The sequence below is a fragment of the Streptomyces rhizoryzae genome, from assembly GCF_023155275.1.
Lineage (GTDB): Bacteria > Actinomycetota > Actinomycetes > Streptomycetales > Streptomycetaceae > Streptomyces > Streptomyces rhizoryzae.
On the sequence record NZ_JALMUV010000002.1, the window covers coordinates 226,264 to 337,347 of the forward strand.

General features: G+C 74.0%; 104 protein-coding genes, 1 pseudogene and 1 riboswitch (1 of these 106 only partly in view). Of the genes and pseudogenes, 37 read left to right on the forward strand and 68 right to left on the reverse strand.

Annotation, left to right across the window (positions count from 1 at the left end):
- On the forward strand, window positions 1–85 hold the 3' portion of the coding sequence (locus MUU72_RS35165) for a hypothetical protein (RefSeq protein WP_282503544.1). Its footprint begins 62 nt before the window's first position; the window shows 85 of its 147 coding nt (coding positions 63–147); its start codon lies off the left edge, out of view; the stop codon is at window positions 83–85.
- 51 nt (window positions 86–136) lie between these two features.
- Complete coding sequence (locus MUU72_RS02845; protein ID WP_248011470.1) at window positions 137–769, forward strand: TIGR03085 family metal-binding protein; 633 nt, start codon at window positions 137–139, stop codon at window positions 767–769.
- A 50-nt stretch (window positions 770–819) separates the two neighbouring features.
- Here the strand turns inward: MUU72_RS02845 and MUU72_RS02850 are convergent, their stop codons facing one another.
- Window positions 820–1,719 carry a LysR family transcriptional regulator gene (locus MUU72_RS02850; protein WP_248011471.1) on the reverse strand — a complete coding sequence of 300 codons (900 nt, stop codon included), beginning with the start codon at window positions 1,717–1,719 and terminating at the stop codon, window positions 820–822.
- Window positions 1,720–1,813: 94 nt separating this feature from the next.
- Here MUU72_RS02850 and MUU72_RS02855 point away from each other — a divergent pair, with 94 nt between their 5' ends.
- Genes MUU72_RS02855 through MUU72_RS02865 form a run of 3 tightly spaced genes read left to right on the forward strand, consistent with a single transcriptional unit; the run spans window position 1,814 to window position 5,234 of the window.
- Complete coding sequence (locus tag MUU72_RS02855) at window positions 1,814–2,518, forward strand: succinate dehydrogenase (protein ID WP_248011472.1); 705 nt, start codon at window positions 1,814–1,816, stop codon at window positions 2,516–2,518.
- A 26-nt stretch (window positions 2,519–2,544) separates the two neighbouring features.
- Window positions 2,545–4,494: a fumarate reductase/succinate dehydrogenase flavoprotein subunit gene (locus MUU72_RS02860; RefSeq protein ID WP_248011576.1), complete on the forward strand. Its 1,950-nt coding sequence runs from the start codon at window positions 2,545–2,547 to the stop codon at window positions 4,492–4,494.
- The gene (locus MUU72_RS02865) at window positions 4,491–5,234 is read left to right on the forward strand and encodes a succinate dehydrogenase/fumarate reductase iron-sulfur subunit (RefSeq protein WP_248011473.1); all 744 of its coding nucleotides are present in this window, start codon (window positions 4,491–4,493) and stop codon (window positions 5,232–5,234) included. The genes MUU72_RS02860 and MUU72_RS02865 overlap by 4 nt, the downstream gene beginning before the upstream one ends.
- Window positions 5,235–5,335: 101 nt before the next feature.
- On the opposite strand, the gene hisF is transcribed toward MUU72_RS02865, so the two are convergent.
- Genes hisF through hisD form a run of 8 tightly spaced genes read right to left on the reverse strand, consistent with a single transcriptional unit; the run spans window position 5,336 to window position 11,177 of the window.
- On the reverse strand, window positions 5,336–6,091 hold the full coding sequence (gene hisF / locus MUU72_RS02870) for an imidazole glycerol phosphate synthase subunit HisF (protein ID WP_248011474.1): 756 nt from the start codon (window positions 6,089–6,091) through the stop codon (window positions 5,336–5,338).
- 7 nt (window positions 6,092–6,098) lie between these two features.
- Complete coding sequence (locus MUU72_RS02875) at window positions 6,099–6,509, reverse strand: Rid family hydrolase (protein WP_248011475.1); 411 nt, start codon at window positions 6,507–6,509, stop codon at window positions 6,099–6,101.
- 44 nt (window positions 6,510–6,553) lie between these two features.
- Entirely contained in the window at window positions 6,554–7,276 is a 723-nt protein-coding gene (priA, locus tag MUU72_RS02880; protein WP_248011476.1) for a bifunctional 1-(5-phosphoribosyl)-5-((5-phosphoribosylamino)methylideneamino)imidazole-4-carboxamide isomerase/phosphoribosylanthranilate isomerase PriA, read from the reverse strand.
- 5 nt (window positions 7,277–7,281) lie between these two features.
- Window positions 7,282–7,947: an imidazole glycerol phosphate synthase subunit HisH gene (gene hisH / locus MUU72_RS02885; protein ID WP_248011477.1), complete on the reverse strand. Its 666-nt coding sequence runs from the start codon at window positions 7,945–7,947 to the stop codon at window positions 7,282–7,284.
- Window positions 7,944–8,108, reverse strand: coding sequence for a CG2302 family histidine operon protein (locus tag MUU72_RS02890; RefSeq protein ID WP_199836342.1), 165 nt, complete (start codon window positions 8,106–8,108; stop codon window positions 7,944–7,946). The genes hisH and MUU72_RS02890 overlap by 4 nt, the downstream gene beginning before the upstream one ends.
- Window positions 8,108–8,713: an imidazoleglycerol-phosphate dehydratase HisB gene (gene hisB, locus MUU72_RS02895; RefSeq protein WP_018536733.1), complete on the reverse strand. Its 606-nt coding sequence runs from the start codon at window positions 8,711–8,713 to the stop codon at window positions 8,108–8,110. Before hisB ends, MUU72_RS02890 begins: the two co-directional genes overlap by 1 nt.
- The gene (locus MUU72_RS02900; RefSeq protein ID WP_248011478.1) at window positions 8,710–9,843 is read right to left on the reverse strand and encodes a histidinol-phosphate transaminase; all 1,134 of its coding nucleotides are present in this window, start codon (window positions 9,841–9,843) and stop codon (window positions 8,710–8,712) included. Before MUU72_RS02900 ends, hisB begins: the two co-directional genes overlap by 4 nt.
- A gap of 8 nt (window positions 9,844–9,851) precedes the next feature.
- Window positions 9,852–11,177, reverse strand: a complete 1,326-nt coding sequence (gene hisD / locus MUU72_RS02905; protein WP_248011479.1) for a histidinol dehydrogenase — start codon at window positions 11,175–11,177, stop codon at window positions 9,852–9,854.
- A gap of 449 nt (window positions 11,178–11,626) precedes the next feature.
- Between hisD and MUU72_RS02910 the strand changes: the two genes are divergently transcribed.
- The 3 genes from MUU72_RS02910 to ybaK are packed head-to-tail and all read left to right on the forward strand — an operon-like array spanning window position 11,627 to window position 14,591.
- Complete coding sequence (locus MUU72_RS02910) at window positions 11,627–13,228, forward strand: oxidoreductase (RefSeq protein ID WP_248011480.1); 1,602 nt, start codon at window positions 11,627–11,629, stop codon at window positions 13,226–13,228.
- A 59-nt stretch (window positions 13,229–13,287) separates the two neighbouring features.
- A complete protein-coding gene (locus tag MUU72_RS02915; protein ID WP_248011481.1) occupies window positions 13,288–14,028 on the forward strand; it encodes an LON peptidase substrate-binding domain-containing protein in 741 nt (246 codons plus the stop codon).
- A gap of 47 nt (window positions 14,029–14,075) precedes the next feature.
- Entirely contained in the window at window positions 14,076–14,591 is a 516-nt protein-coding gene (ybaK, locus tag MUU72_RS02920; RefSeq protein ID WP_248011482.1) for a Cys-tRNA(Pro) deacylase, read from the forward strand.
- Between the two features lie 45 nt (window positions 14,592–14,636).
- Here the strand turns inward: ybaK and MUU72_RS02925 are convergent, their stop codons facing one another.
- Window positions 14,637–15,779 carry an FAD-dependent oxidoreductase gene (locus MUU72_RS02925; protein ID WP_248011483.1) on the reverse strand — a complete coding sequence of 381 codons (1,143 nt, stop codon included), beginning with the start codon at window positions 15,777–15,779 and terminating at the stop codon, window positions 14,637–14,639.
- Window positions 15,780–15,979: 200 nt separating this feature from the next.
- On the opposite strand from MUU72_RS02925, the gene MUU72_RS02930 reads away from it, so the two are divergent.
- Window positions 15,980–16,564 carry a TetR/AcrR family transcriptional regulator gene (locus MUU72_RS02930; protein ID WP_248011484.1) on the forward strand — a complete coding sequence of 195 codons (585 nt, stop codon included), beginning with the start codon at window positions 15,980–15,982 and terminating at the stop codon, window positions 16,562–16,564.
- Here MUU72_RS02930 and MUU72_RS02935 read toward each other — a convergent pair.
- The gene (locus MUU72_RS02935; protein WP_248011485.1) at window positions 16,530–17,330 is read right to left on the reverse strand and encodes an alpha/beta fold hydrolase; all 801 of its coding nucleotides are present in this window, start codon (window positions 17,328–17,330) and stop codon (window positions 16,530–16,532) included. The genes MUU72_RS02930 and MUU72_RS02935 overlap by 35 nt on opposite strands.
- Window positions 17,331–17,465: 135 nt before the next feature.
- Window positions 17,466–18,317, reverse strand: coding sequence for a LysR family transcriptional regulator (locus MUU72_RS02940; RefSeq protein ID WP_248011486.1), 852 nt, complete (start codon window positions 18,315–18,317; stop codon window positions 17,466–17,468).
- Window positions 18,318–18,397: 80 nt separating this feature from the next.
- Here MUU72_RS02940 and MUU72_RS02945 point away from each other — a divergent pair, with 80 nt between their 5' ends.
- Window positions 18,398–18,922: a cupin domain-containing protein gene (locus MUU72_RS02945; RefSeq protein ID WP_248011487.1), complete on the forward strand. Its 525-nt coding sequence runs from the start codon at window positions 18,398–18,400 to the stop codon at window positions 18,920–18,922.
- Window positions 18,923–19,122: 200 nt separating this feature from the next.
- Here the strand turns inward: MUU72_RS02945 and MUU72_RS02955 are convergent, their stop codons facing one another.
- The 4 genes from MUU72_RS02955 to MUU72_RS02970 all read right to left on the reverse strand — a co-directional run bounded on the left by MUU72_RS02955 (window position 19,123) and on the right by MUU72_RS02970 (window position 23,112).
- Window positions 19,123–19,773, reverse strand: a complete 651-nt coding sequence (locus tag MUU72_RS02955) for an ABC transporter permease (RefSeq protein ID WP_248011488.1) — start codon at window positions 19,771–19,773, stop codon at window positions 19,123–19,125.
- 68 nt (window positions 19,774–19,841) lie between these two features.
- A complete protein-coding gene (locus tag MUU72_RS02960) occupies window positions 19,842–20,651 on the reverse strand; it encodes an ABC transporter permease (RefSeq protein ID WP_248011577.1) in 810 nt (269 codons plus the stop codon).
- Window positions 20,652–20,712: 61 nt separating this feature from the next.
- On the reverse strand, window positions 20,713–21,702 hold the full coding sequence (locus MUU72_RS02965) for an ABC transporter ATP-binding protein (RefSeq protein WP_248011578.1): 990 nt from the start codon (window positions 21,700–21,702) through the stop codon (window positions 20,713–20,715).
- 126 nt (window positions 21,703–21,828) lie between these two features.
- The gene (locus tag MUU72_RS02970; protein ID WP_248011489.1) at window positions 21,829–23,112 is read right to left on the reverse strand and encodes an NYN domain-containing protein; all 1,284 of its coding nucleotides are present in this window, start codon (window positions 23,110–23,112) and stop codon (window positions 21,829–21,831) included.
- A 267-nt stretch (window positions 23,113–23,379) separates the two neighbouring features.
- Here MUU72_RS02970 and MUU72_RS02975 point away from each other — a divergent pair, with 267 nt between their 5' ends.
- Window positions 23,380–23,544 (forward strand): hypothetical protein, encoded by a 165-nt coding sequence (locus MUU72_RS02975; RefSeq protein ID WP_248011490.1) that lies wholly within the window; start codon window positions 23,380–23,382, stop codon window positions 23,542–23,544.
- Window positions 23,545–23,679: 135 nt separating this feature from the next.
- Here the strand turns inward: MUU72_RS02975 and dnaE are convergent, their stop codons facing one another.
- Complete coding sequence (gene dnaE / locus MUU72_RS02980) at window positions 23,680–27,231, reverse strand: DNA polymerase III subunit alpha (protein WP_248011491.1); 3,552 nt, start codon at window positions 27,229–27,231, stop codon at window positions 23,680–23,682.
- Window positions 27,232–27,457: 226 nt separating this feature from the next.
- Between dnaE and MUU72_RS02985 the strand changes: the two genes are divergently transcribed.
- The 3 genes from MUU72_RS02985 (at window position 27,458) to MUU72_RS02995 (ending at window position 30,132) form a co-directional block, all read left to right on the forward strand.
- Window positions 27,458–28,114, forward strand: a complete 657-nt coding sequence (locus tag MUU72_RS02985) for a hypothetical protein (RefSeq protein WP_248011492.1) — start codon at window positions 27,458–27,460, stop codon at window positions 28,112–28,114.
- Between the two features lie 102 nt (window positions 28,115–28,216).
- Complete coding sequence (locus tag MUU72_RS02990) at window positions 28,217–29,062, forward strand: thioredoxin domain-containing protein (protein ID WP_248011493.1); 846 nt, start codon at window positions 28,217–28,219, stop codon at window positions 29,060–29,062.
- 149 nt (window positions 29,063–29,211) lie between these two features.
- Window positions 29,212–30,132: a thioredoxin domain-containing protein gene (locus tag MUU72_RS02995; RefSeq protein WP_248011494.1), complete on the forward strand. Its 921-nt coding sequence runs from the start codon at window positions 29,212–29,214 to the stop codon at window positions 30,130–30,132.
- Between the two features lie 46 nt (window positions 30,133–30,178).
- On the opposite strand, the gene MUU72_RS03000 is transcribed toward MUU72_RS02995, so the two are convergent.
- On the reverse strand, window positions 30,179–30,802 hold the full coding sequence (locus MUU72_RS03000; RefSeq protein ID WP_248011495.1) for a dienelactone hydrolase family protein: 624 nt from the start codon (window positions 30,800–30,802) through the stop codon (window positions 30,179–30,181).
- A 95-nt stretch (window positions 30,803–30,897) separates the two neighbouring features.
- Between MUU72_RS03000 and MUU72_RS03005 the strand changes: the two genes are divergently transcribed.
- On the forward strand, window positions 30,898–31,968 hold the full coding sequence (locus MUU72_RS03005) for a mechanosensitive ion channel family protein (RefSeq protein ID WP_248011579.1): 1,071 nt from the start codon (window positions 30,898–30,900) through the stop codon (window positions 31,966–31,968).
- 12 nt (window positions 31,969–31,980) lie between these two features.
- Here MUU72_RS03005 and MUU72_RS03010 read toward each other — a convergent pair whose 3' ends face one another.
- The 4 genes from MUU72_RS03010 to MUU72_RS03025 form a co-directional block, all read right to left on the reverse strand.
- A complete protein-coding gene (locus MUU72_RS03010; protein ID WP_248011496.1) occupies window positions 31,981–33,573 on the reverse strand; it encodes a Na+/H+ antiporter in 1,593 nt (530 codons plus the stop codon).
- 122 nt (window positions 33,574–33,695) lie between these two features.
- On the reverse strand, window positions 33,696–34,637 hold the full coding sequence (locus MUU72_RS03015; protein WP_248011497.1) for an RluA family pseudouridine synthase: 942 nt from the start codon (window positions 34,635–34,637) through the stop codon (window positions 33,696–33,698).
- A 69-nt stretch (window positions 34,638–34,706) separates the two neighbouring features.
- Window positions 34,707–35,309, reverse strand: a complete 603-nt coding sequence (gene lspA / locus MUU72_RS03020) for a signal peptidase II (protein ID WP_248011498.1) — start codon at window positions 35,307–35,309, stop codon at window positions 34,707–34,709.
- Window positions 35,310–35,432: 123 nt separating this feature from the next.
- On the reverse strand, window positions 35,433–36,155 hold the full coding sequence (locus tag MUU72_RS03025) for a TraR/DksA family transcriptional regulator (protein ID WP_248011499.1): 723 nt from the start codon (window positions 36,153–36,155) through the stop codon (window positions 35,433–35,435).
- A 533-nt stretch (window positions 36,156–36,688) separates the two neighbouring features.
- Here MUU72_RS03025 and ileS point away from each other — a divergent pair.
- Complete coding sequence (ileS, locus tag MUU72_RS03030; RefSeq protein WP_248011500.1) at window positions 36,689–39,832, forward strand: isoleucine--tRNA ligase; 3,144 nt, start codon at window positions 36,689–36,691, stop codon at window positions 39,830–39,832.
- A gap of 199 nt (window positions 39,833–40,031) precedes the next feature.
- On the opposite strand, the gene MUU72_RS03035 is transcribed toward ileS, so the two are convergent.
- The 16 genes from MUU72_RS03035 to rsmH form a co-directional block, all read right to left on the reverse strand.
- Window positions 40,032–41,132 carry a DivIVA domain-containing protein gene (locus MUU72_RS03035; RefSeq protein WP_248011501.1) on the reverse strand — a complete coding sequence of 367 codons (1,101 nt, stop codon included), beginning with the start codon at window positions 41,130–41,132 and terminating at the stop codon, window positions 40,032–40,034.
- A 49-nt stretch (window positions 41,133–41,181) separates the two neighbouring features.
- Window positions 41,182–41,475: a YggT family protein gene (locus MUU72_RS03040; protein WP_066981456.1), complete on the reverse strand. Its 294-nt coding sequence runs from the start codon at window positions 41,473–41,475 to the stop codon at window positions 41,182–41,184.
- A gap of 67 nt (window positions 41,476–41,542) precedes the next feature.
- Window positions 41,543–42,163, reverse strand: coding sequence for a cell division protein SepF (locus MUU72_RS03045; RefSeq protein ID WP_248011502.1), 621 nt, complete (start codon window positions 42,161–42,163; stop codon window positions 41,543–41,545).
- Between the two features lie 124 nt (window positions 42,164–42,287).
- Window positions 42,288–43,022: a YggS family pyridoxal phosphate-dependent enzyme gene (locus MUU72_RS03050; protein WP_248011503.1), complete on the reverse strand. Its 735-nt coding sequence runs from the start codon at window positions 43,020–43,022 to the stop codon at window positions 42,288–42,290.
- Window positions 43,019–43,771 (reverse strand): peptidoglycan editing factor PgeF, encoded by a 753-nt coding sequence (gene pgeF / locus MUU72_RS03055; protein WP_248011504.1) that lies wholly within the window; start codon window positions 43,769–43,771, stop codon window positions 43,019–43,021. The genes MUU72_RS03050 and pgeF overlap by 4 nt, the downstream gene beginning before the upstream one ends.
- Before the next feature lie 14 nt (window positions 43,772–43,785).
- Window positions 43,786–45,024: a cell division protein FtsZ gene (gene ftsZ / locus MUU72_RS03060; RefSeq protein WP_248011505.1), complete on the reverse strand. Its 1,239-nt coding sequence runs from the start codon at window positions 45,022–45,024 to the stop codon at window positions 43,786–43,788.
- 282 nt (window positions 45,025–45,306) lie between these two features.
- Window positions 45,307–46,119 (reverse strand): cell division protein FtsQ/DivIB, encoded by an 813-nt coding sequence (locus MUU72_RS03065; RefSeq protein WP_248011506.1) that lies wholly within the window; start codon window positions 46,117–46,119, stop codon window positions 45,307–45,309.
- A gap of 22 nt (window positions 46,120–46,141) precedes the next feature.
- Complete coding sequence (murG, locus tag MUU72_RS03070; RefSeq protein ID WP_248011507.1) at window positions 46,142–47,233, reverse strand: undecaprenyldiphospho-muramoylpentapeptide beta-N-acetylglucosaminyltransferase; 1,092 nt, start codon at window positions 47,231–47,233, stop codon at window positions 46,142–46,144.
- A gap of 6 nt (window positions 47,234–47,239) precedes the next feature.
- Window positions 47,240–48,589 (reverse strand): putative lipid II flippase FtsW, encoded by a 1,350-nt coding sequence (gene ftsW, locus MUU72_RS03075; RefSeq protein WP_248011508.1) that lies wholly within the window; start codon window positions 48,587–48,589, stop codon window positions 47,240–47,242.
- Window positions 48,590–48,648: 59 nt separating this feature from the next.
- Window positions 48,649–50,100: a UDP-N-acetylmuramoyl-L-alanine--D-glutamate ligase gene (gene murD / locus MUU72_RS03080; RefSeq protein WP_248011509.1), complete on the reverse strand. Its 1,452-nt coding sequence runs from the start codon at window positions 50,098–50,100 to the stop codon at window positions 48,649–48,651.
- Window positions 50,097–51,161: a phospho-N-acetylmuramoyl-pentapeptide-transferase gene (gene mraY, locus MUU72_RS03085; protein ID WP_248011510.1), complete on the reverse strand. Its 1,065-nt coding sequence runs from the start codon at window positions 51,159–51,161 to the stop codon at window positions 50,097–50,099. The genes murD and mraY overlap by 4 nt, the downstream gene beginning before the upstream one ends.
- A 5-nt stretch (window positions 51,162–51,166) precedes the next feature.
- Window positions 51,167–52,600, reverse strand: coding sequence for a UDP-N-acetylmuramoyl-tripeptide--D-alanyl-D-alanine ligase (locus tag MUU72_RS03090; protein WP_248011511.1), 1,434 nt, complete (start codon window positions 52,598–52,600; stop codon window positions 51,167–51,169).
- A 62-nt stretch (window positions 52,601–52,662) separates the two neighbouring features.
- Window positions 52,663–54,399: a UDP-N-acetylmuramoyl-L-alanyl-D-glutamate--2,6-diaminopimelate ligase gene (locus MUU72_RS03095; protein ID WP_248011512.1), complete on the reverse strand. Its 1,737-nt coding sequence runs from the start codon at window positions 54,397–54,399 to the stop codon at window positions 52,663–52,665.
- Between the two features lie 18 nt (window positions 54,400–54,417).
- Entirely contained in the window at window positions 54,418–56,391 is a 1,974-nt protein-coding gene (locus tag MUU72_RS03100; protein WP_248011513.1) for a peptidoglycan D,D-transpeptidase FtsI family protein, read from the reverse strand.
- Between the two features lie 100 nt (window positions 56,392–56,491).
- On the reverse strand, window positions 56,492–57,157 hold the full coding sequence (gene ftsL / locus MUU72_RS03105; RefSeq protein ID WP_248011514.1) for a cell division protein FtsL: 666 nt from the start codon (window positions 57,155–57,157) through the stop codon (window positions 56,492–56,494).
- Window positions 57,154–58,113 (reverse strand): 16S rRNA (cytosine(1402)-N(4))-methyltransferase RsmH, encoded by a 960-nt coding sequence (gene rsmH / locus MUU72_RS03110; protein WP_248011515.1) that lies wholly within the window; start codon window positions 58,111–58,113, stop codon window positions 57,154–57,156. Before rsmH ends, ftsL begins: the two co-directional genes overlap by 4 nt.
- Window positions 58,114–58,601: 488 nt before the next feature.
- On the opposite strand from rsmH, the gene MUU72_RS03115 reads away from it, so the two are divergent.
- From MUU72_RS03115 to MUU72_RS03130, 4 genes are all read left to right on the forward strand, one after another.
- Window positions 58,602–59,162, forward strand: a complete 561-nt coding sequence (locus MUU72_RS03115; protein ID WP_248011516.1) for a beta-class carbonic anhydrase — start codon at window positions 58,602–58,604, stop codon at window positions 59,160–59,162.
- Window positions 59,163–59,392: 230 nt separating this feature from the next.
- Window positions 59,393–60,418 carry an AAA family ATPase gene (locus MUU72_RS03120; RefSeq protein ID WP_248011517.1) on the forward strand — a complete coding sequence of 342 codons (1,026 nt, stop codon included), beginning with the start codon at window positions 59,393–59,395 and terminating at the stop codon, window positions 60,416–60,418.
- Window positions 60,418–61,794, forward strand: a complete 1,377-nt coding sequence (locus MUU72_RS03125) for a DUF58 domain-containing protein (RefSeq protein ID WP_248011518.1) — start codon at window positions 60,418–60,420, stop codon at window positions 61,792–61,794. Before MUU72_RS03120 ends, MUU72_RS03125 begins: the two co-directional genes overlap by 1 nt.
- Entirely contained in the window at window positions 61,791–64,214 is a 2,424-nt protein-coding gene (locus MUU72_RS03130) for a transglutaminase TgpA family protein (RefSeq protein WP_248011519.1), read from the forward strand. Before MUU72_RS03125 ends, MUU72_RS03130 begins: the two co-directional genes overlap by 4 nt.
- A gap of 762 nt (window positions 64,215–64,976) precedes the next feature.
- Here the strand turns inward: MUU72_RS03130 and MUU72_RS03135 are convergent.
- The 3 genes from MUU72_RS03135 to MUU72_RS03145 form a co-directional block, all read right to left on the reverse strand.
- A complete protein-coding gene (locus tag MUU72_RS03135) occupies window positions 64,977–65,372 on the reverse strand; it encodes an SCO2097 family morphological protein (protein ID WP_248011520.1) in 396 nt (131 codons plus the stop codon).
- A 341-nt stretch (window positions 65,373–65,713) separates the two neighbouring features.
- Window positions 65,714–66,469, reverse strand: a complete 756-nt coding sequence (locus tag MUU72_RS03140; RefSeq protein WP_248011521.1) for a methyltransferase — start codon at window positions 66,467–66,469, stop codon at window positions 65,714–65,716.
- Window positions 66,470–66,574: 105 nt separating this feature from the next.
- On the reverse strand, window positions 66,575–67,078 hold the full coding sequence (locus tag MUU72_RS03145) for an SAV_6107 family HEPN domain-containing protein (RefSeq protein WP_248011522.1): 504 nt from the start codon (window positions 67,076–67,078) through the stop codon (window positions 66,575–66,577).
- 239 nt (window positions 67,079–67,317) lie between these two features.
- Between MUU72_RS03145 and MUU72_RS03150 the strand changes: the two genes are divergently transcribed.
- The 3 genes from MUU72_RS03150 to MUU72_RS03160 all read left to right on the forward strand — a co-directional run bounded on the left by MUU72_RS03150 (window position 67,318) and on the right by MUU72_RS03160 (window position 70,577).
- Window positions 67,318–67,932 carry a TetR/AcrR family transcriptional regulator gene (locus tag MUU72_RS03150; protein ID WP_248011523.1) on the forward strand — a complete coding sequence of 205 codons (615 nt, stop codon included), beginning with the start codon at window positions 67,318–67,320 and terminating at the stop codon, window positions 67,930–67,932.
- Between the two features lie 434 nt (window positions 67,933–68,366).
- Window positions 68,367–68,987 (forward strand): DUF4126 domain-containing protein, encoded by a 621-nt coding sequence (locus MUU72_RS03155; protein ID WP_248011524.1) that lies wholly within the window; start codon window positions 68,367–68,369, stop codon window positions 68,985–68,987.
- 69 nt (window positions 68,988–69,056) lie between these two features.
- Complete coding sequence (locus MUU72_RS03160) at window positions 69,057–70,577, forward strand: phytoene desaturase family protein (protein ID WP_248011525.1); 1,521 nt, start codon at window positions 69,057–69,059, stop codon at window positions 70,575–70,577.
- 31 nt (window positions 70,578–70,608) lie between these two features.
- Here MUU72_RS03160 and MUU72_RS03165 read toward each other — a convergent pair whose 3' ends face one another.
- The 5 genes from MUU72_RS03165 to MUU72_RS03185 all read right to left on the reverse strand — a co-directional run bounded on the left by MUU72_RS03165 (window position 70,609) and on the right by MUU72_RS03185 (window position 75,415).
- A complete protein-coding gene (locus MUU72_RS03165) occupies window positions 70,609–71,706 on the reverse strand; it encodes a hypothetical protein (RefSeq protein WP_248011526.1) in 1,098 nt (365 codons plus the stop codon).
- Window positions 71,707–71,742: 36 nt separating this feature from the next.
- Window positions 71,743–72,660, reverse strand: a complete 918-nt coding sequence (metF, locus tag MUU72_RS03170) for a methylenetetrahydrofolate reductase [NAD(P)H] (RefSeq protein WP_248011527.1) — start codon at window positions 72,658–72,660, stop codon at window positions 71,743–71,745.
- A gap of 133 nt (window positions 72,661–72,793) precedes the next feature.
- The gene (gene thiE / locus MUU72_RS03175) at window positions 72,794–73,441 is read right to left on the reverse strand and encodes a thiamine phosphate synthase (protein ID WP_248011528.1); all 648 of its coding nucleotides are present in this window, start codon (window positions 73,439–73,441) and stop codon (window positions 72,794–72,796) included.
- 106 nt (window positions 73,442–73,547) lie between these two features.
- A complete protein-coding gene (locus tag MUU72_RS03180) occupies window positions 73,548–73,913 on the reverse strand; it encodes an Rv2175c family DNA-binding protein (protein ID WP_248011529.1) in 366 nt (121 codons plus the stop codon).
- A 230-nt stretch (window positions 73,914–74,143) separates the two neighbouring features.
- Window positions 74,144–75,415, reverse strand: a complete 1,272-nt coding sequence (locus MUU72_RS03185; RefSeq protein WP_248011530.1) for an NAD(P)/FAD-dependent oxidoreductase — start codon at window positions 75,413–75,415, stop codon at window positions 74,144–74,146.
- A gap of 154 nt (window positions 75,416–75,569) precedes the next feature.
- Window positions 75,570–75,682: riboswitch (TPP riboswitch) on the forward strand.
- Between MUU72_RS03185 and thiO the strand changes: the two genes are divergently transcribed.
- The 3 genes from thiO (at window position 75,680) to MUU72_RS03200 (ending at window position 78,040) form a co-directional block, all read left to right on the forward strand.
- Window positions 75,680–76,912 carry a glycine oxidase ThiO gene (gene thiO, locus MUU72_RS03190; RefSeq protein WP_248011531.1) on the forward strand — a complete coding sequence of 411 codons (1,233 nt, stop codon included), beginning with the start codon at window positions 75,680–75,682 and terminating at the stop codon, window positions 76,910–76,912. Its footprint overlaps the riboswitch before it by 3 nt.
- A gap of 65 nt (window positions 76,913–76,977) precedes the next feature.
- Window positions 76,978–77,178, forward strand: coding sequence for a sulfur carrier protein ThiS (gene thiS, locus MUU72_RS03195; RefSeq protein ID WP_308403769.1), 201 nt, complete (start codon window positions 76,978–76,980; stop codon window positions 77,176–77,178).
- A 4-nt stretch (window positions 77,179–77,182) separates the two neighbouring features.
- On the forward strand, window positions 77,183–78,040 hold the full coding sequence (locus tag MUU72_RS03200) for a thiazole synthase (protein ID WP_282503550.1): 858 nt from the start codon (window positions 77,183–77,185) through the stop codon (window positions 78,038–78,040).
- A 30-nt stretch (window positions 78,041–78,070) separates the two neighbouring features.
- Here MUU72_RS03200 and MUU72_RS03205 read toward each other — a convergent pair.
- Together MUU72_RS03205 and MUU72_RS03210 are read right to left on the reverse strand one after the other, a co-directional pair.
- Window positions 78,071–78,421 (reverse strand): annotated as a pseudogene (locus MUU72_RS03205) (GNAT family N-acetyltransferase); the annotation flags it as partial.
- A 171-nt stretch (window positions 78,422–78,592) separates the two neighbouring features.
- On the reverse strand, window positions 78,593–78,982 hold the full coding sequence (locus MUU72_RS03210; RefSeq protein ID WP_372502958.1) for a MerR family transcriptional regulator: 390 nt from the start codon (window positions 78,980–78,982) through the stop codon (window positions 78,593–78,595).
- A gap of 189 nt (window positions 78,983–79,171) precedes the next feature.
- Here MUU72_RS03210 and pknB point away from each other — a divergent pair, with 189 nt between their 5' ends.
- Both pknB and MUU72_RS03220 read left to right on the forward strand, forming a co-directional pair.
- A complete protein-coding gene (pknB, locus tag MUU72_RS03215; RefSeq protein ID WP_248011533.1) occupies window positions 79,172–81,160 on the forward strand; it encodes a Stk1 family PASTA domain-containing Ser/Thr kinase in 1,989 nt (662 codons plus the stop codon).
- A gap of 52 nt (window positions 81,161–81,212) precedes the next feature.
- The gene (locus MUU72_RS03220) at window positions 81,213–82,112 is read left to right on the forward strand and encodes a deoxyribonuclease IV (protein WP_248011534.1); all 900 of its coding nucleotides are present in this window, start codon (window positions 81,213–81,215) and stop codon (window positions 82,110–82,112) included.
- Between the two features lie 26 nt (window positions 82,113–82,138).
- On the opposite strand, the gene MUU72_RS03225 is transcribed toward MUU72_RS03220, so the two are convergent.
- Window positions 82,139–82,759 carry a sulfite oxidase-like oxidoreductase gene (locus MUU72_RS03225; protein ID WP_248011535.1) on the reverse strand — a complete coding sequence of 207 codons (621 nt, stop codon included), beginning with the start codon at window positions 82,757–82,759 and terminating at the stop codon, window positions 82,139–82,141.
- A gap of 156 nt (window positions 82,760–82,915) precedes the next feature.
- On the opposite strand from MUU72_RS03225, the gene bfr reads away from it, so the two are divergent.
- Window positions 82,916–83,392, forward strand: a complete 477-nt coding sequence (gene bfr / locus MUU72_RS03230) for a bacterioferritin (RefSeq protein ID WP_248011536.1) — start codon at window positions 82,916–82,918, stop codon at window positions 83,390–83,392.
- A 39-nt stretch (window positions 83,393–83,431) separates the two neighbouring features.
- On the opposite strand, the gene MUU72_RS03235 is transcribed toward bfr, so the two are convergent.
- Both MUU72_RS03235 and MUU72_RS03240 read right to left on the reverse strand, forming a co-directional pair.
- The gene (locus tag MUU72_RS03235) at window positions 83,432–83,740 is read right to left on the reverse strand and encodes a (2Fe-2S)-binding protein (protein ID WP_248011537.1); all 309 of its coding nucleotides are present in this window, start codon (window positions 83,738–83,740) and stop codon (window positions 83,432–83,434) included.
- A gap of 178 nt (window positions 83,741–83,918) precedes the next feature.
- Window positions 83,919–85,268 (reverse strand): class II 3-deoxy-7-phosphoheptulonate synthase, encoded by a 1,350-nt coding sequence (locus MUU72_RS03240; protein ID WP_248011538.1) that lies wholly within the window; start codon window positions 85,266–85,268, stop codon window positions 83,919–83,921.
- Between the two features lie 93 nt (window positions 85,269–85,361).
- Here MUU72_RS03240 and MUU72_RS36045 point away from each other — a divergent pair, with 93 nt between their 5' ends.
- Together MUU72_RS36045 and MUU72_RS03245 are read left to right on the forward strand one after the other, a co-directional pair.
- Window positions 85,362–85,424 carry a trp operon leader peptide gene (locus MUU72_RS36045; RefSeq protein ID WP_505016662.1) on the forward strand — a complete coding sequence of 21 codons (63 nt, stop codon included), beginning with the start codon at window positions 85,362–85,364 and terminating at the stop codon, window positions 85,422–85,424.
- A 93-nt stretch (window positions 85,425–85,517) separates the two neighbouring features.
- Window positions 85,518–87,482: an anthranilate synthase family protein gene (locus tag MUU72_RS03245; RefSeq protein ID WP_248011539.1), complete on the forward strand. Its 1,965-nt coding sequence runs from the start codon at window positions 85,518–85,520 to the stop codon at window positions 87,480–87,482.
- Here the strand turns inward: MUU72_RS03245 and MUU72_RS03250 are convergent.
- The 5 genes from MUU72_RS03250 to MUU72_RS03270 form a co-directional block, all read right to left on the reverse strand.
- Complete coding sequence (locus MUU72_RS03250) at window positions 87,448–88,464, reverse strand: 2-hydroxyacid dehydrogenase (protein ID WP_248011540.1); 1,017 nt, start codon at window positions 88,462–88,464, stop codon at window positions 87,448–87,450. The two genes, MUU72_RS03245 and MUU72_RS03250, sit on opposite strands and share 35 nt — an antisense overlap.
- A 110-nt stretch (window positions 88,465–88,574) precedes the next feature.
- Entirely contained in the window at window positions 88,575–89,603 is a 1,029-nt protein-coding gene (locus MUU72_RS03255) for a 6-phosphofructokinase (protein ID WP_248011541.1), read from the reverse strand.
- A 189-nt stretch (window positions 89,604–89,792) separates the two neighbouring features.
- The gene (locus tag MUU72_RS03260; RefSeq protein ID WP_248011542.1) at window positions 89,793–90,473 is read right to left on the reverse strand and encodes a response regulator; all 681 of its coding nucleotides are present in this window, start codon (window positions 90,471–90,473) and stop codon (window positions 89,793–89,795) included.
- Entirely contained in the window at window positions 90,470–91,759 is a 1,290-nt protein-coding gene (gene macS, locus MUU72_RS03265; RefSeq protein ID WP_372502962.1) for a MacS family sensor histidine kinase, read from the reverse strand. Before macS ends, MUU72_RS03260 begins: the two co-directional genes overlap by 4 nt.
- Window positions 91,760–91,871: 112 nt before the next feature.
- The gene (locus MUU72_RS03270) at window positions 91,872–92,579 is read right to left on the reverse strand and encodes a lysophospholipid acyltransferase family protein (RefSeq protein WP_248011583.1); all 708 of its coding nucleotides are present in this window, start codon (window positions 92,577–92,579) and stop codon (window positions 91,872–91,874) included.
- A 202-nt stretch (window positions 92,580–92,781) separates the two neighbouring features.
- Here MUU72_RS03270 and MUU72_RS03275 point away from each other — a divergent pair, with 202 nt between their 5' ends.
- On the forward strand, window positions 92,782–93,579 hold the full coding sequence (locus MUU72_RS03275) for an alpha/beta hydrolase (RefSeq protein ID WP_248011543.1): 798 nt from the start codon (window positions 92,782–92,784) through the stop codon (window positions 93,577–93,579).
- The gene (locus MUU72_RS03280; RefSeq protein ID WP_248011544.1) at window positions 93,566–94,135 is read left to right on the forward strand and encodes a hypothetical protein; all 570 of its coding nucleotides are present in this window, start codon (window positions 93,566–93,568) and stop codon (window positions 94,133–94,135) included. The genes MUU72_RS03275 and MUU72_RS03280 overlap by 14 nt, the downstream gene beginning before the upstream one ends.
- A gap of 32 nt (window positions 94,136–94,167) precedes the next feature.
- On the opposite strand, the gene MUU72_RS03285 is transcribed toward MUU72_RS03280, so the two are convergent.
- From MUU72_RS03285 to MUU72_RS03310, 6 genes are all read right to left on the reverse strand, one after another.
- Window positions 94,168–94,926, reverse strand: coding sequence for an endonuclease/exonuclease/phosphatase family protein (locus tag MUU72_RS03285; protein WP_248011584.1), 759 nt, complete (start codon window positions 94,924–94,926; stop codon window positions 94,168–94,170).
- Window positions 94,927–95,011: 85 nt separating this feature from the next.
- A complete protein-coding gene (locus tag MUU72_RS03290) occupies window positions 95,012–95,953 on the reverse strand; it encodes an ROK family glucokinase (protein WP_248011545.1) in 942 nt (313 codons plus the stop codon).
- 60 nt (window positions 95,954–96,013) lie between these two features.
- On the reverse strand, window positions 96,014–96,487 hold the full coding sequence (locus tag MUU72_RS03295) for a DUF5304 domain-containing protein (RefSeq protein ID WP_248011546.1): 474 nt from the start codon (window positions 96,485–96,487) through the stop codon (window positions 96,014–96,016).
- Window positions 96,488–96,623: 136 nt separating this feature from the next.
- On the reverse strand, window positions 96,624–97,838 hold the full coding sequence (locus MUU72_RS03300) for an ArsA family ATPase (protein WP_248011547.1): 1,215 nt from the start codon (window positions 97,836–97,838) through the stop codon (window positions 96,624–96,626).
- Window positions 97,839–97,840: 2 nt separating this feature from the next.
- Window positions 97,841–98,323 (reverse strand): SRPBCC family protein, encoded by a 483-nt coding sequence (locus MUU72_RS03305; RefSeq protein WP_248011548.1) that lies wholly within the window; start codon window positions 98,321–98,323, stop codon window positions 97,841–97,843.
- A gap of 176 nt (window positions 98,324–98,499) precedes the next feature.
- Window positions 98,500–99,276, reverse strand: coding sequence for a metallophosphoesterase family protein (locus tag MUU72_RS03310; protein WP_248011549.1), 777 nt, complete (start codon window positions 99,274–99,276; stop codon window positions 98,500–98,502).
- A 271-nt stretch (window positions 99,277–99,547) separates the two neighbouring features.
- Here MUU72_RS03310 and MUU72_RS03315 point away from each other — a divergent pair, with 271 nt between their 5' ends.
- On the forward strand, window positions 99,548–101,344 hold the full coding sequence (locus MUU72_RS03315) for an AMP-dependent synthetase/ligase (RefSeq protein WP_248011550.1): 1,797 nt from the start codon (window positions 99,548–99,550) through the stop codon (window positions 101,342–101,344).
- Window positions 101,345–101,413: 69 nt separating this feature from the next.
- Here the strand turns inward: MUU72_RS03315 and MUU72_RS03320 are convergent, their stop codons facing one another.
- On the reverse strand, window positions 101,414–102,556 hold the full coding sequence (locus MUU72_RS03320) for a glycosyltransferase family 4 protein (RefSeq protein WP_248011551.1): 1,143 nt from the start codon (window positions 102,554–102,556) through the stop codon (window positions 101,414–101,416).
- A 165-nt stretch (window positions 102,557–102,721) separates the two neighbouring features.
- On the opposite strand from MUU72_RS03320, the gene MUU72_RS03325 reads away from it, so the two are divergent.
- Window positions 102,722–104,041, forward strand: coding sequence for a glycosyltransferase 87 family protein (locus tag MUU72_RS03325; RefSeq protein ID WP_372502964.1), 1,320 nt, complete (start codon window positions 102,722–102,724; stop codon window positions 104,039–104,041).
- Here the strand turns inward: MUU72_RS03325 and MUU72_RS03330 are convergent.
- The 5 genes from MUU72_RS03330 to MUU72_RS03350 form a co-directional block, all read right to left on the reverse strand.
- Window positions 103,998–105,395, reverse strand: a complete 1,398-nt coding sequence (locus MUU72_RS03330) for a hypothetical protein (protein ID WP_248011552.1) — start codon at window positions 105,393–105,395, stop codon at window positions 103,998–104,000. The genes MUU72_RS03325 and MUU72_RS03330 overlap by 44 nt on opposite strands.
- Window positions 105,396–105,447: 52 nt before the next feature.
- Complete coding sequence (locus tag MUU72_RS03335; protein ID WP_248011553.1) at window positions 105,448–106,488, reverse strand: C40 family peptidase; 1,041 nt, start codon at window positions 106,486–106,488, stop codon at window positions 105,448–105,450.
- Between the two features lie 235 nt (window positions 106,489–106,723).
- A complete protein-coding gene (locus MUU72_RS03340) occupies window positions 106,724–107,749 on the reverse strand; it encodes a C40 family peptidase (RefSeq protein ID WP_248011554.1) in 1,026 nt (341 codons plus the stop codon).
- Between the two features lie 304 nt (window positions 107,750–108,053).
- Window positions 108,054–109,427 (reverse strand): NYN domain-containing protein, encoded by a 1,374-nt coding sequence (locus MUU72_RS03345; protein WP_248011555.1) that lies wholly within the window; start codon window positions 109,425–109,427, stop codon window positions 108,054–108,056.
- Window positions 109,428–109,445: 18 nt separating this feature from the next.
- A complete protein-coding gene (locus tag MUU72_RS03350; RefSeq protein WP_248011556.1) occupies window positions 109,446–109,685 on the reverse strand; it encodes a hypothetical protein in 240 nt (79 codons plus the stop codon).
- 192 nt (window positions 109,686–109,877) lie between these two features.
- Between MUU72_RS03350 and MUU72_RS03355 the strand changes: the two genes are divergently transcribed.
- Both MUU72_RS03355 and MUU72_RS03360 read left to right on the forward strand, forming a co-directional pair.
- A complete protein-coding gene (locus MUU72_RS03355) occupies window positions 109,878–110,609 on the forward strand; it encodes a rhomboid family intramembrane serine protease (protein ID WP_248011557.1) in 732 nt (243 codons plus the stop codon).
- Complete coding sequence (locus MUU72_RS03360) at window positions 110,606–110,887, forward strand: Lrp/AsnC family transcriptional regulator (protein WP_248011558.1); 282 nt, start codon at window positions 110,606–110,608, stop codon at window positions 110,885–110,887. Before MUU72_RS03355 ends, MUU72_RS03360 begins: the two co-directional genes overlap by 4 nt.
- Window positions 110,888–111,084: the final 197 nt, after the last annotated feature.

Below are 111,084 nucleotides of genomic sequence, written 5' to 3' on the forward strand. Positions count from 1 at the left end.
GGTGGCGGTGCGGGTGCTGGCGGCGGTGTTCGCCGCGGCGCTGGTGGCGGCCGTGGTGGTGGCGGTGGTGGTGCTGCGCACGTGAGCACGGGCGCGCGCCGTGGCAGGGCGGGCGGCCCGGCCGTAGGCTGGCGGTATGTCGACCCATGCGAAGCGTGAACGGCTCCTTCTGGCCGACCTGTTGGAGAGCGCCGGGCCCGAGGCGCCGACGCTGTGCGAGGACTGGACGACCCGGGATCTGGCGGCGCACCTGGTGGTGCGCGAGCGGCGCGCCGACGCGGCCGCCGGGATCGTGGCGAAGCCGCTGGCGGGGCGCCTGGAGAAGGTGCAGGCGGAGTTCGCCGCCAAGCCCTACGAGGAGCTGCTCCGGCTGATCAGGACCGGCCCGCCGAAGCTGTCGCCGTTCGCGCTGAAGCAGATCGACGAGGCGTCGAACACCGTGGAGTTCTACGTGCACGCCGAGGACGTGCGGCGGGCCCAGCCGGACTGGACCCCGCGCGCGCTGGACCCGGTCTTCGCCGACGCGCTGTGGGTGCGGCTGGAGCGGGCCGCCCGGGTGCTGGGCCGGAAGGCGCCGGTGGGCGTGGTGCTGCGGCGGCCGGACGGGCAGACGGTGGTGGCGCACCGGGGCGCTCCGGTGGTGACGGTGACCGGTGAGCCGGGCGAGCTGACGCTGTTCGCCTTCGGCCGGCAGGACGCGGCGAAGGTGGAGCTGGACGGGGACAAGGACGCGGTGGCCAGGCTGCTGGAGGCGACGCTCGGCGTGTGACCGCCGGCGCCCGGGGCCGGGCCGCCGCTCCCCCACCCCGGCGCCCCCGCTCAGGCCGGGCCGCCGGCCAGGTGGTCGCGCAGGATGCGTGCCAGTTCGCGGGCGGCGCGCGGCGGGGAGACGTCGCCGCGGTGCGCGACCGAGACCACCCGGTGCATGCCGGGGGTGGCGAACGGGGTGATGCGCAGGCCGGAGCGTTCGGCGACCATGCTGGGGACGACGGCGACGCCGAGGCCGGCCCGGACGAAGCCGAGGACGGCGTCCATCTCGCCGCCCTCGACGGTGAAGGTCGGTTCGAAGCCGGCCGCGCGGCAGGCGGCGGTGGTGAATTCCCGCAGGTCGTAGCCGCGGCGGAACATGGCCAGGGGCCGACCGCGGAGGTCCTCGACGCGGATCCGGGTGCGCCGGCCGGTGACCGGGGCGGGGCGGCCGGGGGCGGAGACCACCACCAGTTCCTCGCGCAGCAGCTCGGTGGTGGCCAGCGCGGGGGCCTGGCCCGGCAGCGGCGTGATGATCAGCGCCAGGTCCAGTGCGCCGTCGGCCAGCGCGCGGACGAGGTCCTGCGAGCCGTCCTCGGTGACGATCAGGTCGACACCGGGGTAGGCGGTGTGGAAGGTGCTCAGGACGTCGGGGACGAGGCTGGCGCAGAGGCTGGGCGGGGCGCCCAGGCGGAGCCGGCCGCGGCGCAGCTGGGCGACCTCCTGGACCTCGCGGCGGGCGGTCTCGGTGTCGGCGAGGATCCGGCGGGCCAGCGGCAGCAGGGTCTGACCGGCGTCGGTGAGGGAGATGTGGCCGCGGGCGCGGTGGAACAGCTCGGCGCCCAACTCCCGCTCCAGCGCCCGGATCTGCTGGGAGAGCGAGGGCTGGGCGACGTGTTCGCGCTCGGCGGCGCGGGTGAAGTGGCGGGTGTCGGCCACGGCCGTGAAGTAGCGGAGCTGTTGCAGCTGCATAAGGGGAATATAAAGCAGCGATAGGGTCAGCCTATCGAGATCAGCTGGACCATGTCTTGGACTGATGCCGAACGGCTCCCTACGGTCGGGACCCATGGCACTGGCACCACGGACGGACCGACGGCCGTCCATGACGAGGACGCTCTGGCACTCCACCGTCGGCAAGAAGGCGGTGATGGCCGTCAGCGGCCTGATCATGCTCGCCTACCTTGTCGTCCACATGTTCGGCAACCTGAAGATCTTCTTCGGGCCGGACACCTTCGACGCGTACGCGCACTGGCTGCGCACCATCGGCGAACCGTTCATGCACTACGAGTGGACCCTGTGGGTGGTCCGCGTGGTGCTGGTGGCCGCCGTCGTCGCGCACGCCACCGCCGCGTACCAGCTCAGCCGCCGCGACCTCAGGGCCCGCCCCGACCGGTACGTGCACCGCAGGCCGCGGGCGAGCTATGCCACCCGCACCATGCGGTGGGGCGGTGTCATCCTCGGTCTGTTCCTCGTCTGGCACCTGCTGGACCTGACCACCGGCACCGTGCACGCCGGCTTCCGGCCCGGCCACCCCTACGAGAACGTCGTGGCCACCTTCTCCACCTGGTACGGCAACGCCGTCTACCTCCTCGCGATGCTCGCCCTGGGCCTGCACGTCCGGCACGGCTTCTGGAGCGCCGCGCAGACCCTCGGCGCGGGCAGCCGGACCCGCGACCGCCTCCTGGTGACCCTGGCGAACCTGCTCGCGCTGGTGCTGACGCTGGGCTTCATCGCCGTCCCCGTCGGCGTCATGACCGGATTGGTGAGCTGACCATGACCACTTCCGCCCCCTCGGGTATCCCCGCCTACACCGACTACGCGACCGGTGAGCCGGTCGCCGACACCAGGGCCCCGGCCGGGCCGATCGCCGAGCGCTGGGACACCCGCCGCTTCGAGGCCAAGCTGGTCAACCCGGCCAACCGCCGCAAGCACACGGTCATCGTCGTCGGCACCGGCCTGGCCGGCGGCTCGGCCGGCGCCACCCTCGCCGAACAGGGCTACCACGTCGTCCAGTTCTGCTACCAGGACTCCCCGCGCCGGGCGCACTCCATCGCCGCACAGGGCGGTATCAACGCCGCGAAGAACTACCGCAACGACGGCGACTCGGTCCACCGCCTCTTCTACGACACCGTCAAGGGCGGCGACTTCCGGGCGCGCGAGTCCAACGTCCACCGGCTGGCGCAGATCTCGGTGGAGATCATCGACCAGTGCGTGGCGCAGGGCGTCCCCTTCGCCCGCGAGTACGGCGGCCTGCTCGACACCCGCTCGTTCGGCGGCGTCCAGGTCTCCCGCACCTTCTACGCCCGCGGCCAGACGGGCCAGCAGCTGCTGCTCGGCGCCTACCAGGCGCTGTCCCGGCAGATCGCGGCCGGCAACGTCGAACTGCACCCGCGCACCGAGATGCTCGACCTGATCGTCATCGGCGGCCGGGCCCGCGGCATCGTCGCCCGCGACCTGGTCACCGGGGAGATCTCCAGCCACTTCGCGGACGCGGTGGTGCTCGCCTCGGGCGGCTACGGCAACGTCTTCTACCTCTCGACGAACGCCATGAACTCCAACGCGACCGCGATCTGGCGGGCCCACCGCCGCGGCGCCTACTTCGCCAACCCCTGCTTCACCCAGATCCACCCCACCTGCATCCCGCGCACCGGCGACCACCAGTCCAAGCTGACGCTGATGAGCGAGTCGCTGCGCAACGACGGCCGGATCTGGGTGCCGAAGGCCACCGGCGACACCCGCCCGCCGAACGAGATCCCCGAGGACGAGCGCGACTACTACCTGGAGCGGATCTACCCGTCCTTCGGCAACCTCGTCCCCCGCGACATCGCCTCCCGCGCCGCCAAGAACGTCTGCGACGAGGGCCGCGGCGTCGGCCCCGGCGGCCAGGGCGTCTACCTCGACTTCGCCGACGCCATCGCCCGCATGGGCCGCAAGGCCGTCGAGGCCAAGTACGGCAACCTCTTCGACATGTACCAGCGGATCACCGACGAGGACCCGTACCGGGTGCCGATGCGGATCTACCCCGCGGTGCACTACACGATGGGCGGCCTGTGGGTCGACTACGACCTCCAGACCACCGTCCCCGGCCTGTTCGCCATCGGCGAGGCCAACTTCTCCGACCACGGCGCCAACCGCCTGGGCGCCAGCGCCCTGATGCAGGGCCTGGCCGACGGCTACTTCGTCCTGCCCTCGACCATCAACGACTACCTGGCCCGCAACCCGCACCAGGAGCCGGTCGACGACGGCCACCCGGCCGTCCAGGAGGTGCTGGCCGAGACCGAGGACCGGATCAACCTGCTGCTCGCCGTCGACGGCGACCGCACCCCCGACTCCTTCCACCGCGAGATCGGTGAACTCATGTGGGAGTACTGCGGGATGGCCCGCACCGACGCCGGTCTGCGCAAGGCCCTGGCCCGCATCCCCGAGATCCGCCAGGAGTTCTGGCGGCGCATCAAGGTCCCGGGCACCGGCGCCGAGTTCAACCAGTCGCTGGAGAAGGCCAACCGCATCGTCGACTACCTGGAGCTCGCCGAGCTGATGTGCCTCGACGCGCTGCACCGCCGCGAGTCCTGCGGCGGCCACTTCCGCGAGGAGTCGCAGACCCCCGACGGCGAGGCGGCCCGCCGGGACGAGGAGTTCTGCTACGCCGCCGCCTGGGAGTTCACCGGCGCCGGCGCGGCCCCCACCCTGCACAAGGAAGACCTGGTCTTCGAGTACGTCCACCCCACCCAGCGGAGCTACGCATGAGGCTCACCCTGCGCGTCTGGCGCCAGAAGAACGCCGGCGCCGACGGCGCCATGTCCACGTACGAGGTGGACGGCATCTCCCCCGACATGTCCTTCCTGGAGATGCTCGACACCCTCAACGAGGAGCTGATCCTCAAGGGCGAGGACCCGGTCGCCTTCGACCACGACTGCCGCGAGGGCATCTGCGGCGCCTGCTCGCTGGTCATCAACGGCGACGCGCACGGCCCCGAGCGGACCACCACCTGCCAGCTGCACATGCGGTCCTTCGAGGACGGCGACACCATCGACGTCGAACCGTGGCGCGCAGCGGCCTTCCCGGTCGTCAAGGACCTGGTCGTGGACCGCTCCGCCTTCGACCGGATCATCCAGGCCGGCGGCTACATCACCGCACCGACCGGCTCCGCGCCCGAGGCGCACGCCACACCGGTGCCGAAGCCGGACGCCGACGCCGCCTTCGAGCACGCCGAGTGCATCGGCTGCGGCGCCTGCGTCGCGGCCTGTCCCAACGGCGCGGCGATGCTGTTCACCTCCGCGAAGGTCAACCACCTGGGCGTGCTCCCGCAGGGCGCCCCGGAGCGCGAGTCGCGGGTGCTGGACATGGTGGCGCAGATGGACGCCGAGGGGTTCGGCGGCTGCACCCTCGCCGGTGAGTGCGCCACCGCCTGCCCCAAGGGCATCCCGCTGTTCAGCATCACCCGGATGAACCGCGAGTTCGTCCGCGCGGCGCGCAAGGCGCGGTGACCCGGCGGCCCCGGACCCGGATGGCGAGGGCCCCCTCCGCATGCCGCGGAGGGGGCCCGTCCGTTCGCCCGCGCAACCGGCAGCGGCCCCGGCGGAACCGGTCACCGCACCGGGTGGCCGGCCTCCCGCAGGGCGTCCTTGACCTGGCCGATGCGCAGGTCGCCGAAGTGGAAGACGGAGGCGGCCAGCACCGCGTCGGCGCCGGCGGCCACCGCGGGGGCGAAGTCGCCGAGCCTGCCGGCGCCACCGGAGGCGATCACCGGGACGCTGACGTGCCGGCGGACCGCCTCGATCATCGCCACGTCGTAGCCGTCCTTGGTGCCGTCGGCGTCCATGGAGTTCAGCAGGATCTCCCCGGCGCCCAGCTCCGCGGCGCGGTGCGCCCACTCCACGGCGTCGATCCCGGCGGAGCGGCGGCCGCCGTGCGTGGTGACCTCGAACGAGCCGTCCGCCGTGCGCCGGGCGTCCACCGACAGGACCAGCACCTGGCTGCCGAAGCGCTCCGCGATCTCCTTGATCAGCTCCGGGCGGGCGATCGCCGCGGTGTTCACGCCGACCTTGTCCGCCCCGGCCCGCAGCAGCTTGTCGACGTCCTCGGCGGTACGCACCCCGCCGCCGACGGTCAGCGGGATGAAGACCTGCTCGGCGGTGCGGCGGACCACGTCGTAGGTGGTCTCGCGGTTGCCGGAGGACGCGGTGATGTCGAGGAAGGTCAGCTCGTCGGCACCCTCCTCGCCGTAGACCTTCGCCATCTCGACCGGGTCCCCGGCGTCGCGGAGGTTCTGGAAGTTGACGCCCTTGACGACGCGGCCGTTGTCGACGTCCAGGCAGGGGATGACGCGGACCGCCAGGGTCATGTCGTTCTCAGCCTTCTCGCTCGGTGTTCCGGGACGGGTCCCGGAACGCTTCTAGTTCTACTTCCACCAGCACCCGGGAATCGACGAAGCCGGAGACCACGACCAGGGTCGTGGCGGGCGGCGCGGCCTCGAACAGCTCCCGGTGGGCCCGGGCGGCGGCGTCCGCGTCCCGCAGGTGGGTGAGGTACATGCGGGTGCGGACCACCTCGGCGGTGCCCAGCCCGAAGGGCTTCAGCGCGGCCAGCGCGTTGCCGAAGGCGACCTTGGTCTGGACGTAGGGATCCCCCTCGCCCTGGAGGACGCCGCCGACCAGCGGCATGGTGCCCGCGACCAGGACCCGGTCGCCGGCCGCCACCGCGCGCGCGAAGCCAATGGTCTCTTCCCAGGGACTGTCGGTCCGTACGCGCTCGATGCTCATCACGCCGCCTCCCTTGGCCTTGGCCGGTTGCGGCACCCGCGGCCTTACGAGACCGCCGCCAGTGCCTCTTCGAGGGTGAACGCCTTCGCGTAGAGCGCCTTGCCGACGATGGAGCCCTCGACACCCTGCGGCACCAGCGCGGCGATCGCCCGCAGGTCGTCCAGGGAGGAGACGCCGCCGGAGGCGACGACCGGGCGGTCGGTGGCCGCGCAGACGTTCTTCAGCAGCTCCAGGTTGGGGCCCTGGAGGGTGCCGTCCTTGTTGATGTCGGTGACCACGTAGCGGGCGCAGCCCTCGGAGTCCAGGCGGGCCAGCGTCTCGTAGAGGTCGCCGCCGTCCCGGGTCCAGCCGCGGCCGCGCAGGGTGGTGCCGCGGACGTCCAGGCCCACCGCGATCCGGTCGCCGTGCTCGGCGATGATCTTGGCGACCCACTCCGGGTTCTCCAGCGCCGCGGTGCCGATGTTGACCCGGGTGCAGCCGGTGGCGAGCGCCGCGGCCAGCGAGGCGTCGTCGCGGATGCCGCCGGACAGCTCCACCTTGATGTCCATGGAGCGGGCGACCTCGGCGATCTGCGCGCGGTTGTCGCCGGTGCCGAACGCGGCGTCCAGGTCGACCAGGTGCAGCCACTCGGCGCCGGCCGCCTGCCAGGCGAGCGCGGCCTGAAGCGGGTCGCCGTAGGAGGTCTCCGAGCCGGACTCGCCGTGCACCAGGCGGACGGCCTGGCCGTCGCGCACGTCGACGGCGGGCAGCAGTTCAAGCTTCTTCACAGCGTTCACAGCGTTTCGATCCAGTTGGTCAGGAGCTGGGCACCGGCGTCGCCGGACTTCTCGGGGTGGAACTGGGTGGCCCACAGCGGGCCGTTCTCGACCGCGGCCACGAACGGCTCGCCGTGGGTGGCCCAGGTGACCTTGGGCGCGGTCATGGCGGCGTTGCCGGTCTCCAGCTCCCAGTCGTGGACCGCGTAGGAGTGCACGAAGTAGTAGCGGGCGTCGGCGGGCAGTCCGGCGAAGAGCCGGGTGCCCTCGGCGGCGCGGACGGTGTTCCAGCCCATGTGCGGGACCACCTCGGCCTTGAGCGGGCCGACCGTGCCGGGCCACTCGTCGAGGCCGTCGGTCTCCACCCCGTGCTCGATGCCGCGGCCGAAGAGGATCTGCATGCCGACGCAGATGCCCATCACCGGGCGGCCGCCGGACAGCCGGCGGCCGATGATCCAGTCGCCGCGGGCCTCCTTCAGCCCGCGCATGCACGCCGCGAACGCGCCGACGCCGGGCACCAGCAGCCCGTCGGCGTTCATCGCGGTGTCGTAGTCGCGGGTGATCTCCACCTCGGCGCCGACGTGCGCCAGCGCGCGCTCGGCGGACCGGACGTTGCCGAAGCCGTAGTCGAAGACCACGACCTTCTTGGCGGCCTTCCCCGCGGCGGGCTGCGCGGCGCTCAATTCCACACCTCCAGTCGCATCACACCGGCCACCAGGCACATCGCCGAGGCGATGGCGAGCAGGGTGATCACGGACTTGGGGATCTTCTGCTTCCAGAACGAGTAGACCCCGCCCAGCAGGAAGAGGCCCACGAGGATGAAGACGGTGGACAGACCGTTCATCACAGGGCGCCCTTCGTGGACGGGAGGATGCCCGCGGCCCGCGGGTCGCGCTCGCTGGCGTAGCGCAGGGCCCGGGCCAGCGCCTTGAACTGGCACTCCACGATGTGGTGGGCGTTGCGCCCGTACGGGACGTGGACGTGCAGCGCGATCTGGGCCTGGGCGACGAACGACTCCAGGATGTGCCGGGTCATCGTGGTGTCGTAGGTGCCGATCATCGGCGCCATGTTCTCCGGCTCGGTGTGCACCAGGTACGGGCGGCCCGAGAGGTCCACGGTCACCTGGGCCAGCGACTCGTCCAGCGGGACGGTGCAGTTGCCGAAGCGGTAGATGCCGACCTTGTCGCCGAGCGCCTGCTTGAAGGCGGCGCCCAGCGCGAGGGCGGTGTCCTCGATGGTGTGGTGGGTGTCGATGTGCAGATCGCCGTCGGTCTTGACCTTGAGGTCGAAGAGGCCGTGCCGGCCGAGCTGGTCGAGCATGTGGTCGTAGAAGCCGACGCCGGTCGAGACGTCGACCTGGCCGGTGCCGTCGAGATCGATCTCGACCAGCACGGTGGTCTCCTTGGTGGTGCGCTCCACGCGCCCCACGCGGGCGGTCGCCCCGCTCATCGCTTGTTCTCCTTCAGGCTGCGTTCTTTGCACACCGCGCGCACCGCGTCGAGGAACGCGTCGTTCTCGGCCGGGGTGCCGGCGGTGACCCGCAGCCAGCCCGGTACGCCGTTGTCGCGGACCAGTACGCCGTGGTCGAGGATGGCCTGCCAGGCGGCGTGCGCGTCGTCGAACAGGCCGAACTGGACGAAGTTGGCGTCCGAGTCGACGACCTGGCAGCCGGCCGCACGCAGTTCGGTGACCAGGCGGTCCCGCTCGCCCTTGAGCTGCTCGACGTACCCGAGCAGGGTATCGGTGTGCTCCAGGGCGGCCAGCGCGGTGGCCTGGGTGACGGCCGAGAGGTGGTACGGCAGCCGGACCAGCTGGACGGCGTCCACCACCGCCGGGTCGGCGGCGAGGTAGCCCAGCCGCAGGCCCGCGGCGCCGAACGCCTTGGACATCGTGCGGGAGAGGACCATGTTCGGCCGGCCCTCGATCAGCGGCAGCAGCGACGGGCGGTGGCTGAACTCCACGTACGCCTCGTCGACCACCACGAGCGCGCCCCCGGTGCCGGCCCGGGCGGCCTGCGCCGCCTCGTACAGCGCGAGGACGGTGTCGGCCCCGACGGCGCTGCCGGTGGGGTTGTTCGGGGAGCAGACGAAGAGCACGTCGGGCCGGTGTTCGGCGATGGCCCGCTCGGCCGCCGCGACGTCGATGGTGAAGTCCTCGCCGCGCGGCCCGGAGATCCAGCCGGTGCCGGTGCCGCGCGCGATCAGCGCGTGCATGGAGTACGACGGCTCGAAGCCCAGGGCGGTGCGGCCCGGGCCGCCGAAGGTCTGGAGCAGCTGCTGGATGACCTCGTTGGAGCCGTTGGCGGCCCAGACCTGGCCGGCGGTCACCGGGTGCCCCGCGGTGCGGGTGAGGTAGGCGGCCAGCTCGGTGCGCAGCTCGACCGCGTCCCGGTCCGGGTAGCGGTTGAGGTGGCGGGCGGCCTCGGTGACCCGCTCGGCGATCCGCCGCACCAGCGGTTCGGGGAGCGGGTAGGGGTTCTCGTTGGTGTTGAGGCGCACCGGGACGTCCAACTGCGGTGCGCCGTAGGGGGACTTGCCGCGCAGCTCGTCCCGGAGGGGGAGGTCGTCGATCCTGGTCACGTGCCTGCTCACTTGCTCTCGGGAACCGTCCAACCGAACCGCGCCTTCAGCGCCGCGCCGTGGGCCGGGAGGTCCTCGGCCTCGGCGAGGGTCACCACGTGGTGGGCGACCTCGGCCAGCGCGTCCCGCGAGTAGTCCACGACGTGGATGCCGCGCAGGAAGGACTGGACGGACAGGCCGGAGGAGTGGCAGGCGCAGCCGCCGGTGGGCAGGACGTGGTTGGAGCCGGCGCAGTAGTCGCCGAGGGAGACCGGGGCGTAGGGGCCGACGAAGATCGCGCCGGCGTTGCGGACCCGGGCGGCGACCGCGGCGGCGTCGGCGGTCTGGACCTCCAGGTGCTCGGCACCATAGGCGTCCACCACCGCCAGGCCCTCGTCGAGGCCGTCGACCAGGACGATCGCGGACTGCCGGCCGGACAGCGCCGGCCCGATCCGGTCCGCGACGTGCTTGGTGGCCTCGATCTGCGGGGCCAGCTCCTTCTCCGTGCGGTCGGCCAGCTCCTCGGAGTCGGTGACCAGGACGGCGGCGGCCATCGGGTCGTGCTCGGCCTGGCTGATCAGGTCGGCGGCGACGTGGACCGGGTCGGCGGTGCGGTCGGCGAGGACCGCGATCTCGGTGGGGCCGGCCTCGGAGTCGATCCCGATCCGGCCCTTGAGCAGACGCTTGGCGGCGGCGACGTAGATGTTGCCGGGGCCGGTGACCAGATTGACCGGGGCGCACTCGTCGGTGCCGTAGGCGAACATCGCGACGGCCTGGGCACCGCCGGCGGCGTAGACCTCGTCGACGCCGAGCAGGGCGCAGGCGGCGAGGATGGTGGGGTGCGGCAGGCCGCCGAAGTCGCTCTGCGGCGGGGAGGCGACGGCCAGCGAGCCGACGCCGGCCTCCTGGGCGGGGACCACGTTCATGACCACGGAGGACGGGTAGACCGAGCGGCCGCCGGGGACGTAGAGGCCGACCCGCTCGACCGGGACCCAGCGCTCGGTGACCGTGCCGCCGGGGACGACCGTGGTGGTGGTGTCGGTGCGGCGCTGCGCGCGGTGGACGATCCGGGCGCGCCGGACGGACTCCTCCAGGGCGGCGCGGACGGCCGGGTCCAGCGCCCGCAGGGCGTCGGTGAGGGCCTGGGCCGGGACCCGGACCCGCTCGATCTCCACGCCGTCGAACCGCCGCGCGTACTCGATCAGCGCCGCGGTGCCGCGATGGCGTACGTCCTCGCAGATGGGCCGCACCTTCTCCAGGGCGGCTTCCACGTCGAACTCGGCACGGGGCAGCAGGTCGCGCAGGGCGGCGCCCTCGGGGAGGGCGGCGCCACGCAGGTCGATTCGGGAGATCACGCCCCCAGTGTCTCAGACCCGCCGCCGGGCCCGGGCGCCCGTATCACTGGGTGATACGCAGTGACACGCGGTGCGGACGGCCGCCGGACGGGCCCGCGAAGTTGACCGGAGTTGGCCCTGACCACGCGTGTTCAACCGGTCACCGGGCGGGCAAGGGGTCGGTGCGGGCGTTCGGGGACGTCCGCACCGCGGACGGAATCCGGCCCGCCGGGATGCGTCCGAACAGGTAGCGCGACCGGACGGCGGGCCGCCCGGGAGCGCGGGGACCGGCCACCGGGGCCGCCGGCCGCCCGCTGGCCCGCACCACCGCGGGCGGGCCGGCCCGGCCCCCGCCCGGCCGGTCCGGCGGCACCCGCGGCACCCACCGGGCACGCGCCCCGCACACCGCACTCGACCAGCACAGACACCAGACACGGGGTGCCGCCGGCACCTTGAGCAAGGGGGAGCCAGTGACCGGAGCCAGGGACGGCGACGCACCCGCCGACCTGCGACTGACGTCCGCGGAATGGAGCATGTGGCAGGCGTTCCGCAACGGCAGCACCTGCCACCTGCACACCGGCGAGCCGTCCCGGGACGACCCGCACGGGCAGCACCTGTGGGGCCCCGAGCGCCGGATCAGGGCCCGGGTGGTGGCGCTGCTGCTGCTCGACGGGCCACCGGCGCAGCCCGGCCGGGTGTCCGCGCTGAAGCTCACCGGTGCGTACATCACGGACACTCTCGACCTTGCGGGCGGCACGATCAAGCCATTCGTGGAGCTGCGGGACTGCCGCTTCGAGGCGGAGGTGCTGCTGCCGGAGAGCCGCTTCACCACGCTGCGGCTGGTGAACTGCGCGCTGCCGCGGCTGGAGGCGGCCCGGCTCCAGACCGAGGGCGATCTGCACCTGCCGCGCTGCGTGGTGCACTCCGGGATCCGGCTGACCGACGCGCACATCGGCACCGATCTGATGCTCAACCAGGTCGTCGCGCACAAGGACCGCCAGGGCCGCTCGATCATGGCGGACGGGCTGACCGTGGCGCAGGACCTCCAGGCCGAGATGCTGGAGTCGTACGGCGAGCTGTCGCTGCGCGGCGCCACCGTCGGCGTGTCGCTGAGCCTGCGCGGCAGCCACCTGAGCAATCCGTTCGGCCGCCGGGCGCTGAACGCCCCCCAGCTGACCGTCGAGCGCACCCTCTACCTGACCGCCGCGGGCCTGGCCAACTCGCCGTTCTCCAGCGGCGCGACGCCCCCGTACGGGATCACCCACACCCCCTCGCGCGGCACCCGGATGCAGCGCTTCGAGTGCGAGGGCGGGGTGCGGCTGGACGACGGGCGGTTCGGGGACGCGGTGGACCTGGAGCACGCCCGGTTCATCATGGAGTCCGACCAGGAGCTGTCGCTGCGCCGCATCCAGACCCCGGAGCTGCGGTTCCTGGGCGAGCGCCCGCAGCGCGGCCGGGTCATCCTCTCCGGCGCCCGGGTCGTCAACCTCGTCGACAAGTCGGCGAGCTGGCCGGGCCTGGGCGGGCTGATGATGGCCGGCTTCGCCTACGAGACGCTGATCCCGCGCGGCCACTTCCCGCTCTCGCTGCGGCTCCAGTGGGTGGCCGCGGCGACCCCGGAGTACGCGCCCGAGCCGTACGAGATGCTGGCCGCCTCGCTGCGCGCGATGGGCGAGGACGCGGACGCCCGGGAGGTGCTGCTGGCCAAGCAGCGGCGGCGGCGCGAGACGCTGCCGCTGGCGGCGAAGGCGTGGGGCTTCCTCCAGGACTGGACGGTGGCCTACGGCTACCGCCCGGGGCGGGCCGCGGTGTGGATGGCGGTCCTGTGGGCGATCGGTACCGCGTACTTCTCCTCGTACCCGCCGCCGCCCCTCAAGCCCGACGAGGCGCCGCCGTGGAATCCGTACCTCTACACCCTCGACCTGCTGCTGCCGGTGATCGACCTCTACCAGGGCGGCGCGTGGAAACCCGGCGGGGCCGCGCAGTGGGTCGCGGCCGTGATGATCGTGCTGGGATGGGTGCTGGCGACCACGGTCGCGGCCGGCGCGTCCCGGCTGCTGCGGCGGCAATAGGCGGGCCGGGCGGGTAGCGGTGGTGGTGCGCGCCGGCGCAGGCTCTAGGCTTACGGACTGTGTCCTCCGTGCGTCTGCCGCTGTTCCCCCTCAACTCGGTGCTCTTCCCGGGCCTGGTGCTGCCGCTGCACGTCTTCGAGGCGCGCTACCGGGCCATGATGCGCGACCTGCTGGACCGTCCCGAGGACGAGCGCCGCTTCGCGGTGGTCGCCATCCGGGACGGCCGGGAGGTCGCGCCCACCGCGCCCGGGCTGCCGGACGCCACCGCGCCCGCCGCGTCCGGTCCGGCCGCGGGCTTCGGCGACGATCCGCTGCGCGCCTTCCACACGGTGGGCTGCGTCGCGGACGCGGCGACCATCCGGGAGAAGCCGGCCGACGGCGGCTACGAGGTCCTGGCGACCGGCACCACCCGCTTCCGGCTGCTCTCGGTGGACGCCTCCGGGCCGTACCTGACCGGTGAGCTGGCGGAGCTGGCCGAGGACCACGGGGACGGCGCGGGCGCGCTGGCCTCCGGGGTGGTGCGGGCCTTCCGCACCTACCAGAAGCGACTGGCCTGGGCCAATGAGCGGACCCTGACCGGCGGCCAGGAACTGCCCGCCGACCCCTCGGTGCTGTCGTATCTGGTCGCCGCGGCGGCGGTGCTGGACGTACCGGCCAAGCAGCGGCTGCTGGAGGCGCCGGACACCGCCGCCCGGCTGCGGCAGGAGCTGAAACTGCTTCGCCAGGAGTCGGCGGTGATCGGTAAGCTCCCGTCGCTGCCGGCGGTGGAGCTGACCCGGCAGCCGACCAGCCCCAACTGACCCGCCCGGGCGGTCGTCCCCGGATGTGCGAGCGAGGCGAAGGCGCGGTGGCGAAGAAGGCGAAGCAGGGGAAGAACGGCGGCCGGCAGTCCGGCGGCACGCCCGCGACGGTGGCGCTGACCGCGGCCGGCGTCCCCTTCACGGTGCACGCGTACGCGCACGACCCGGCGGCCCCGTCGTACGGCGAGGAGGCCGCCGAGGCGCTCGGCCTCTCCCCCGACCAGGTCTTCAAGACGCTGCTGGCGGACGTGGACGGCACCCTCACGGTGGCCGTCGTCCCGGTCTCCGGCTCGCTGGACCTCAAGGCGCTGGCCACCGCGGTGGGCGGGAAGCGGGCCGCGATGGCCGACCCGGCGGCGGCCGAGCGCAGCACCGGCTACGTGCTCGGCGGGATCTCCCCGCTGGGCCAGCGCAAGCGGCTGCGGACGGTGGTGGACGCCTCGGCCGAGGGCCGCCCCACGGTGTGCGTGTCGGCCGGCCGGCGCGGCCTGGAGGTCGAACTGTCACCCGCCGACCTGGCCGCCCTGACCGGCGCCCGCTTCGCCCCGATCGCCCGGGGGTAGGGCCCGGCGCCACCGGTCCTGCCTGCCGGTTGTCCGGGACGCGCTTCAGTGCCGGGGGCCGTCATCACCGAAGTCCGGGAAGGCGCCGGCCACCAGGTGCTCGGCGCCGCCTTCGAGGGCGCGGGCGGTCTCGGCCGAGCGGGGGAGCATGGTCTTCTCGTAGGCGCGGACGGCGTCGGCGACGGTCGCCGCGTTCGCCAGGGCCCCGGCGAGGTCGCTCGCGTCGAGCATGGCGAGGTTGACGCCGACGCCCAGGGGCGGCATGAGGTGGGCGGCGTCGCCGAGCAGAGTCACCGTGGGATCGTGCTCCCAGGTGTGGGGGACGGGCAGGGCGAAGATCGGGCGGTCCACGTAGGGGCCGTCGTTGTCGGTGATCATCCGCTTCATGCGGGGCGACCAGCGGGCGTAGCGCTCCAGCAGCCGGGCGCGGAGCGCCTCGGTGTCGGTGGGCCGCAGGCCGCTCGCGGCGATCCAGTCGGCCGGGACGCGCTGGATCAGGTACACCCGGATGTGGTCGTCGCTGTTGCGCTGGGCGAAGATGCCGCGCCGGCCGTCGGCGGCGTGCGCGCTGCCCTGGCCGACCAGGTCGGCGATCTCGGGGTGGCGGGCTTCGACGTCGGAGAACCACGCCTCCAGAAAGCTCACCCCGGTGTACGCGGGGACGGCCGGCGAGACGGCCGGACGCACCCGGGAGAACGCGCCGTCGGCCCCGATGACCAGGTCGGTCTCCACGGTGGTGCCGTCGGTGAAGTGCAGCAGGCGCGGCCCGTGGGCGCGGCCGCCGACGCGGTCGAGGCCGTGGCCCCAGCGCACCGTGCCGGGGTGGAGGGAGCCGAGCAGCAGGTCGCGCAGCTGACCGCGGTCGATCTCCGGCTTGAACAGCTCGCCGGGCCCGGGGATCTGGTGGGAGGTCAGCGTTCCCGCCGGGTCCAGCCGGCGCATCTCCTGCCCCTCGGGGCGGGCCAGCCGGAAGAACGCGTCGAGCAGACCGGCTTCCCGCAGCGCGATCTGGCCGTTGTCGGCGTGCAGGTCCAGGGTGCCGCCCTGGTTGCGGGCGGCGGGGCCGGTGTCGCGGTCGTGGACGGTGACCGCGAGGCCGTGCCGCTGGAGGATGCGAGCGCAGGTCAGCCCGCCGGGTCCGGCTCCGATGATGCTGATCCGGGCGTGCGCGGGGTTCGGAGAAACCATGGGGTGGTCCTTGGCTCAGGGGTGGGTGGGACGTCGCGGCGTCACGGGCGGAGGTGTCGGCGCGGGCGCCGGGAACCGGGCGCGGGACGTGCCGGTGCGGACGGCGGCCGAGTCCGCCCCGCAGCCTCAAAAGTAGAGTAAGTAGAAAAGTAGAATGTGACAACTCTTCTTCGGATGGCACTTTCGGATAGGCTCGCGGCATGACCGAGCCCGTTGTCAGCCGCCGCGAGCGCAAGAAGGCCGCCACCCGGCAGGCGATCGCCGACGCCGCACTCCGCCTCTTCCTGGAACGCGGCTACGACCGCGTCAGCATCAAGGACATCGCCGAAGCCGCGGATGTCTCGACCGCCACGGTCTTCAAGCACTTCACCGGCAAAGAAGCCCTGGTGTTCGACCAGGAAGAGAGCACGGACGCGCACCTGGCCGCGGCCGTGCGCCAACGGCCCGCGGGTCAGAGCGTCCTCGACGCCCTGCGCGAGCACGTCCTCGCCACCTGGCTGCCGCTCGCCGCCGACCCCCGGGCAGCGGAGTTCACCCGCCTGGTCAACACCACCCCGGCCCTGCGCGCCTACGCCGAACGCATGTGGACCCGCCACACCGACACCCTCAGCGCGGCCATCGCCGACGAGTACGGCGTGGACCACGACAACCTCGCCTGCACCGCCCTGGCCCGCTTCGTCCTGGAGGTCCCCACCCTGGCCCAACGGCAGAAGGACCGCAGGGCGGCCGTCGAGGAAGTCTTCGCCCTCCTCACCAACGGCTGGCAGCCCCCCGGGCAGCCGTGAGGAAGTCCAGGACCAGGGGCCCGGCGTGGCTGCGGGCTTCCTCGAAGTAGGCGTGCCGGGCACCGGGGATCAGGTGGAGCCGGGCGCCCGGGATGCGGTCGGCGAGCAGGGGTGCGTTGGCGGTGGGGTTGAGCAGGTCGTCGGTTCCGTGGACGACCAGGGTGGGTGCGCTGATGCCGGGCAGGAGGTCCCAGGCGTCGTGCCGGTTGCCGGCCGCGAGGTGGTGGCGCCGGGAGTGGGCGGGCATGCCGGGGTCGCCGAGGGTGTGGTGCGGGCCGGGGTGGTCGGCGAGCCAGCGCGGTGTGTACATGAGCTCCAGCAGGGCTTGCCGCGCGGCTCCGGGGTGCGGCTGGGCCAGGGCCCGGCGGACGTCGTCGCCGCGTTCGACGCCGTGCGGGCCGCCGGGTGAGGTGCAGCCCAGGACCAGGGCGCGGACGCGGTGCGGGTGGCGGGCGGCGAGTTGCTGGGCCACCCGGCCGCCCATGGACGTGCCGTAGACGTCGGCCCGGTCGATGCCGAGGTCGTCGAGGACGGCGATGACGTCCTGGGCGAACAGCGCGGTGCCGTGGGGGGTGTCGGGCTTGTCGCTGTCGCCGGTGCCGCGGTAGTCGAGGGTGAGGGTGCTGCGGGCCGGGTGGAAGTCGGCCCGGACCGCATCCCACCAGTGGTGGTTGTTGGCCTGTCCCGCCAGCAGGACGAGGGGGGCACCGTCGCCCCGGAGCTGGTAGGCGATGCGGACCCCGTCGGGAGTCGTCGTGTACGTCATGGGCCGGCTTCCTCCACTCCGGTGGGGCGGACACAGTACGCCCCGGTGCCGTGCACCAGCATCGGCGCCCACCGGCGCCGGGGCCGCACGGACGCCCGGCAGGTCCCGGAGGGGCACCTGCCGCTCGGCGGCCGCTCAGTGACGGTACGCGGCTGTGGCGAGCGCGGTGAAGGAGCGGACCAGCGGGTTGGTGTCCCCCGCGTTCCACGCCACCACCACGCGGCTCGGCGCCATGTCGGCCAGCGGCACCGCCACCAGCTCCGCGGGCAGGTCGTGTCCGAGCGGGGCCAGGCCGACCGTGCCGTTCCACAGCACCGCCTGCACGCATTCCTGGACGACGCGCACCACGGGGCCCTCGCGCGGCGCACCGCCGTTCCAGTACGCCTGCCAGACCGGGTCGGTGCCCCGCGGGAACTGAAACCAGCGGCGGTCCCCCAGGTCGGCCAGGCGCAGCCGGTCGTGGCGGGCCAGCGGATCGTCGGCGCGCAGCACCACGCCCACCGGATCGGTCCGCAGCTCACGTACCGTCAGCGCACGGTCGTCGAACGGCGCCCGGGTCAGGGCCACGTCGACCAGTCCGGCGCGCAGCCCGCAGGTCGGGTCGGTCAGGTCGGCGTCGCGGATGCGGATGTCGATGCCGGGGTGGCGCCGCCGGTAGGCGGCGGCCAGCCGGTGCGCTGCCGGGTCGGTGCTGCCGCCCAGGATGCCGACGGTGAGGGTCGCGGCACCGGCCGCCGCGCTCACGCGGACCCGGACGCGCTCGGCGTGGTCGAGCAGGGCCCGCGCCTCGTCGAGCAGCACGGCGCCCACCGGGGTGAGCGTGACGCCGGCGGGCGCGCGGACGAACAGCGGGGCACCGAGCTCGGTCTCCAGCTGCTTGATCGCCCGGCTCAGCGGCGGCTGGCTCATGTGCAGCCGGACCGCGGCCCGACCGAAGTGCAGTTCCTCGGCGACCGCCACGAAGTAGCGCAGGGTACGCAGCTCCACGCTGCAACGATACCCAGCGGGTATCAGCTCCGCGGAAGAGGTCTTGGACACCGGCGGGGCACCGGCGGTGCACTCGGAGCATGACCGACGAAGCCACGACCGACGAAACCACGACCGACGAAACCAGGACCAGCGCACCCTCCGCCGCCCCCGCCGTCTCGGTGACCGGCCCCGGCGACGGCGAGACGATCATCCTGGGCTCCACGCGCATGCGCGTCCTCGAAGACGGCAGCCACACCGGGCACCGCCTCGCCGTCACCGAGTCCGTCCTCGCCCCGCACACCCCCGGACCGCCGCAGCACCGCCACGGCCGGCACGACGAGGGCTTCTACATCCTCTCCGGCACGGTGCGGTTCACCGTCGGGGACACCGAGTACGACGCCACCCCGGGCACGCTGGTGATGGTCCCGCCCGGCGTCCCCCACGCCTTCGCCAACGTGACCGACGAGCCCGCCGCCATGCTCAGCACGTTCACGCCGGACCTGTACGTGCAGTACTTCCGGGACCTCCAGCGCATCATGGCCGGCGGCCGGCCGCTGACGGCGCAGGCCGGCATCGAGGCGATGAGCCGCTACGCGACCGAGCCCGCGACCGGCCTCGGCTGACGCGCTGACCGGCGGCGCACCCCGGCCGGCCACGGCCGCGGCCCTCGGATTCGTGCTCCTGCGCCCCGGGGCCTGCGCCGCCCGCCTGACCGGCGAAGACCGCCGGATCGCACGCGACGCCGGGCTCCTGGCCGCTGCGGCCGTGACCCTCCGGCCGGCCCCCGCCCGGTGGTGGGGAGGGCACCGGTCCGGCCGGGCCGTCAGCCGGCCGGCGGCTGCTGGTGGTGACCGGACCAGTCCGGCACCACCGGGGCGTCCTCCGGGTCGCGCGGCCCGAACAGCCCGGTCAGCACGATCTGGGTGAGCATCGCGGCGACCGGCCAGGCCAGCAGCGCGCCCTTGGCCTGGAGCCGCAGCGGGCCGTCGAAGACCACCCCGGGCCCCACCTGCTTGGCGTGCGCGACCACGTCGGGGGTGGGGCCCAGCCACATGCCGGTCAGCCAGCCGAGCACGGCGGCCAGCAGCCCGCCGGCGGCCAGCCCGACCACCAGCGGGATCCCGCCGCGCCGCCGCAGCAGGAAGACCACCGCCGCGCTGACCACGCCGAACGCGAGCCCGAGCAGGACGAAGGTGCCGTCGGCGCCGATCGCCTCCTCGCCCTCGGTGTTCTTGAGGTAGACGTTGCGGGTGTCCGCGATCAGCGGCACGCGCGGCGCCAGCCAGGCCCACAACACACCCAACAGCACCCCGCTGACCGCCACCAGCAGCGCGATCAGCACGGCCTCGCGCAGCTCGCGGGAGCGTTCCGGGCCGGGCCCCGCGGTGGCCCCGGCCTCGGGGGCGGCGGGGTCCTGGTGCCGGTGGGGCTCTTCGGGTGGTTGGTTCTCGGGGGGCGTCTGCGGTGCGGTCACCCCGTCATCGTGCCAGGCCGGGACCCAAGGCCCGGCAGCAGGACGCCCAGGCGGGTGTCCGGCGCCGCTCACCGGACCGCCGCCCGGCGGTACGCCCAGGTCGCCACGGCCAGCGACAGCACCCCGACACCCGCGCAGATCCCCAGGTCCCCGGCGACCGCCGGCCAGTCGGGGTGCGGGGCGAAGGTGCGCGCCAGCGCCTCCACACCGTAGGTCGAGGGCAGCAGATCGCGGGCCCAGCCGATCAGCTCCGGCATCCGGCCGGCCGGCAGCACGCCCAGCAGCAGCGCCGCCGACATGCCCAACTGGCCGCCCAGGGTGGCGAGTTCCTGGCGCGGGGCGAGCAGTCCGAGGGCCGCGCCGAGCCCGGACAGCGCCGCCCCGGCCAGCGGGACGACGGCGGCCAGCACCCACAGGTGCGCCATCGGCAGCTGGAAGAGCAGGCAGCCGAAGACCGCGGTGACCACCGTGCCGGGCACCGTGAACGAGGCGTAGGCGGCGGCCGCGCCGAGCACCACGGCCGCCGGCGGCACCGGCAGCGTCGCGTAGTGGTCCAGGCCGCCGCCGGCCCGCAGCTGGCCGAAGTACTGGGCGAGGAGGTTCAGCGCGACGAACGCCACCACCAGCACCGCGGAGCCGGAGACCACCGACCAGGCCGGATCGCCGCCGCTGACCACCCCGCGCAGCAGGACCATGATCCCCACCGACTGGAAGGTGGCGACGAACAGCAGCGGTATCCGGGCGACCCGGGCCCGGGAGAGCTGGGCGCGGTAGACGGCGCCGAGCGCGGGCAGCAGCCGGGCCCGGGGCGCGAGCGGGGCGGGCCCGCCGTCGTCCGACCGTCCGGCGGTCCCCTCCGCGGTCCGCGCGGTCACCACACTCACACCGTCACCCAGCTTTCCTCGTCACACCGTCGGTCCGGTCGGTACGCGTCCCGGCTCACGCCTTCACCAGCCCCTCCGCGCGCCCGCCCAGGGTGACGTAGACGTCCTCCAGGCTCGGCGTGGCCAGCGTGAAGTCGTCCAGGGCCGCGAAGGCGGGACCGGCGGTGACCGCGGTGACCGCCGAGCGGGCCTGGTCGGCGGGGAGCCGCAGGGTCCAGCGGCGGCCGGCGGTGCGGGCGCCGGCCGCGAGGGCGGCGACCTCCGGCACGTCGAGCGGGGGCCGGTCCCGCCAGACCAGTTCCAGCCGGACCTCCTCCCCCACCAGTTCCTTGAGCCGGCCGGGGGTGTCGCAGGCGATCACCCGCCCCTGGTCGATCACCGCGACCCGGTCCAGGACGCTCTCGGCCTCCAGGACGTTGTGGGTGACCAGGACGACGGTGGCGCCGCGCTCGGCGCGGCGGCGGTCCACCGCGGCCCACACCGCGCGCCGGGCGACCGGGTCCATCCCGGTGGTCGGCTCGTCCAGCACCAGCAGCGGGCGCTCGCCGATCAGCGCGGTGGCGAAGCAGGCCAGCCGCCGCTGGCCGCCGGAGAGCTTCTTCAGGGCCCGCCCGGCGAGCGGCACCAGGCCCAGCTCGCCGAGGACCGCGTCGCGCTCGGCGCGGGCCGTGCGGGCGTCCAGGCCGCGCAGCCGGCCGGTGGTCTCCACGGCCAGGGACACCGTCAGCTCGTCCAGCGCGGTCGACTCCTGCCCGAGGTAGGCCAGCAGCCGGGCGGCCCGCTCGGGGTGCCGCACCAGGTCGTGGCCGAGGACGGTGATACTGCCCGCGTCCGGCCGGAGCAGCCCGGTCAGCTGGCGGACCAGGGTGGACTTGCCGGCGCCGTTGGGCCCGAGCAGTCCGAAGATCTCGCCGCGCCGCACGTCCAGGCTGATGCCGTCGCTGGCGCGTACCGCGGGCGCCCGGTCGGCCCCGCGCCGCCCGCGCAGCGCGGGATAGGTCTTGACCAGGTCCCGGACGACGCACACCGGCGCGCCGTGCTCCACCTGTTTTGCGCCCGTCTTCACGAGCTACGAGGGTACGCGGCCCGGCGGGCCGGGCGGTCCCGGGGGCCTCGCGGGGCGGGCGCGCACAGCCGGCGCACAGCGTTCCGGCGGGCTTCCCGGGCGCGGTCAGCCGTCGGCCGGGGCGTGCTCGGCGGCGGTGCGCAGGTCCACCTCGCGCCAGAATCCGGCCCGGATGGCGTACCGGTCGTGCTCGTCGATCTGGTCGTCCTTGTGGGCGAGCAGGCCGAAGCGGGCGGCGTAGCGGAGCAGTTCCCCGTCGATGCGGTGCGGGATGCGGGGGTACTCGGTGGAGAGCTGCTGGAGGTGGGCGGGGTCGCAGAGCCGGTCGGTCCAGCGGCGGGCGAAGACCTGGCCGACCTCGAAGGGGTCGCCGCTGACCGCGGTGATGTCCTCCTCGCGGTCGGCCCAGCGCTGCTCGGCGCTGGTGAGCTGGGCGAGGGTGGGCAGCCCGGCGGTCGCCTCCGGCTCGCCGAGCGGCCCGCCGCGCTCGATCCAGCCCTTGTCGGAGGACCAGCGGAGGGTGGCGGCGGGGGTGACGGCGGACGGGCTGCCGTTGCGGTCGGCGTTCCGCTCGGCGGGCGGGCGGCCGAGGACGGCCAGGTCCTTGGGGGTGGGGACGCCCCCGCGAGAGGGGCCGGAGCCGTTCTCGCCGGAGGAGGCCGCCCGGTCGCCGGCCGGGGCGGTGCGGGTGGCGCCGTCGGCGGCGGAGCGGGTCTCGGTGTCCGGTCCGGAACCGGCCGCGGCGGCCGCGGCGGCGACCGCGGTCTCCGGGAGCGGGGCGGAGAGGATCGCGGCGATCTCCGGGCGGGGGGCGGGCGGCGGGGCGCAGGCGCCGCCGAGCTCCTTGGCGCGGACCGCGCGGGTGATCCAGGTCCGGTCCAGCACCCGCCGCTCGTCGGCCTCGGCGACCAGGTCCTCGGACTGGTTGTAGTCGCCGTCGGCGGCCTGGACGGCCCAGAGGTGGACCGCGACGCCGTGCTCCTTGGCGGACATCAGGCCCGGCAGCAGATCGCCGTCGCCGGTGACCAGGACGATGTCGGAGCAGGCGCGGTTGCGGGCGAGTTCGGTGAGTTCGGCGTGCATGGCGGCGTCCACGCCCTTCTGCGCCCAGCGGCCGTCGCTGCGGGTCAGGGCGCCGAGCCGGACGGTGACCCGGGGCATCACGCGCAGCCGGCGGTGCTCGGGCTGCGGGACGCGGTCGGGGGCGCCGTCGAACCAGTAGATCCGCAGCAGCGGCCGTTCGGTGTCGGCCTCGGCGCGCTGCCGGAGGCCCTGGATGAGGGCGGCGTGGTCGACGGTGATCCGGGACCGGGCGGGCTCTCCGGCGAGCAGGCTCGCGGCGGCACCGAGCAGATACCCGGCGTCCACCAGGACGACGCAGCGGTCCACGTTCCACCCTCTTCCCTGAGGTGCTGAAGTGCGGTCCCCCCGGCTCGGCCCGTGGCACGAGTTCTCTTCGGCTTCCTTCGAGTCTGCCCGACCGGGCGGGGGTTATCTGCACGAACTCGATCTTCGGCGTGGCGGATTCGGCGCCGGCCGGCCGCGCGGCGGGCAACTGCCGCTATCACCCAGGGTAATTGCCCGAAATGCAGGGAAGTGTCCGGCGTGTAAGGCTGATTCCGGCCGACCCAGGATCCCCGCCGAGGAGGCACGATCATGGCCAAGAACAAGAAGGACCGGAAGCAGCCGAAGGCCAGCCAGGCCGAGCGCGGCCAGCAGCACACCGAGAAGTCGGCGATGGAAGCCCTCTCGCACTCCTCGTCGTCGGGCGGTGCGGGGGACGGCTCGCGCAAGCACCAGCGCCGCTTCGGCCACAACTGACGCCCCGGTGCGGCCGCTTCACCGGCCGCCCGGCCGGCCGCGCCGCCGAGGGCACCAGGGGCGCGCCCGCACCGTGCGGGCGCGCCCCTGTCGCGTACCGGGGCCGGGACGGCGCGGCCGCCCCGGCATCAGGGCTCAGCCGGCCAGGCAGGACGGGCCGAGCAGCACCTTCAGATCGCCGAACAACGACGGGTCGGCGGTGACCCGGTGGCGGTCCAGGCGGAGCAGCGTGGTCTTCCGGGTGCCCTGGAGCTTGATCCGGACCTCGGTGGAACCGCGGTGGCTGCTGAGCACCTCACCGAGCTTCTCGACCATCGGCGGGGTGACCTTCACCGCCGGGATGGTGATCGTCACCGGGGCGTCCGCGCCGGCCTCGGAGAGGTCGGGGACCATCATCTCCATGGCGACCAGCCGCGGCACGTCCTCCCGCTTGTCGAGCCGGCCCTTGACGAACACCACGGCGTCCTCGACGAGTTGGGTGGACACCAGCTGGTACGTCGCCGGGAAGAACATGCAGTCGATCGAGCCGGCCAGGTCCTCGACGGTGGCGATCGCCCAGGCGTTGCCCTGCTTGGTCATCTTGCGCTGGAGGCCGGAGATGATGCCGCCGATGGTGACGATCGAACCGTCGGAGTAGTCGCCGCCGGTGAGCTGGGAGATGGCGGCGTCCGCCTTGTCGGCGAGCACGTGCTCCAGGCCGAAGAGCGGGTGGTCGGAGACGTAGAGACCGAGCATCTCGCGCTCCTGGGCGAGCAGATAGGTCTTGTCCCACTCCTCCTCGGAGAACTGCACGTCCAGCCCGAAGCCGGGGCCGTCGTCGGCGGAGTCGTCGCCCATCCCGCCGAACAGGTCGAACTGCCCCTCGGCCTCCTTGCGCTTGACCTGGACGACGTTGTCGATCATCGACTCGTAGTGCGCCGTCAGCCCCTTGCGGGTGTGGCCCAGCTCGTCGAAGGCGCCGGCCTTGATCAGCGATTCGGTGGTGCGCTTGTTGCAGACCACCGCGTCGACCTTGTCGAGGTAGTCGGGGAACGAGGCGTACTTCCCCTTGGCCTTGCGGCAGCGGATGATCGAGTCGACGACGTTCTGGCCGACGTTCCGCACGGCGGTGAGGCCGAAGAGGATGACGTCGTCGCCCTGGGCGGCGAAGTTGGCCTCGGACTCGTTGACGTTCGGCGGGAGGACCTTGATGCCCATCCGGCGGCACTCGTTGAGGTAGACCGCGGACTTGTCCTTGTCGTCACGCACGGACGTCAGCAGCGCGGACATGTACTCGGCCGGGTAGTTGGCCTTGAGATAGGCGGTCCAGTAGGTGACCAGACCGTACGCGGAGGAGTGCGCCTTGTTGAAGGCGTAGCCGGCGAACGGGACCAGGACGTCCCACAGGGCCTGGATGGCCTCGTCGGAGTAACCGTTCTTCTTGGCGCCGGCCTGGAAGATGGTGAAGTTCTTGGCCAGCTCCTCGGGCTTCTTCTTGCCCATCACGCGGCGCAGGATGTCGGCCTCGCCGAGCGAGTAGCCGGCGATGATCTGGGCGGCCTTCTGCACCTGCTCCTGGTAGACGATCAGGCCGTAGGTCAGGCCCAGGGTCTCCTTGAGCGGCTCCTCCAGCTCCGGGTGGATCGGGGTGATCTCCTGGCGGCCGTTCTTCCGCTCGGCGTAGTTGATGTGCGAGTTCATGCCCATCGGGCCCGGGCGGTACAGGGCCGAGACGGCGGAAATGTCCTCGAAGTTGTCGGGCTGCATCTGGCGCAGCAGCGAGCGCATCGGCCCGCCGTCGAACTGGAAGACGCCGAGGGTGTCGCCGCGGCAGAGGAGTTCGAAGGTCTTGGGGTCGTCGAGCGGGACGGAGAGCAGCTCCAGGTCGATGCCCTTGTTGGCCTTCACCATCTTCAGGGCGTCGTCCATGATGGTGAGGTTGCGCAGGCCCAGGAAGTCCATCTTCAGCAGGCCGAGCGACTCGCACTGCGGGTAGTCCCACTGCGTGATGGTGACGCCGTCGGTGTGCCGCACCCAGACCGGGGCGTGGTCGATGATCGGCTCACTGGACATGATCACGCCGGCCGCGTGCACGCCCATCTGCCGGACCAGGCCCTCGACGCCCTTGGCGGTGTCGATGACCTTCTTCACGTCCGGTTCGTTCTCGTACATCCCCCGGACCTCGCCCGCCTCGTTGTAGCGGGGGTGCTCGGGGTTGGTGATGCCGTCCAGGTCGATGCCCTTGCCGAGGACGTCGGCGGGCATCGCCTTGGTGATCCGGTCGCCCATGGCGTACGGGTAGCCCAGGACGCGGGCGGAGTCCTTGATGGCGTTCTTCGCCTTGATCTTGCCGTACGTGCCGATCATGGCGACCTTGTCGGCGCCGTACTTCTCGGTGACGTACCGGATCACCTCGACGCGCCGGCGCTCGTCGAAGTCGATGTCGACATCGGGCATGGAGACGCGCTCGGGGTTGAGGAACCGCTCGAAGATCAGGCCGTGCTCGATCGGGTCGAGGTCGGTGATGCCCATGGCGTAGGCGACGATCGAGCCGGCCGCGGAGCCGCGGCCGGGGCCGACCGCGATGCCGTTGTTCTTCGCCCACATGATGAAGTCGGCGACGACGAGGAAGTAGCCCGGGAACCCCATCTGGATGATGACGTCCATCTCGTACTCGGCCTGCTTGGCGCGGTCCTCGGGGACGCCGCCCGGATACCGGCGCTCCATCCCGCGCCGGACCTCCTCCTGGAACCAGGTGACCTCGGTGAAGCCCCCCGGGATGTCGAACTTCGGCATCAGGTCGCGCTTCTCGAACATGCCGGTGGTGTCGACCTGCTCGGCGACCAGGAGGGTGTTGCGGCAGCCCTCCTGCCAGGCGTCCGAGGAGTCGATGGCGTACATCTCGTCCGTGGACTTGAGGTAGTAGCCGGTGCCGTCGAACTTGAAGCGGTCCGGGTCGGAGAGGTTCTTGCCGGTCTGGATGCACAGCAGCGCGTCGTGCGCGGTGGCCTCGTGCGCGTAGGTGTAGTGCGAGTCGTTGGTGACCAGCGGGGGGATGCCGAGCTTCTTGCCGATCTCCAGCAGGCCGTCGCGGACCCGGCGCTCGATCTCGATGCCGTGGTCCATCAGCTCCAGGAAATACCGGTCCTTGCCGAAGATGTCCTGGTACTCGGCCGCCGCCTTCAGCGCCTCGTCGAACTGGCCCAGGCGCAGCCGGGTCTGTAGCTCACCGGAGGGGCAGCCGGTGGAGGCGATCAGGCCCTCGGACCACTGGGAGAGGGTCTCCTTGTCCATCCGCGGCCACTTCTGGAGCCAGCCCTCCTTGTACGCGTCGGAGGAGAGGCGGAAGAGGTTGTGCAGACCGGTGCTGTTCGCCGCCCAGATCGTCTTGTGGGTGTAACCGCCGGAACCGGAGACGTCGTCGCGCTTCTGGTGCGGCTGGCCCCACTGGATCTTGCGCTTGTTGCGCCGCGACTCGGGGGCAACGTACGCCTCGATGCCGATGATCGGGGTGACGCCGGCCTTCTTCGCGGAGTGGAAGAAGTCGTAGGCGCCGTGGAGGTTCCCGTGGTCGGACATGGCGATGTGCGTCATGCCCATGTCGTTGCACGCCTTGAACATGTCGGACAGCCGCGCCGCACCGTCCAGCAGCGAGTACTGGGTGTGCACGTGCAGGTGCGTGAAGGGGGGCCTGGACGAGGTGGCCACGGCGCTGTACCTCCGGGAAGCGGCAGTTGTCGGCGGGCGGAAAGGAGCGGGAAGAGGGGGTCGGAAGGGGTCGCGGGCGAAGGATCGGGACGGTGTCGAAGTCTACGACCCGGCACTGACAGCGGGTGCCCGCCGAGGCCCCGCCCGGCCCTTCCCGGCCACCGCCCGCGGGCCCCCGCGGCGGCCCCGGTGCCGCTCGCGCCTTCCGCATGGCAGACTCGCAGCGATGGACATCTCGGCGGCACACCTGCGGGCACTGCGCGCGGCGCTCTTCGCGGCGCTGTGCGTGACGCTGTCGTCGGCCTCCCACGTCCTGCTCTCCCGGATGCCGCTGCCGCCGGCCACCGTCGGCGCGACCGGCGCCGCGGTGTTCGCCCTGGCCTACGCACTGGCCGGCCGCGAGCGCGGCTACTGGCGGATCGCCGGACTGCTGCTCCCCCTGGAGCTGGCCGCGGACGCGGTCTTCAGCCTCGGCCAGCACACCTGCTACGGCACCGAGGGGACGCACACCGTACCGCTGCGCTCACTGGGCGCGGTGCTGTTCTGCGGCGGCGGCCCGGTCGGCGGGCCGCTGGCCCGGCTGGCCCAGGAGGGCGGCACCCCGGCCCCGGCCTGGCTGCTGCTGCTCGCCGGGCACCTGGCCGTCGGCCTGCTGGCGGCCGCCTGGCTGCGCCGCGGCGAGGCCGCCCTGGCGCGGCTGCTCGTCGCGGTGGCCGGTTCCGCCTTCCGGCCGCTGCTGATCGCGGCCGCGGTCCTGGGCCGCACCCCCGCGCCGCGCCGCGCGGTGCCCGCCCCCGTACGGACCGGGCCGCCCGCCCGGTCCGCTCCCCTGCTCGTGCACTCCGTGGTCCGCCGCGGGCCGCCCTGCGCGCTCGCCGCCTGACGGCCCCCGAGGGCCCCGGCGGCCGCGTACCGCCCGCCCGGCGCGTACGCCTCCCGCAGCACGCACCCCACGGACCACGAGAATCGACGGAGCAGAACAGTCATGAGCAACCGCAACAGCCAGGCCAACAAGCAGGCAGCCCGCGAGCGGCTGCGCGCCGAGCGCGAGCGGCAGGCCAAGAAGGAGCGCACCCGCCGGCAGCTGCTGGTCGCCGGCGGGGTCGTCGTGGTGCTGGCGGTGGCCGGCGGCATCGGCCTGGCCGTCGCCAACTCCGGCGGTGACGGCGGCACCGGCTCGGGCCCGGACGTCTGGGCGAAGGCCGCCAAGGCCAAGCCGGTCCCGCCCGCCCACACCAGCGGCACCAACGGCACCACCGTCGTCATCGGCAAGTCCGACGCCAAGAACACCCTGGAGCTCTTCGAGGACCCGCGCTGCCCCGGCTGCGCCGCCTTCGAGGAGAACGTCGGCGCCACGGTGGAGAAGAACATCAGCGACGGCACGTACAAGGCGCAGTACCACATCGGCACCTTCCTGGACGGCAACCTCCAGGGCACCGGCTCGAAGAACGCGCTGAGCGCGCTGGGCGCCGCGCTGAACGTCTCCCCGGACGCCTTCCTGAAGTACAAGTACGCGCTGTACTCCAAGGAGTTCCACCCGGACGAGACCGGCCCGGACAAGTTCGCCGACGACAGCTACCTGCTCAAGGTGGCCGACACCGTCCCGGCGCTGAAGGGCAACGCCGCCTTCCAGAAGGCCGTCAAGGACGGCACGTACGACGCCTGGGCGATGGCGATGTCGAACGAGTTCGACTCGCACAAGGACGTCCGCAGCACCCCGACGCTGCGGCTCAACGGCACGGTGCTGGGCACCGACAGCCCGCAGGGCAAGGTCGCGCCCTCCACCGTCGCCGACTTCAACGCGATGGTGGACAAGGTCCTCAAGAAGTGATCTCCGGCTGACCCCCGGAACCGGCATCGGCCGGCGTGCCTCCCGCACGCCGGCCGATGCCAAATCTTGACCCGGTTTCCCGTCGTGCTCATGGCAGACTCCCGGCGCACCCGTCCCATCCGCGCAGGACCGAAGGAATCGGACCCCCCATGACCAACCGGAACACCCAGGCGAACAAGCAGGCCGCCCGCGAGCGGATCCGCGCCGAGCGTGAGCGGGAGAAGAAGAAGGAGCGGCTGCGCCGCCAGCTCGTCGTGGCGGTCTCGGTGGTCGGCGCGCTGGCGGTCGCCGGCGGTATCGGCTTCGCCGTGATGAAGGCGAACGAGCCGACCGGCTGGGAGGCCGCCAAGGAGGCGAAGCTGGTCACCCCGGCGCACACCCAGGGCAAGAACGGCACCGAGATCCTGATCGGCGACAAGAGCGCCAAGGAGACCCTGGAGGTCTTCGAGGACGTCCGCTGCCCGGCCTGCGCGGGGTTCGAGCAGAGCGCCGGCGAGGAGCTGGTCAAGGACATCCACGAGGGGCGGTTCAAGGTCCGCTTCACCCTGTACAGCTTCATCGACACCCTTCAGGGCGGCGAGGGCTCGAAGAACGCGCTGAGCGCGCTGGGCGCCGCGCTGAACGTCTCCCCGGACGCCTTCCTGAAGTACAAGTCGGCGCTGTACTCGGCCAAGTACCACCCCGACGAGCGCGAGGACCTCTACGCCAAGGACTCCGAGCTGCTGAAGGCGGCCGCCGACGTGCCGGAGCTGAAGGCGAACGCCGCCTTCGAGAAGGCGGTCAGGAGCGGCACCTACGACCGCTGGGCGATGGAGATGACCGCCCTCTTCGGGCGCAAGGGCGTCCGCGGTACGCCCACCTTCATGCACGGCAACAAGAAGCTGACGATGGACAAGATCCCGCAGCAGCAGATGACCCAGGCCCAGTACAACGAGCTGGCCCGGGCCAACTTCCGCAAGATGATCGACAAGGAGTTCGGCCCGGCCGCCGGCAAGGACGGCGGCGGCAAGGACACCGGCAAGGACGGCGGCCAGGGCATCGCCAAGGGCGAGAAGGACCCCACCGGCTGACCGCGCGCCCGCCCCGGCCGTCCCGCCGGCGCGGGACGGCCGCCGGTCAGCCGCGCTCCGGCAGGTCCGCCAGGAACCCCAGCGCCACCTTCCACGCCCGCTCCGCCGCCTCCGCGTCGTGGTCCGGCAGCTCCGGGTCGGTGAAGAGGTGGCCGGCGCCGGCGTACCGGAACACCTCGACGTCCGCCCCGGCCCGGCGCATCCGCAGGTACCAGGCGTTCAGCCAGTCGTGCGGCTCGTACGGGTCGGGGTCGGCGACGTGCAGCTGCACCGGCAGGTCCTCGGCCGAGGCGTCCTCGGGGAGGTCGGAGGTGCCGTGCAGCAGGAGCAGGCCGCGGGCCTTGTCGTCGGCCAGCGCGAGGTTCTGCGCGACCGCGCCGCCGAAGGAGAAGCCGGCGTAGACCAGCCCGCGGTCGGAGTACGGGGCGGCGGCCGCGACGGCGCGGCGCAGCAGCTCGTCCTTGCCGATCTCGTCCTTGATCACGATGCCGTCGGGGACCGAGTCGGCGGTCCGGCCGCCGAACAGATCGGGGACGATCACCTCGTGCCCCGCGGCCCGCAGCCGGTCCGCGCCGGCGTGCACCGCGGGGCGCAGTCCGCACACCGAGTGGAACAGCACGATGGTGGGGTACCCGCTGGATGCGGGCTCGGTGGAGGCGGGCACAGACATCACACTTCCCTGGGTTGGATCGCTTCGCCCCCATCGTGCCAGTTACGGTCGGCGATACCGGCCGAGCACACCCACCGAGGAGGAGTCCTGTGTCCCTGGAGGCCGTGCTGCGCCCCGTCATCGTCATCGGCGGGTCGACCGCCCTCACCGTGCTGCTGGTCTGGCTGATCGACCGCGCCCTACAGCGGATGGACCACCGGCACCCGGAGACCCCGCTGTGGGGCCTGCTGCGGCGCTGCCGGATACCGCTCCAGGCACTGCTGGCCGCGGCCCTGCTGCTCGGCTCGTACGACCAGACCCGCATCCCGGTGGTGGTCCACCACGAGGCGGGCATCGGCCAGGCGCTGACGCTGGTGCTGATAGCCGCCACCGCCTGGCTGCTGGTGCGGGCCTCGGCGGCCATAGTGGAGTCGTCGTACGCCCGGTACGCGGCCGGGGCGCGGGACGCGGCGCGGGTGCGCCGGGTGCGGACCCAGGTGACGCTGATCCAGCGGGTGGTCACCGCCGCGGTGATCGTCGTCGCGGCCGCCTCGATGCTGCTCACGTTCCCGCAGATGCGGGCGGTGGGGACCTCGGTGCTGGCGTCGGCCGGACTGGTCGGCATCGTCGCCGGTATCGCCGCCCAGTCCACGCTCGGCAACCTCTTCGCCGGACTCCAGATCGCGTTCGGCGACATGGTGCGCATCGGGGACACCGTGGTCGTGGACGGCCAGTGGGGCACGGTCGAGGAGATCACCCTGACTTTTCTGAGCGTGCGGACCTGGGACGAGCGCCGCATCACCATGCCGGTGTCGTACTTCACCAGCAAGCCGTTCGAGAACTGGTCGCGCGGCGGCGCCCAGATGACCGGCACGGTCTTCTTCCACCTCGACCACTCCGCCCCGGTGGAGAAGATGCGCCAGCACCTGCACGAGCTGCTCCAGGAGAGCCCGGAGTGGGACGGCCGGGCCTGGAGCCTGGTGGTCACCGACACCACCCCGTCCACCATCGTGGTGCGCGCCCTGGTCACCGCCCGGGACGCGGACGCCCTGTGGACGGTACGCTGCCAGGTCCGCGAGCGGATGCTCGACTGGCTGCGCGCCGAGCACGCCTACGCGCTCCCGCGCATCGCCACCGCCCCGGCGCCGTCCGCCGGGGACGGCCCGGACGGCGGCCGGGAGCGCTGAGCCGGCCGCCTACTAGGGCGCGGCCCGCAGGCTCCGCATGTCGAGGTTGCGCAGCACCCGGTCGACGACCTCCGGGTCGGCGCCCGGCTCGCTGCGGGCCGAGAGCACCTCGTGGCGGGCCGCCGAGAGCATCTCGCCCTGGATCCGCTGGACCTTCTGCATCCGGGAGATCCGCTTCTCGAACAGCTCGCGCCGCTCGTCGTCGACGATGTCCGGCGCGATCCGGGCCCCGATGTCGTAGGCGCGGCGGGCCAGTTGGTCGGCGACCTCGTCGGCCACCTCCTCGACCTCCAGGATCTCCTTCAGCCGCCGTTTGGACGCCTTGATGACCCGGACGGCCAGCTCCCGCTCCAGCGCGTCCGCGGCGTCGGAGTCGGCCCGCACCCGCAGCCTGCGCACCAGCCAGGGCAGCGTCAGCCCCTGGACGACGAGGGTGGAGAGCACCACCGCGAAGGCGATGAAGAGGATCTCGTCGCGGGCCGGGAAGGGCCCGCCGTCCACCCCGAAGGGGATGGCCAGGGCCAGCGCCACCGAGGCCACCCCGCGCATCCCGGACCACCACATGATGACCGTCTCGCGCCAGCTCATCGGGATGTCCTCGTCGTAGTCCCGGCGCCGGTGCATCCGCTTGGCGAGCCAGGCGGCGGGCAGCAGCCACAGCAGGCGCACCGCGACCACCACCGCGACCACGGCGGCACCGGCGCCGAGCATCGCGCCCCAGCGGCCGGACGCGGCCCCGAAGATGTTGTGCAGCTCCAGGCCGATCAGCCCGAAGGCGACACCGGTGACGAGGGTGTCGACGACCTCCCAGAAGGTGTAGCCGGCCAGCCGGCCCAGCACGTCGTCCGGGTCGACCGCGTACTCGGCCAGGAACAGCGCGGTGGTCAGCACCGCCAGCACGCCCGAGCCCTGGAACTCCTCGGCCAGCACGTACGCCACGAACGGCACCAGCAGCGTCAGCCCGATCTGGAGCGTGGGGTCGCCGAGCAGCCCCATCAGCTTGTTCGTCACCCAGCCCAGCACCAGGCCGACCGCTATGGCGACGACCGCGGAGAGCACCAACGAGCCGAGCGCACCGGGCACCGAGAAGCTGCCGCTGATCACCGCGGCCAGCGCGACGTGGTACAGCACGATCGCGGTGACGTCGTTGAACAGCCCCTCGCCCTCCAGGATGGAGACCATCCGGCGGGGCAGCCCCAGCTTGCCGGCGACCGCGGTGGCGGCGACCGGGTCGGGCGGGGCCACCAGCGCGCCGAGGACCACCGCGGCGGCCACCGGCATCCCCGGCACCACGGCGTGCGCGACCGCGGCGACCGCCGCCGTGGTGGCGAACACCAGCGCCACCGCGAGCAGGAAGATCGGCCGCAGATTGGCGGTGAACTGCCGCCAGGAGGTGCGCTGCACGGCCGCGTAGAGCAGCGGCGGCAGCACGATCGGCAGGATGTACTCGGGCGGGATCTGGACGTTGGGCACGAACGGCAGCAGCGCCAGTACCGCGCCGGCCAGCGTCATCAGCACCGGCGAGGGCAGGCCCAGCCGGTCGCCGAGCGGCACCATCACCACCGCTCCGAGGAGCAGAACGAACAGCAGGGCCAACTGATCCACGGTGGCTACGCTCCGGGACGGTCGTTCTCGATCACTTTCCGTCCCAAGCCTGCCATGCAGTGGTCAGATGACCGTTTCGCCGCTCAGCCGCCGCCCCCGCGGGGCCGGCGAACCGGTCCGGATCAGTAGCTCTCCTCCCGGACGGTGTCCAGCGCGTGCTGGAGGTCGTCCGGATACGCGCTTTCGAACTCCACCCAGCTGCCGTCCGAGGGGTGCTCGAAGCCCAGCCGCACCGCGTGCAGCCACTGCCGTGCCACCCCCAGCCGCTTGGCGAGCGTGGGGTCCGCGCCGTACGTCAGGTCGCCGACGCACGGGTGCCGGTGCGCGGACATGTGCACCCGGATCTGGTGCGTCCGCCCGGTCTCCAGCTTGATGTCCAGCAGGCTCGCGGCCCGGAACGCCTCGATGAGGTCGTAGTGCGTGACCGACGGCTTGCCGTCGGCGGTGACCGCCCACTTGTAGTCGTGGTTCGGGTGCCGCCCGATGGGGGCGTCGATGGTGCCGCTCAGCGGGTCCGGGTGGCCCTGCACCAGCGCGTGGTACCGCTTGTCCGGCACCCGCTCCTTGAACTGCCGCTTCAGCGAGGTGTACGCCCGCTCCGACTTGGCGACGACCATCAGGCCGGAGGTGCCGACGTCCAGCCGGTGCACGATGCCCTGCCGCTCGGCGGCGCCGGACGTGGAGATCCGGTAGCCGGCCGCGGCCAGCCCGCCGATCACGGTGGTGCCGCTCCAGCCGGGGCTGGGGTGCGCGGCCACCCCGACGGGCTTGCTGATCACCACGACGTCCGCGTCGTCGTGCACGATCTCCATGCCCTCGACGGGCTCGGCGACGATCTCCACCGGCGCCGCGGCCGCCGGCATCTCGACCTCCAGCCAGGCACCCCCGCGCACCCGCTCGGACTTCATCACCTCGGAGCCGTCGACCCGGACCTTGCCGGCCGAGGCGAGCTCGGCCGCCTTCGTCCGGGAAAAGCCGAACATACGGGCCAGCGCGGCGTCCACGCGCTCGCCTTCCAGGCCGTCCGGTACGGGCAGGGTGCGGATCTCGGGAAGCGTGCTCACCCCACGAGTATGGCAGTCCCGCACCACTGCCCGGCCCGGGCCCGGACCGGCGGGCCCGGCACCGGTCCGTCAGTCCCGGTGGACCGTCCCGTCCGGGTCCAGCCCCCGGAAGGACAGCAGCACGATCAGCACGCCGCCGCAGACGATCGCGGAGTCGGCGAGGTTGAAGACCGCGAAGTGCGCCGGGGCGATGAAGTCCACCACCCCGCCCTGGAAGACGCCCGGCGCGCGGAAGATCCGGTCGGTGAGGTTGCCGAACGCGCCGCCCAGCAGCAGGCCCAGCGCGATCGCCCAGGGCAGGCTGTAGAGCTTGCGGGCGATCCGGAAGATCACCACGATCACCACCGCGGCGATGATCGTCAGGAACACCGTCAGGGCCTGCCCGAAGCCGAAGGCCGCCCCGCGGTTGCGGATCACGCTGAACTGAAGCAGCGTCCCGATGACCTCCACCGGCGCGTGGTGCTCCAGCTTGGCGACCACCGCGAGCTTGCTGCCCAGGTCGAGCAGGTAGACCACCGCGGCCACCAGCAGCAGGGCGGCGATCCGCCGCTTGCCGCGGGCGGTGGGCCGCTCGCCCTCCGCCGGCCGTCCCCCCTCGGATCCCGCCGCGGGATCCGCCCCGGAACCCGGCTCGGATTCCGGCGTACCGGTGATGCGCTCCGCCTCTGCCACGTGTGTGTCCCTCAGCCCGTCGAGTCCGCCGCCGGGCCGTGCCCGGCTGCCCCCGAGACTACGGCACACCCCCGTGCGGGCGGGCCGGCCGGTGCCGCCCCGCCACGCCCGCCGCGGCACCGGTCAGCGCCGCTCCTGCTTCTGCTTGCACTCCACACACAGCGTCGCCCGCGGGAACGCCTGCATCCGGGCCTTGCCGATCGGCTTGCCGCAGTTCTCGCACACGCCGTACGTGCCGGCGTCCAGCCGGCCGAGGGCGCGCTCGGTCTGGTGCAGCATCTCGCGGGCGTTGGAGGCCAGCGCCAGCTCGTGCTCGCGGGTGATGTTCTTGGTGCCGGTGTCCGCCTCGTCGTCGCCCGCGCCGTCGCCGGAGTCCCGCATCAGCCCGGCGATGGCGTCCTCGGCGGCGGTGATCTCCGCCCGCAGCCGGACCACCTCGCCCTTCAGGGCGCCCCGCGCCTCGTCCACCTCCGCGGACGTCCACGGGTCCTCCCCCGGCCGGACCGCCAGCTCCCCGGGGTCCGCGAGGGCACGGGCCGGGGGCGCCGCGGAGTCCGCGCCCGGCGCGGAGGCCGGTGCGGCCGCCGTCTTCTTCGCCACCATCGTCCCGGCTCCCGTCTCCCCGGCCGCTTCCTGCCCGGCCGCTCGCTTCCCTGACCCTGCCGTCTTCTTCGCCGCCGCCTTCTTCACGGCCGCTTTCCCGGCGACCGCCTTCTTCGCCGGCGCCTTCTTCGCCGCCTTCTTCGGGGCGGCCGCCTCCTCGTGGCCGGACTGCTTCACGACGTCCTCGTCAGCGGGCCCGGCGGACGTCGTGGTCTTCTCCGCGGCGGTCTTCTTCGCCACCATGGCCGCGACCCCTTCACATATGTGATCTTGTGCGCGAATCGTGCGGGAACGATAAATCGCCGCACGGCACGCGGCAACGGGACGCACCGCCCGGCCACCCCGCCGCCGGGGCCGTACGCCCGGTCTGCCTCGGTTGTGCCCCGCTTCCTGCGTCGTAATCCGACCGGAATGCCCTGCTCTGCACGGATCGGCATTCGGGTCACCCGCCACCGGGCCCCGGCCGCCCGGAATCCGGTCGGCCGCGCCGCGCGCGGGCCTTTACACTGGGCGGAGCGAAAGGCGTCGATGGGACGAGTAGCGTCATACGCAGCCAGCAGCGACCCGGGGACGGTGCGAGCCCGGGGGTGTGCCTGACGTGAAGATCAGCCCGGAGCCGCCGGAAGAAAGCCCCGGACCGCGGGCGAGTAGAACCGGCAGCGCGATCCCAATGAGGGGGCGGTGCGGACAGCGCCGCCAAGGAGGGTGGTACCGCGGGAGCCGACGCTCTCGTCCCTCCGGTCGGAGAACGCACCAGGTGTCCGCCGGAGGAACCGATGAGTCCCACGCCCCAGTACCGCCCGGTACCAGCCCAGGTCGACCTGCCCGCCCTTGAGCACGCGGTGCTCGACTTCTGGCAGGAGCGCAAGGTCTTCGCCCGCACCCTCCAGCAGTCCGAGGGCCGCCCCGAGTGGGTCTTCTACGAGGGCCCCCCGACGGCCAACGGCATGCCCGGCGCGCACCACATCGAGGCCCGCGTCTTCAAGGACGTCTTCCCCCGGTTCCGCACCATGCGCGGCTACCACGTCGACCGCAAGGCCGGCTGGGACTGCCACGGCCTCCCGGTCGAGCTGGCCGTCGAGAAGGAGCTGGGCTTCAACGGCAAGAAGGACATCGAGGCGTACGGCATCGCCGAGTTCAACGCCAAGTGCCGCGAGTCGGTGACCCGGCACACCGACGCCTTCGCCGAGCTGACCACGCGGATGGGGTACTGGACCGACCTGGACGCCCCGTACCGCACCATGGACCCCGACTACATCGAGTCGGTGTGGTGGTCGCTGAAGGAGATCTTCACCAAGGGCCTGCTGGTCCAGGACCACCGCGTCGCCCCCTGGTGCCCGCGCTGCGGCACCGGCCTGTCCGACCACGAGCTGGCGCAGGGCTACGAGACCGTCGTGGACCCCTCGGTCTTCGTCCGCCTGCCGCTGACCTCCGGCCCCCTGGCCGGCAGGGCCGCCCTCCTGGTCTGGACGACCACCCCCTGGACCCTGGTCTCCAACACCGCCGTCGCCGCCCACCCCGACGTCACCTACGTCGTCGCCACCGACGGCACCGAGCGGCTGGTCGTCGCCGAGCCGCTGCTGGAGAAGGCGCTGGGCGAGGGCTGGACGGCCACCGGCGAGACGTTCACCGGCCGCGAGATGGAGCGCTGGTCCTACGACCGCCCCTTCTCCTTCGTCGAGCTGGACGGCGCCCACTTCGTCGTCAACGCCGAGTACGTCACCACCGACGACGGCACCGGCCTGGTGCACCAGGCCCCCGCCTTCGGTGAGGACGACCTCAAGACCTGCCGCGGCTACGGGCTGCCCGTGGTCAACCCGGTCCGCCCGGACGGCACCTTCGAGGAGCAGCTCCCGCTCGTCGGCGGCCAGTTCTTCAAGAAGGCCGACGAGGCCCTGGTTGCCGACCTCGACGCGCGCGGCCTGCTCTTCCGCCACCTCGCCTACGAGCACAGCTACCCGCACTGCTGGCGCTGCCACACCGCGCTCCTCTACTACGCCCAGCCGTCCTGGTACATCCGCACCACCGCGGTCAAGGACGCCCTGCTGCGGGAGAACGAGCGCACCAACTGGTTCCCCGAGTCGGTCAAGCACGGCCGGTTCGGCGACTGGCTGAACAACAACATCGACTGGGCGCTCTCCCGCAACCGCTACTGGGGCACCCCGCTGCCCATCTGGCGCTGCGAGGAGGGCCACCTGACCTGCGTCGGCTCGCTCGCCGAGCTGACCGAGCTGACCGGCACCGACCAGTCCGGCCTGGACCCGCACCGCCCGTACATCGACGAGATCACCTTCGGCTGCACCCACGAGGGCTGCGCGCTCACCGCCACCCGCGTCCCCGAGGTCATCGACGCCTGGTACGACTCCGGCTCGATGCCGTTCGCGCAGTGGGGCTACCCGTACCGCAACAAGGAGCTGTTCGAGAAGCGCTACCCCGCGCAGTTCATCTCCGAGGCGATCGACCAGACCCGCGGCTGGTTCTACACCCTCATGGCCGTCGGCACCCTGGTCTTCGACAAGTCCAGTTACGAGAACGTGGTCTGCCTGGGCCACATCCTCGCCGAGGACGGCCGGAAGATGTCCAAGCACCTGGGCAACATCCTCCAGCCGATCCCGCTGATGGACCAGCACGGCGCCGACGCGGTCCGCTGGTTCATGGCGGCCGGCGGCTCCCCCTGGTCGGCCCGCCGGGTCGGCCACAACACCATCCAGGAAGTCGTCCGCAAGACCCTGCTGACGTACTGGAACACCGTCGCCTTCCAGGCGCTCTACGCCCGCACCGCCGGCTGGGCCCCGTCCGCGGCCGACCCGGCCCCGGCCGCCCGCCCGCTGCTGGACCGCTGGCTGCTCGGCGAGCTGAACACCCTGGTCGACGGTGTCACCGAGGCCCTGGAGAGCTACGACACCCAGCGCGCCGGCAAGCTGCTGTCCGCGTTCGTCGACGACCTCTCCAACTGGTACGTCCGCCGCTCCCGCCGCCGCTTCTGGCAGGGCGACGCGGCCGCGCTGCGCACCCTGCACGACGTGATCGAGACGGTCACCCGGCTGATGGCCCCGCTCGTCCCGTTCATCACCGAGCGGGTCTGGCAGGACCTGGTCGTCCCGGTCACCCCGGACGCCCCGGACTCGGTGCACCTGGCCACCTGGCCGGAGACCGACCGGGAGCTGATCGACCCGGCGCTCTCCGCGCAGATGCAGCTGGTGCGCCGGCTGGTCGAGCTGGGCCGCGCCACCCGCGCCGAGTCCGGTGTGAAGACCCGCCAGCCGCTGTCCCGCGCGCTGGTCGGCGCGCACGGCTTCGCGGACCTCTCCGAGGACCTGCGCGCCCAGATCGCCGAGGAGCTCAACGTCAGCTCGCTGGCGTCGCTGTCCGAGGTGGGCGGCTCCCTGGTGGACACCACCGCCAAGGCCAACTTCCGCGCCCTGGGCAAGCGGTTCGGCAAGGGCGTCCAGGCGGTCGCCAAGGCCATCGCCGCCGCGGACGCCGCCGCCCTCTCGCTCGCGCTGCGCGAGGGCACGGCGAGCGTCGAGGTGGACGGCGAGACCGTCGCCCTCACCCCGGAAGAGGTCATCATCACCGAAACCCCGCGCGAGGGCTGGTCGGTGGCCTCCGACGCGGGCGCCACGGTCGCGCTGGACCTGGAGATCACCCCCGAGCTGCGCCGCGCCGGCCTGGCCCGGGACGCGATCCGGCTGATCCAGGAGGCCCGCAAGAACAGCGGCCTGGACGTCGCCGACCGGATCGCCCTGCGCTGGACGGCCACCGACGACGAGGTGCGCACGGCGCTGGCCGACCACGCCGCGCTGATCGCCGAGGAGGTGCTGGCCACCGACTTCGCCACCGGCGAGCCGGACGGGTCCTTCGGCCCGGCCTTCACCGACGAGGCGCTGTCCCTGACCTTCCACCTCCGCAAGGCGTAACGGAGCACGGAAGCACGGCAGAGCACGAGCGGGCCCCGGCGCACCAGGCGCCGGGGCCCGCGCTCTTCTCCGCCCCCCGCGCACCACCGCCGCGCCCCCCGCCCGGACGACGGCACGGAACAGGGCCGGGCCCCGAGGGAATCCCTCGGGGCCCGGCCCTGATTGCCGACGTGAGGCGCCTACCGGCGGCAGCCCTCCGTCAGTTGTCGTCCTCGTCGATGAGGAAGCCGCGCATCGGCGACGGCGTCTGCTGCATCGGCGACGGGCCCTGCGGCCGCACCGGTGCCATCGGCTGGGTCATCGCCGGCGACATCTGCTGCTGGCCGCCGTACGACGGGCCACCGCTGGACGGGCTGCTCATCGAGTGGCTGCCGCCCATGGACTGGTTGCCGCCCATGGTGTGGTTGCCGCCCATGGTGCCCGCACCGGCCGACGCCATCGACGGGGACGGCGGCAGCGAGGCGGTCGCCGGGGTCCGCGGCGGGGCCAGCGAGTCGTCGGACTGGTTCTCCAGCTGGCGCAGCTGGCTCTCCAGGTACGACTTCAGGCGGGTGCGGTACTCGCGCTCGAAGCCGCGCAGGTCCTCGACCTTGCGCTCCAGCGTCGCGCGGGCCGACTCCAGCGAGCCCATCGCCACGCGGTGCTTCTCCTGCGCGTCCCGCTCCAGCGCGTCGGCCTTGGCGCGGGCGTCCCGCTCCAGGCCCTCGGCACGGCTGCGCGCCTCGCCGACGATCTTGTTGGCCTCGGAACGGGCCTCCGCGATCGCCTGGTCGGCGGTCTGCTGTGCCAGCGACAGCACGCGGGCCGCGCTGTCACCACCGGGGCCGCCCTGCTGCTGGGGGGCCTGCGGCAGTTGCTGTCCGGGGCCGCCCATCGGACCGCCCAGCGGGCCGCCCTGGCCCATCGGGCCGGGACCGTGCGGGCCCTGCGGACCGTGGCCACCGGGACCGGGAGGCAGCTGCGGTGCACCACCGGGCAGTTGGGGCGGGCCACCCATCCCCTGCTGCTGCGGCGGAACCGGCTGCGGACCGGATATGGCGGCGGGCACCGGGGCCCCCGGCCGCTGCTGCTGCTCCTGCTGCTGGTCGGGCCCCTTGCGCAGACCCTGCTGCTGGTTCTGCGCGGCGGCCCGGGTGGCGGCGGCCAGCTTGGCCCGCAGATCCTCGTTCTCCCGGAGCAGGCGGGTCAGTTCGGCCTCGACCTCGTCGAGGAAGGCATCGACCTCGTCCTCGTCATAGCCTTCTCGGAGGCGGACGGTCGTGAACTGCTTGTTCCGCACGTCCTCGGGGGTCAACGGCATCTCTACTTCACCTCAACGTAGTCGTCGGCAATCGGCAAGACCGTATCGTTCACACCAACAACACCGACCTCACGACGGTGATCAGGATGTAGACGATGATCATCAATACGAAGAAGGACAGGTCGAGCGCCACGCCCCCGAGACGCAGCGGCGGGATGACCCGCCGCAGAAGCTTGAGTGGCGGATCGGTGACAGTGTAGGTGGCCTCAAGAATCACCACCATCGCCTTGCCGGGTTGCCATGAACGGGCGAACTGGAAGACATAGTCCATCACCAGGCGGAAGATCAGCAGGATCAGGAAGCAGTACAGCGCGATGTAGATCACCTGACCAGCGATGCTCATCTCGCGCGTCCCTCTCCCCTTGCTCCTGTGGTGACCTTAGCGGCCCTGGTGTGCCCGGTGTTGCGTCTCAGCTCTGGTTGAAGAACCCGCCCTCTGCGATACGGGCCTTGTCCTCCGCCGTGACATCGACGTTAGCAGGAGACAGCAGGAACACCTTCTGCGTCACCCGCTCAATACTCCCGTGCAGTCCGAAGACCAGACCGGCCGCAAAGTCGACAAGTCGCTTCGCGTCCGTGTCGTCCATCTCCGTGAGATTCATGATCACCGGAGTGCCCTCACGGAAGTGTTCCCCGATGGTACGGGCTTCGTTGTAGGTCCGGGGGTGCAGTGTGGTGATGCGGTAAGGCTCCCGCTCGGACACAACTTTGGGCATGATCACCGGTGCGTTCTTCTCCAGGTTCGGACGTTCGGGTGTGATGGATGCCACGGGGGCGATACGCGCGGGTCGTCCGCTTTCCGCGGCGAGCGGGGCGGGTTCACGTGGTGCGGGCGGGGCCGCGGCGCGGACCGGTTCCTCCCGCTCCGGGCGCGTCTCGGCCTGCACTTGGTGCTGTTGCCGCCGTCCCCGGTCGGGCTCCGGGTCAAGCTCGGGCTCGAACTCGTCGTCGGGGTCGAACCCCCGGCCGTCGTACCCATCGTCCTCCACGAGGCCGAGGTAGACCGCCATCTTGCGCATCGCGCCGGCCATTCTCTGCGTCCTCCGCTCTGTGGTGGATCGGCTCCGTCACCGGGGGCCCTGGATCCACTCGGCCTGCCCCGCTTCCTGCGGGAATGACCATATTTTGTGCTGTGGTCCGACTTGCTTGGCGACGTTACCCGAGCCGTGGTCGGACTCCGAGTACCGCGGTGCCGATGCGCACATGTGTCGCCCCGGCCGCCACGGCGTCCTCCAGGTCCGCGCTCATACCTGCTGAGACCATGGTGGCAGCAGGATGGTTCGCTCGCAGGTCGGATGAGATTTCCATGAGCCGCTCGAAAGCGGCGCGTTGACGTCCGGCGTACGGTCCGGCCAGCGGCGCGACCGTCATCAGCCCGTCCAGGCGCAGCCCTTGGGCGCCGGCGATCACGTCGGCGAGTTCCGCGACGCCCTCCGGCGCCACCCCGCCGCGGTCCCCGGTGACCCGCCCGTCCTGCCCCGGTGCGACGTCGAACGCCACCTGGATCAGGCATCCCAGCTCGCGGCCGGCGCGGACCGCCTCCTTGGAGAGCGCGGTGGCGAGCCGGGGGCGGTCGACGGACTGGACGACCCCGGCGTAGCGGGCCACCGAGCGCACCTTGTTGGTCTGCAATTGACCGACGAAGTGCCAAGTCAGCGGCAGATCGGCACATTCCGCCGCCTTCGGGGCCGCTTCCTGATCGCGGTTCTCCGCGACCTGGCGCACCCCCAGCTCCGCCAGCAGCCGGACGTCGCTCGCCGGGTAGGTCTTGGTGACGACGATGAGCTGCACCTCGTCACGGGCCCGGCCGGCCTTGGCACAGGCGGTGGAGATACGATCCTCCACCCGCGCGAGGTTGTCGGCCAGTTGCGTTCTGCGGTCGTCGGTCACAGCACAGCCTCTCCGGGGGCGCCCCCGAGCCATACGTAGCTGGCGAGCCGCCCGGTCGTGCGGTCGCGTCGGTAGGAGTAGTGGTCCGCCGACTCCCGGGTGCAGATCGCCGATTGCTCCCGCAACTGCACGCCGCCCGCGGCGAGTTGGGCCCGCACACCCGCGGTGACGTCCACCGCCGGGGTGCCCCAGGAGGTGGTCGACCGGCTCTCCGGCACCACCGCGGCGACCTCGGCGCGCATCGCCTCGGGGACCTCGTAGCAGCGGCCGCAGACCGACGGCCCGGTGTAGGCCAGGATCCGGGAGGGCTCGGCGCCCAGCCCGGTCATGGCGGCGAGGACCGCGGGGACCACCCCGGCGACCAGGCCCGGCCGGCCGGCGTGCGCGGCGCCCGCGACCCCGGCGACCGGGTCGGCCAGCAGGACCGGGGTGCAGTCCGCGGTCAGTACGACCAGGGCCAGTCCGCGGCGGGTGGTGACCAGCGCGTCCACGGAGGGGACCGGGTCCCCGGTCCAGGGTCCGTCGACCACCGCCACGTCCCGGCCGTGGACCTGGTTCATCCAGACCACCGCGGCCGGGTCGAGACCCAGCGCGCGGGCCGCGCGTTCGCGATTGGTACGGACGGCCGCGGGGTCGTCGCCCACCGCGCCGCCGAGGTTGAGCTGCTCATACGGAGCGGCGCTCACCCCGCCCCACCTGTCGGTGAAGGCGAAGTGCGCGCCGCTCACGTGGTGCTGTTGCCCTATCACGTCGGTGCTTTACATCACTTCAGGAAGTCGGGGACGTCCAGCTCCTCGGCCGCGGCGTCGGAGTACGGACGGGCCGGGGGGACCGACGGGCCGCCGGACGGCGGGGCCGGGACCTCACCGAGCGGCGGGGTCTCGGACCGTTCCGGGGCCTCCTCCCGGACCGGCGGGAGGGTGCCGAGGCCGCCGAAGGACGGGGCGGTGCGCGGCGGTTCGGCCGGGGCCGCCGCCCGGGCCGGTGCCGGGGCGGGTTCCTCGCGCTTCGGGGCCGGCATACCGGCCTGCTGGGCGTCGCGCCGGGCCGGCGGCTGGCCGCCGTCGAAGCCCGCGGCGATGACGGTCACCCGGACCTCGTCACCCAGCGCGTCGTCGATGACCGCGCCGAAGATGATGTTGGCCTCGGGGTGCGCGGCCTCGCTGACCAGCTGCGCGGCCTCGTTGATCTCGAAGAGGCCGAGGTCGGAGCCGCCGGAGATGGAGAGCAGCACACCGCGGGCGCCGTCGATCGACGCCTCCAGGAGCGGCGAGGAGATCGCCATCTCCGCGGCGGCCACCGCACGGTCGTCGCCGCGCGCCGAGCCGATGCCCATCAGCGCCGAGCCGGCCTCGGACATCACGGACTTGACGTCGGCGAAGTCGAGGTTGATCAGGCCCGGGGTGGTGATCAGGTCGGTGATGCCCTGGACACCCGACAGCAGCACCTGGTCCGCGGACTTGAACGCGTCGAGCACGCTCACCTGGCGGTCCGAGATGGACAGCAGACGGTCGTTGGGGATCACGATGAGGGTGTCGACCTCTTCGCGAAGGCTGGCGATGCCGTCCTCGGCCTGGTTGGCGCGGCGGCGGCCCTCGAAGGTGAACGGCCGGGTGACCACACCGATCGTCAGGGCGCCCAGGGAGCGGGCGATGTTGGCGACGACCGGGGCACCGCCGGTGCCGGTGCCGCCGCCCTCGCCCGCGGTCACGAAGACCATGTCGGCCCCCTTGAGGACCTCCTCGATCTCCTCGCGGTGGTCCTCGGCCGCCTTGCGGCCCACGTCGGGGTTGGCGCCGGCGCCGAGTCCGCGCGTCATCTCGCGGCCGACGTCGAGCTTGACGTCGGCGTCGCTCATCAGCAACGCCTGCGCATCGGTGTTGATCGCGATGAACTCGACGCCCTTGAGCCCGACCTCGATCATCCGGTTGATGGCGTTGACGCCACCGCCGCCGATGCCGACGACCTTGATGACTGCGAGGTAGTTCTGCGGTGCTGCCACGTCGAAGGCCTCTCGCCTCGATTTACGTGTCGTCGCCGCACATTGCGTGTGGACGCCGACTGATGCCGAAGGGGTGGTCCGTCTCTGCCGACCCGAACCCTAACCCTGAAGTTTAGGGTTACTGTGCCTGTGCTCCTGGTTCCACGGTCCCTTTGGAACGAGACACTAAGTCGACAAGGCGCGCGCGTTCAACGAACACGCCGAACCTCCCGTTTTTCTTTTCACCCTATGTGATCACCCATAGTCGTAGCCATCCAGGGTGCTGGCCTGCGTCGCAGTACGTCAACTCCCGGACACCGCGGGCGCGCTGGGGACCGAGAGGTCGAAGTGGCGCGCGTCACGCGCCGCCTTCAGCAGCGCGGCCAGCACCTTCGCCTTTTCGGCGCCCTGCTCGCGGCTGCCCCACAGCACCGTGCGGCCACCTGCGAGTTCGAGGGTGATGGAGTCGTAGGAGCGCACCCGGACGGTGCGGACCTCCGGGCGGACGGCGGCCGGGAGGTCCTGGGCGACGGCGACCGCGGCGCGCAGCAAACGGCCGGTTCCGAAACGTCGCAGACCCGGTGTGTCGGAAACGGTCATCTTCAGAAGCGGTACGCCCTTGGGCGCACGGGCCACCGTGGCGAACCGGACGCCCTCGCTGTCCACTTCCACGAACTTCCCGTTCGTTTGCAGCAGCAGTTTCGGCGTCCTCTCGGTCACTTCCAGACCGAGGGTGTGCGGCCAGGACCGGGTGACCTCGACCCGCTTGAGCCGCGGGAGCCGGGCCAGCAGCCGGCGTTCGACCGCGTCGGTGTCCACGGAGGCGAGCGGGGTGTGCAGCGGCGCGGACGCGGCGGCGACCACCTCCTGCGGGGTGAGCACGTCGGTGCCGGTGGCCCGGACGCTCTCCAGCCGCAGCCAGTTGGAGCCGTAGAGCACCCAGGCGGCGAAACCGCCGAGCAGCGCCGCCAGGACCGCGATGATGATCACACCGCGGCGGCCCGGCCGGCGCAGCCGCGGGCGCGGCAGCCGGAAGCGCCGGGCACCGGACGGCGGCGGAGGCGGACCGGACGGTGACGTGGTCGCGCCGCGTTTGGCGGTGGTCGGTCCGGCCACGCTCTCCGCCTTCTCTCGTCCGCTACTTGCGGTGCTGCTCGATCGCCTCGTAGACCATGCCGACCAGCAGCTCGTCGGCGTCCCGGCGGCCGAACTCCGCGGCCGAGCGGGACATCTCGTACAGCCGGTGCGGATCGCCCAGGACCGGGAGCACGTTGTTCTGCACCCACTCCGGGGTCAGCTGGGCGTCGTCGACCAGCAGGCCGCCGCCGGCGTTGACCAGCGGCTGGGCGTTGAGCCGCTGCTCGCCGTTGCCGATGGGCAGCGGGACGAAGGCGGCGGGCAGCCCGACGGCGGACAGCTCGGCGACGGTCATCGCGCCCGCGCGGCAGAGCATCATGTCGGCCGCGGCGTACGCGAGATCCATCCGGTCCACGTACGGTACCGGGATATAGGGGGGCATTCCCGGCATGTTGTCGACCTGCGGCAGTTCGTTCTTCGGACCGACCGCGTGCAGGACCTGGATACCGGAGCGCTGGAGGGCGGGCACGGCGGCCTGGACGACCTCGTTCAGCCGCCGGGCGCCCTGCGAACCGCCGGAGACCAGCAGCGTGGGGAGGTTGGGGTCGAGGCCGAAGGCGGCCCGGGCCTCCGGGCGGACCGCGGCGCGGTCCAGCGTGGCGATCGACCGGCGCAGCGGGATGCCGACGTAGCGGGCGCCGCGCAGCTTGCTGTCCGGCGTGCTGACCGCGACGTACTTGGCGTACCGGGAGCCGATCTTGTTGGCCAGGCCGGGGCGGGCGTTGGCCTCGTGGACGATGATCGGCACGCCGAGGCGCTTGGCCGCGAGGTAGCCGGGGAGCGCGACGTAGCCGCCGAAGCCGACCACGCAGTCCGCCTTGGTGCGCTCCAGGATCTGCTCGGCGGCCTTGATCGTGCCGCGCAGCCGCCCGGGGACGGTGATCAGTTCGGGGGTGGGCTTGCGGGGCAGCGGCACGGCCGGGATCAGGCCCAGCTCGTAGCCCCGCTCGGGGACCAGCCGGGTCTCCAGGCCGCGCTCCGTGCCGAGTGCCGTGATCCCCACGGTCGGGTCCTGCCGCCGCAGGGCGTCCGCGAGGGCGAGCGCGGGCTCGATGTGGCCGGCGGTCCCCCCACCGGCGAGTACGACATGCACCGAAATTCACCGCTCTCCGGACGGCCGCCTCGTGGCGCGCCGTCTCATCGTCTTCCATCTCACCCCAGCCGGCTTCCTGCCGGATACCGGCTTCCGCGCCGACCGCGCCGTCAACGCCGCCCGTGCGGCGGGCTCGTCACGCGCGAAGGCGATCAGCAGCCCGACACCGAACATCGTCGGCAGCAGGGCGGAGCCCCCGTAGGAGAACAGCGGGAGCGGGACTCCGGCGATCGGCAACAGACCGAGCACCGCACCGATGTTGATCACGGCCTGGGCCATGATCCAGGTGGTCACGCCTCCCGCTGCGTACCGTACGAAGGGGTCCTCCGTGCGTCCGGCCACGCGGATACCCGCATAGCCTAGAGCCGCGAAGAGGGCGAGCACCGACAGCGTCCCCGCCAGTCCCAGTTCCTCCCCGGTGATGGCGAAGATGAAGTCGGTGTGCGGTTCGGGGAGTTCTCCCCATTTTTCCATACTCGCCCCGAGGCCCGAACCGAAGAGGCCGCCGGAGGCCAGCGCGTAGATGCCGTGCACGGCCTGCCAGCACTGGTCGCCCGGGCCCGGATCGGTGGCGCCGATGCAGGCGAGCCGGGACATCCGGTGGGCGCTGGTCTGGATCAGCAGGGCGCCGAGCGCCGCCGCGGCGCCGAGCACCCCGGCGAACAGCCGGGTCGGGGCGCCGGCCAGCCACAGCAGCCCGAAGAGGATCGCGGTCAGGATGATGGTGGTGCCCATGTCGCCGCCGAGCATGATCAGCCCGAGCAGGAGAAATGTCACCGGCGTGAGCGGAACCAGCAGCTGCTTCCACTGCGTCAGCTGCCGCTTCGCCTCCTTGCGGGCGAGCAGGTCGGCGGCCCACAGGACGAGCGCCAGTTTGCCGAACTCGCTCGGTTGCACCTGGAAAGGGCCGCCGAGGCTGAGCCAGTTCTGGTTGCCGTTCACCGAGACGCCGATGCCGGGGATCGCCACCAGGCAGAGCAGGAAGACCGACCCGGCCAGCAGCGGGTAGGCCAGCGCCCGGTGCCGGCGGACCGGCATCCGGGAGGCCAGCAGCATCAGCCCGCCCCCGATGGCGGCGGCCAGCAGCTGCTTGCGGAAGAAGTACGACGGGGCCAGCCCGGACTGCAGCGCCTTGATCTGGGAGGCCGAGTAGACCATCACCAGGCCCAGCACGGTGATCAGCAGGCTGCCGCCGAGGATCAGGTAGTACGCCGTCAGCGGGCGGTCCCAGGCCCGCTGGGCCCGGAAGTAGAGCCCGCGCGGGCCGGCCGGGGTGCGGCCGGCCCGCGCCGGGCGCGCCGTCGCGGGGGTCCGGCGCACCGGGCGCGGCGCCGGTTTCGCCGGTCGGGCGGTCATCCTCGTCCCCTCCACAGGTGCGCTCGCCGCCGGCGACGACGGCAGCGGGGAGAACCGGGCTAGTGACCGCCGGCGGCCAGTTCGCCCACCGCGGCGGCGAACGCCTCGCCCCGCTCGTTGTAATTGACGAACATGTCCATCGAGGCGCAGGCCGGCGCCAGCAGCACGGTGTCGCCGGGCCGGGCCAGCCCGGCCGCCCGCCGCACCGCTTCGGACATCGCCCCAGTGTCGGTCCGTTCGAGGTCGACAACCGGGACATCGGGGGCGTGTCGCGCCAGCGCGTCCCGGATCAGCGCCCGGTCGGCGCCGATCAGGACCACCCCGCGCAGGCGCCCGGCGGCCCCGGCCACCAGGTCGTCGAAGGTGGCGCCCTTCGCCAGCCCGCCGGCGATCCACACGAGGTGCTCGTACGCCGCCAACGACGCCTCGGCGGCGTGGGTGTTGGTGGCCTTGGAGTCGTCGACGTAGGCGACCCCGGCGACGTCCGCGACGTGCTCGATGCGGTGCGCGTCGGGGCGGAAGGCGCGCAGGCCGTCGCGGACCGCGGTGGCCGGTACGCCGAAGGCGCGGGCCAGCGCCGCGGCCGCCAGCGCGTTGGCGACGTTGTGCGGCGCGGCCGGGGTGACGTCGGAGACCTCGGCGAGCTCCTGGGCCTGCCGGTGGCGGTCCGCCACGAAGGCGCGGTCGACGAGGATGCCGTCGACGACGCCGAGTTGGGACGGGCCCGGGGTGCCCAGGGTGAAGCCGATCGCCCGGCAGCCCTCCTCGACGTCGGCCGCGCGGACCAGGTCCTCGGTGGCCGGGTCGGCGGCGTTGTAGACGCAGGCGACGGTGTTGCCCTCGTAGATCCGGCCCTTGTCGGCGGCGTAGGCCGCCATGGAGCCGTGCCAGTCGAGGTGGTCGGGGGCGAGGTTGAGCACGGCCGCGGAGTGCGCCCGTACCGAGGGGGCCCAGTGCAGCTGGTAGCTGGACAGCTCCACGGCGAGGACGTCGTAGGACGTCTGCGCGTCGCGGCCCTCGCCGAGGACCACGTCGACCAGCGGGACGCCGATGTTGCCGACCGCGGCGGTGCGCAGACCGGCCGCGGTCAGGATCGAGGCCAGCATCCGGACGGTCGTGGTCTTGCCGTTGGTGCCGGTGACCGCGAGCCACGGAGCGGCATCCGGGCCGCGCAGCCGCCAGGCCAGTTCGACGTCGCCCCACACCGGGACGCCGGCCTCCCCGGCCGCCCGGAAGAGCGGGCTGGTGGGCTTCCACCCCGGGGAGGTGACGATCACCTCGGTGCCCTCGGGGAGGGTCTCCCCGTCGCCGAGCCGCACGGCGATGCCGAGCTTCTCCAGCTCCGCGGCCTGGGCCCGTTCCCGTTCGCCGTCGCTGCCGTTGACGACGGTGACGCGGGCGCCGAGCCCGGCCAGGGCGCGGGCGGCGGGGACGCCGCTCACGCCGAGGCCGGCCACGGTGACGTGGTGTCCGGCGAAGTCCTCCGGGGCCTGCGGGTCGTACCCGGTCACTTCGCCGCCTGCCAGCCGCCGTAGAAGAGGCCCAGACCGACGATCACGCACATGCCCTGGATGATCCAGAACCGGACCACCACAAGGACTTCGGACCACCCCTTGAGTTCGAAGTGGTGCTGGAGTGGCGCCATGCGGAAGACCCGCTTGCCGGTCAGGCGGAACGATCCCACCTGGATGACCACGGACATGGTGATCAGGACGAACAGACCGCCCAGGACGGCCAGCAGCAGCTCGGTGCGGGAGCAGATCGCCAGGCCGGCGAGCGCGCCGCCCAGGGCCAGCGAGCCGGTGTCGCCCATGAAGATCTTGGCGGGCGAGGTGTTCCACCACAGGAAGCCGAAGCAGGCGCCCATCAGGGCCGAGGCGACCACCGCCAGGTCGAGCGGGTCGCGGACCTCGTAGCAGCCGGGTCCGGCGGTGATCTGGTTGGCGCAGGACTCCTGGTACTGCCAGATGCCGATGAAGGTGTACGCGCCGAAGACCATCACCGAGGCGCCGGTGGCCAGGCCGTCGAGGCCGTCGGTGAGGTTCACGCCGTTGGACATCGCCAGGATCATGAACAGCGCCCAGATGACGAACAGCACCGGGCCGATCTGCCAGCCGAAGTCCTGGGTGAAGGAGAGCCGGTCCGAGGCCGGGGTCGCCCCCCGCAGGTCGGCGAACTGGAGCGAGAGCACCGCGAAGGCGATGCCGACGATCAGCTGGCCGGCCATCTTCGCCTTGGCCCGCAGGCCCAGCGACCGCTGCTTGACGATCTTGATGTAGTCGTCGAGGAAGCCGACCAGGCCCATGCCCGCGAAGAGGAAGAGCACCAGCACGCCCGAGAACGTCGGGTCGCTGGAGGTGATCACCTTCGTCAGGGCGTACGCGATGATCGTGGCCAGGATGAAGGAGATACCGCCCATGGTGGGCGTGCCCTTCTTGCTGCCGTGGGTCCGCGGGCCGTCATCGCGGATGAACTGCCCGTACCCCTTCCTGGCCAGCAGCTTGATCAGCAGAGGGGTGCCGATCAGGGTCAGGAAGAGCCCGATCATCCCGGAGAAGAGGATCTGCTTCATGGAGTTCATCGGGACGCGGCCCCGCCCTCAGCACCCTCGCCGTCCAGCAATGCCGCGGCCACCCGCTCCAGGCCCACCGACCTGGACGCCTTCACCAGCACGACGTCTCCCGGTCGCAGCTCCCTGCGCAACAGGTCGACCGCCGCCCGCGCGTCGGACACGTGCACCGACTCCTCACCCCACGAACCCTCGTTCTTGGCGCCCATGTCGAGCCAGGCCGCTTCCCTGCCGCCGACCGCCACGAGCTTGCTGACGTTGAGCCGGACGACCAGCCGTCCGACCGCGTCGTGTTCGGCGAGTGACTCCTCGCCCAGCTCGGCCATCTCACCGAGCACCGCCCACGTGCGGCCCCCCTCCGCCGACCTGGCGGCGCCCATGGCGACCAGCGCACGCAGCGCCGCTCGCATGGACTCGGGGTTCGCGTTGTAGGCGTCGTTGACGACCGTCACGCCGTCCGCGCGCTCGGTGACCTCCATCCGCCAGCGGGAGAGCGTGCCGGCTTCGGAGAGCGCGGTGGCGATCTCGTCTACGGGCATGCCCAACTCATGGGCGACGGCGGCCGCGGCGAGCGCGTTCGACACGTGGTGCTCACCGTACAGCCGCATGGTCACATCGCTGCACCCGGAGGGTGTGTGAAGCGTGAAGGCGGGCTGCCCGAGGCCGTTGAGCCGGACATTCTCGGCGCGGACGTCGGCCTCCCGGGACTCTCCGAAGAAGACCGTGCGGGCCCGGGTGCGGGACGCCATGGCGCGGACGAACGGGTCGTCGGCGTTGAGCACCGCCACCCCGCCGTCCTCGGCCGCCGGCAGCGCCTCGACCAGTTCGCCCTTGGCCTGCGCGATCTTCTCGCGGCCGCCGAACTCGCCGACGTGCGCGGAGCCGACGTTGAGGACCACCCCGATGCGGGGCGGGGTCAGCTCGGCGAGGTAGCGGATGTGGCCGATGCCGCGGGCGCCCATCTCCAGCACGAGGTGGCGGGTGGTGGCGTCGGCGCGGAGCGCGGTGAGCGGCAGCCCGATCTCGTTGTTGAGGTTGCCTTCCGGCCACACCGTGGGGCCGTGCCGCTGGAGCAGCTGGGCGATCAGGTCCTTGGTGCTGGTCTTGCCGGCGGAGCCGGTGAGGCCGATGACGGAGGTGCCCAGCCGCTCCACGACGGCGCGGGCGAGAGCGCCGAGAGCTGCGACGACGTCGTCGACGACGATCGCCGGGACACCGACCGGGCGGGCCGCGAGGACGGCCGCCGCACCGGCTTCCACCGCGCCCGCGGCGAAGTCGTGCCCGTCGGCGCGTTCACCGGCGAACGCAACGAACAAGCCACCCGGGCGGACCGCCCGGGAGTCGGAGACGACCGGCCCGGTGACCACGCGGTCCGGGTCCGGTATGTCGTGCTGCTGCCCGCCCGTGATGCGTCCGATCTCGGCGAGGGTCAGGGAGATCACAGGTCACCCCCGGGGCCGTGCAGGAGGTGCCAACAAGAGGATTGTGCGCGCATGGCGGTGTGTCATCCCTGGTGGTTCGGCTGCTGTGACGGCTGCGACTTCAGCGACGCCGCGATGGCGTCGCGCAGCACCTGGCGGTCGTCGAAGGGGCGGACCACTCCGGCGATGTCCTGGCCCTGTTCGTGGCCCTTGCCCGCGACGATGACGGTGTCGCCGGGCTCCGCGCGGGCGACCGCGGCGGCGATGGCGGCGGCCCGGTCCTCCTCGACCAGGACGGTGCCGCGTTCGTGGACGGGCACCTCGGCGGCGCCCGCGAGCATGGTGGCGAGGATCGCGAGCGGATCCTCGGAGCGGGGGTTGTCGGAGGTCAGCACGGCGGTGTCGGCGAGCCGGGCGACCGCGGCGCCCATCGGCATCCGCTTCTGCCGGTCGCGGTCGCCGCCGCAGCCGAGGACGGCGTGCAGCTTGCCGTCGGTGACCTTGCGCAGCGCCCGCAGAACCGATTCGACGGCGTCCGTCTTGTGCGCGTAGTCGACGACCGCGAGGTAGGGCTGGCCGACGTCCACCCGCTCCAGGCGGCCGGGGACGCCGGGGACCGCGGCGACGCCGTCGGCGGCGGTCTGCGGGTCCACACCGGCCACGGCGAGCGCGGTGATCGCGGCGAGCGCGTTGGAGACGTTGAACGGGCCGGCGATCGGGGAGGCGGCGCGCAGCGTCACGCCCCCGGGGCCGTGCACGGTGAAGGTGGAGCCGAGCGCGCCGACCTCGACGTCGGCGGCGCGCCAGTCGGCGTCCGGGTGGCCCTCGGCGGAGAAGGTGGTGACCGGCACCTCGGACTCGCCGGCGGCCAGCCGGCGGCCGTACTCGTCGTCGAGGTTGACCACCCCGGCCCGGCTGCGCGCCGTGGTGAACAGCTGCGCCTTGGCCTGGAAGTAGTCCTCCATGCCGGAGTGGAACTCCATGTGCTCCGGGCTGAGGTTGTTGAAGACCGCGACGTCGAAGACGCAGCCGTCGACCCGGCCGAGCACCAGGGCGTGGCTGGAGACCTCCATGGCGACCGAGCGGACCCCGCGCTCACGCATCACCGCGAACAGCGCCTGGAGGTCGGTGGCCTCGGGCGTGGTCCGCTCGGACTTCAGCCGTTCGTCGCCGATCCGGGACTCGACGGTGCCGATCAGGCCGGTCAGCCCGCCGTCGCCCTTGGCGGCCGCGGCCCGCAGCCCGCCCTCGATGAGGTACGCGGTGGTGGTCTTGCCGGACGTGCCGGTGATGCCGATCTGGAGCAGGTCCGCGCCGGGCGTGCCGTAGATCGAGACGGCCAGGGCGCCCATCCGGCCGCGCGGGTCGTCGACGGCCAGCACCGGCAGACCGGTCGCGGCGGCGCGCTCGGCGCCCGAGGGGTCGGTCAGGATCGCCGCGGCGCCGAGGTCGGCGGCCTGTGCGACGAAGTCGGCACCGTGCAGGCGGGCACCGGGCAGCGCGGCGTAGACGTCGCCGGGGCGGACCGCACGGGAGTCGTGCGTGATGCCGGTGACCCGGACGGCGTCGGCGCCGTCCGGGACCGGGACCGCGAGCTGCCGGGCGAGGTCGGCCAGGGGGGTGGGGCGGACCTCCTCGGGGCGCGGCGCGCCCGGATATCCGCCGGGGCCGCCCTTCTCCGTGCGCGGGGGTTTCGGGGACTGATCAGCTTGTGACACGGCGGTGAGCGTACCGGGCAGAACGGGCCCGGGGCGAAGTGAGGGCTTCGGCGGGCCGCTGTCACCGGGGGGCTGCGGGCCGTCGGGAGTGATGGTCGTCACGGCGGTGTTGCCTCGATTTCAGTCGCCTGGCTTGAAGGTGACCGGCAGCCGCGGTGACGGGGCACCGGTCGGGGGGACCTGGAGGGACTTCAGCGCGAACGTCATGACCTGCTGGAAGACCGGGCCGCAGACCTGGCCTCCGAAGTAGCTGCCCCGGGTGGGGTTCTGGACGGCGCAGTAGACGGTGATGCGGGGCTTGTCGGCGGGCGCGAAGCCGGCGAAGGAGGCGGTGTAGCCGTGGTAGCGGCCGGTCTTCGGGTCCACCCGGTTGGAGGTGCCGGTCTTGCCGCCGACGCGGTAGCCGTCGATCTTCGCCTTCGCTCCGGTGCCCTCCTGGTCGTCCACCACCGACTCCAGCATGGCGGCCAGGGTGGTGGCGGTCTTCTCGCTCACCACGCGGGTCCGGGCCGGCGCGGGGGCCGGGGTGTAGTGGCCGTCCGGTCCGGTGCTGCCGCGGACGAGGGTGGGCGCGATCCGGACGCCGCCGTTGGCGATCGTGGAGTAGACCGAGGCGGCCTGGACGGCGTTGAGGGACAGGCCCTGGCCGAACGGGATGGTGAACTGCTGGGAGGTGTTCCAGTCCTGGGGCTTGGCCAGGATGCCGTCCGTCTCCCCGGGGAAGTTCAGTCCGGTCGGCCGGCCGATACCGAATTTCCGCAGGTAGGAGTAGAGGACCTGGTTGGCCTGCGGCTGGGTGGTGCCCAGCTGGCCGGCCGCCAGGATGGTGCCGATGTTGCTCGACTTGGCGAGCACGCCGTTGAGCGTGAGGTGCCAGGTGGCGTGGTCGATGTCGTCGGAGAACAGCCGGTCGCCGCGGTGCAGCCGGTTCGGGACGGTGACCCGGGTGTACGGGGTCGCGGCGCCCTCCTCCAGGACGGCGGCCATCGACATCAGCTTGCTGGTGGAGCCGGGTTCGAAGGCGTCGGTGAGCGCGGGGTTGCCCAGCGCGTCCGGGGCGGCCCGGGAGATGTCGTTGGGGTCGAACCCGGGCGCGTTGGCCAGCGCCAGGATCTGGCCGGTGCGGGTGTCCTGGACGACGACGTACCCGCGGTCGGCGCGGGACCTGCCGACCTGCTCGGTGATGGCCTGCTGGGCCGCCCACTGGATGTCGCGGTCCAGGGTGAGCTGGACGTCGGTACCGGGGACGGCGGGGTGCTCCTGGGTGTCGGCGGTGGGCACCCGGCGGCCGCCGGACTGGGCGTAGACCAGCTTGCCGTCCTTGCCCGCCAGCTCCTTGTCGAGCTGGGCCTCCAGGCCGCCGGCGCCGTGGCCCGCGCCGTTGACGAAGCCGAGGACGCCCGCGGCCAGGTCGCCGTTCGGGTAGACCCGTTTGCGGTGCTTGTCGGCGAAGACCCCCACCAGGACATTGGGGCGGGGCGCGCTCTTGGGGGCGGCGGCCGCCTCGGCGTCCAGCTTCTTGCGCAGGTCCTTGATCCGCTTCCAGACCTGGGGGGTGCGCTGGCGGGCCAGCAGGACGTAGCGGGACGCGGGGCGGTCGAGCTTGGCGGCCAGGCTCTGCCGGGACTCGCCGAGGATCGGCGCGAGCAGCGCGGCGGCCCGCTCCGGGGCGTTCGTGACCTTGATCTTGGCGGGCGCCAGCAGGCTGGGGTCGGCGGTGATGTCGTACGCGTCCACGGTGGTGGCCAGGTCCACGCCGCTGCGGTCGGTGATCGCCCCGCGCTCGGCGGCCAGTTTGACCGGGACGTAGCGGTTCTCGTTGGCCTTGGCCGCGTAGGCCGCGGCGTCCACGCCCTGCACCTGCACCAGGCGGACGACGAAGGCCAGCATCACCAGCGTCAGCGCCAGCGCGATCAGCCGCAGCCGGGGCCGCGGGCTGACCGGCCGCAGCGGCCCGGCGGCCGGGCGGGAGCGGCCCGATGGCTTCGGACGGCGGGCGGCGGGCGGCCGGGCGGTGCCGGACCGGGCGGACGGCTGGCGGCCGCCGGACCGGGCGGGGCGCGGCACGCGGCGGGGATCCCTGGGCTCGGTCATACCGCGGTCTCCGGGGCGTACGCGGGGGTGGCGGACAGCGGGGCGCCGTACGGGCGGGTGGGCGCGCCGCGGCGGGGGGCGGGGGCGGGCGTCACGGCGGTCACCTGCCGGAGGCCGGCGGGGTGGGGCCGGCCGACGGGTCCGCGGCGCGGGCGGCCGGGGCCGGCGGGGCGGGCGCGTCGGGCGTGAGGACGGAGGCGGGGGCCGCGGGGGTGGCCAGCGGGCCCGGGGAAGAGGGGACGCCGGGCGTACTGGGCGCCAGCGGCCCGGCCGGGGCGTGCGGCGCGGCCGGTACCACCGCCGGGGCCGGCGGGAGGACCGCCGGGGCCGCGGGCCGGAGGGCCGCCGGGCCGAGCGGCAGCGGGCCGGCGGACGCGGACAGCGCGGCGCCGGCGGCCGGGGCCGGACCCGGGGCGCCGCGCACGGTGCCGTCCGGGAGCAGGAAGGCGGGGTTGCCGCCGGGCACCATGCCCAGCTCGCGGGCCCGGCGGGCCAGCGCGCCGGGCGCGGAGTAGCCGTCCACCTCCTGCTGGAGGGCCTGCTGCTCGTCGGTCAGCTCGCCGGTCTGCCGCTCCAGCCGGCTCAGTTCGAACGAGCCTTGGTTCAGGGCCGAGTTGAGCACCAGCAGGCCGATCAGCCCGGAGCCCAGCAGCACCACGACCAGCAGCACGAAGGGGGTGCGCGCGGCGGTGCCGGTGCGCGGCGCGGAGGGCAGCAGCGCGGTCAGGCGCTGCCTGCCGCGCGGCCGTCCCCCCTGGCGTCTCACGCGATGTCCTCGCGGATGCGCTCGGCGCCGCGCAGCCGGGCGGGGGCCGCGCGCCGGTTCTCGGCGACCTCCTCCTCGGTGGGCAGCTCGGCGCCGCGGGTCAGCAGCTTCAGGCGGGGCTGGTAGCGCTCGGGGACGACCGGCAGGCCGGGCGGCGCGGTGCTGGTCGCACCGGCCGCGAAGACCTGCTTGACCAGCCGGTCCTCCAGCGAGTGGTAGGACAGCACGGCGATCCGGCCGCCCACCGAGAGCGCCTTGACGGCGGCCGGGATCGCGCGCTCGACGCAGGCCAGTTCGCCGTTGACCTCGATGCGCAGCGCCTGGAAGGTCCGCTTGGCCGGATTGCCGCCGGTGCGCTTGGCGGCCTGCGGCAGCGCGTCGCGGATCAGCTCGACCAGCCGGGCGCTGGTGGTGAAGGGCTCCTTCTCCCGCTCCCGGACGACCGCCGCGACGATCCGCTTGGCCTGCTTCTCCTCCCCGTAGGCGCGCAGGATCCGCACCAGCTCACCGGGCGGGTAGGTGTTGAGGACCTCGGCGGCGCTGATGCCGGTCGTCTGGTCCATCCGCATGTCCAGGGGGGCGTCCTGGGCGTACGCGAAGCCTCGGCCGGCCTCGTCGAGCTGCATGGAGGAGACGCCGAGGTCGAACAGGACCCCCTGCACGCGGGGCAGTCCGAGCCGGTCGAGGACCTGGGGAAGCTCGTCGTAGACGGCGTGCACCAGGGTGGCGCGGTCGCCGTAGGGGGCCAGCCGCTCGCCCGCGAGGCGGAGCGCGGACGGGTCACGGTCCAGGGCGACGAGCCGGGCCTCGGGGAAGGCGGCGAGCAGGGCCTCGCTGTGCCCGCCGAGGCCGAGGGTGCAGTCGACGACGACCGCGCCGGGCTCGGCGAGGGCGGGGGCGAGCAGGTCCAGGCACCGCTGGAGCATGACGGGTACGTGGCGGGTGTTGCCGCTCATGCGCCGGCCTCGCTTCGCTCGGCGGGCCTGCCTTCGCAGAGCGCGCACCTCTTTCCGCTTCGCTCGCTGCGCTCGCTCATATGCCTTCCGATGGTGGGCGGCAGGTGGGTCCCGGCCGGTGACTGGGGGATGCCGCACGTACCGCTCGGTCCCCGCCCGCTCTGAAGGGGAAGTGGCCCTCCGGCGACGGGGAAGTGACGTCGGAAGACCGGTGGAGCGGGAGGAGGCCGAACCGTACGTACGGTCACGCACGCGAGGGATCGAGGATCCGAGGAGAGCGTCACGCCTCCCACTTCGCGTCACTTTAGTCCACCTGCCGTCCCGGTCAATCAACCGGTTCCGCGCGTCCCCCGCACGGTGCGCCGGGGTGTTTGTTCGGCTTCGTCCGCGGGCGGGGAGCGCTGTGGAGTACCTCACACACCGGGCCGCCGTCCGGTGCGCCCGCCGGTCGGCGGACCGCCGCGGCCGGGAACGGCTACCGTGAGGCCATGCCCATACCTGCGCCGCAGCCGCTGCCCCCGTCCGCCGACGGCACCGACGTCCCCGGGGGCGGCACCGTCACCGACCGGCTGGTGGCGGCGAACCGGCGCTACGCGGCCGGCTTCACGGATCCGGGCATGGACGCCCGCCCGGTCCGCAGGGTCGCCGTGGTGGCCTGCATGGACGCCCGGCTGGACCTGCACGCCGCACTGGGCCTGGAGCTCGGCGACTGCCACACCATCCGCAACGCCGGCGGGGTGGTGACCGATGACATCATCCGCTCCCTGACGATCAGCCAGCGGGCGCTGGGCACCCGGTCGGTGGTCCTCATCCACCACACCGGCTGCGGTCTGCTCAGCCTGACCGAGGACTTCCGGCACGAACTGGCGGCCGAGGTCGGCCAGCGGCCCACCTGGGCGGTCGAGGCGTTCAAGGACCTCGACGAGGACGTCCGGCAGTCCATGCAGCGGGTGCGCACCTCGCCGTTCCTGCCGCACACCGACGACGTCCGCGGCTTTGTCTTCGACGTCACCACGGGTCTGCTGCGGGAGATCGACCCGCGGGACTGAGCCGCGCCGGGGCCCGGCGCGCCCCTCCCGGCGACCGGATCGCCGGGCTTGTCCGGTTGGCCCGGTCCGGACGGTGTGAGTTGTCCACAGGCCATGACGCGGGGCCGCGCGGGCGGCAAGAATGCGTAGGTGACATCGCCCCGGCAAAGGCCGGGCGCGCCGCGCACACGGGGAGGGCCGGATCCGCCGAGAGGACGTCGGCCCCCCGGGGACGGGCCGAGGAGGGCCGAGTGACGACGTATGACGAACGAGCGAGCCTCGACGATCTGACCACCACCGCCGGACGGGTGCACCGGTCGGTGGAGGCCGTGATCGAGGGCAAGCCGGAGGTCGTACGGCTCGCGCTGACGGTCCTGCTGGCCGAGGGGCACCTGCTCATCGAGGACGTGCCCGGCGTCGGCAAGACGATGCTCGCCAAGGCCCTGGCCCGGTCCATCGACTGCTCGGTGCGGCGCATCCAGTTCACCCCCGACCTGCTGCCCTCCGACATCACCGGCGTCAGCGTCTACGACCAGCAGCGGCAGGAGTTCGAGTTCAAGCCCGGCGCGATCTTCGCCCAGATCGTGATCGGCGACGAGATCAACCGCGCCTCCCCCAAGACCCAGTCCGCGCTCCTGGAGTCGATGGAGGAGCGCCAGGTCACCACGGACGGGCAGAGCTACCCCCTGCCCAGCCCCTTCATGGTCGTCGCGACGCAGAATCCGGTCGAGATGGAGGGCACCTACCCGCTCCCCGAGGCGCAGCGGGACCGCTTCATGGCCCGGGTCTCGATCGGCTACCCCTCCCCCGCGGCCGAGCTGCGGATGCTCGACGTGCACGGCGGCGCCTCCCCGCTGGACGCCCTGCGCCCGGTGGCGCACGCCCACGAGATCGTGCGGCTGACCGAGGCGGTGCGCGCCGTCCACGTCGCCGAGGCCGTGCGGCGGTACGCCGTCGAGCTGGTCGCGGCCACCCGCCACCACCCCGACCTGCGGCTCGGCGCCTCCCCGCGGGCGACGCTGCACCTGCTGCGCGCCGCCAAGGCCGCGGCGGCCCTGGCCGGGCGGGAGTTCGCGCTCCCGGACGACGTGCAGGGGCTGGCGGTGCCGGTGCTGGCGCACCGTCTGCTGCCCACCGCCCAGGCGCAGTTGAGCCGCCGGTCCGCCGAGCAGGTGGTGCTGGAGATCGTGCAGCGCACCCCGGTCCCCGAGCCGTCCGCCCCGCAGTGGCGGCGGTCCGCCCCCGGCGGGCGGCCGCCCGGCCCCCGGGAGGCGTGATGTCGGGCAGGGGGAGCACCGCGGCGCCGGAGCCGGACGGGCTGCGCGCGGCCTTCGGGGGGCTGACCACCCGCGGCCGGTCGTTCCTGGCGGCCGGGCTGGCCGCCGCGGCGTGCGCGTACCTCCTCGGGCAGGCCGATCTGCTGCGGGTCGGGCTGCTGCTGGCGGTGCTGCCGCCGGTGTGCGTCCTGGTGCTGCACCGCACCCGCTACCGCGTCGCGGGCAGCCGCACGCTGGCGCCCGCCCGGGTGCCGGCCGCCGCCGAGGCCCGGGTCCGCCTCCGGGTGGAGAACGTGGGCCGCTTCCCGACCGGTGTGCTGATGCTCCAGGACCGGGTGCCCTACGTCCTCGGGCCGCGCCCGCGCTTCGTACTGGACCGGGTCGAGCCCGGCGGGAGCCGCGAGGTGTCCTACCGCGTCCGCTCCGACCTGCGCGGCCGCTATCCGCTGGGCCCGTTGCAACTGCGGCTGACCGATCCGTTCGGGATGTGCGAGCTGACCCGCGCGTTCAGCGCGTCCGACGCGCTGACGGTGGTGCCGCGCGCCGAGCCGCTGCCGGCGGTCCGGCTGTCCGGCGAGGCGGCCGGGTACGGCGACGGGCGGCACAGCTCGCTCGCGCTGGCCGGTGAGGACGACGTCATCCCGCGCGGGTACCGCCACGGCGACGATCTGCGCCGGGTCCACTGGCGGGCCACCGCGCGCCACGGCGAGCTGATGGTGCGCCGCGAGGAGCAGCCGCGGAAGGCCCGCTGCACGGTCCTGCTGGACACCCGGGCGGTGGCCCACGACGGTTCCGGGCCGGACTCCGCCTTCGAATGGGCGGTGGCGGGCGCCGCCTCGGTCGCACTGCACCTGCTCGAACGGGGCTTCGCGGTACGGCTGCTGACCGACACCGGCAGCGCGGTGCCCGGCCCGGAGACCGGCGGGGCCGCCGGCGGCGAGTCGGCGGACGCCGCGGGCCTGCTGTTGGACACCCTCGCCCTCGTCGAGCACTCCGCCGAGGAGAGCCTGGCCGGCGCGTACGACGCGCTGCGCGGCGGCACCGAGGGCCTGCTGATCGCCTTCTTCGGCGACCTGGACGAGGAGCAGGCGGCGCTGGCCGGCCGGATCCGGCGGCGCTGCGCCACCGGGGTCGCCTTCGTCCTGGACGGCGACGCCTGGTCCCGCGGGCCCGGCGGGATCCGCTTCTCCGGCGGCGGGACGCCGGTCGCCGAGCGGCTGCGGCGGCTGCGCGAGGCGGGCTGGACGGCGCTGCCGGTCGCCCCGGGGGACGCGCTGGCCGATCTGTGGCGGGCGGCGGACCGGGCGGGGGCGGAGCCGGCGGCCGGAGCGGCTCCCGGCCGGGAGGCCGCCGGGCGGAGGGGGGCGACGGCATGAGCGGACGGGCGCGGCTGGCCCTGGCCGCGATCGCGGCGACGCTGTGCGCCGGGTGCGCGCTGCTGCCGCTGGTGGACCCGGTCACCTGGCTCCTCCAGGCGGCGGTGCTGCTGGCGCTGGTGGTGGGCGTGGGCGCCCTGACCCGGCGCGTGCCGCTGGCCCGGCCGCTGACGATCGGCGCCCAGGCGCTGGCGGCCGTGCTGCTGCTGACCGCCCTGTTCGCCCGCGGCCACGCGATCGCCGGGGTGCTGCCGGGCCCGGGCGCCGTCGAGGCCCTCGCCGACCTGGCGCAGGCCGGGCTGCGGGACGTCGGCCGCTACGCCATCCCGGCCCCGGTCACGCCCGGCATCAAGCTGCTGCTGGTGTCCGGGGTGCTGCTGGTCGGGGTGGTGGTGGACGCGCTCGCGGTCACCTACCGCAGTGCCGCGCCCGCCGGGCTGCCGCTGCTCGCGCTGTACTCCGTCGCGGCGGGGCTGTCCCCGGGCGGCTCGGGGTGGCTGTGGTTCCTGGTGGCGGCGGCCGGCTATCTGTTGCTCCTGCTCGCCGAGGGCCGCGACCGGCTCTCCCAGTGGGGGCGGGTGTTCGGCACGCCGGCCGGGCCCCGGCCGGGCGGCGCCCGCACCGCCTGCGTCCCGGTGCGCACGGGCCGGCGGATCGGCGTGCTGGCGCTGGGGGTGGCGCTGCTGGTGCCCGCCCTCCTGCCGTCCCTGGGCGGCGGGCTGCTCGGCCCGTCCGCCGGCGGCAGCGGCCCGGGCGGCGGGGGCGGCACCATCTCCGCGGTCAACCCCCTGGTCTCCCTCCAGGACAGCCTCAACCAGCCGCAGGACCGCGAGGTCCTCAACTACCGCACCACCGCGGCCGACACCCGCGACATGTATCTGCGCATCGTGGCCCTGGACCAGTTCGACGGGACGGCCTGGAAGCCGTCCGAGCGCACCGTCACCGACGTCCCCGGCGAGCTGCCCCGCCCGCCCGGCCTGAGCACCGACGTGGCGGTCACCCGGATCAACACCTCGGTCTCCACCGCCCAGTGGTACGCCCAGAACTGGCTGCCGCTGCCCTATCCGGCGGCCCGGGTGGACCTGCCCGGCCGCTGGCGGTTCGAGCCCGAGGGCCGCACCCTGGTCGGCGACCGCGGGCAGAACACCCACGGCCTCCAGTACCAGGTCGAAAGCCTCCAGGTGCGGCCCACCGCCCACCAGCTCGCCGCCGCCCCGCCACCGCCCGCCGCCCTGGAGCGCGAGTACACCCAGGTCCCGGCCGGCCTCCCGCCGATCGTCCGCAGCACCGCCCGCCAGGTCACCCACGGCGCCCGCACCGCGTACGACAAGGCCGTCCGGCTCCAGGACTGGTTCGCGCTCGACGGCGGCTTCACCTACAACACCGAGGTCCGGGCGGGCAGCGGCACCGAGGCGATCGCGCGGTTCCTGGAGGACAAGGAGGGCTTCTGCGTCCACTTCTCGTTCACCATGGCGGCGATGGCCCGCACGCTGGGCATACCGGCCCGGGTCGCGGTCGGCTTCACACCGGGCGTCCGGCAGCCGGACGGCACGACGTCGGTGGGGCTGAAGGACGCGCACGCCTGGCCCGAGCTGTATTTCCAGGGCGTCGGCTGGACCCGCTTCGAGCCCACCCCGAGCCGCGGCAGCGTCCCCGACTACGCCTACCCGGACGCCGGGCGGTCCAGCGGCTCCGGCGCCCCGGACCGCGCCCCGGCCCCGTCCGCGGTGCCGTCGGCGGGCCCGTCCGCGGCGCCGTCCTGCGGCCCCGCCGAGCGGCGCGCGGGCGCCGGGGCGGGCTGCGCGGCGGTGCCCCCGACACCGGCGGCCGCGGCGCCGGAGGACGGCCGGGTGCCGTGGACGCCGGTCCTGATCGTCCTCGGGGTACTGCTGATCGTGGCGGTGCCCGCGGTGCCGGTGCTGTGGCGGGCCAGGGTCCGCGCCCGGCGGCTGGCCGGCGGCGGACCGGGCGGGGACGCCGCGGCGGACACCCTCGCCGCCTGGGAGGAGCTGCTGGACACCGCCTGGGACCACGGGATCGTGCCGGACTCCTCGCTGACGCCCCGCACCGCGGCCGCCCGGATCATTCGCATCGGGGAACTGCCCTCGGACGCCGCGGACGCGGCCCGGCGCGTCGCCACCGCGGTCGAGCAGGCGCTGTACGCGCCGCGGCCCCAGCCGGCCACCGGGCTCGCCGCGGACGTCCGGCGGGCAGCGGCCGGCCTCCGCGACGGCGCACCGCGCACCGTACGGCTGCGCGCGCGGCTGGCCCCGCGCTCCGCGGCCCGGCTCCGCTGGTCCGCCGCGGCCCGCTGGTCGGCCCTGCGGCTGCGCTGCCGGACCAGCCGCCCGGCGACGGCGGCACGACGCGCGGCAACCGCCGTCCGCACGGCGCTCCGACGGAATACCGAACGGGCGTAGGCCCAGCGGCACCGCGGGGCCGGGCGGGTACCCCTGGGCCCCGGCCCCTGCCCGGCTGCGGATACGCGAGAGGTGCGGCCCCGAGCGTCCGGGGACCGCACCTCGCGGTCCCGGGGCGGGGAGATCGGGCCCGTCCGGGGTGGCCGAGAGGCACAGGTGGGACGGCCCGGCGGCGACCGGACAGCGGGGACCGGAGGCCATCGCGGGGAGCCGGCCGGGACGGTCGCAGGGGCCACGCGGCCACGGCCGCGCCGGAGCGCCACAGCCTGCCGCGCCGGAGCGCCACGCCGAGCCGCAACGGAAGCCGGAAGCTACCTCAGGAAGCGGAAAAGCGCAGGGCGAAGCCGAAGCTCGCGGAGAGAAGCCGAAGCCGCAACGGTCAACCGGAGCCGGAGTCGGCACAGGAAATCGACGCCACAACCGGAAGCGAACGACCACACCGGGAACCGGAACGCCGCAGCGGAGAGTCCGAAAGCGTCAGCAGAGAGTCGGCAAAGCCTCGAAGCCCCTCATCAACAGGCAGGAAAGCGCCACGGAAATGGCCGGATCCGCTCCCATGCGAACCACGCGTGCCCTCGGTCCGCACCTGAGCGACCTGTTGCCGGCACCTGCTGCGGAAGCCGTTGCCGAGAGGGTTGCCGGCATCTGTTGCGACATCCGTTGCCTGACCCGCGCCCTCCCAGGGGCACGGACGGAAGGGACACGGAGTGCCTGAAGTGACCGGGAAGGGCCGAAGCGAGCGGGCTCAGGGAAAGCCCGTGGTCAGTGGCCCTGTTCGTCGCGGCGGCGCTGCCAGCGGTCCTCGATGCGGTCCATCATCGAGCGGCGCGGCCTGGCCTGGCGGCGCGCCTGCGGTCCGCCGGGGCCCGCGGGCCGCTCACCGGGCCGGGGAGCCTTGCGCCAGCCGGTGACGGCCAGCACGGCGCAGCCGAGCATGACGAGGAAGCCGACGACGCTGACCCAGATCTGCTGCGCGACCATACCGGCCATGAGCAGGGCGATACCCACCAGGAAGCCCGCGACCGCTTGGTAGACCCGTCGCCGGGTGTACGTACGCAGCCCGCTTCCCTCAAGCGCTGTCGCGAACTTGGGATCTTCGGCGTACAGCGCTCGCTCCATTTGCTCGAGCATGCGCTGCTCGTGCTCCGAGAGCGGCACGGAGTCCTCCTACTCGTCGGTCGCGGGGGGCGACCGGGTGCGACCCTTTCAGGATAGGCAGGGAATCGCCCCCGTGAAACCCGCCCCTCTACGCCAATTCACCGTCCGCACCGCCGCGGCAGCCGGTGGTGATGCTGGCTGCATTCCCCACCCGCCAGTCCGTCATGCCGGAACGTCGTCCCTCGATCATACGGGGCGAAGCGGCTGTTCGGGTGGCCTGTGGCCGACCGCACGCGGCCCCGGGGGGCGCCGTGCGGGACCGGCCGGCGGCGGCCCGGGACGGCGCCGCGGGCCGCCGCGGAGGGCGGCGGCCCGGCGGCGCGGCAACGGTCCGTACCGGCTCAGTCGCGCTCGGCGAGGACGTGCAGCTGGGTGGCGACGGAGTGGAACGCCGGCTGCTCCGCGGCGGCGGCCTCCAGCTTCAGCAGCGCGTCCAGCGCTCCGGGCTCGGTGTCCACGAGCACTCCGGGGACGAGGTCGGCGAAGACCCGGACGCCGTGCACCGCGCCGACCTGGAGGCCGGTGGCGGTGACCAGCTCGGTGAGCTGCTCGGCGGTGAACCGGCGGGGCACCGGGTCGCCCTCGCCCCAGCGGCCCGCCGGGTCGGTCAGGGCGCGGCGGGCCTCGGTGAAGTGGCCCGCCAGGGCGCGGGCGAGGACCGCACCGCCCAGTCCGGCGGCGAGCAGGCTGAGGGTGCCGGCCGGGCGCAGCGCGCCGACGGCATTGCGCAGGCCCTCGGCGGGGTCGTCGACGTACTCCAGCACGCCGTGGCAGAGCACCGCGTCGTAGCCGCCGCGCTCGACGACCTGGAACAGGCCGTGGGCGTCGCCCTGGACACCGCGGATCCGGTCGGCGACCCCGGCCTCCGCGGCCCGCCGCTCCAGGGCGAAGAGGGCGTTGGGGCTGGGGTCGACGACGGTGACGCGGTGGCCGAGGCGGGCCACCGGGACGGCGAAGTTGCCGCTGCCGCCGCCGGTGTCGAGGACGTCCAGGGCGTCACGCCCGGCGGCCTTGACCCGGCGCTCCAGGGCGTCTTTGAGGACGTCCCAGACCACGGCGGTACGAAGGGATGCGCGGGGGCGCAGCGGGTCAGACACGGTGGGTGGCTCCTCGGCAGGACAGGGACATCCAGTCGTTGACCACCCTATTCCGTTCCCGGGCCGCGGCCGTGCGCGGCCCGCGCACCGCGTCGGGCCCGGCCGTCAGCCGGCCCGGCCGGTCCGCTGCGGCGGCACCGCCGGCAGGGTCGGCTGGAGCCGCAGCATCCGCTCGACGAGGCGGAGGAACATCCCGGCGTCCCGCAGCAGGTCGTCGGCGTCGCGCGGCGCGGCCGCGCCGGCTATCCCGGCCTCGGCCCGGGCCCGGCGGGCGGCGCCGGCGGCGAACAGGGCGCTCCACTCGGTGAGTTCGGGAGCGATCTCGGGGAGCACCTCCCAGGCGCTGCGGATGCGCTTGCGGCCGCGGGCGGTGGCCTCCGGCCGCCCGCGGACGGCGAGCACCGCGGCCGCGGCGCGCAGGGCGGCGAGGTGGGCGGTGGCGTAGCGCTCGTTGGCGGATTCCAGGGCGCGGGCCTCGTCGAGGCCGTCCCGGGCCTTGGTGAGCAGGTCGAGGGCGGCGGGCGGGGCGGCCGCGCGCCGCAGGACGGGGTGGACATCGCTCGGGGGACCGTACGCAGCGGAGCTGCCCGCGGGGGGACGAGCTGCCATGACGAACCTCCTGTCGTCGCATGCCGGCCGGAACCGGATGCCGATGCGGACCGTATGCGCCCATCGTGCGGCACACCACTGACAATCGGCCCTGACCTGCGGATTCCCCGGAAATGGGGCAGGTGCGGCGAGTCGCCCGCACCCGCCGGCCGGGAACCGCGGGGCGGTGGGCGGCAGGGGCCCGCCCCCGGAGCTGAGCCTGTGAGCGGGCACACAGCGCCACCCGGCACAATCGCCCCATGGACAGCTCCAACACTCGCCGCGACGCCACCCGGCGCAAGCTCTTCGAGGCCGCGGTCACCCTCATCGCCGAACAGGGCTTCTCCTCCACCACGGTGGACGAGATCGCCGAACGGGCGGGGGTCGCGAAGGGCACCGTCTACTACAACTTCGCGAGCAAGAACGTGCTCTTCGAGGAGTTGCTGCGGCACGGCATCGAGCTGCTGGCGACCTCCCTCCAGGCGGCCTCCGAGGAGGTCGCCGACCGGGGCGGCTCCCGGGTGGACGCGCTGGACGCGATGATCCGGGCGGGCCTGGACTTCATCGCCCGCTACCCGGCGCTCACCCAGCTCTACGTCGCCGAGCTGTGGCGCACCAACCGGGCCTGGCAGTCCACGCTCATGGTGGTGCGGGAGCGGGCCATCACGGTGGTGGAGGACGTCCTGCGGGAGGCGGTGGCCGGCGGGGAGCTGAGTGAGGAGATCGACATCCCGCTGACCGCGTCCGCGCTGTTCGGGATGGTGCTGGTGGCCGCGCTGGACTGGCAGTCGTACCAGCCGGACCGGTCGATCGACGACGTCCACGCGGCGCTGTCCCGGCTCCTCCAGGGGCGGGTCTCCGGCCGCCCGGCCTGACGGGGCGGGGAAGACGCGTACACGGAGACGGAACCGCAAGGCGCGGGAACGCAGAGACGCGAAGACGCGGGAACGCAGAGACGTGAAAGCGCGGCAACGCGGAAACGCGAAAACGAGGCGCTGCCCTGGCGCAGATCGTTCCCCCGACCGATCCGACCAGGGCAGCACCGCCCCCGTGGCTCCCCCGTCTCCCCCGTACTCCCCCGTTGGAGCCCCCGTCCTTCCCCCGCTGCGTCCGGGAGCCGCGTCGCTCCGCCGCCCCGTGCCGGCGGTGCGGCGCCGCTTCCCGTCCGTGGCCCCCACTCTTCCGTCCGGGGCCGCGCCGGCCCATCCGCGTACCTACTCATCTCGGCGTCTGAGTACGGATACTCACGGGCTGAGCACTCCGCGCCGGTACCGGGACGCGGCGCACCGCGAGCGCCTACGATCTGCGCGTGTCCGTACTTCCCCTCGTCTTCACCAGCGGCTGGGCGAGCGGCATCAACGCCTACGCCGTCGTCCTGCTGCTCGGCCTGCTCGGCGTGACCGGTGTCTCCGACGAGGTGCCGGCGGCCCTGGAGCGGCCCGATGTGCTGATCGTCGCCGCGGTGCTCTTCCTGGCCGAGGCGGTGGCCGACAAGATCCCGTACGTGGACTCGGTCTGGGACGCGGTGCACACCGTGGTCCGGCCGGTCGCCGGCGGCGTGGTGGCGGCACTGCTGGCCGGGCACGACGGCTCGCTGCCGGAGCTGGCGGCGGGCGCCGTGGGCGGCTCCACGGCGCTGGTGAGCCACCTGGTCAAGGCCGGCACCCGGATCGCCGTCAACACCTCCCCCGAGCCGGCCAGCAACATCGTGCTGAGCCTGGCGGAGGACCTCGGCGTCGCCGGTCTGGTGGCGTTCGCGCTGTTCCACCCGTGGCTGGCGGCGGGCATCGCGGCGGCGCTGCTGGTCGCGGGCATCGCCGTGGTGGTCTTCCTGTGGTCGCGGATCCGCCGGTACCTGCGGCGCAGGCGGGAGCGGCGCGCGGAGAAGAGGCTCGCCGCCGCGGACGGCCTGGTTCCACCGGCCGGCTGAGCCCGGCACCGGCCGGGCCGGCACCGGGCGCGAACGGCGGTGTCGGTGCCGCCGGATACAGTCGCAGGCATGGCAGGGATTGCGGTGATCGGCGCCGGGACGGGCGCCATGGCGGCCGCCGCCCGGCTGGCCGTCGCGGGCCACCGGGTGGCGGTGTTCGAGCGCGGCGCGACGTACGGCGGCGCGGTGGGCAGGTTCGAGCGGGACGGCTTCGCGTTCGACACCGGCCCCGGTCTGCTGCACCTCCCGGCGGTCTACCGCGATCTGTTCCTCAAGACCGGCCGCGAGCCGCTGGAGGCGTGCGTCGGGCTGACCCAGGTCGATCCCGCGAGCCGGCACGTCTTCGCCGACGGCACCACCGCGACCCTGCCCAACGCCTCCCGGGCCGGCGTCCTGGCGGCCCTGGACGAGGCGCTGGGCGCCGGGTGCGGCGAGCGCTGGAGCGAGGTCATGGTCCGCGCCCGCGAGGCGTGGGACGCCACCCGCCGCCCGCTGCTGGAGGAGCCGCTGTGGGCCGACTGGCGGGTGCTGGGCCGCGACCCGTATCCGGCGGTGCGCCGGCGCGGCCTGTTCGGGCGCGGCCGGGCCAAGGGACCGACGACCGCGACCCTCGCCGAGATCGCCCGGCGCGAGCTGGCCGACCCGCGGCTGGCCGCCCTGCTGGAGAGCCACGCGCTGGCCCACGGCTTCGATCCGCGCACCACCCCGGCGAGCGCGGCCGTGCTGCCGTACATGGAGCAGACCTTCGGGAGTTGGTACGTCCGCGGCGGGATGCGGGCGCTGGCCGAGGCGCTGTACGCGCGCTGCCGGGCCCGCGGCGTGGAGTTCGCCTTCGGCGCCGAGGTGACGCGGATCGTGCTGAAGGACGGCCGGGCCGCCGGCGTGGAGCTGGCCGGCGGGCGGGTCGCCGACGCGGAGTACGTGATCGCCGGCCTCGACCCGGCGCGGCTGCCCGCACTGTGCGGGGGCCGCGAGCCCTGGGGCGCGGACGACGTCCGCCCCGCCCCGGGGCCCGGCACGGCGCGGCTGACGGTCTGTCTGGCGCTGCGCGGCGCCCGGCCGGTGGACGCGGCGCACCGCACGGTGGTGCACGCCGCGGACCGCGACGCGGAGCTGGCAGGCGTCTTCGGCGACAGCCGCGGCCAGGGCCTCCGCGAGCCCTGTGAGCGGCCGACGGTGACGGTGCTGCGCCCCGACGACCCGGCCACCCGGCCCGACGGGGAGCACGAGGCGGTCACCCTGACGGCCACCGTCGCGGCGGCCGGCCCGGCGGACCGGCCCGGCGCCGAGGCCCTGGCGGAGCAGGCGGACCGGCTGGTCCGGGTCGCCGAGGCCGCCGTACCGGACCTGCGGGAGCGGATGCTGTGGCGGGAGGTGCCGAGCCCCGCGGACAGCGGCCCGGTGCCGGGTCCGGCGCTGGCGGGCCGGGAGGGGCGTTTCCTGCGCCCGGCCAACCGCACCCGGATACCGGGGCTCTATGCGGTCGGCGGCTGGTCGCACCCCGGCGGGGGGCTGGCGCACGCCGGGATGTCCGGGGCGCTCGTCGCGGGCCTGATCGTGCACGGCGACGACTGGCGCGGCTCGGAGTGAGCCCGGCCGGGCGCCTTCCCCGGCCCGGGCGTCAGTAGGGGTACCGCTGCCCGTCGTAGCCCGGCTGCGGCGGGTAGGGCGGCTGCTGGTCGGCGGCGGGGTGCCCGGTGTCGCGCTGCTGCGGCACCCAGACCCCGTCCGGTCCGGTCCCGGGGTGGTAGCCCTGGGCGTCGTAGTGCTGGGTGTGCTGCGCGTGCTGCCCGTCCGGCCCCTGGAGGGGGTCAGCGGCGTACGGCGCCCGGCCGAAGGGGTCCTGCTCCTCGTACGGGTCGTAGGGCGCGGCGTACTGCTGCGTGCCGATGTACGGGTCGGAGTAGGGGGCCTGGGCGCCCTGGTAGGAGCCGTCACCGTAGGCCGGGTAGGGGTCGGCGTGGCCGCCGTGCCCGCCGTAGCCGTCGTGGCCGGTCTGCCCGGCGTAACCGCCGCCGTAGCCGTAGTCGTTGCCGGGCGCGTGGCCGTGGCCGTCGGCGTAGCCACCGGGGTCGCCGTCGGTGGTGACGTTGCCGAAGAGGTCGTAGCTGACGGGGGCGGCCGTCCGGTCGGCGCGGGCGTCGGGGCTGTAGACGCCGTAGGCGCCGGTCTCGTCCGGCAGGGGCTGCGGGGCGTAGACGGTGGGGGCGTCCGCGAAGGCGTAGCCGAAGTCCTCGCCGGCGGCGGCCGGTTGGCCGGGGGCCGGGACCGGCTGCGGCGGGTAGGCGTCGTGGCCGGCGGCGCCGTCCGCGCCGTGGCCGGCCGGCGCCGGGTGGTCCGCCGCCGGTGCGGGCGCCTCGGGACCGGTGCCGCCCGCGGGGTGCTCCTCGGACAGGCCGGAGACCTGGAGCTTCGGCCCGGCGCCGCGGGACGGGCGGGCCCGGCGCCGGCGGTTCACCTTGGGCCGGCGGCCGAGCGTCCAGCCCTCGGCGAAGCCGCGGCGGACGGAGAGCGTCACGTAGGTCTGCCCGGTCGCGAAGGCGATCGCGCCCAGGGCGACCACGATCACCGACGGGATGATCACGCCGGTGACCACCCCGAGGAAGCCGGCCAGGGCCAGTGCCCGCCAGCGGAGCCGGGCCTTGTGCTGGAACAGCACCTCGCCGAGCAGCCACAGGGCGACCAGGCCGAACGCGATGTAGAGGATCGTCCAGCCCATTTGCGCCCCTCTTCCGCCGGATTCCGGCCACCATGGTCAGGGGCGCTGGTGCAGCCCCAGGTTCTCGTAGATTTCCAGGGTCGCCGTGGAGTGGTTCAGGGTGATGAAGTGCAACCCGGGCACGTCCTCGGCCATCAAGCGCGCACACAGGTCCGTCGCGTACTCGATGCCAATGGAGCGTACCGCCGCCGGGTCGTCCTTGACCGCGAGGATGCGGGCCGCGAGCTCGGGCGGGAAAGCGGCATTGCTGAGCTGCGCGAACCGCTCGATCTGACGCACGTTCGTGACCGGCATGATCTCCGGAATGATGGGCGTGGAGCAACCCGCGGCGCCGACCCGGTCGCGGAGCCGGAAGTAGTCCTCCGGGTAGAAGAACATCTGCGTGATCGCGAAGTCGGCCCCGGCGCGGCACTTGTCGACGAAGTGGCGCACGTCGGTGTCCCAGTCCGTCGAGCGCGGGTGCATCTCGGGGAAGGCGGCCACGCCGACGCAGAAGTCGCCGGACTCCTTGATCAGCCGGACCAGGTCGGCGGCGTGGTCGACCCCGTCGGGGTGGCGGACCCACTCGCCCAGGGGGTCGCCCGGCGGGTCGCCGCGCAGCGCGAGCATGTTGCGGATCCCGGCGTCGGCGTACTGGCCGATGATGTTGCGCAGCTCGGCGGTGGAGTGGTTGACCGCGGTCAGGTGGGCGACCGGGGTGAGGGTGGTGTCGGTGGCGATGCGCTCGGTGGCACGGACCGTGCCGTCGCGGGAAGTGCCGCCGGCGCCGTAGGTCACCGACACGAAGGTCGGGGAGACGGCCTCGATGCGGCGAATGGCGTTCCACAACGTCCGCTCGCCCTTCTCGGTCTTCGGGGCGGCGAACTCGAACGAGTAGGACTGCTTGCCGGAAGCGAGCAGGTCGCGCACGGTGCGCGCGCGATCAGTCCTGGTGGAAGCTGTACCTAGGGCCATACGGGCAGGTTAACCACACCCCGGACGGACACCAACCGGCATCGGCGTAATGCCTGGTTGGTGCGGTTCCTGTCCACCAGCTGGACATTTTCCGGCCATGGCGCGGTCTTCCGGCGGCCGCCCGGCGGGGCCGTCAGGACCGGGCCCGGACCCGCTTGGCCAGCTCGGCGGCGGCCGCGCCCGGGTCGTCGGCCTCGGTGATCGCGCGGACCACCACGACCCGGCGGGCGCCCGCGTCCAGCACCTCGTCGAGGTTCCCGGCGTCGATGCCGCCGATGGCGAACCAGGGGCGCTCGGGGGCGCGGGCGGCGGTGTACCGGACGAGGTCCAGGCCGGGGGCGGGCCGGCCGGGCTTGGTCGGCGTCGGCCAGCAGGGGCCGGTGCAGAAGTAGTCCACCCCGGGCTCGGTGAGCGCGGCGTCCACCTCGGCCTCGGCGTGGGTGGAGCGGCCTATCAGGGGCGCCGGGCCGAGCAGTGCGCGGGCGGCCGGGACGGGCAGGTCGCCCTGGCCGAGGTGGAGCACATCGGCGCCCGCGGCGTGCGCGACGTCGGCCCGGTCGTTGACCGCGAGGAGCGTGCCGTGCCGCCGGCAGGCGTCCGCGAAGACCTCCAGGTGGCGCAGCTCGGCGCCGGCCTCCAGGCCCTTGTCGCGGAGCTGGACGATGTCCACGCCCGAGGACAGCACCGCGTCGAGGAACTCCGGGAGGTCGCCCTGGCGGGTGCGGGCGTCCGTGCAGAGGTACAGGCGGGCGTCGGACAGGGCCTGGCGGGCGGTGGTCATCGGGCGGCTCCCCCTCGTCGGCGGCGTACGGACCGGCCGGGGCCGGTCCGTACGCCGCGGATGCGGTTGTGGATGCGTGGTGCGGTTGCTGCGGGACGCGGGCGCGTCAGACGGCCAGGGCCTGGGCGCGGCGCTTGACCTCCGTGCCGCGATTCTCGCGCAGCGCCTGCGCCGGGGTCCCGGGCAGGGTGTCATCGGCGGTGAAGAGCCACTCCAGCATCTCCTCGTCGGCGAAGCCGTCGTCCCGCAGGAGGGTCAGGGTGCCGGCGAGGCCCTTGACGACCTTGCCGTCCTTGATGAATTCGGCGGGCACCTGGAGCACGCGGTTCTCGCCGCGGCGGACGGCGATCAGCTGGCCCTCCTTCACCAGCTGCCGCACGCGGGTCACCTCGACGCCGAGCTCTTCGGCGATGTCGGGGAGGGTGAGCCAGGCGGGGACGAGTCCATCGATCTTTGCGTCAATCTCGGTCACAGGACAAGCGTGCCACCTCCCACTGACAGCCGGTAGCCGGGCCTCGCCGTCGGGGTGCGCGGCGCGGTCCGACCGGGCCCCGCCCGCCGCGGCGGGCGGGGCGGGCGGGGGCCTACTAGGGGGTGTCCGCAACGTCCCGTCTGCCGTCCGGCGCCCGGCACGCCGAGTGCACGCACCGGACACCGCCCGGCCGCCCTCCGGGCGAACGACGCGACTTCACGGACACCCCCCTAGCGCACCGCCGACTTGAGCGGAACGGTCGCGTCCGCGGCCCGTTCCCGGTCGAGCAGCGCCCCGCGCTCGATGAGCCGGCGCCCCTGGGCGAGGTCCCGCGGCCGGCCCACCGCCAGCAGCGCGACCAGCCGGCCGGCCGCCGGCACGGCGTCCGGGCCGTCCTCGCGCCGGAGCCAGAGCACCGACCAGGCGGCGCCCGTCGGGTCGCCGCGCCAGACCAGCTCGTCGGCCTCCCCGTGATGCCCGGCGTACTGGACGAACCGCCCGAACTGCTCGGACCAGAAGTACGGGACCGGGTCGTAGACCACGCCCTCGGCCTCGCCCCGGGCGATGTTCTCGGCCACCGTGCGGGGGCCCTGGAGGGCGTTGTCCCAGTGGTGGACCAGCAGCCGGGTGCCGTAGCGGGCCGACGGGAAGGAGGCGCAGTCGCCGACCGCGTAGACGCCGGGGACGGAGGTGCGCAGCCGCTCGTCGGCGAGGACCGAGCCGTCCGCGGGCGAAAGGGCGACGCCGGAGCCGGCCAGCCAGGCGGTGGCGGGACGGGCGCCGATACCGACGACGACGGCGTCGGCGGGCAGCACCGTGCCGTCGGCCAGGGTCACCGCGCCGGGGGCGACCGAGGCGACCGGCACCCCGGTGCGCAGCTCCGCGCCGGCGTCCCCGTACCAGCCGGTCATGTAGCCGGCGACCTCCGGGGGCAGCGCCCCGGCGAGCGGGCGGTCCGCGGCCTCCACGACGGTGACCTCGCAGCCCGCCTCGCGGGCGGCGGTGGCGAACTCCGCGCCGATCCAGCCGGCGCCGACCACCACGATGCGCCGCCGGGGGGTGAGTTCCGGGCGCAGCCGCTCGGCGTCGTCCAGGGTGCGCAGCAGGTGGACGCCGGCCAGGCCCTCGGTGCCGGGCAGCCGGACCGGTACGGCGCCGGTGGCGAGCACCGCGTAGTCGTAGCGGACCGGGCCCCGGTCGGTCTCGACCACCTGGTCGGCGGGGCGCAGGGCGGTGGCCCGGCGGCCGAGGTGCAGGTCGATGCCGAGGCCGGGGAAGTCGACGTCCAGGGTGGCGCCGTCGGCCTTGCCGAGCAGCACCGCCTTGGACAGCGGGGGGCGGTCGTAGGGCTGGTGCGGCTCGTCGCCGAGGAGCGTGATCGCGCCGCGCCAGCCTTGTTCGCGCAGGGCCACGGCGGTCTGCACACCCGCCATCCCGGCGCCCGCGATCACCACGCGCGGGGTGCGGTCAGGGGCCTCGGAGGACTTGCTCTGCTCGCTCACCCGCTCACTCTAGGACGGCGGACGACGCGGCCCGCAGCAGCACGCAAGGAGATCTCTGACACAACGTCACCGGCCCGCGCGGGACCGGCGCGTCGCCCGCGGGCCCCGGGGCGCTCCCTTACGGCGCGTCGCGCCCCGTATTAGGGTGGCGGCTGCACGCACTCGCGGGAGCCCGGACGGACCGGGCTGAGAGGGAGGCTGGCCGGCCTCCGACCGTACGAACCTGATCCGGGTCATGCCGGCGAAGGGAGGGGCTGGACGCCCATGCATCCATCTGCCACACCAACGGGGCGGCCGCGGCCGGCGGCCGGGCACCCCGACGTCCTGGTCATCGGCGGCGGCGTCATCGGGCTGGTCACCGCCTGGCGGGCGGCCGGCCGCGGACTGCGCGTCGCGGTGGCCGACCCGGCGCCCGGCGGCGGCGCGGCGTCGGTCGCGGCCGGCATGCTGGCCGCGGTCACCGAGCTGCACTACGGCGAGGAGACGCTGCTGGGGCTCAACCTCGCGTCGGCGCGCCGCTATCCGGCCTTCACGCGGGAGCTGGAGGAGGCCAGCGGACAGGAGACCGGCTACCGCCCCTGCGGCACGCTGGCCGTCGCGCTGGACGCCGACGACCGGGCGCACCTGCGGGAGCTGCACGCCCTCCAGGTCCGGTCGGGGCTGGACTCGCAGTGGCTGACCGGCCGGGAGTGCCGCCGCCTGGAGCCGATGCTGGCCCCCGGGGTACGCGGCGGCCTGCGGGTGGACGGCGACCACCAGGTCGATCCGCGCCGGCTGGCGAGCGCCCTGCTGACCGCCTGCGAGCGGGCCGGGGTGGTCTTCCACCGCGCGTGGGCGGAGCGGCTGCTGGTGGCCGGCGGACGGGCCGCGGGGGCGGAACTCGCCGGCGGCACGCGGGTGGCGGCCGGTCAGGTCGTCCTGGCGGGGGGCAGCCGCAGCGGCCGGCTGGCCGGGGTCCCGGAGGCGGTGCTGCCGCCGGTGCGGCCGGTCAAGGGCCAGGTGCTGCGGCTCCGGCTGCCGGACGCGCTCCCCGGCGGGCAGGCGTTCCTGTCCCGCACCGTACGGGCCGTGGTCCGCGGCAACCCCGTGTACCTGGTGCCGCGGGAGAGCGGTGAACTGGTCCTCGGCGCCACCAGTGAGGAGCTGGGCTGGGACACCACGGTCACCGCGGGCGGCGTCTACGAGCTGCTGCGGGACGCCCACGAGCTGATCCCGGGCATCACCGAGCTGCCGCTGACCGAGTGCCGCGCAGAGCTGCGCCCGGGCTCCCCCGACAACGCGCCGCTGCTCGGGCCGACCGAGCTGCCCGGCCTGCACCTGGCCACCGGCCACTTCCGCAACGGCGTGCTGCTGACGCCGGTCACCGGTGACGTGCTGGCCGAGGTCCTGGCCACCGGGGCCGTGCCGGAAGCGGCCCGCCCGTTCTCCCCCGCGCGCTTCTCCCCCGCCGACCGGGGGGCCGCGCGCGCCCGCACCCTGGAGGAGCAGCCCGTATGAGCGCCCCTGGTTCCCCCGACCGCTCCGCCCCGCCGTCCTCCCCCGCCGCCCCCGAGGGGCCCGCGGTGTCCGTCTCGGTGAACGGGGAGCCCCGCCGGATCCCCGCCGGCCTGACGCTGGACCGGCTGGTCGCCACGCTGACCCGGGCCCCGTCCGGGGTGGCCGCCGCGGTCAACGAGACCGTGGTGCCGCGCACCCGGTGGGCCGCCACCGCGCTCGGCGACGGCGACCGCGTCGAAGTGCTCACCGCCGTACAGGGAGGCTGACCGCATGACCGACACCGCAGCGGACCGGACCACCGCCCCCGCGGCCCCCGACCCCGACGACCCCGGCGCCGACCCCCTGGTCATCGCCGGCACCGCCTTCCGGTCCCGGCTCATCATGGGCACCGGCGGCGCCCCCAGCCTCGGCGTCCTGGAGCGGGCGCTGCTGGCCTCCGGGACGGAGCTGACGACGGTCGCCATGCGGCGGCTGGACCCGACCGTGCAGGGCTCGGTGCTGTCCGTCCTGCGGCGGAACGGGATCCGGGTGCTGCCCAACACCGCGGGCTGCTACACCGCGGGCGAGGCGGTGCTCACCGCCCGGCTGGCCCGGGAGGCGCTGGGCACGGACTGGGTGAAGCTGGAGGTGGTCGCCGACGAGCGGACCCTGCTGCCCGACCCGGTGGAGCTGCTGGACGCCGCCGAGACCCTCGTGGACGACGGGTTCACCGTCCTGCCGTACACCAACGACGACCCGGTGCTGGCCCGGAAGCTGGAGGACGTGGGGTGTGCGGCGATCATGCCGCTCGGCTCGCCGATCGGCTCCGGGCTGGGCATCCGCAATCCGCACAACTTCCAGCTGATCACCGAGCGCGCGGGCGTCCCGGTCGTCCTGGACGCGGGCGCGGGCACCGCCTCGGACGCCGCGCTGGCCATGGAGCTGGGCTGCGCGGCGGTGATGCTGGCGTCGGCGGTGACCCGGGCCCAGGAGCCGGAGCTGATGGCGGCGGCGATGCGGCACGCGGTGGCGGCCGGGCGGCTGGCCCACCGGGCGGGCCGGATCCCGCGCCGCCACTTCGCACTGGCGTCCTCGCCCGGCGAGGGCGTGGCGGAGCTGGACCCGGAGCGGCCGGCGTTCCGGTCCTGACGCCCCGCCGGCGGGCCTGCCCGGCCGCGCTCAGCCGGGCGGCGCGGCCGGGGTCCGCACGCCGAACCACTGCTCGGCGCCGTACTCCTCGAACCGCGCCGCCTCGGTGAACCCCAGCGCCGCCGCGAGGCGCACGGCGCGGCCGTTGGCCGCCTGTGTGCACAGCACCACCGGTTCGCCGGGGAGCGCGCCGGCGCACCAGCACGCCTCGGCGGCGTACCCGCGCCCCCACGCCTCCGGCAGGAGCAGACGGCCCCGTTCGGTCTCCCCGCCGCCCGGGCGGATGCGCCCCGGGCGGTCCGCGCCGCGCGGGTCGAGGGTGATCATGCCGATCATCGCCCCGCCGCGGTCGATCACGAATACCCCGGGGCGGCCGCCCGGGTGCCGCGCGCGGTCAGTCGCTCGGGCAGACCGCCCTGATCGCCTGGAGGGTCGAGATCTGGTGGCGCAGCCGCTCGCTGCCGGCGAGGGCCGCGACGACGTCGGGGTGCGGCGGGTACTTCGCGTTCATCTGGGAAACAACCGCGGACGGGGGACGGCGCGTCGGCCGCCTCAGGCCGCGTCCGCCGCCTTGGCCGCGAACTCCGGCGGCGCCGCCGTGATCACCTCGTCGAGCAGGGCCCGGGAGGCCATCAGCGCCTCGATGGAGCCGGTGAGCCGGTCCCGTTCCCGGTGCAGTTCGCCGAGCAGCTGCGGGCAGGTCGGCACCAGCCGCCCGTCGTCGTCCCGCAGGCAGGGCAGCACCTGGGCGATGGTCGCGGTGTTCAGCCCGGAGGTCAGCAGGGTGCGGATGCGGCGCACCTGGGCGACGTCGGCGTCCTGGTAGACGCGGTAGCCGGCGGGCGTCCGCTCCGGGCTGAGCAGGCCCTGCTCCTCGTAGTAGCGCAGCAGCCGCTCGGTGGTGCCCGTCCGCCGGGCCAGTTCGCCGATCAACAGGGTCATGCCCTCCCCCTTCCGTTGCCGTGGCGGCCGGCGCCGCTCCCCCAGGTGCGACCACGGCCCGAGCGGGATTATTCCGTGCCCGGCCGGGGGCGCCGCACCACCGGCACATGTCACGGTTCCGCCGCGGTCCGCGGGGGCCGGCGGCCGGAACGTACGGCGTGTCGGTGCGGCCTCGTAGACTCGTCTGCCGTGGATACGACGCTTCAGGACCCGCTCGTGGGCCGGCTGCTCGACGGCCGCTACCGCGTCGAGGGACGCATCGCCGCCGGGGGCATGGCCACCGTCTACCGGGCCGTGGACACCCGGCTGGACCGCGTGCTGGCACTGAAGGTCATGCACCCGACCCTGGCCGTGGACGGGGCGTTCGTCGACCGCTTCATCCGGGAGGCCAAGTCCGTCGCCCGGCTCTCGCACCCGAACGTGGTCGGCGTCTTCGACCAGGGCACCGACGGCACCTACGTCTATCTGGCCATGGAGTACGTCGCCGGCTGCACCCTGCGGGACGTGCTGCGCGAGCGCGGCGCCCTGCGGCCGCGGGCCGCGCTGGACATCCTGGAGCCGATCCTGGCCGCCCTGGGCGCGGCCCACCGGGCCGGCCTGGTGCACCGCGACATGAAGCCGGAGAACGTCCTGATCGGCGACGACGGCCGGGTCAAGGTCGCCGACTTCGGCCTGGTCCGGGCGGTGGACACGCACACCACCTCCTCCACCGGCTCGGTCCTGGGGACGGTCTCGTACCTGGCTCCCGAGCAGATGGAGCACGGCACCGCGGACGCCCGGGTGGACGTCTACGCCTGCGGGGTGGTGCTCTACGAGATGCTCACCGGCGGCAAGCCGCACACCGGCGGCTCCGCGGCGCAGATCCTCTACAGCCATCTGCACGACGACATCACCCCACCCTCCGAGCTGGTCCCGGGCCTGGCGCCGGAGCTGGACGAGCTGGTCGCGCTGGCCGCCGCCCGGGCCCCGGAGGAGCGCCCGCAGGACGCGGTGGCGCTGCTGGCCCGGGCCCGGGCGGCCCGCGCGCGCCTGACCGACGCCCAGCTGGACCTGGATCCGCCGCAGGCCAGGCAGGCGCCCGCGGGCGACGACGAGCCGACCGACGTGCTGCCGCGCCCCGCGGCGGAGCAGCTCGCGCTGCCGGGGACGGCGGGCCCGGAGAGCGGGCTGGACCGCACCAGCCGCCTGGAGGTGCCGCCGGCCGACGCGCCGCCCGCCGACGGCCGGACCACCCGGCTGCGCCCGGCACCGGCCGCTCCGGAGGGCCGGGACGGGCCCGCCGGCCGGCTCCGGCGCCGCCGGCTGACCGCGGTCGTGGCGGCGGTGCTGCTGGTCCTGGGGATCGGCACCGGCGTCTGGTACATCAACTCCGGCCAGTTCACCCGCGTCCCCGCCGTACTGGACATGCCGCAGGCGAAGGCGGAGCAGACGCTGCGCGACGAGGGCCTGCGGGTGAAAGTGACGCGCGGCTACAGCCCGAACGTCCGGCGCGGCCACGTGGCGGCGACGGACCCGGCGACCGGCCGGCGGATCCGCGGCAACGGCACGGTCACCCTGGTCGTCTCCCGCGGCCCGGAGACGGTGAAGATCCCCGATCTGGCGGGCACCCCGGTCGCCGACGCCCGGCGCAAGCTGCGCGATCTGGGCCTGGTGCCCGGTACCGAGACCCGGCAGTTCAGCGACGAGGTCGCCAAGGGCTCGGTGATCGCCACGGACCCGGCGGCGGGCAGCACCCGGCACCCGGACACCGCGGTGGCCCTGACCGTCAGCCGGGGCGCCCCGGTGGACGTGCCGGACGTGACCGGCAAGGCCCGCGACGACGCCGCCGACGCGCTGCGCGAGGCGGGCTTCCGCGTGGCGTTCGCCGACCAGCCGGTCTTCTCGCCGCAGGACAAGGACACCGTCGCCCGCCAGGCGCCGGGCGCCGGCACCACGCTGGGCAAGGGCGACACGGTCACCCTGACGCTCTCCAAGGGGCCGGAGATGGTCACCGTCCCGGACGTCGGCGGCAAGAACACCGCGGACGCCACCCGGGCGCTGACCGCCGCCGGCTTCAAGGTGAAGGTGGACAAGCCGTTCCTGTTCCCGGAGGACAGCGTGGCGTCCCAGTCGGTGGACGCCGGCGAGAAGGCGCCCAAGGGCAGCACGATCACCATCCGCCTCAAGGGCGCGCTGTAGCCGGGCCCGGGTGCCCCGCCGGCCGCCGCGGGGCACCTGGCACCCTGGACGGGTGAGTACTCCCCTGTCCCCCGAGGGCGCCGCCCGGCGTGCCCGCGCCCGCAATCCGGTCGGCAGCCACGTCCCGGTGGCCGGCGGCCTGGCCAGGACCGGCCTGGCGTACGCCGAGCAGATCGGCTGCGAGGCCGTCCAGGTCTTCGTGGCCAATCCGCGCGGCTGGGCGACCCCGCCCGGCAGTCCCGAGCAGGACGCGGCGTTCCGCGAGCGCTGCGCCGCGGCCGGCATCCCGGCCTACGTCCACGCCCCGTATCTGATCAACTTCGGCTCGCACACCGAGGCCACGGTCGAGAAGTCGGTGGCGTCGCTGCGCCACTCGCTGCGCCGCGGCCGGGAGATCGGCGCGCTCGGCGTGGTGGTGCACACCGGCTCGGCGACCGGCGGGCGGGCGCGGGAGACCGCGCTGGCGCAGGTCCGCGAGCGGCTGCGGCCGCTGCTGGACGAGCTGACACACGACGACGACCCGTGGCTGCTGCTGGAGCCGACCGCCGGCCAGGGCGCCTCGCTGTGCGCGCTGGCGGAGGACCTGGGCCCGTACTTCGACGCGCTGGACCGGCACCCGCGGCTCGGGGTGTGCCTGGACACCTGCCACGCGTTCGCGGCCGGCCACGACCTGGCGGCGCCGGGCGGGACGAAGGCGCTGCTGGACGAGCTGGTGGAGGTCACCGGCGAGGGCCGGCTGAAGCTGATCCACGCCAACGACTCCAAGGACGTGGTGGGGGCGCACAAGGACCGGCACGCGCCCATCGGCGCCGGGCACATCGGCGCGGAGCCGTTCGCCGAGCTGTTCGCGCACCCCGCGACCAGCGGCGTTCCGCTGGTGATCGAGACGCCGGGCGGGCCCGAGGGGCACGCCGCGGACGTGGCGCGGCTCAAGGGGCTGCGGGCGCCCTGAGGCGGGGGCGGGCGGGCGCCCGGGGGTCAGAGTTCCGGGCCCTCGCCCGGCTGCTCCTGGTAGGAGTAGCGCTGCTCGCGCCAGGGGTCGCCGAGGTTGTGGTAGCCGCGCTCCTCCCAGAAGCCGCGGCGGTCGGCGGTCATGTACTCGATGCCGCGGACCCACTTGGGGCCCTTCCAGGCGTAGAGGTGGGGCACGACCAGCCGGACCGGGAAGCCGTGTTCGGCGGTGAGCAGCTCGCCGGAGCGGTGGGTGGCGAAGAGGCAGTTCTCCGCGGCGAAGTCGGCGAGCCGGAGGTTGGAGCTGAAGCCGTACTCGGCCCACACCATCACGTGGGTGGCGTCCGGCGCGGGCGGCGCCAGCTCCAGGACCGTACGGGTCAGCACCCCGCCCCACTCGGCGCCGAGCATGCTGAACTTGGTCACGCAGTGCATGTCGGCCACGACCGTGGCGTACGGCAGGGCCGTGAACTCCTCGTGCGTCCAGCAGTGCTTGGCGCCGTCGGCGGTGGCGCCGAAGACCCGGAATTCCCAGCGCTCGGGGCGGAACTTCGGGACCGGCCCGTAGTGCGTCACCGGCCAGCCCCTCTGGAGCCGCTGCCCCGGAGGCAGCACAGGCTCCTCTTCGCGGCGTTGCGGCTGACCCATGCCCCCATGGTGTCAGACCGTGGCGGCGGCCGGTCACCAGGGTGGTACGGAATCGGACAACTCGTGCTAAGTGTGAACTTACTGGACGGGCCACTCCGGGCGGTGCGAGGATGCGCGGCACCTGCCCAGTAACTCGCGTGAAAGGGGCCCGCAGCCATGCAGGGCGACCCCGAGGTCATCGAATTCCTCAACGAGCAGCTGACCGCCGAGCTGACCGCGATCAACCAGTACTTCCTGCACGCGAAGATGCAGGAGAACTTCGGCTGGTACAAGCTCGCGAAGTACACCCGCGCCGAGTCCTTCGACGAGATGAAGCACGCGGAGACGCTGACCGACCGGATCCTCTTCCTCGAAGGGCTGCCGAACTACCAGCGGCTGTTCCACGTCCGGGTCGGCCAGACCGTCACCGAGATGTTCCAGGCCGACCGCCAGATCGAGGTGGAGGCCATCGACCGCCTCAAGCGCGGTGTGGAGGTCATGCGCGCCAAGGGCGACATCACCTCGGCCAACATCTTCGAGGACATCCTCGCCGACGAGGAGCACCACATCGACTACCTCGACACCCAGCTGGAGCTGGTCGAGAAGCTCGGGGAGGCGCTCTACCTCGCGCAGGTCATCGAGCAGCCGAGCTGAGGGCGGACCCGGTGCGCACCGCCCGGACACCGCCGCAGGTCACGCGGCCGCCGGGAGGCCCGCGGGCGCCGGTGCGTCCGCCGCCGCGGCCGGCGGCACGGGGGCCGCGGCGGGCAGCTCGCCCGCCGGCGCGGACGGTGCCGCCAGCACGTCCCGCTCGCCCCGGTCGAGCAGCTCGCGGCGGGGGCAGGCGCCCCGGCCCAGCAGCGCCTGGATGCGGCGGACGCAGCTGCCGCAGTCGGTACCGGCCTTGCAGGCGGAGGCGACCTGGCGGGGCGTGCAGGCGCCGCGGTCCGCGTGCGCGCGGACCTGCTCCTCGGTGATGCCGAAGCAGGAGCAGACGTACACGCGGGTTCACCTCCGTAAGGGCGCCTCGTGCGGTCCCCGGGTCCGTCCCGGTGATCGTCAGTGAGGTTACCCTTACCTTACCCGCGTCGGTGGGCGCGGAACAACGCACGGCAACGCAGTGGGGCGCGGATCACAAGGATCCGCGCCCCGGTGCGTCATGCGCCGCCCTCACGGGTGCTCACTGGTCGCGGTACATCTCCGCCACCAGGAACGCCAGGTCCAGCGACTGGCTGCGGTTGAGCCGCGGGTCGCAGGCGGTCTCGTAGCGCTGGTGCAGGTCGTCGACGAAGATCTCGTCGCCGCCGCCCACGCACTCGGTGACGTCGTCACCGGTCAGCTCCACGTGGATGCCGCCCGGGTGGGTGCCCAGCCCCTTGTGGACCTCGAAGAAGCCCTTGACCTCGTCCAGCACGTCGTCGAAGCGGCGGGTCTTGTGGCCCGAGGCCGCCTCGAAGGTGTTGCCGTGCATCGGGTCGCAGATCCACACCACCTGGGCACCGGAGGCGGTGACCTTCTCCACCAGCTCGGGGAGCTTGGCGCGGATCTTGTCCGCACCCATCCGGGTGATGAAGGTGAGCCGGCCGGGCTCGCGGTCCGGGTCGAGCCGGTCGATCAGCGTGAGCGCGTCCTCCGGCGTCGTCGTCGGGCCGAGCTTGACGCCGATCGGGTTGCGGATCCGGGAGGCGAACTCGATGTGCGCGCCGTCCAGCTGGCGGGTGCGCTCGCCGATCCAGACCATGTGGCCCGAGACGTCGTAGAGGTTCCCGGTGCGGGAGTCCACGCGGGTCAGCGCCGACTCGTAGTCCAGGATCAGCGCCTCGTGCGAGGAGTAGAACTCCACGGTCCGGAACTCCTCCGGGTCCACCCCGCAGGCGTTCATGAAGTTCATCGCGCGGTCGATCTCGCGCGCCAGCGCCTCGTACCGCTGGCCCGACGGCGAGGACTTCACGAAGTCCTGGTTCCAGGCGTGCACCTGGCGCAGGTCGGCGTAGCCGCCGGTGGTGAAGGCGCGGACGAGGTTCAGCGTCGCCGCGGAGGCGTGGTACATCCGCTTGAGCCGCTGCGGGTCCGGGATCCGGGCCTCGGGGGTGAACTCGAAGCCGTTGACCGAGTCGCCGCGGTAGGTCGGCAGGGTCACCCCGTCGCGGGTCTCGGTCGGCTTGGAGCGCGGCTTGCTGTACTGGCCGGCGATCCGGCCGACCTTGACCACCGGGACGGACCCGGCGTAGGTCAGGACGGCGCCCATCTGGAGCAGCGTCTTGAGCTTGTTGCGGATGTGCTCGGCGGAGACGGCGTCGAACGCCTCCGCGCAGTCGCCGCCCTGAAGCAGGAACGCCTCACCTCGGGCGACCGCGCCCAGGCGCTCGCGCAGCTGGTCGCACTCGCCGGCGAAGACGAGCGGCGGATAGGACGTAAGCTCCGCGATCACATCGCGCAGAGCCTCGTGGTCCGGCCAGTCAGGCTGCTGCGCCGCGGGCAGGTCTCGCCAGGTGTTGCCACCGGCGTGGGTTTCAGCGTTCACGGTCACATCCCCCACATTACGGGGTCCGGAAGGGGCACCCGTCCGCCATCCGGACTGTGAGACGCGCCGTGGGACGGGAGATCGGGTAGGGTGCCCGCCATGCAGACGCGACCGGTCACGTACCGGAACTGGTGGTGGACCGCCCAGCCGGCGGCCCACTGATTCGCGTACGCAGCCACGACCGCGAAGGCCGCCCGAGGGGCGGCCTTCGGTGTGTCCGCGGCCGTTCCTCCCCCCAGCTGGAAGGAACCCGCCATGCACCGTGAGACCCCCGCCGACCCCGGGCCGGACGCCGCCGCCCTGGTCCGCCGGCTGCTCGACCCCGCCTGCCCGCCGTTCGCCCTGCTCCGCCGCCGCGCCCCCGGCCGGGACGCCGGCCTCGTGGAGGTGCTGATCGGCGAGGTCACCGAGGTCGAGCGGCTCGCCGACATCCCGCTGGGCGCGGGCGCGCCGGGCGCCCCGGTGACCGACGCGCTGGCCCTGGTGCCGTTCCGGCAGATCCGCGAGCGCGGTTTCCGGGCGCACGACGACGGCACGCCGCTGGCCGTGCTGCGCCCCGCCGAGTGCCACGAGGTGCCGCTGGACGCGCTGCTGGCGGCGCTGCCCGCGCACCCGGTGCGGGTCGGCGGCGGGGCGTTCGACGTGCCGGACACGGCGTACGCGGAGATCGTCCGGCGGGTCGTGCGGGACGAGATCGGCGCCGGGGAGGGCGCCAACTTCGTCATCCGCCGGACCTTCGAGGGCGAGCTCCCCGGCTTCTCGGCGGCCGACGCGCTGGCGCTGTTCCGGCGGCTGCTGGCCGGCGAGCGCGGGGCCTACTGGACGTTCGTGGTGCACCGGCCCGGGCTGCGCACGCTGGTCGGCGCCAGCCCCGAGGTGCACGTCCGGATGACCGGCGGGACGGTCGTGATGAACCCGATCAGCGGGACCTACCGCTACCCCGCCGAGGGGCCCACCGCCGCGGGCCTGCTGGCGTTCCTCGGCGACCGCAAGGAGGTCGAGGAGCTGTCGATGGTGGTGGACGAGGAACTGAAGATGATGTGCACCGTCGGCGACCGGGGCGGCGTGGTCGTCGGACCCCGGCTCAGGGAGATGGCGCACCTCGCGCACACCGAGTACGAGCTGCGCGGCCGCTCCACCCTGGACGTCCGGGAGGTGCTGAAGGAGACCATGTTCGCGGCCACCGTCACCGGCTCCCCCGTGCAGAACGCCTGCCGGGTCATCGAGCGGCACGAGCCGGCCGGCCCCGGCGGGCGGGGCCGCGGCTACTACGCGGGCGCGCTCGCGCTGATCGGCCGGGACGCGCACGGGACGCAGACGCTGGACTCGCCGATCCTGATCCGCACCGCCGACATCGACGCGGGCGGGCGGCTGCGGGTCCCGGTCGGCGCGACCCTGGTGCGCGCCTCCGACCCGGACGGGGAGGTCGCCGAGACGCACGCCAAGGCCGCCGGGGTGCTCACCGCGCTGGGCATCCGGCCGGCGCCCGCGCGCCCGGCGGCCGGGCCGGCGCCGCGCCTGGCCGACGACCCGCGGGTGCGGGCCGCGCTGGACGCCCGCCGCGCCGACCTGGCGCCGTTCTGGCTGCGGATGCAGACCGCCGCGCCGGCCGCCGGCCCGGCGGCCGGACTGCGCGGTGACGCCCTGGTGATCGACGCCGAGGACACCTTCACCGCGATGCTGGCGCACCTGCTGCGCACCTCCGGGCTGACCGTGGCGGTGCGCCGCTACGACGAGCCCGGGCTGCGCGCGGCCGCCCTGGCGCACCGGGGCCCGGTGGTGCTCGGCCCCGGCCCGGGCGATCCGTCGGACGCCGCCGACCCCAAGATGCGCTTCCTGCGCGCGCTCGCCGCCGATCTGCTGGCCGGGCACCGGCACGGCCTGCTCGGGGTGTGCCTGGGCCACGAGCTGATCGCCGCGGAGCTGGGACTGCCGATCGTGCGCAAGGAGGTGCCGTTCCAGGGCGCCCAGGAGCGGATCGACTTCTTCGGGCGGTCCGAGACGGTGGGCTTCTACAACACCTTCACGGCCCGCTGCGACGACCGGACGGCGGCCGAACTGGCCATGCACCGCGTGGAGTTGAGCCGGGACGAGGCCACCGGCGAGGTGCACGCGCTGCGCGGTCCGGGCTTCGCCGGGGTGCAGTTCCACCCCGAGTCGGTGCTGACCCTGGACGGCGCCGCGGTCACCGCACAGCTGCTGGCAGCTGTCCTCGTGTGACCAGCATGTGCTCGTTGGAGCGGCCGGCCAGATGGTCCTCCACGTTGACCACGGTGGTGGCGACGATCTGGCCGACCGCCTCCCGGGTGAAGTACGCCTGGTGCGAGGTGACCAGCACGTTCGCGAAGGTCATCAGCCGGGCCAGGACGTCGTCGCCGATGACGTCCATGGACTTGTCGTAGGAGAACAGCCCGGCCTCCTCCTCGTAGACGTCCAGGCCGACGCCGGCGAGCCGGCCGGCCTTGAGCGTCTCGACCAGTGCGGCGGTGTCGATCAGGCCGCCGCGGCTGGAGTTGACCAGCAGGGCGTCGTCCTTCATGGCGGCCAGCGCGGCGGCGTCCACCAGGTGCCGGGTCTCCGGCGTCAGCGGGACGTGCAGGCTGACCAGGTCGGCCTCGGCGAACAGCTGCTCCCTGGGCACGTAGCGCATACCCAGGGTCAGGCACTCGGGGTTCTCGGTGAGGTCCCAGCCCAGCAGCCGCATGCCGAAGCCGTGGGCGATGCGGGTGAAGGCGGTGCCGATCCGGCCGGTGCCGACCACCCCGACCGTCCGGCCGTGCAGATCGCGGCCCATCAGCCCGTCCAGCCGGAAGTCGAAGTTCCGGGTGCGCTGGGCGGCCGGGACCAGCCGCCGGTTCACCGCCAGCGCCAGCAACCAGGCGAACTCCGCGACCGCGTAGGGCGAGTAGACGGAGACCCGGCCGATGGTCATGCCGAGGTCGGCCGCGGCCTCCAGGTCGATGTTGTTGAAGCCCGTGGAGCGCTGGGCGGCCATCTTGGTACCGCCGGCCGCGAGGGTCTGTAGGACCTCGGCGCTCAGGTCGTCGTTGACGCTGGTGGAGACGACCTCGTAGCCGTGGGCCAGGGGGGCGGTGTCGCGGTCGAGGCAGAAGTCCAGGCAGCGGACCTGGTGGCGGCCCTCGAACGCGCCCTCCAGGAGTGGCCGTTCGTCCGCCTGGACGCCAAAGGCGACGATTTCCACGTTCCCCTCCGCTTCTCACGACCGGCGGAACCCGGACGCAGCAATTGACCGGATTTGTCGCGTATGAGTATACGGATCACCGGTCCGGAGCCATCGCCCGGGAGGGGTGGCTAGCCGAAGAAGACGCCCGCCTCGGCATAGAGCGCCGGATCGACCGTCTTCAGCTTGGCGGTCGCCTCGGTGAGCGGCACCCGGACGATGTCGGTGCCGCGCAGCGCGACCATCGTCCCGAAGGCGGCGTCCCGGACCGCGTCGATGGCGTGCAGCCCGAAGCGGGTGGCCAGCCAGCGGTCGAAGGCGCTGGGGGTGCCGCCGCGCTGGGTGTGGCCGAGGACGGTGGTCCGGGCCTCCTTCCCGGTGCGCTGCTCGATCTCCTTGGCCAGCCACTCGCCGACGCCGGAGAGCCGGACGTGGCCGAAGGAGTCGGTGCTGCCGTCCTTGAGCACCATCTCGCCGTCCTTGGGCATGGCACCCTCGGCGACCACCACGATCGGCGCGTAGCTGGCCTTGAAGCGGGACTCGATCCAGCGGCAGACCTGCTCGACGTCGAAGCGCTGCTCCGGGATGAGGACGACGTTGGCGCCGCCGGCCAGGCCGGAGTGCAGCGCGATCCAGCCGGCGTGCCGGCCCATCACCTCCACCACCAGCACCCGCATATGCGATTCGGCGGTGGTGTGCAGCCGGTCGATGGCCTCGGTGGCGACGCCGACGGCGGTGTCGAAGCCGAAGGTGTAGTCGGTGGCCGAGAGGTCGTTGTCGATGGTCTTGGGCACGCCGACGCAGGGCACGCCGTACTCGTCGTGGAGCCGGGCGGCGACGCCGAGGGTGTCCTCGCCGCCGATCGCGATCAGCGCGTCGGTCTCGTGCTTGGCGAGCGTCTCCTTGATCCGGCGGACCCCGTCCTCCTCCTTGAAGGGGTTGGTCCGCGACGAGCCGAGGATGGTGCCGCCGCGCGGCAGGATGCCGCGCACCGCGGGGATGTCCAGCCGTACGGTGACGTTCTTCAGCGGACCGCGCCAGCCGTCCCGGAATCCGACGAAGTCGTATCCGTACTCCTGGGTGCCCTTGCGGACGATGCCCCTGATCACCGCGTTCAGACCCGGGCAGTCGCCGCCGCCGGTCAGTACTCCGACCCGCATTGCTTCACCTTCATCCCGTCCGTGGCCGCCGTACGGCCGTCCTTGAGCTGACGGCGGTCACGCTAATGGTGAGCTGGGTCACTCCCGGCGGCCACGGAGGCCGACTCCCCTGCCCGGCAAGGGAGTTGACGCGAGGCGTTCACCCGTACGAGCGGCGGCGCGCGGGCCGGGACGGGCCCGGGCGCGGCGTCAGACGCCGTCCAGGCCGCGCTCTATCGCGTACCGGACCAGCTCGACGCGGTTGTGCAGCTGGAGCTTGCCGAGGGTGTTCTGGACGTGGTTCTGCACCGTGCGGTGCGAGATGACCAGCCGCTCGGCGATCTGCTTGTAGGAGAGGCCCTTGGCGACCAGGCGCAGTACCTCGGTCTCGCGCTCGGTCAGCCGGGGGGCGCCGGGCTCGTCGGCGGCCGCGGGGGCCGGCTCGGTCGCCAGCCGGCGGTACTCGCCGAGGACCAGACCGGCCAGGCCCGGGGTGAACACCGGGTCGCCGGCGGCGGTCCGGCGGACCGCGTCGAGCAGTTCCTCGGTGCTGGCCGACTTCAGCAGATAGCCGGTGGCGCCGGACTTCACCGCCTCCAGGACGTCGGCGTGCTCACCGCTGGCGGAGAGCACCAGGACCCGCGGCGAGGGGTCGGCGCCGACCAGTTCCTTGCACACCTGGACACCGGGCAGGCCGGGGAGGTTGAGGTCCAGCACCAGGACGTCGGGGGCCGTCGCCTGCGCCCGGCGCACCGCCTGGAGCCCGTCCCCGGCCGTGGCCACCACCTCGAACCCGGCCTCCGCCAGATCCCGGGCGACCGCGTCCCGCCACATCGGGTGGTCGTCGACCACCATGACCCGCAGGCCCCGCTCCCCGTCGGCCCCGCTCATGCGCGCGCCCTCCCCCGTCGTCCGCCCTCGGGCGCGATGCCCTTGGGAACCTTCAGCTCCACTTCGGTGCCCTGGCCCGGGACCGAGATCCACTCGGCGCTGCCGCCCAGCTCGCGCAGCCGGCCGCGGATCGACAGCGCCACCCCGAGGCGGCCCTCGCGCTCGGCCGCGGCGAGCCGCCCCTCGGGAATGCCGGGGCCCTCGTCGCGCACCGTCACGATCACCGCGTCCGCTTCGTCCTCCACCAGGATCCACGCGCGGGCGCCGGCCCCCACGTGCACCCGGACATTGTCCACCGCGGCACTGACAGCGGCGGCCAGTTCGGCGGCCGCGGCGGCCGGCAGCTCGACCGGCGCACCGGGCCCGGACACCGTCACCCCGGCACCGGCGTGCGGGGTGAGCAGCGCCAGCAGGTCGCAGGACCCGCCGCCGTGCGGCGCGGCCGGCCGGACGGGGGCCGCCGGGGCGGCCGCGCCGGACCCGTCCACCCCGGTGCCCGCCGGCGCCGCGGCCCGCTGCCGGGGCACCAGCCCGCCGGACACCAGGGTGCGCAGCGCCACCTCCTGCTCGCCCGCCATCCGGCCCAGCTCCGCCGCCTCGCCGCCGATCGCCGCCCCGCGCCGCTGCACCATGGCCAGCACCTGGAGCACGCTGTCGTGGATGTCGCGGGCCAGCCGCTCCCGCTCCCGGGTGGCGGCCTCGATCTGTAGAGCGCGGGCCAGGGTGCGCTCACTGGCCCGGGCCACCTCGACGACGTAGCCGATGGCGACGCTGGCCACCCACACCAGCACCACGTTGTGGACGGTGTCCCGGGCCAGTTCCTGGCGCTCGACGAGGTTGGCCGCCGCCACGACGGTGGAGGCCACCGCCGCCCACCGCCAGCCGCCCTTGATGGCGAAGCCCAGGACGGCACCCGCGGTCCAGATGGACGGCAGCGTCGGCGCGCCGCCCATGATGCGGGCCTGGGTGTCGACGACGTAGGTCAGCAGGATGCCGCCGACCGCCAGGCCGAGGTCGGCGAGCAGGAACCGCCGGGTGCAGCGTTCGGCGGACGTGGTGCGGCGCCAGGTCAGCGCCGTCCAGAGGGTGAGCAGCGCCATGTAGGCGGCGGCGACCGGCGGGTGCGCGTAGCGGTCGTAGGACAGGGCGCACAGGACCAGCGCGTAGAGCAGCGTCAGCACGCGGTAGCCGGTGAGCGCACGCCACAGCGGCAGCTCGACGGACATCCGCAGGACCTTCGGGCCCCGGCCGGCCGGGCCGCCGCCCGTGGTCCGTACGTCGTGCATCTCGGCATCGCTCATGCCGGCCCCCACCCCTCACCGGACACCGCCCCGGCCCCCGGTCTCGGCTCGTCGGTCCCCTGCCGTCCCGGCCGCGCGGCCGGCCGGTCCGGTGGTCCTACGCCTCTGCCTTCTTCTGCGCCTCGGCGGCCTTGGCCGCCTCCGCGATCTGCCGCTTGGCCGCGGTCGCGTAGATGTCGACGTACTCCTGCCCGGAGAGCTTCATGATCTCGTACATCACCTCGTCGGTGATCGAGCGCAGGATGTAGCGGTCGCCCTCCATGCCCTGGTAGCGGCTGAAGTCCAGCGGCTTGCCGATCCGGATGCCGGGCCGGATCATCTTCGGCAGGATCTTGCCGGGCGGCTGCACCTTCTCGGTGTCGATCATCGCGACCGGGATGACCGGCGCCCCGGTGGCCAGCGCCACCCGCGCCAGACCGCCCGGCTTGCCGCGGTAGAGCCGCCCGTCCGGGGAGCGGGTGCCCTCCGGGTAGATGCCGAACAGCTCACCGCGCTCCAGCACCTCGATGCCGCTCTTGATGGCCGCCTCGCCCGCGCCGCGGGCCCCCGAGCGGTCCACCGGCAGCTGCCCCACGCCCTTGAAGAACGCGGCGGTCAGCTTGCCCTTCACCCCTGGGGAGGTGAAGTACTCCGCCTTGGCGATGAAGGTGACCTTGCGGTCCAGGACCGCGGGCAGGAAGAACGAGTCCGAGAAGGACAGGTGGTTGCTGGCGAGGATCGCCGGACCCTCGGCGGGAACGTTCTCGATGCCTTCCACCCACGGACGGAACGCGAGCCTGAGCGGACCGCCGATGGAAAACTTCATTGCGCCGTAGATCAACCGACTGCCTCCTGTGTCTGACGCACTGACCTTAACCCCCTCGCGGCGCGCGGGGGGCCGCAGCCGGCCAGGAGACCGCCCGCCGGTCCCGCCCCGCCGCTCCCGGCACCCTCGGCCCTACCCCGGCGCGGTCACTTTGCGTACCCTGAGGTCACCGTCAGCCCTTTGAAGCGATCGGAGTCCCCCGGTGCCGCTCCTCCCCGGAGCCGAGCCGTTCCGCCGTGACGGCGGAGACGTCGGCGTCCTCGTCTGCCACGGCTTCACCGGCTCCCCCCAGTCCGTCCGCCCCTGGGCGGAGTACCTCGCCGACCGCGGGCTGAGCGTCACCGTCCCGCTGCTGCCCGGCCACGGCACCCGGTGGCAGGACATGCAGCTCACCACCTGGCAGGACTGGTACGCCGAGGTCGACCGGGAGCTGCGCGCGCTGGCCGGGCGCTGCGACCGGGTCGTCGTCTGCGGGCTGTCCATGGGCGGCGCGCTGGCGCTGCGGCTGGCCGCCCGGCACGGCGACGCGATCAGCGGCGTGGCCGTGGTCAATCCGGGCAACAAGGTCCACGACGCGGCGGCGCCGCTGCTGCCGGTGCTGCGCCACCTCGTCCGCACCACCAAGGGCATCGCCAGCGACATCGCCCGGCCCGGCGGCGCGGAGGTCGGCTACGACCGGGTGCCGCTGCACGCCGCGCACTCGCTGCGGCGCTTCTTCCAGCTGGTGGACGGCGAACTCCCGCGCGTGACCCAGCCGCTGCTGGTGATGACCAGCCCGCAGGACCACGTCGTGCCGCCCGCCGACTCCGAGCGGATCCTCGCCCGGGTCTCCTCCACCGACGTCCGGCAGGTCCTGCTGGAGCGCAGCTACCACGTCGCCACGCTCGACCACGACGCGGAGCGGATCTTCGAGGAGACGCACGCCTTCGTCACCCGGCTGACCGGCGGCGCCCGGCCGGAGGCGGTCCAGGAGGGGACGGCGGCCCGTGGCGGAGCGTAGCCCCCGCGATCCCCGGGACCCGCTCGACGAGGAAGCCGCGTGGGCCGAGATCGTCGCGGGCTACGGCGACCGGCCGGAGTTCCCCGCGGACGGCCGGCCGGAGCGGCCCCCGGAGCGGCCCGACCGGCCCGCGGACGCGGACACCCCGGAGGCCGCGGACAGCCCCGGGGCGCTCCCGGCCGGCGGGGTGCCCGGCGACGGCACCCCGTCCCGCCCCGGCAGCTTCGTGGTCTTCGCCCCCGGCGTGGGACCGCGCGACTGGACGCCCGACGAGCCGTCCGACGACGACTTCGACGAGACCGACGAGGGCCACTTCACCCCGCCCGAACCGCCGCCGCTGCCGCGCGCCGACACCACCACGAAGTTCGCCTGGATCGCGGCGCTCGGCGGCCCGCTGCTGCTGATCGGCGCGGTCGTCCTCCAGCAGCCGGTCACCTGGTGGATGGCGGTGCTGGGCATCGGCGGCTTCCTGGGCGGACTGGCCACCCTCTTCGCCCGGATGGGCAACGACCGCGAGGACGACGACGACCTGCCGGGCGGCGGCGCGGTGGTCTGACCCCCGGCGGCCGCGCCCGGCCGGCGGCCGGGTCAGCCGCCGGCCGGCACCCGCAGCGCGGCCAGGACGGGCAGGTGGTCGGAGGCGGCCAGCAGATCGGCGTCCCGCAGCCCGGGCAGCCCGCGCGGCACCCCGCAGCCGAGGAACTCCACGCCGGAGGTGGCGAACACCGCGTCGATCCGCTGGTGCGGCGCGTGCGGTGTGGAGGTGAACTCCCCGCCCCACGGGGCGGCCGCCCAGCCGTCCGTGAGCGCCGCCGCGATCCGCCGGAAACTCCGCCCGTCCGGGCGGTCGTTGAGGTCCCCGGCCACCACCGCGTGCGGTGCGTCCAGCCCGGCGACCCGCTCCAGCAACAGCCCGGCCTGGCCGTACCGCTCCCGCTCGGCCAGGCTCAGGTGGCAGCTGACCACGCCGAGCCGGGCCCCGGCGATCCGGACCACCGCGGTGGCCAGACCGCGCCGGTGCAGCCCCGGGGTGCGGGGCAGCAGGACGTCCTCGGTGCGCTCGACGTGGGCCCGCAGGGTGGCCAGGATCATCGGGCCGGTGGTGGTGGCGCCGCCGGTGACGTGCACCAGGCCGGCGGCGCGGGCGAGCCGTTCGGCGGCCTTGCGCCAGCGGACGAAGCGCGGCGCCTCCTGGACCAGCACCAGGTCGGGGGCGCAGGCCCGGATGACCCGGGCCAGCGCCGCCCGGTCGTCGCGCAGCGAGCGGATGTTGTAGCTGAGCACCCGGACGACCGCGGAACCGTCCGGCTCCGTCGCGGACAGCGGGAGTCCGCCGGCGGCGGGCAGGGGCGCCAGCGGGGCGCCCCCGGGGCCCGGAGCGGGCACCGCCGTGCCGGACGCGGGCCGTCCGGAATGCTCGGCCGCCACCGGGTCAGCCCTGGCGCGCCAGGTCGGCCGCGCCGACCAGACCGGCCTTGCCGCCGAGCTGGGCGGCGAGCACCTGGGCGTGCGGCCGCCACTGGCTGCCGACCAGCCAGCGCCGGAACGACTTGCGGATCGGGTCCAGGACCAGCTCGCCCTCGTCCGAGACGCCGCCGCCGACGATGAAGGCGGAGGGGTCGAAGAGCGAGGCCAGGTCGGCGAGGCCGGCGCCGGCCCAGCGGGCCAGTTCGCGGAAGGAGTCGACGGCGACCGGGTCGCCCTGGCGGGCGGCCTCGCTGATGTGCTTGCCCTGGATGCCCTCGGGCGTGCCGTCGCCCAGCGACAGCAGCACCTCGGCGTGCTCGGGGGTGGCGAAGGCGCGCTGCCGGGCGTACCGCAGCAGGGCGCGGCCGGAGGCGTACTGCTCCCAGCAGCCCTGGCTGCCGCAGCCGCACAGCAGGCCGTCCGGGACGACCCGGATGTGGCCGAACTCCGCGGCGACGCCGAAGCGGCCGCGGCGGAGCTTGTTGCCGATGATGATGCCGCCGCCCAGGCCGGTGCCCAGGGTGATGCAGATGACGTCGCTGTGGCCCTGGCCGGCGCCGAAGCGGTACTCGCCCCAGGCCGCGGCGTTGGCGTCGTTCTCGACCACGACGGGGAGGCCGACGCGCTGCTCGACCTTGTCCTTGAGCGGCTCGTGGCGCCAGTCGATGTTCGGGGCGAAGAGGACCGTGGCCCGCTTCTCGTCCACGTAGCCGGCGGCGCCGATGCCGACGGCCTCGACCCGGTGGCCGGCGCCCACGGTGCGGACGGCGTCCGCGATGGCCTCGGTCAGCGCGTCGGTGGCCTGCGGGGTCGCCACCTTGCACGTCTCAAGGATCGAACCCTCTTCGTCGACCACGCCGGCCGCGATCTTCGTGCCGCCGATGTCGACGCCGATGGTGAGTCCCATGTGTCCCTCAGTTTCGCTCGAACCCCGCCGGGTCCCACCGTACCGGAGGCGGACGGAGCGTCAGTCGAGGTCGATCCGCTCGGTGCCGGCCGGGCCGTCGTCGCGCGGGTCGGCGGCGCGGTCGGCGGCGCGGTCGGCCGGGTCCTCGCCGCGGGTCCAGCGGCGTTCGCTGCCCTCGACCGCCGAGCGGTAGGCGGCGAGGAGTTCGGAGCCGGCTGCGGCGAGGTGGTCGAAGACGTCGGGGTTGCGCTCGATGACCGGCTCGACGGCGGCCTTGGCCTGGCGCAGCAGCTGGCCGACGGCGCTGCTCGCGGCGATCCCGCCCAGCGCGCCGGGCAGCTGGATGGCGGCGAGCTTGTCGGTCACCGCCTCGGCGAGCCGGCGCAGCTCCTCGGCGGCGCTGCCCGGCTGGGGGCCGTACTCGGCCCGGCGGCGGGCCTGCTCCGCGGCGAGGTCCTCGGCACAGGCCCTCTCCCAGGCGTCGGCATCCGGCTCGGCGCGGTGGTCGGCGGGGCGCTCGGTGGCATCACTCATGGCGGACTCCGTGACTCCTGGCGGACGGTACGGACCGGACGGCTGCCGTGCGGTGCCGTGCGGCGGCGCGAGCGCGGCACCGGTACGGCGGTGACGTCTTACGCCTTACGACGTTACCCGAACGGGGGTGCCCGCTTCAGGCGCCCGGCGCGCTCCGCGGCCAGAGCGCCGGGTCCGGGGTGAAGCGGATCTCCAGGACGCCCTCGCGCAGTGCGGCGCCGGAGACGGTGCAGCGGCGCAGCGCCGAGGGCAGGGTGCGGATCCGCCGGAAGCGGCCGACGGTCACCACGAGCTCGTCGCCGCGGCGGACCAGGCCGAGGCCCTCCCGCCGGGCGCCGGGCAGCGGCACCCGCCACAGCAGGATGCCGTCCGAGGCCAGCCGGTCCTCGACGGTCCAGGGGTCGGCGGGGGCGGCGGGCGGGGCCGGCGGGGCGAGCCCGCCGCCCGCGCCGTCGAGCAGCGCGGCCAGCTCGCCGACGCCCTGCGGGTCGCGGCCCAGGTGCGGGACCTCGTGCACCGGGACGTCGCGGAACTCCTCGCGCAGCGCCTTCAGGGCGGTCTGCTGGCTGTCGGACAGGCCGGCCAGGAACGGGTCCGCGGAGCTGGTCGGCAGCAGCCGGTTGACCAGGACGGTGTCGATGCGGCGGCCGTGCAGGGCGAGTCCGGCGCGGAGCGTGCGCAGGGTGGCGGTGGCGACCGGGCCGGCGTCGGTGACCAGCCGTACGGAGGTGCCGGGGGCGTCGACCAGCCGCTGGACGGCGGCGAGTTCGCCCTCCCAGCGCTCGGCGGCCTCGTAGAGCTTCTGGGCCGGCATGGGGACGCCGGCGAGCTGGGCGAGGACCGGGCGCAGGGCGCGGGCGGCCTGGCGCTCGGGCGGCAGCAGGCGGCGGAGGTAGCGGCGGACCTGGGCGGGCAGGGCCAGCAGCCGGATCGTTTCGGCGGCCGGCGGCGCGTCGACGACCAGCAGGTCCCAGTCGCCGGAGTCGTGCGCGGCGCGCAGGGCGTGCAGCAGGGCGAAGGACTCCGAGCCGGGGAGCTCGGTCAGCTCGTCCTCGTCGAGAGGGGCCGCGCCGAGCAGGTCCAGGGCGGCGCCGGCCCGCTCCTGGAAGGCCAGGAACTCCTGGCGGAAGCGGCCGGCGGGGTCGATCCGGCGCGCGTACAGGCCGGGGGCCGCGGCTATCGGGGTGGCGTCGGCGACGCCCGGGCGGACGCCGAGGACCGCCTCGGGGGCGCTGCTCCGGGTGGCGAGCAGCAGGGTCCGCGCGCCCTGCCGGGCACCGGCCAGGGCGGTCGCCGCGGCGAGCGTGGTACGGCCCGCGCCGCCGGGGCCGGTGACGAGGACGGTGCGCACGCTCAGTGCTTCTCGGCCTCGTCGGCGGACGCGGACGCGGCCGCGGGGCCGCCCTCGACGCGCTTCTTCAGGCCGGCCAGCGCCCGGTCGATGATGACCTTCTCGGCCTTGCGCTTGATCATCCCGAGCATCGGGATCTTGACGTCGACGGTGAGCTGGTAGGTGACCTCGGTGCGGGTGCCGCCGTCGAGGGCGGCCAGGCGGTAGGAGCCGTCGAGCACCCGCAGCATCTGCGACTTCACCAGCGACCAGCTGACCTCGTTGCCGCCGGCCCAGGTGTAGGCGAGGGTGTGGTCGTCCTTGATGGCGCCGGCGTCCAGCACCAGGCGGACCTTCTCCGCGCGGCCCTGGTCGTCGGTGGCCAGGATCTCGGCCTCCTTGACCTCCCCGGTCCACTCCGGATAGCGGGCGAAGTCGGCGATCACTGCCATCACCTCGGCCGGTGCCGCCTCGATCGTGATGTTCGAGCTGGTGTGTTCGGCCATCGCCGTGACTCCTCCATACCGATGCGTGCCGGTCCGCCCGGACCGGCACTCCGCGGTGTTCCTCCGCGCCCTGCCGCGTGCTTCCGCGGGCTTCTGTTTTCACGTGCCTTTTGCTGCTGAAGGCTACCGCGCGGCGGAACGCGCGCGGACACCAGCGGGCCCCGCCACGACGGGCCTCACCACTCCAGCACGTAGGGCCGCCCGGTCGCGTTGAAGTGCCCGACATTGACGCATTCCGTACCGCCGATCCGGGCCCGGCGGACCAGCGGCTGGTGGACGTGGCCGAAGAGGGCGAAGCGGGGGCGGGTGCGTCGGATGGCGGCGAGCAGGGCCCGGCTGCCGCGTTCGAAGCGCCGGGCGACGGTGTCGTAGCACAGCTCGGGCACGTCCGGCGGGATGTGGGTGCACAGCACGTCCACCTCGCCGACCGCCTCGACCTTGGCGGCGTACTCCTCGTCGCCGATCTCGTAGGGCGTCTTCATCGGCGTGGTCAGCCCGCCGCCGACGAAGCCGAAGACCCGGCCGCCGATCTCCACCCGCTCGCCGTCGAGGACGGTGGTGCCGGGACCGGCGTACTCCGGCCACAGGCGCGGCATGTCGACGTTGCCGTAGGTGGCGTAGGTGGGGGTGGGGAAGGCGGCGAAGAGGTCGGCGTACTGGCGGCGGACGGCGGACTCGATGACCGCCTCCCGGCTCGCACCGCTCGCGTCCAGCTCGGCCCAGAGCCGGCGGCCCAGCGTCCGGGCCTCGTCGAAGCGGCGGGCGGTGCGCAGGGCGACCAGGGTGTCGGCGTTGGCGACGCCGAAGAGCTCGGGGAAGATGCCGCGCGAATGGTCCGCGTAGTCGAGGAAGAGGACGAGGTCGCCGAGGCAGACCAGGGCGTCGGCCCCGTCTCCGGCCGCCGCCAGGTCCCGGCTGTTCCCATGGACATCACTGACCACATGCACGCGCATGGCGCCACCCTAGATCGCTCCGCGCGGCCCCGGGAGGGCGAGGGCGGACCTTTGGTTACTTTCGGGTCACCACGGCGCTGGACTAGTCTGCGCGTGCGTCCCCATGACGTGTCCGCTGCATGTGACGCATCGAACATCTGGCCGTGACCCCCTATCCCAAAAGCAATACCGATGGGTAACGTCCGGGCCGTCCACTCCCCCCGCATGATCATGGACCGCAGCCGGTGCGCACACAGCGTCGTGGTGCCGGCGCTTTCGAGGAGCAGCAGTCTTGCGCGAGTTCAGCCTTCCGGCCCTGTACGAGGTCCCCGCGGACGGCAATCTGACGGACCTGATCCGCCGCAACGCCGCGCAGTACCCCGATGTCGCGGTCCTGGGGCGGAAGGTCGACGGCGCCTGGCAGGACGTCACCGCCGCCGCCTTCCTCGCCGAGGTCCGGGCCGCCGCCAAGGGCCTGATGGCCTCGGGCGTCCGGCCCGGCGACCGGGTCGGCCTGATGTCGCGCACCCGTTACGAGTGGACCCTGCTGGACTTCGCCATCTGGAGCGCCGGCGCCATCACCGTCCCGGTCTACGAGACCAGCTCCGCCGAGCAGATCCAGTGGATCCTCGGCGACTCCGGCGCGGTGGCCTGCCTGGTGGAGACCCCCGACCACGAGGCGACCGTGGAATCGGTCCGCGACCGGCTGCCGCAGCTGGCGAACATCTGGCAGATCGAACGGGACGCCCTCGCCCGGCTGCGGGCCGCCGGCGACGGCATCACCGACGAGGAGGTCGACGCGCGCAGCGCACTGGCCGACGCGGACTCCCCCGCCACCATCGTCTACACCTCCGGCACCACCGGCCGCCCCAAGGGCTGCGTGCTCAGCCACCGCAGCTTCTTCGCCGAGTGCGGCAACGTCGTCGAGCGGCTGCGCCCCCTCTTCCGCACCGGCCACTCCTCGGTGCTGCTCTTCCTCCCGGTCGCGCACGTCTTCGGGCGGCTGGTCGAGGTCGCCTCGCTGATGGCGCCGATCAAGCTGGGCCACGCGCCGGACATCAAGAACCTCACCGACGACCTGGCCTCCTTCCGGCCGACGATGATCCTGGGCGTCCCCCGGGTCTTCGAGAAGGTCTACAACTCCGCGCGGGCCAAGGCGCAGGCCGACGGCAAGGGCAAGATCTTCGACAAGGCGGCGGACACCGCGATCGCCTACAGCCGGGCGCTGGACACCCCCGGCGGGCCGTCCTTCGGCCTGAAGGTGAAGTACAAGGTCTTCGACCGGCTGGTCTACGGCAAGCTGCGGGCGGTGCTCGGCGGCCGGGCCACCCACGCCATCTCCGGCGGCGCCCCGCTCGGCGAGCGGCTGGGCCACTTCTACCGCGGCATCGGCTTCACCGCCCTGGAGGGCTACGGCCTGACCGAGTCCTGCGCGGCCACCGCGTTCAATCCCTGGGACCGGCAGAAGATCGGCACGGTCGGCCAGCCGCTGCCCGGCTCGGTGGTCCGGATCGCCGACGACGGCGAGGTGCTGCTGCACGGCGAGCACCTCTTCACCGAGTACTGGAACAACCCGACGGCCACCGCCGAGGCACTGTCGGACGGCTGGTTCCACACCGGCGACCTCGGCACCCTCGACGAGGACGGCTACCTCGCCATCACCGGCCGCAAGAAGGAAATACTCGTCACCGCCGGCGGCAAGAACGTCGCCCCGGCCGTCATCGAGGACCGGATCCGCGCCCACGCACTGATCGCCGAGTGCATGGTGGTCGGCGACGGCCGCCCGTTCATCGGCGCGCTGATCACCCTGGACGAGGAGTTCCTGCCCCGTTGGGCCGAGGAGCACGGCCACCCCGCCGGGACCACGCCCGCCCAGCTCGCCCAGGACCCCGAGCTGCTGGCCGCCGTCCAGCGCGCGGTGGACGACGGCAACGCGGCGGTCTCCAAGGCCGAGTCGGTGCGCAAGTTCCGCATCCTGCCGACCCAGTTCACCGAGGAATCCGGCCACGTCACGCCGTCCCTGAAACTGAAGCGGAACGTCGTCGCCAAGGACTTCGCGGAGGAGATCGAGGCGCTCTACCGGGGGTGAGGGCCGCCCACCGGAAGCGGACGCGGGGGCCGGCACCGGCGGCCGGCGCGCCCTACGCCGCCGCGTGGCCTACAGCAGCCCCCGCAGCCGCTCCGCCAGCAGGTCCCAGCGCCACTTCTCCTCCACCCAGGCGCGCCCGCGGTCGCCCATGGCGCGGCGCAGGGCGGGGTCCTTCAGCAGCGTGATGATCCGGTCGGCGGCGGCCGCCGGGGAGCCGCCGGGGACCACCCAGCCGGTCTCGCCGTCCAGGACCGCGTCGGGGGCGCCGCCCGAATCGCCCGCGACGACCGGGAGTCCGGTGGCGGACGCCTCCAGGTACACGATGCCCAGGCCCTCGACGTCCAGCCCGCCGCGGCGGGTGCGGCAGGGCATCGCGAAGACGTCGCCCGCGCCGTAGTGGGCGGGCAGTTCCTCCCACGGCACCGCGCCGGTGAAGCGGACCGCGCCGGCGACGCCCTTCTCCAGCGCCAGCGCGTGCAGCCGCTCCTCGTACGGGCCGCCGCCGACGACCAGCAGCACCGCGTCCGGCACCGCCGCGGTGATCGCGGGCATCGCCTCGATGAGGGTGTCCTGCCCCTTGCGCGGGACGAGCCGGGAGACGCAGACCACCACCGGGCGGTCGGCCAGCCCCAGCCGGGACCGGACCGCGTCGCCGCCCGAGCCCGGGTGGAAGGTCTTCTCGTCGACGCCGGGCGGCAGTTGCACCATCCGGGCGGCGGCGGCCGGGGTGAGCGCGGCGGCGATCCGCGACCGGGTGTACTCGCCGAGGTAGGTCAGGGTGTCGGTGCCCTCGCCGATCCGGCGCAGCAGCTGCCGGGCCGCGGGCAGCTGCGCCCAGCCCGCCTCGTGGCCGTGGGTGGTCGCCACGATCCGGCGGGCGCCGGCCGCGCGGAGCGCCGGGGCCATCAGGCCCAGCGGCGCGGCGGCCCCGAACCACACCGAGGAGCAGCCGTGGGCGCGCAGCAGGGAGACCGCGCGCCGGGTCACCCGCGGCGTCGGCAGCAGCATCGTCGTGGCGTCCCGCACCACCGGGAACGGCTGCTCGGCGTCGAAGGCGGCGGTGGCCGCCCGGCCCTCCTCGCTCCGCTTCCAGGTGGAGGCGTAGACCACGACCCGGCCCGGATCCAGCCGCAGCGCCATGCTGTGCAGGAATGCCTGGATTCCGCCGGGCCGGGGCGGGAAGTCGTTGGTGACGATGAGGGTCTTGTGCACGGTGGTCTCTCGGCGGTCGGCGGTCGGGCGGGGCGCGGCGGCGCCCGGACGGTCCGGGGCCGACAGTACCGGGTCGGCGGCCGGGCCCGGGCGGCGCGCCCGCACCGGGCGTCCCCGGCCGCGCCGCGTCCCTCCCGCATCATGCAGGGCAGGACGACCGACGGGATGACGATGGCCAGCACCGGGACCGGCACCGCCGCGGACACCGGCGGCGCCGCCGCGCGGATCACCGGCTCGGCATGGGCCGCCTGGGGCGCCTGGGGCGCGACCCGCGCCCTGCTCCTGCTGTGTGTCCTGGGTGTGCTGGTGCTCCCCGGACCGGACGTGACCACCGATGTCTCGGTGATCTACCGCGGCTGGGCCGAGGTGCTGCGCTCCGGCACCTTCCCCCTCGACGACGTCACCTGGCAGTACCCGCCGGCCGCCGCACTGCCCGTCCTCGCCCCCACCGCGCTGCCCTTCCTCCCGTACGCCACCGCGTTCGCGGTGCTGGTGCTGGCCGTGGACGCGGCGGCGCTGGCGCTGTTCCTGCGCGCCGGGCGGCGGCCGGGGCACCGCCGGGCCGGGGCGTGGGTGTGGATCGGCGGCGTCGCACTGCTCGGCCCGACCGCGTACGCCCGGTACGACCTGCTGGTGGCGGCGGTGGCCGCGGCCGCGCTGTTCGCCGCCGCCCGGCGGCCGCGGACCGCCGGTGCGCTGATCGCCTGCGGCACGCTGCTCAAGCTCTGGCCGGTGCTGCTGCTGGCCGGGGCGCCGCTGCGCGGCCGCCGGGCGCGCGCCCTGTGGGGCAGCGCGGCGGGCTGGGGTGCCGGGCTGACGCTGGCCGCGGTGGCGGCGGCGCCCGGTGCGCTGGCCTTCCTCACCTTCCAGCGGGACCGCGGCACGGAGGTCGAGGCGCCGGTCGCGCTGCTGCTGCACGGGGCCCGGCTCGCCGGCTGGCCGGGCGAGGTGCAACTGCGGTACGGCTCACTGGAGTTCACCGGCCCCGGCGTCCCGCTGACCGGCGCGCTGGCGCTGGCGCTGACCGGTGCGGCGGCGCTCTGGCTGCTGCGGTGGCGGCTGCGGGCCCCGGAACTGACCCCGGCGGTGCTGTGCGACGCCGCGTTCACCGCGGCCCTGCTGACCACCGCCACCAGCCGGGTGCTCAGCCCGCAGTACCTGCTGTGGCTGGTCGGGCTGGCCGCGGTCTGCCTGACCGTACGGGCGAGCCGGCAGGCCCTCCCGGCGCTGCTGGTGCTGCCGGCCGCCGCGGCCACCACGCTGGAGTTCCCGGTCCACTTCGCCGACGTGGTGGCGAGCACCCCGCTCGGCATCGCCCTGCTGGTGGTGCGCAACGGCCTGCTGGTGGCGGCGGCGCTGCTGGCCTGCCGCCGACTGCGGGCCGCGGCCGGGGGCGGCCGCGCCCCGGACCCGGCCGGGGTGCCCGGCGCCCGGCCCGCCCTCAGCCCAGTTCGCGGCGCACGTACGCGCGCCACATCGCGGTGAACTCCGCCAGCCCGACGCCCAGTTGCTCGCGCATCGCGCGCTCCAGCGGCCCGCTGCGCCCGGCCCGCCGGACGGTGCCGCCGACCGGCGGCGCCGGGGTCCCGGTGGCGGACGGCGCCACCGGGGCGGTGGTCCGCGCCTCCATCGGGCCGGTCGCCGGTCCGGCCGCCGCGGTGCGCAGCCCCCGCCGCCCGGTGTCCCGGTAGAAGGCGATCAGCCGCGCCTCGCCCCACTTCTCGGCGATCATCCGGCAGGCCAGCCAGCCGCCCTCGTACGCCTCGGCCAGCCGCTCGGCACCGGCCCGGAAGCCGAAGTCGGCGTCGCCCGGCAGCCGCGCCGGCGGGCCCCCGGCGGCGACCGCGCGGGACAGCTCCGGCGCGGTGGTGGCCGGCCGGCGGCGCACCTCCCGGTAGGCGACCCAGTCCGCGAAGCCCTCCGAGAGCCACAGCGGGGTGGCGGGCGTGGTGAGCGCGCGGGTGGCGACGTGGGTCGTCTCGTGGGTGAGGACGACCGTCCGGCCCAGGTCGTTGAGCTCCTCGTACGCGTCCGGGTTGACGATCACCCGGTCCGCGGGGGCCGCGACCGCCGCGCCCGCCTCCCCGGTGGTGACCGCCGCGATCCCGCTGTACACGGACGGGTCGTCACCGCCCATCAGCTGCGCCATCCGCTCGACGGTGTCCGGGGCCTCCACCACCACCTTCCGCGCCCAGGCGCCCTTCCAGACGGCCGAGACGGCGGGCACCGCGGCGTCCACCCGCCGCGCCAGGTCGCGCAGCCGGGCCGGGTCGGCGGCCCCGCCCAGCACCAGGCCGTACCGGCCGCGGACCAGCCGGACCGGCCCCTGGTCCCACAGCTGCCGGGTGCCGGTCCGCCCGTCGGCGGCGCCGTCGGAGTCGGCCGAGACCAGCCAGCGGCCGCCGCGCTCGGTGAGGGTGAGGTACTGGACGCTGGTGACCGGCGCGGTGTCGAAGCCGCTGAGGCGGTAGCGCAGCCGCACCTGCGCGGCCAGCCGCCGCCCGCTGCCGGCCGGCAGCGGGAACGCGCCGGTGGCCTCCAGGTCGTAGTGCCAGTCGGCCAGCGGGACCGCCGCGAGGTTGCCCAGGACCGCGCGCTGGCGGGCCCGGAAGGCGGTGGCCCGGGGGTCGACGGTGGCCAGGAAGGCCGCGGTGTCGTGCCGCCGGACCGCCCCGGCCCGGGCGTCCAGCATCTTCTGCACGTCCGGATAGCGGTCGGTGGCGCTCTCCGCGGGCGCGCAGCCGCTCAGCTGGACGAGCAGCGCGAGCAGCGGCGCCGCGCAGCCGGCCGCCCGTGCGGCCCGCCACCGCCTCCCGCGTCGCGCCCTCAGGTCCGGCATGCGGCCGATCGTAAGGGCCGCGCGGGCGGGGCAAAAACGCTGGGCGGACCGTTCAGGGCCGGGTGACCGCCGAGACCGGCATCATGCCGACCGGGTCGTAGCGCACCCGGGCGCCGGGATAGGGCGCGTGCACCACCTGCCCGTTGCCGACGTACATGGCGACATGGCTGGCGTCCGAGCGGTAGATGACCAGGTCGCCGGGGCGGGCCTGGGACAGCGGGACCTGCCGCCCGGCGCCGCGCTGGGCCTGCGAGGTGCGCGGCAGCGAGACGCCGGCCCGGGCGTAGGCCCATTGGGTGAGTCCGGAGCAGTCGAACGCGGCGGGGCCGGTGCTGCCCCAGGCGTAGGGGGCGCCGACCGCGGCGCGGACCGCGGCGACCGCCGCCGCGGCCCGGCCCGAGCCCGCCGGGGCCCCGGAGAGATCCGGGACGCCCTCCTCCCGGCCGTCGCCGCGGGCGGCCCGGTCGTAGGCGGCGCGGGCGTGCGGCGGGAGGGCGTTGAGCAGCCGCCGCGCGGTGGCCAGCTTGCGCTGGACCTCCTTCTTGTGCCGGGCCACCTCGGTCCGGCCGGCCTCCAGCTCGGCCAGCTTGCGGGCGGCCTCCCGGCGCTGCTGCTCCAGGTCGCGGGTGGCCGAGCGGAGGCGGTGGAGCTCGCGGGCCTGGGTGCCGCTCAGCCGGTCCAGGGCGGACGCCTTCTCCAGGTAGCTCTCCGGCCGTTCGGAGAGCATCAGGCGGACGGCCGGGTCGATCCCGCCGGAGCGGTACTGGGCGGCGGCCACCGCGCCGAGCCGGGCCCGCATGCGGTTGACCCGCTCCTGGGTGCGGGCGGCGCGGTCCTGGAGGGCCGACACCTCCCGGCGCAGCTCCTTGGTGCGGGCGGTGGCGCCGTTGTACTTCTCGGTGGCCCGCTCGGCCTCCTCGTAGAGCGCGCCGACCCGGGCGGTTGCCTTCTCCCGGCCGGCCGCGGGGTGTTCGGCGGGGTCGGCACCGGCCGCGGGGGCCGACAGCGCCGCGGTCGCCAGGGCGGCGGACAGGACGGTGACCGAGGCGAGGGTGGACTGGCCGCGCTGCGACGTACGGCGATGGGACACCACGAGGCCGCAACTCCTTCCGTGTGCAGCCCCTGCCGTCCGGGCGTGGACGGTCGGTGATCCGGCAGCTGCGAGGGCCGACAGTAACCGCGCCCCGGTACACCGGCCAAAGACCGCTTTTCGTACGCAAAAAGCCGCTCCGCCGGTGACGTCGCAGGTCACCGGCGGAGCGGCAGGTCAGCGGCCGGGGCCGCAATTCGCCCGATCGGGCGGCAGGTTGCGGGTGTTGTGAGGCTTTTCAGACCCGCACGCCGAACTGGAACGGCATGTTGTTGATCGACTCGTAGCGGACCGCGGCGCCCGGCTTCGGGGCGTGCAGCACGGTGCCGTTGCCGGCGTAGAGGCCGATGTGGTGCAGGTCGCCGTAGAAGAGCACCAGGTCGCCGGGCTTGAGGGCGCTCTGCGAGTAGATGCGGGTGCCGGCGTTGGCCTGCTCCTGGGAGGTGCGCGGCAGCGACTGGCCGGCCTGCGCGTACGCCCAGGAGGTCAGACCCGAGCAGTCGAAGGAGGACGGGCCGGTGGCGCCCCAGACGTAGGGGGAGCCTATCTTCGACTGGGCGGCGGACAGGGCGGCCGCACCGCGCTGCGAGGCCGGCACGTCGTCGCCGAGGTTGACCCGCTCGTTGCTGCGGTTGGCGCGGTCGTCCGCGGCCTGCATGGCCTCCCGCTCCTTGGCGGTCAGCGTGTTGAGCAGCTCCTGGGCCTTGGCGAGCTTGCCCTTGATCTCGTCCTTCTTCTCGCCGAGCGACTTGCGGGTCTCGGAGAGGTCCTTGATCTTGCTCGCGGCCTCCGCGCGCTCCTGGGCGAGCCGGCGCTGCTTGTCCGCGATCGTTCTGAGCTGGTCGGCCTGCTTGCCGCTCAACTGGTCGAGGGTGGCGGCCTTTTCGAGGTAGGTGTCCGGGTCGCCGGAGAGGAAGAGCTGCACCGAGGGGTCGATGCTGCCGCTGCGGTACTGGCCGGAGGCGATCGCGCCCAGGCCCTTGCGCAGCTGGTTCAGCTCGTCCTGGCCGCGGGCGACCTTGTCCTGGAGGTCGTCGACCTCTTTCTGGAGCTTGTCCTGCTGCTCCTTGACACCGTTGTACTTCTCGGTGGCCTGCTCCGCCTCGCCGTAGAGCTTGTCGACCTCGGACTTGACGTCCTTCTTCGACTGGCTGGGGTCGGCGTGCGCCGCCTGGGACGAGAGGGCGACGGCCGCGGCGGCGGTCGCGGTGAGCACGGTCACACGAGTACGGCTCGGCTGCTTGGGTCGACGGTGGGACGCCACGGGGGCGAGCTCCTTCTTCCTCCAGCCGCCTACCGGGAGTGGGGGGAGCGGGCCCCGGCTCCGCGCGAACGCCGCGGACTCGGCGGTACCTTCACTGACCATCCCGGGTGGATGATCACCTGTATGAAGGTTCGAGGCCCGACCTTAGTAACCGAGTTGTGATCGCTTCAAATCCTGCCGGGGAAAAACTGCACCGCCGACCCCATCTTTTACCAACATCACACGGCCAGTAAGCATCATTTGACGCTCCGGTACGAAGCGGCGGCGCGCTTTTCCGGCCGCAAAACGGACACCGGCGGAAATGTCAGGTTCGGGCAAGTCGCTTGAGCAGCAGGGCCGATGCCACCGGCCGGGCACCCGCCTTCGCGACGCCGTCGGCCACCTCGCGGTCCGAGGAGACCACCACCACCGGGCGCCCGGACGGCTCGGCCCGGACCAGCTGCCGGATCAACTCGTCGGCGGTCACACCCGGTTTGCTGAACAGCACCCGCACCCCGCGCGGCGGCGCCAGCAGGACCGGTGCGGCCAGCTCCGCCCCGTCGAAGACACAGGTCATCTCGGCCCCGGTCTGCGCCGCCAGCACCGCCAGCCCGCCCAGCAGCCGCAGCCGCTGCTTCTCCAGCGGCATCGTCGGATAGCCGGTCTTGGTGACGTTGTAGCCGTCCACCACCATGTGCGCCTGGGGCAGCGCCAGCAGTTGGTCCAGCAGCGCCGGATCGGTCTCCGACAGCGCCCGGGTGGCGATGTCCTTCGGCGTCATCCGGCCCGGCGCGACCGCCTCGACGGTGTCCGCCGGGCGGCCCGTGGCGGGCGGCAGGGCCAGTTCGCGGCGCAGCCCCTGGGCCGCGTCCAGCACCGTGTCCAGCAACAGCCGCAGCCGCATGTCCTCCACGCTGCGGCCCTCGCGGGCCGAGCGCCGGCTGCTCTCCAGCGCCGCCTCGGCCTCCGCGATCCGGGCCTTGAGGCGGCGCAGCTCGCTGTCCGCCACGGCCTTGTCGGCCGCCGCCCGCTCCCGGACCTCGGCCGCCGCCGCCTGCGCCTTGCGGGCCGCCGCCTCCCCGCGCTTGACGTCGCTGAGCGCACTGCGCAGCTTGCGCTGGAGGGACTCGTTCTCCTTGCGCACCGCCTCCAGGTCCGCCCGGACCCGGTCCGCCTCCGTACGCGCCTGGTCCCGCGCCTGCGCCAGCTCCTGCCGCAGCCGGGCCACTTCCCGCTCGGCCTCCGCGCCGGCCCGTTCGTCCCGCGCCCGCTGCGCCTCCTCGCCGGCCGCCGCCACCAGCTTGACCCAGCCCTCGGGGCGCAGCACGTACGCCGCGGCCGCCACGTCCAGCGGATCGGCGGCGGCGGGCGGGGTGCCCTGCTCCAGGGCCTCGGCCAGCTCCGGCTGGGCGTCCCGCAGCCGCCCGGCGATCCGCTGCCGGAAGACCGCGTCGCTCTCCAGCGCCGCGGCCATCGCGTTCCCGGCGAACTTGGCCCGCCGGGACGGGGTGAAACGGGCGTACTGCCGCAGCGCGGGCGGGAGTTCGGAGACCGTCAGCGCCCCGAACGACTCCGCGGTGAGCGCCACGACGCGGCGCCGTACGCCCTCGGGCAGCGGCTGGTCGAGCACCTCGTCGGCCGCCCCTTCGGGCGCGTCCGCGCGCTTCGCCCCCGGCTCCCCTTCTGGACGTTCCACCACGGCTGCATCGCTCCGATCTCAGGCGCTCGCGCCCGGACGGTCCACCAGCTCGATCCGGTCGACCGCGTTGCACCAGCGGCAGCGCACCGACTCGACGGTCTCGCTGATGACCTCGCGTTCCTCCACCGTCGGCTCCCCGGCCAGGTCGAGGTGGACGTACTCCACCACCTTCGACCGGCGGGTGACGTCGAACCGCGTGAGGTTGCCGCACAGCGTGCAGCGCCACCGGGTCTCCGCCGTCGGCAGGGGAACAGCCATCGTGTCGTCCTCTTTCGTGCTCGTCGTGCAAATGCTGGGGCGGATCACGCGGTGCGCCGCCGGACTGCGGAAATACGCAACGTACTGCCTGTAACCCTACGGCCTGACAGGGGGCCGGCGCGGGCCCGCCCGGAAGGCGGGACGCGGCGAGGCGCTCTGTCCCCTGTGCCCGGATTGCGTCATGATCACTTCATGACGGCGCCGGTCCACCCCGCCCGCACGCTGCGCGCGGTGTTCTCCCGCATGACGAACGTGCTGATCGCGCTGTGCTGCGTGCTCTTCGTCCTCGGCCCGGCCTCCGGCCTGAACCGCGCCTACGGCACCGGCGCCGCCCTGCTGCACGCCCAGGCCGGCTACTTCGCACGCTGGGGGGTGATCCCGCTCGACCTGTGGAGCGGCTCGCCGAAGGCCCTGCTCACCCCGCTCACCGCGCTGTTCGTGCACGGCAGCTGGCTGCACCTGCTGGGCAACGTCCTCTTCCTGTACGTGTTCGGCCAGATGACCGAGGCGCGGATGGGCCGCCTCCCCTTCACCGCCTTCTACCTGGCCGCCGGCTACCTCGCGCTGCTGGGCTACGCCGCCGCGCACGCCTCCTCCGACCAGACCCTGGTCGGCGCCTCCGGCTCGGTCTCCGGCGTCCTGGGCGCCTTCCTCTTCCTCTTCCCGCGGGCCCGGGTCACCAGCCTGTTCCCGTTCCTGTTCTTCCTGCCGCTGCGGTTCCCGGCCTGGGCGGTGCTGCTGTTCTGGTTCTGCCTCCAGTGGCAGGCGGCCCGCCAGGACCCGGCCGGCCCGGGCGTCGCCTACCTCGCCCACGTCATCGGCTTCGCCCTCGGATTCCTCTACGCATGGGCCCGCCACGGCCGGGATAGTGTGGGGGCCACCAGGGGGAACGGACCGTCGGCCGAGGGAGAGAGCCAGCCGTGATCACGTCGATCGTGCTCATCAAGACCAGCGTGGACCAGATCCCGGAGATCGCCGAGCAGATCGCCGCACTGGAAGGCGTCAGCGAGGTCTACTCGGTCACCGGCGCGCACGACCTCATCGCGATGGTGCGGGTCGCCCACCACGACGACCTCGCCGACGTCATCCCCGGCCGCATCAGCAAGGTCCCCGGCGTCGCCTCCACCGAGACGCACATCGCGTTCCGCACGTACTCCCAGCACGACCTGGAGGCGGCGTTCTCCATCGGCCTCGACGCGTAGCGCTGGCCGCTTGGCTTTTTCCCACGTTGTCGGGTTTCCCGCCGTGCGGGTACCTGCGGTGGGCCTGCGCACGTTGTCGGCTTTCCCGCCGTGCGGGGTGCCTGTGCGTTGCGCCTCCGGCGCTCTGGGCCCCTCGCTGCGCGGGGCGGTTCCCCGCTTCGCGGGGTTCGGGATTCCGCTGCGCGGGGCTGTTCGGC

Excerpts from the sequence above, each read along its gene's own strand:
- MUU72_RS03290 (WP_248011545.1), bottom strand. The coding sequence starts at position 95,953 with ATGGGACTCACCATCGGCGTCGACATCGGCGGCACGAAGATCGCGGCC.
- MUU72_RS02945 (WP_248011487.1), top strand. The coding sequence starts at position 18,398 with ATGACCGACGAAGCCACGACCGACGAAACCACGACCGACGAAACCAGG.
- MUU72_RS03350 (WP_248011556.1), bottom strand. The coding sequence starts at position 109,685 with ATGGCTGTTCCCCTGCCGACGGCGGAGACCCGGTGGCGCTGCACGCTG.
- bfr (WP_248011536.1), top strand. The coding sequence starts at position 82,916 with ATGCAGGGCGACCCCGAGGTCATCGAATTCCTCAACGAGCAGCTGACC.
- MUU72_RS03305 (WP_248011548.1), bottom strand. The coding sequence starts at position 98,323 with ATGGCCGAACACACCAGCTCGAACATCACGATCGAGGCGGCACCGGCC.
- MUU72_RS02995 (WP_248011494.1), top strand. The coding sequence starts at position 29,212 with ATGACCAACCGGAACACCCAGGCGAACAAGCAGGCCGCCCGCGAGCGG.
- MUU72_RS02985 (WP_248011492.1), top strand. The coding sequence starts at position 27,458 with ATGGACATCTCGGCGGCACACCTGCGGGCACTGCGCGCGGCGCTCTTC.
- MUU72_RS03325 (WP_372502964.1), top strand. The coding sequence starts at position 102,722 with ATGACGATGGCCAGCACCGGGACCGGCACCGCCGCGGACACCGGCGGC.
- MUU72_RS02855 (WP_248011472.1), top strand. The coding sequence starts at position 1,814 with ATGGCACTGGCACCACGGACGGACCGACGGCCGTCCATGACGAGGACG.
- MUU72_RS03310 (WP_248011549.1), bottom strand. The coding sequence starts at position 99,276 with ATGCGCGTGCATGTGGTCAGTGATGTCCATGGGAACAGCCGGGACCTG.
- MUU72_RS03040 (WP_066981456.1), bottom strand. The coding sequence starts at position 41,475 with ATGAGCATCGCTGGTCAGGTGATCTACATCGCGCTGTACTGCTTCCTG.
- MUU72_RS03255 (WP_248011541.1), bottom strand. The coding sequence starts at position 89,603 with ATGCGGGTCGGAGTACTGACCGGCGGCGGCGACTGCCCGGGTCTGAAC.
- MUU72_RS03045 (WP_248011502.1), bottom strand. The coding sequence starts at position 42,163 with ATGGCCGGCGCGATGCGCAAGATGGCGGTCTACCTCGGCCTCGTGGAG.
- MUU72_RS03200 (WP_282503550.1), top strand. The coding sequence starts at position 77,183 with ATGACCGACACCGCAGCGGACCGGACCACCGCCCCCGCGGCCCCCGAC.
- MUU72_RS03150 (WP_248011523.1), top strand. The coding sequence starts at position 67,318 with ATGGACAGCTCCAACACTCGCCGCGACGCCACCCGGCGCAAGCTCTTC.
- MUU72_RS02890 (WP_199836342.1), bottom strand. The coding sequence starts at position 8,108 with ATGAACGGTCTGTCCACCGTCTTCATCCTCGTGGGCCTCTTCCTGCTG.
- MUU72_RS02990 (WP_248011493.1), top strand. The coding sequence starts at position 28,217 with ATGAGCAACCGCAACAGCCAGGCCAACAAGCAGGCAGCCCGCGAGCGG.
- hisB (WP_018536733.1), bottom strand. The coding sequence starts at position 8,713 with ATGAGCGGGGCGACCGCCCGCGTGGGGCGCGTGGAGCGCACCACCAAG.
- MUU72_RS03125 (WP_248011518.1), top strand. The coding sequence starts at position 60,418 with ATGTCGGGCAGGGGGAGCACCGCGGCGCCGGAGCCGGACGGGCTGCGC.
- ftsW (WP_248011508.1), bottom strand. The coding sequence starts at position 48,589 with ATGACCGCCCGACCGGCGAAACCGGCGCCGCGCCCGGTGCGCCGGACC.
- MUU72_RS03025 (WP_248011499.1), bottom strand. The coding sequence starts at position 36,155 with ATGGTGGCGAAGAAGACCGCCGCGGAGAAGACCACGACGTCCGCCGGG.
- thiE (WP_248011528.1), bottom strand. The coding sequence starts at position 73,441 with ATGACCACCGCCCGCCAGGCCCTGTCCGACGCCCGCCTGTACCTCTGC.
- MUU72_RS03295 (WP_248011546.1), bottom strand. The coding sequence starts at position 96,487 with ATGAGTGATGCCACCGAGCGCCCCGCCGACCACCGCGCCGAGCCGGAT.
- MUU72_RS02865 (WP_248011473.1), top strand. The coding sequence starts at position 4,491 with ATGAGGCTCACCCTGCGCGTCTGGCGCCAGAAGAACGCCGGCGCCGAC.
- MUU72_RS03330 (WP_248011552.1), bottom strand. The coding sequence starts at position 105,395 with ATGCCGGACCTGAGGGCGCGACGCGGGAGGCGGTGGCGGGCCGCACGG.
- MUU72_RS03165 (WP_248011526.1), bottom strand. The coding sequence starts at position 71,706 with ATGGGCTGGACGATCCTCTACATCGCGTTCGGCCTGGTCGCCCTGTGG.
- MUU72_RS03260 (WP_248011542.1), bottom strand. The coding sequence starts at position 90,473 with ATGAGCGGGGCCGACGGGGAGCGGGGCCTGCGGGTCATGGTGGTCGAC.
- MUU72_RS03355 (WP_248011557.1), top strand. The coding sequence starts at position 109,878 with ATGACGGCGCCGGTCCACCCCGCCCGCACGCTGCGCGCGGTGTTCTCC.
- MUU72_RS02850 (WP_248011471.1), bottom strand. The coding sequence starts at position 1,719 with ATGCAGCTGCAACAGCTCCGCTACTTCACGGCCGTGGCCGACACCCGC.
- MUU72_RS03000 (WP_248011495.1), bottom strand. The coding sequence starts at position 30,802 with ATGTCTGTGCCCGCCTCCACCGAGCCCGCATCCAGCGGGTACCCCACC.
- MUU72_RS03270 (WP_248011583.1), bottom strand. The coding sequence starts at position 92,579 with ATGAAGTTTTCCATCGGCGGTCCGCTCAGGCTCGCGTTCCGTCCGTGG.
- MUU72_RS02935 (WP_248011485.1), bottom strand. The coding sequence starts at position 17,330 with ATGACGTACACGACGACTCCCGACGGGGTCCGCATCGCCTACCAGCTC.
- MUU72_RS03035 (WP_248011501.1), bottom strand. The coding sequence starts at position 41,132 with ATGCCGTTGACCCCCGAGGACGTGCGGAACAAGCAGTTCACGACCGTC.
- MUU72_RS03100 (WP_248011513.1), bottom strand. The coding sequence starts at position 56,391 with ATGACCGAGCCCAGGGATCCCCGCCGCGTGCCGCGCCCCGCCCGGTCC.
- MUU72_RS03245 (WP_248011539.1), top strand. The coding sequence starts at position 85,518 with ATGCACCGTGAGACCCCCGCCGACCCCGGGCCGGACGCCGCCGCCCTG.
- MUU72_RS03130 (WP_248011519.1), top strand. The coding sequence starts at position 61,791 with ATGAGCGGACGGGCGCGGCTGGCCCTGGCCGCGATCGCGGCGACGCTG.
- MUU72_RS02845 (WP_248011470.1), top strand. The coding sequence starts at position 137 with ATGTCGACCCATGCGAAGCGTGAACGGCTCCTTCTGGCCGACCTGTTG.
- hisF (WP_248011474.1), bottom strand. The coding sequence starts at position 6,091 with ATGACCCTGGCGGTCCGCGTCATCCCCTGCCTGGACGTCGACAACGGC.
- MUU72_RS02925 (WP_248011483.1), bottom strand. The coding sequence starts at position 15,779 with ATGGTTTCTCCGAACCCCGCGCACGCCCGGATCAGCATCATCGGAGCC.
- MUU72_RS02930 (WP_248011484.1), top strand. The coding sequence starts at position 15,980 with ATGACCGAGCCCGTTGTCAGCCGCCGCGAGCGCAAGAAGGCCGCCACC.
- MUU72_RS03160 (WP_248011525.1), top strand. The coding sequence starts at position 69,057 with ATGGCAGGGATTGCGGTGATCGGCGCCGGGACGGGCGCCATGGCGGCC.
- MUU72_RS03145 (WP_248011522.1), bottom strand. The coding sequence starts at position 67,078 with ATGGCAGCTCGTCCCCCCGCGGGCAGCTCCGCTGCGTACGGTCCCCCG.
- MUU72_RS02975 (WP_248011490.1), top strand. The coding sequence starts at position 23,380 with ATGGCCAAGAACAAGAAGGACCGGAAGCAGCCGAAGGCCAGCCAGGCC.
- metF (WP_248011527.1), bottom strand. The coding sequence starts at position 72,660 with ATGGCCCTAGGTACAGCTTCCACCAGGACTGATCGCGCGCGCACCGTG.
- MUU72_RS02875 (WP_248011475.1), bottom strand. The coding sequence starts at position 6,509 with ATGAGCATCGAGCGCGTACGGACCGACAGTCCCTGGGAAGAGACCATT.
- macS (WP_372502962.1), bottom strand. The coding sequence starts at position 91,759 with ATGCACGACGTACGGACCACGGGCGGCGGCCCGGCCGGCCGGGGCCCG.
- thiO (WP_248011531.1), top strand. The coding sequence starts at position 75,680 with ATGCATCCATCTGCCACACCAACGGGGCGGCCGCGGCCGGCGGCCGGG.
- MUU72_RS03225 (WP_248011535.1), bottom strand. The coding sequence starts at position 82,759 with ATGGGTCAGCCGCAACGCCGCGAAGAGGAGCCTGTGCTGCCTCCGGGG.
- mraY (WP_248011510.1), bottom strand. The coding sequence starts at position 51,161 with ATGAAGCAGATCCTCTTCTCCGGGATGATCGGGCTCTTCCTGACCCTG.
- rsmH (WP_248011515.1), bottom strand. The coding sequence starts at position 58,113 with ATGAGCGGCAACACCCGCCACGTACCCGTCATGCTCCAGCGGTGCCTG.
- MUU72_RS03115 (WP_248011516.1), top strand. The coding sequence starts at position 58,602 with ATGCCCATACCTGCGCCGCAGCCGCTGCCCCCGTCCGCCGACGGCACC.
- ileS (WP_248011500.1), top strand. The coding sequence starts at position 36,689 with ATGAGTCCCACGCCCCAGTACCGCCCGGTACCAGCCCAGGTCGACCTG.
- MUU72_RS03210 (WP_372502958.1), bottom strand. The coding sequence starts at position 78,982 with ATGACCCTGTTGATCGGCGAACTGGCCCGGCGGACGGGCACCACCGAG.